Origin of the sequence: Ruegeria sp. (assembly GCF_965221235.1) — a bacterium.
Classification (GTDB): Bacteria; Pseudomonadota; Alphaproteobacteria; order Rhodobacterales; family Rhodobacteraceae; genus Ruegeria.
Genome location: NZ_CBDCRS010000003.1, coordinates 287,370 through 402,712, shown reverse-complemented (window position 1 = coordinate 402,712; position 115,343 = coordinate 287,370). Strand labels below are relative to the sequence as shown.

General features: G+C 56.7%; 102 protein-coding genes, 2 tRNA genes and 3 pseudogenes (2 of these 107 cut by a window edge). 63 read left to right on the top strand and 44 right to left on the bottom strand.

What is annotated here, in order from left to right; genetic code table 11:
- The 6 genes from ACOQOY_RS02265 to ACOQOY_RS02240 form a co-directional block, all read left to right on the top strand.
- Positions 1-81 carry the 3' end of an isochorismatase family cysteine hydrolase gene (locus ACOQOY_RS02265; protein ID WP_420583863.1) on the top strand. It extends 564 nt beyond the left edge of the window, so 81 of the gene's 645 nt are visible here — the last part of the coding sequence; its start codon lies off the left edge, out of view; the stop codon is at positions 79-81.
- Entirely contained in the window at positions 81-1,961 is a 1,881-nt protein-coding gene (locus tag ACOQOY_RS02260) for an ATP-binding cassette domain-containing protein (RefSeq protein WP_420583862.1), read from the top strand. The genes ACOQOY_RS02265 and ACOQOY_RS02260 overlap by 1 nt, the downstream gene beginning before the upstream one ends.
- Complete coding sequence (locus ACOQOY_RS02255) at positions 1,958-3,106, top strand: ABC transporter substrate-binding protein (RefSeq protein WP_420583861.1); 1,149 nt, start codon at positions 1,958-1,960, stop codon at positions 3,104-3,106. Before ACOQOY_RS02260 ends, ACOQOY_RS02255 begins: the two co-directional genes overlap by 4 nt.
- Before the next feature lie 16 nt (positions 3,107-3,122).
- A complete protein-coding gene (locus tag ACOQOY_RS02250) occupies positions 3,123-3,824 on the top strand; it encodes an ABC transporter ATP-binding protein (RefSeq protein WP_420583860.1) in 702 nt (233 codons plus the stop codon).
- Positions 3,825-3,830: 6 nt separating this feature from the next.
- Positions 3,831-4,718 (top strand): branched-chain amino acid ABC transporter permease, encoded by an 888-nt coding sequence (locus ACOQOY_RS02245; protein ID WP_420583859.1) that lies wholly within the window; start codon positions 3,831-3,833, stop codon positions 4,716-4,718.
- A gap of 392 nt (positions 4,719-5,110) precedes the next feature.
- Positions 5,111-6,742 carry a bifunctional aspartate transaminase/aspartate 4-decarboxylase gene (locus tag ACOQOY_RS02240; RefSeq protein WP_420583858.1) on the top strand — a complete coding sequence of 544 codons (1,632 nt, stop codon included), beginning with the start codon at positions 5,111-5,113 and terminating at the stop codon, positions 6,740-6,742.
- A 95-nt stretch (positions 6,743-6,837) separates the two neighbouring features.
- On the opposite strand, the gene aspT is transcribed toward ACOQOY_RS02240, so the two are convergent.
- Positions 6,838-8,538 carry an aspartate-alanine antiporter gene (gene aspT / locus ACOQOY_RS02235; protein ID WP_420583857.1) on the bottom strand — a complete coding sequence of 567 codons (1,701 nt, stop codon included), beginning with the start codon at positions 8,536-8,538 and terminating at the stop codon, positions 6,838-6,840.
- Between the two features lie 167 nt (positions 8,539-8,705).
- Positions 8,706-9,653, bottom strand: a complete 948-nt coding sequence (locus ACOQOY_RS02230) for an alpha/beta hydrolase (RefSeq protein WP_420583856.1) — start codon at positions 9,651-9,653, stop codon at positions 8,706-8,708.
- A gap of 119 nt (positions 9,654-9,772) precedes the next feature.
- On the opposite strand from ACOQOY_RS02230, the gene ACOQOY_RS02225 reads away from it, so the two are divergent.
- The gene (locus ACOQOY_RS02225) at positions 9,773-10,363 is read left to right on the top strand and encodes a TetR/AcrR family transcriptional regulator (protein ID WP_420583855.1); all 591 of its coding nucleotides are present in this window, start codon (positions 9,773-9,775) and stop codon (positions 10,361-10,363) included.
- Between the two features lie 78 nt (positions 10,364-10,441).
- On the opposite strand, the gene ACOQOY_RS02220 is transcribed toward ACOQOY_RS02225, so the two are convergent.
- Positions 10,442-11,623: a winged helix-turn-helix domain-containing protein gene (locus ACOQOY_RS02220; RefSeq protein WP_420583854.1), complete on the bottom strand. Its 1,182-nt coding sequence runs from the start codon at positions 11,621-11,623 to the stop codon at positions 10,442-10,444.
- Between the two features lie 159 nt (positions 11,624-11,782).
- On the opposite strand from ACOQOY_RS02220, the gene ACOQOY_RS02215 reads away from it, so the two are divergent.
- The 3 genes from ACOQOY_RS02215 (at position 11,783) to ACOQOY_RS02205 (ending at position 14,763) form a co-directional block, all read left to right on the top strand.
- Complete coding sequence (locus ACOQOY_RS02215; protein WP_420583853.1) at positions 11,783-12,457, top strand: class I SAM-dependent methyltransferase; 675 nt, start codon at positions 11,783-11,785, stop codon at positions 12,455-12,457.
- Between the two features lie 22 nt (positions 12,458-12,479).
- Complete coding sequence (locus ACOQOY_RS02210) at positions 12,480-13,337, top strand: alpha/beta fold hydrolase (protein WP_420583852.1); 858 nt, start codon at positions 12,480-12,482, stop codon at positions 13,335-13,337.
- A gap of 310 nt (positions 13,338-13,647) precedes the next feature.
- On the top strand, positions 13,648-14,763 hold the full coding sequence (locus tag ACOQOY_RS02205; protein ID WP_420583851.1) for a M48 family metallopeptidase: 1,116 nt from the start codon (positions 13,648-13,650) through the stop codon (positions 14,761-14,763).
- A 232-nt stretch (positions 14,764-14,995) separates the two neighbouring features.
- Here ACOQOY_RS02205 and ACOQOY_RS02200 read toward each other — a convergent pair.
- Positions 14,996-16,447 (bottom strand): annotated as a pseudogene (locus ACOQOY_RS02200) (cyclic nucleotide-binding domain-containing protein); the annotation flags it as partial.
- 83 nt (positions 16,448-16,530) lie between these two features.
- On the opposite strand from ACOQOY_RS02200, the gene ACOQOY_RS02195 reads away from it, so the two are divergent.
- The gene (locus ACOQOY_RS02195; protein WP_420583850.1) at positions 16,531-17,502 is read left to right on the top strand and encodes a hypothetical protein; all 972 of its coding nucleotides are present in this window, start codon (positions 16,531-16,533) and stop codon (positions 17,500-17,502) included.
- A 290-nt stretch (positions 17,503-17,792) separates the two neighbouring features.
- Here ACOQOY_RS02195 and ACOQOY_RS02190 read toward each other — a convergent pair.
- Positions 17,793-17,867: transfer RNA gene (locus tag ACOQOY_RS02190), tRNA-Gln, on the bottom strand.
- A gap of 280 nt (positions 17,868-18,147) precedes the next feature.
- On the opposite strand from ACOQOY_RS02190, the gene ACOQOY_RS02185 reads away from it, so the two are divergent.
- Entirely contained in the window at positions 18,148-19,056 is a 909-nt protein-coding gene (locus tag ACOQOY_RS02185) for a haloalkane dehalogenase (RefSeq protein ID WP_420583849.1), read from the top strand.
- Positions 19,057-19,072: 16 nt separating this feature from the next.
- Here ACOQOY_RS02185 and ACOQOY_RS02180 read toward each other — a convergent pair whose 3' ends face one another.
- A complete protein-coding gene (locus ACOQOY_RS02180) occupies positions 19,073-19,561 on the bottom strand; it encodes an SH3 domain-containing protein (protein WP_420584022.1) in 489 nt (162 codons plus the stop codon).
- Positions 19,562-19,732: 171 nt separating this feature from the next.
- Between ACOQOY_RS02180 and ACOQOY_RS02175 the strand changes: the two genes are divergently transcribed.
- The 5 genes from ACOQOY_RS02175 to ACOQOY_RS02155 all read left to right on the top strand — a co-directional run bounded on the left by ACOQOY_RS02175 (position 19,733) and on the right by ACOQOY_RS02155 (position 28,051).
- Positions 19,733-20,719, top strand: coding sequence for a 2-hydroxyacid dehydrogenase (locus ACOQOY_RS02175; protein ID WP_420583848.1), 987 nt, complete (start codon positions 19,733-19,735; stop codon positions 20,717-20,719).
- A 38-nt stretch (positions 20,720-20,757) separates the two neighbouring features.
- Positions 20,758-22,551, top strand: a complete 1,794-nt coding sequence (ggt, locus tag ACOQOY_RS02170) for a gamma-glutamyltransferase (RefSeq protein WP_420583847.1) — start codon at positions 20,758-20,760, stop codon at positions 22,549-22,551.
- Positions 22,552-22,563: 12 nt separating this feature from the next.
- The gene (locus tag ACOQOY_RS02165; protein WP_420583846.1) at positions 22,564-23,985 is read left to right on the top strand and encodes an FAD-binding oxidoreductase; all 1,422 of its coding nucleotides are present in this window, start codon (positions 22,564-22,566) and stop codon (positions 23,983-23,985) included.
- A gap of 87 nt (positions 23,986-24,072) precedes the next feature.
- Positions 24,073-25,401, top strand: coding sequence for a hypothetical protein (locus ACOQOY_RS02160; RefSeq protein ID WP_420583845.1), 1,329 nt, complete (start codon positions 24,073-24,075; stop codon positions 25,399-25,401).
- Between the two features lie 142 nt (positions 25,402-25,543).
- Complete coding sequence (locus tag ACOQOY_RS02155; RefSeq protein WP_420583844.1) at positions 25,544-28,051, top strand: GcvT family protein; 2,508 nt, start codon at positions 25,544-25,546, stop codon at positions 28,049-28,051.
- 38 nt (positions 28,052-28,089) lie between these two features.
- Here the strand turns inward: ACOQOY_RS02155 and ACOQOY_RS02150 are convergent, their stop codons facing one another.
- Positions 28,090-28,743 carry a DUF938 domain-containing protein gene (locus ACOQOY_RS02150; RefSeq protein ID WP_420583843.1) on the bottom strand — a complete coding sequence of 218 codons (654 nt, stop codon included), beginning with the start codon at positions 28,741-28,743 and terminating at the stop codon, positions 28,090-28,092.
- Positions 28,740-29,812: pseudogene (locus tag ACOQOY_RS02145) on the bottom strand (NAD(P)/FAD-dependent oxidoreductase). The gene ACOQOY_RS02150 and the pseudogene ACOQOY_RS02145 overlap by 4 nt, the downstream one beginning before the upstream one ends.
- 141 nt (positions 29,813-29,953) lie before the next feature.
- Between ACOQOY_RS02145 and ACOQOY_RS02140 the strand changes: the two are divergent.
- Genes ACOQOY_RS02140 through ACOQOY_RS02130 form a run of 3 tightly spaced genes read left to right on the top strand, consistent with a single transcriptional unit; the run spans position 29,954 to position 32,279 of the window.
- Positions 29,954-30,358 carry a hypothetical protein gene (locus tag ACOQOY_RS02140; protein WP_420583842.1) on the top strand — a complete coding sequence of 135 codons (405 nt, stop codon included), beginning with the start codon at positions 29,954-29,956 and terminating at the stop codon, positions 30,356-30,358.
- A 3-nt stretch (positions 30,359-30,361) separates the two neighbouring features.
- On the top strand, positions 30,362-31,594 hold the full coding sequence (locus ACOQOY_RS02135) for an HlyD family secretion protein (protein ID WP_420583841.1): 1,233 nt from the start codon (positions 30,362-30,364) through the stop codon (positions 31,592-31,594).
- Between the two features lie 34 nt (positions 31,595-31,628).
- Positions 31,629-32,279, top strand: coding sequence for a hypothetical protein (locus tag ACOQOY_RS02130; RefSeq protein WP_420583840.1), 651 nt, complete (start codon positions 31,629-31,631; stop codon positions 32,277-32,279).
- 81 nt (positions 32,280-32,360) lie between these two features.
- Here ACOQOY_RS02130 and ACOQOY_RS02125 read toward each other — a convergent pair whose 3' ends face one another.
- The 8 genes from ACOQOY_RS02125 to xdhA form a co-directional block, all read right to left on the bottom strand.
- Positions 32,361-33,434, bottom strand: coding sequence for a BMP family ABC transporter substrate-binding protein (locus ACOQOY_RS02125; protein ID WP_420583839.1), 1,074 nt, complete (start codon positions 33,432-33,434; stop codon positions 32,361-32,363).
- Positions 33,435-33,465: 31 nt separating this feature from the next.
- Complete coding sequence (locus tag ACOQOY_RS02120) at positions 33,466-34,386, bottom strand: ABC transporter permease (RefSeq protein WP_420583838.1); 921 nt, start codon at positions 34,384-34,386, stop codon at positions 33,466-33,468.
- Positions 34,386-34,682, bottom strand: coding sequence for a hypothetical protein (locus ACOQOY_RS02115; protein WP_420583837.1), 297 nt, complete (start codon positions 34,680-34,682; stop codon positions 34,386-34,388). Before ACOQOY_RS02115 ends, ACOQOY_RS02120 begins: the two co-directional genes overlap by 1 nt.
- Entirely contained in the window at positions 34,682-35,764 is a 1,083-nt protein-coding gene (locus tag ACOQOY_RS02110) for an ABC transporter permease (protein WP_420583836.1), read from the bottom strand. The genes ACOQOY_RS02115 and ACOQOY_RS02110 overlap by 1 nt, the downstream gene beginning before the upstream one ends.
- Before the next feature lie 63 nt (positions 35,765-35,827).
- Positions 35,828-37,345: an ABC transporter ATP-binding protein gene (locus ACOQOY_RS02105; protein ID WP_420583835.1), complete on the bottom strand. Its 1,518-nt coding sequence runs from the start codon at positions 37,343-37,345 to the stop codon at positions 35,828-35,830.
- A complete protein-coding gene (xdhC, locus tag ACOQOY_RS02100; protein WP_420583834.1) occupies positions 37,342-38,280 on the bottom strand; it encodes a xanthine dehydrogenase accessory protein XdhC in 939 nt (312 codons plus the stop codon). Before xdhC ends, ACOQOY_RS02105 begins: the two co-directional genes overlap by 4 nt.
- The gene (gene xdhB / locus ACOQOY_RS02095; RefSeq protein ID WP_420583833.1) at positions 38,280-40,682 is read right to left on the bottom strand and encodes a xanthine dehydrogenase molybdopterin binding subunit; all 2,403 of its coding nucleotides are present in this window, start codon (positions 40,680-40,682) and stop codon (positions 38,280-38,282) included. The genes xdhC and xdhB overlap by 1 nt, the downstream gene beginning before the upstream one ends.
- Positions 40,679-42,037, bottom strand: coding sequence for a xanthine dehydrogenase small subunit (xdhA, locus tag ACOQOY_RS02090; protein ID WP_420583832.1), 1,359 nt, complete (start codon positions 42,035-42,037; stop codon positions 40,679-40,681). The genes xdhB and xdhA overlap by 4 nt, the downstream gene beginning before the upstream one ends.
- Positions 42,038-42,381: 344 nt before the next feature.
- On the opposite strand from xdhA, the gene dnaE reads away from it, so the two are divergent.
- From dnaE to ACOQOY_RS02075, 3 genes are all read left to right on the top strand, one after another.
- Entirely contained in the window at positions 42,382-45,882 is a 3,501-nt protein-coding gene (dnaE, locus tag ACOQOY_RS02085) for a DNA polymerase III subunit alpha (RefSeq protein ID WP_420583831.1), read from the top strand.
- 84 nt (positions 45,883-45,966) lie between these two features.
- Positions 45,967-46,188, top strand: coding sequence for a YMGG-like glycine zipper-containing protein (locus ACOQOY_RS02080; protein ID WP_420583830.1), 222 nt, complete (start codon positions 45,967-45,969; stop codon positions 46,186-46,188).
- Positions 46,189-46,199: 11 nt separating this feature from the next.
- Entirely contained in the window at positions 46,200-46,562 is a 363-nt protein-coding gene (locus tag ACOQOY_RS02075) for a hypothetical protein (protein WP_420583829.1), read from the top strand.
- A gap of 50 nt (positions 46,563-46,612) precedes the next feature.
- On the opposite strand, the gene ACOQOY_RS02070 is transcribed toward ACOQOY_RS02075, so the two are convergent.
- Together ACOQOY_RS02070 and ACOQOY_RS02065 are read right to left on the bottom strand one after the other, a co-directional pair.
- On the bottom strand, positions 46,613-47,371 hold the full coding sequence (locus ACOQOY_RS02070) for an SDR family NAD(P)-dependent oxidoreductase (RefSeq protein ID WP_420583828.1): 759 nt from the start codon (positions 47,369-47,371) through the stop codon (positions 46,613-46,615).
- A 132-nt stretch (positions 47,372-47,503) separates the two neighbouring features.
- Positions 47,504-47,698, bottom strand: coding sequence for a SlyX family protein (locus tag ACOQOY_RS02065; protein ID WP_420583827.1), 195 nt, complete (start codon positions 47,696-47,698; stop codon positions 47,504-47,506).
- Between the two features lie 125 nt (positions 47,699-47,823).
- On the opposite strand from ACOQOY_RS02065, the gene hisS reads away from it, so the two are divergent.
- From hisS to hisG, 3 genes are read left to right on the top strand one after another with little or no spacing between them, the layout of a single operon-like run.
- Positions 47,824-49,311: a histidine--tRNA ligase gene (gene hisS, locus ACOQOY_RS02060; protein ID WP_420583826.1), complete on the top strand. Its 1,488-nt coding sequence runs from the start codon at positions 47,824-47,826 to the stop codon at positions 49,309-49,311.
- 3 nt (positions 49,312-49,314) lie between these two features.
- Positions 49,315-50,403 (top strand): ATP phosphoribosyltransferase regulatory subunit, encoded by a 1,089-nt coding sequence (locus tag ACOQOY_RS02055; RefSeq protein ID WP_420583825.1) that lies wholly within the window; start codon positions 49,315-49,317, stop codon positions 50,401-50,403.
- Positions 50,400-51,089 carry an ATP phosphoribosyltransferase gene (hisG, locus tag ACOQOY_RS02050; protein ID WP_420583824.1) on the top strand — a complete coding sequence of 230 codons (690 nt, stop codon included), beginning with the start codon at positions 50,400-50,402 and terminating at the stop codon, positions 51,087-51,089. Before ACOQOY_RS02055 ends, hisG begins: the two co-directional genes overlap by 4 nt.
- Here hisG and ACOQOY_RS02045 read toward each other — a convergent pair.
- Positions 51,086-51,517: a DUF1489 family protein gene (locus ACOQOY_RS02045; protein ID WP_420583823.1), complete on the bottom strand. Its 432-nt coding sequence runs from the start codon at positions 51,515-51,517 to the stop codon at positions 51,086-51,088. The two genes, hisG and ACOQOY_RS02045, sit on opposite strands and share 4 nt — an antisense overlap.
- Positions 51,518-51,645: 128 nt before the next feature.
- On the opposite strand from ACOQOY_RS02045, the gene ACOQOY_RS02040 reads away from it, so the two are divergent.
- Positions 51,646-53,928 carry an adenosylcobalamin-dependent ribonucleoside-diphosphate reductase gene (locus ACOQOY_RS02040; protein ID WP_420583822.1) on the top strand — a complete coding sequence of 761 codons (2,283 nt, stop codon included), beginning with the start codon at positions 51,646-51,648 and terminating at the stop codon, positions 53,926-53,928.
- A 645-nt stretch (positions 53,929-54,573) separates the two neighbouring features.
- Here ACOQOY_RS02040 and ACOQOY_RS02035 read toward each other — a convergent pair.
- From ACOQOY_RS02035 to ACOQOY_RS02010, 6 genes are all read right to left on the bottom strand, one after another.
- Complete coding sequence (locus ACOQOY_RS02035; protein WP_420583821.1) at positions 54,574-55,134, bottom strand: hypothetical protein; 561 nt, start codon at positions 55,132-55,134, stop codon at positions 54,574-54,576.
- A gap of 23 nt (positions 55,135-55,157) precedes the next feature.
- Positions 55,158-55,409 carry an acyl carrier protein gene (locus ACOQOY_RS02030; protein WP_420583820.1) on the bottom strand — a complete coding sequence of 84 codons (252 nt, stop codon included), beginning with the start codon at positions 55,407-55,409 and terminating at the stop codon, positions 55,158-55,160.
- Positions 55,402-55,677: a phosphopantetheine-binding protein gene (locus ACOQOY_RS02025; protein ID WP_420583819.1), complete on the bottom strand. Its 276-nt coding sequence runs from the start codon at positions 55,675-55,677 to the stop codon at positions 55,402-55,404. Before ACOQOY_RS02025 ends, ACOQOY_RS02030 begins: the two co-directional genes overlap by 8 nt.
- Positions 55,658-56,452 carry a lysophospholipid acyltransferase family protein gene (locus ACOQOY_RS02020; RefSeq protein ID WP_420583818.1) on the bottom strand — a complete coding sequence of 265 codons (795 nt, stop codon included), beginning with the start codon at positions 56,450-56,452 and terminating at the stop codon, positions 55,658-55,660. The genes ACOQOY_RS02025 and ACOQOY_RS02020 overlap by 20 nt, the downstream gene beginning before the upstream one ends.
- Positions 56,445-57,080 (bottom strand): beta-ketoacyl synthase chain length factor, encoded by a 636-nt coding sequence (locus tag ACOQOY_RS02015; protein WP_420583817.1) that lies wholly within the window; start codon positions 57,078-57,080, stop codon positions 56,445-56,447. Before ACOQOY_RS02015 ends, ACOQOY_RS02020 begins: the two co-directional genes overlap by 8 nt.
- Positions 57,081-57,154: 74 nt before the next feature.
- Complete coding sequence (locus ACOQOY_RS02010) at positions 57,155-57,637, bottom strand: hypothetical protein (RefSeq protein ID WP_420583816.1); 483 nt, start codon at positions 57,635-57,637, stop codon at positions 57,155-57,157.
- Between the two features lie 154 nt (positions 57,638-57,791).
- Between ACOQOY_RS02010 and ACOQOY_RS02005 the strand changes: the two genes are divergently transcribed.
- From ACOQOY_RS02005 to ACOQOY_RS01930, 16 genes are all read left to right on the top strand, one after another.
- Positions 57,792-58,367 (top strand): 4'-phosphopantetheinyl transferase family protein, encoded by a 576-nt coding sequence (locus tag ACOQOY_RS02005; protein WP_420583815.1) that lies wholly within the window; start codon positions 57,792-57,794, stop codon positions 58,365-58,367.
- Between the two features lie 217 nt (positions 58,368-58,584).
- The gene (locus ACOQOY_RS02000; RefSeq protein ID WP_420583814.1) at positions 58,585-59,832 is read left to right on the top strand and encodes an AMP-binding protein; all 1,248 of its coding nucleotides are present in this window, start codon (positions 58,585-58,587) and stop codon (positions 59,830-59,832) included.
- 2 nt (positions 59,833-59,834) lie between these two features.
- Positions 59,835-60,242 (top strand): hypothetical protein, encoded by a 408-nt coding sequence (locus ACOQOY_RS01995; RefSeq protein ID WP_420583813.1) that lies wholly within the window; start codon positions 59,835-59,837, stop codon positions 60,240-60,242.
- Entirely contained in the window at positions 60,239-61,915 is a 1,677-nt protein-coding gene (locus tag ACOQOY_RS01990; protein ID WP_420583812.1) for a glycosyltransferase family 2 protein, read from the top strand. Before ACOQOY_RS01995 ends, ACOQOY_RS01990 begins: the two co-directional genes overlap by 4 nt.
- On the top strand, positions 61,912-63,456 hold the full coding sequence (locus ACOQOY_RS01985; protein ID WP_420583811.1) for an HAL/PAL/TAL family ammonia-lyase: 1,545 nt from the start codon (positions 61,912-61,914) through the stop codon (positions 63,454-63,456). Before ACOQOY_RS01990 ends, ACOQOY_RS01985 begins: the two co-directional genes overlap by 4 nt.
- A 2-nt stretch (positions 63,457-63,458) precedes the next feature.
- The gene (locus ACOQOY_RS01980) at positions 63,459-63,878 is read left to right on the top strand and encodes an acyl-CoA thioesterase (protein WP_420583810.1); all 420 of its coding nucleotides are present in this window, start codon (positions 63,459-63,461) and stop codon (positions 63,876-63,878) included.
- Positions 63,875-64,471, top strand: coding sequence for a LolA family protein (locus ACOQOY_RS01975; protein ID WP_420583809.1), 597 nt, complete (start codon positions 63,875-63,877; stop codon positions 64,469-64,471). The genes ACOQOY_RS01980 and ACOQOY_RS01975 overlap by 4 nt, the downstream gene beginning before the upstream one ends.
- A 2-nt stretch (positions 64,472-64,473) precedes the next feature.
- Entirely contained in the window at positions 64,474-66,753 is a 2,280-nt protein-coding gene (locus ACOQOY_RS01970) for a hypothetical protein (RefSeq protein WP_420583808.1), read from the top strand.
- A complete protein-coding gene (locus ACOQOY_RS01965; RefSeq protein ID WP_420583807.1) occupies positions 66,750-67,985 on the top strand; it encodes an NAD(P)/FAD-dependent oxidoreductase in 1,236 nt (411 codons plus the stop codon). Before ACOQOY_RS01970 ends, ACOQOY_RS01965 begins: the two co-directional genes overlap by 4 nt.
- Positions 67,985-68,596: a DUF3261 domain-containing protein gene (locus ACOQOY_RS01960; RefSeq protein WP_420583806.1), complete on the top strand. Its 612-nt coding sequence runs from the start codon at positions 67,985-67,987 to the stop codon at positions 68,594-68,596. Before ACOQOY_RS01965 ends, ACOQOY_RS01960 begins: the two co-directional genes overlap by 1 nt.
- The gene (locus ACOQOY_RS01955; protein ID WP_420583805.1) at positions 68,593-69,804 is read left to right on the top strand and encodes a beta-ketoacyl-ACP synthase; all 1,212 of its coding nucleotides are present in this window, start codon (positions 68,593-68,595) and stop codon (positions 69,802-69,804) included. Before ACOQOY_RS01960 ends, ACOQOY_RS01955 begins: the two co-directional genes overlap by 4 nt.
- Positions 69,801-70,271 carry a hypothetical protein gene (locus tag ACOQOY_RS01950; protein ID WP_420583804.1) on the top strand — a complete coding sequence of 157 codons (471 nt, stop codon included), beginning with the start codon at positions 69,801-69,803 and terminating at the stop codon, positions 70,269-70,271. Before ACOQOY_RS01955 ends, ACOQOY_RS01950 begins: the two co-directional genes overlap by 4 nt.
- The gene (gene fabG / locus ACOQOY_RS01945; RefSeq protein WP_420583803.1) at positions 70,264-70,989 is read left to right on the top strand and encodes a 3-oxoacyl-ACP reductase FabG; all 726 of its coding nucleotides are present in this window, start codon (positions 70,264-70,266) and stop codon (positions 70,987-70,989) included. The genes ACOQOY_RS01950 and fabG overlap by 8 nt, the downstream gene beginning before the upstream one ends.
- Entirely contained in the window at positions 70,986-72,230 is a 1,245-nt protein-coding gene (locus ACOQOY_RS01940) for a beta-ketoacyl-ACP synthase (RefSeq protein ID WP_420583802.1), read from the top strand. Before fabG ends, ACOQOY_RS01940 begins: the two co-directional genes overlap by 4 nt.
- 9 nt (positions 72,231-72,239) lie before the next feature.
- Complete coding sequence (galE, locus tag ACOQOY_RS01935; protein WP_420583801.1) at positions 72,240-73,229, top strand: UDP-glucose 4-epimerase GalE; 990 nt, start codon at positions 72,240-72,242, stop codon at positions 73,227-73,229.
- 300 nt (positions 73,230-73,529) lie between these two features.
- A protein-coding gene (locus tag ACOQOY_RS01930) for an IS5 family transposase (protein ID WP_420583776.1) occupies positions 73,530-74,287 on the top strand; the annotation gives its coding sequence in 2 pieces (ribosomal slippage) (positions 73,530-73,866 and positions 73,866-74,287; 759 coding nt in all).
- A 329-nt stretch (positions 74,288-74,616) separates the two neighbouring features.
- On the opposite strand, the gene ACOQOY_RS01925 is transcribed toward ACOQOY_RS01930, so the two are convergent.
- Together ACOQOY_RS01925 and ACOQOY_RS01920 are read right to left on the bottom strand one after the other, a co-directional pair.
- Entirely contained in the window at positions 74,617-75,438 is an 822-nt protein-coding gene (locus ACOQOY_RS01925; RefSeq protein WP_420583800.1) for a class I SAM-dependent methyltransferase, read from the bottom strand.
- An 87-nt stretch (positions 75,439-75,525) separates the two neighbouring features.
- Complete coding sequence (locus tag ACOQOY_RS01920) at positions 75,526-76,278, bottom strand: alpha/beta hydrolase family esterase (protein WP_420583799.1); 753 nt, start codon at positions 76,276-76,278, stop codon at positions 75,526-75,528.
- A 293-nt stretch (positions 76,279-76,571) separates the two neighbouring features.
- Here ACOQOY_RS01920 and ACOQOY_RS01915 point away from each other — a divergent pair, with 293 nt between their 5' ends.
- The 3 genes from ACOQOY_RS01915 (at position 76,572) to ACOQOY_RS01905 (ending at position 79,381) form a co-directional block, all read left to right on the top strand.
- Complete coding sequence (locus ACOQOY_RS01915; protein WP_420583798.1) at positions 76,572-77,003, top strand: ester cyclase; 432 nt, start codon at positions 76,572-76,574, stop codon at positions 77,001-77,003.
- A 244-nt stretch (positions 77,004-77,247) separates the two neighbouring features.
- A complete protein-coding gene (locus tag ACOQOY_RS01910; protein WP_420583797.1) occupies positions 77,248-77,517 on the top strand; it encodes a hypothetical protein in 270 nt (89 codons plus the stop codon).
- A gap of 256 nt (positions 77,518-77,773) precedes the next feature.
- On the top strand, positions 77,774-79,381 hold the full coding sequence (locus ACOQOY_RS01905; protein ID WP_420583796.1) for a BCCT family transporter: 1,608 nt from the start codon (positions 77,774-77,776) through the stop codon (positions 79,379-79,381).
- 77 nt (positions 79,382-79,458) lie between these two features.
- On the opposite strand, the gene ACOQOY_RS01900 is transcribed toward ACOQOY_RS01905, so the two are convergent.
- From ACOQOY_RS01900 to ACOQOY_RS01860, 9 genes are all read right to left on the bottom strand, one after another.
- Positions 79,459-79,872, bottom strand: coding sequence for a universal stress protein (locus ACOQOY_RS01900; RefSeq protein WP_420583795.1), 414 nt, complete (start codon positions 79,870-79,872; stop codon positions 79,459-79,461).
- A 483-nt stretch (positions 79,873-80,355) separates the two neighbouring features.
- Positions 80,356-81,300: a 3-hydroxyacyl-CoA dehydrogenase NAD-binding domain-containing protein gene (locus tag ACOQOY_RS01895; protein ID WP_420583794.1), complete on the bottom strand. Its 945-nt coding sequence runs from the start codon at positions 81,298-81,300 to the stop codon at positions 80,356-80,358.
- Positions 81,300-82,034 (bottom strand): SDR family NAD(P)-dependent oxidoreductase, encoded by a 735-nt coding sequence (locus ACOQOY_RS01890; RefSeq protein ID WP_420583793.1) that lies wholly within the window; start codon positions 82,032-82,034, stop codon positions 81,300-81,302. The genes ACOQOY_RS01895 and ACOQOY_RS01890 overlap by 1 nt, the downstream gene beginning before the upstream one ends.
- Positions 82,034-83,452, bottom strand: a complete 1,419-nt coding sequence (locus tag ACOQOY_RS01885; RefSeq protein WP_420583792.1) for an aminobutyraldehyde dehydrogenase — start codon at positions 83,450-83,452, stop codon at positions 82,034-82,036. The genes ACOQOY_RS01890 and ACOQOY_RS01885 overlap by 1 nt, the downstream gene beginning before the upstream one ends.
- A gap of 17 nt (positions 83,453-83,469) precedes the next feature.
- On the bottom strand, positions 83,470-84,402 hold the full coding sequence (locus ACOQOY_RS01880) for a 3-keto-5-aminohexanoate cleavage protein (protein ID WP_420583791.1): 933 nt from the start codon (positions 84,400-84,402) through the stop codon (positions 83,470-83,472).
- A gap of 148 nt (positions 84,403-84,550) precedes the next feature.
- Entirely contained in the window at positions 84,551-85,348 is a 798-nt protein-coding gene (locus ACOQOY_RS01875) for an SDR family NAD(P)-dependent oxidoreductase (protein WP_420583790.1), read from the bottom strand.
- Complete coding sequence (gene betC, locus ACOQOY_RS01870) at positions 85,348-86,877, bottom strand: choline-sulfatase (protein ID WP_420583789.1); 1,530 nt, start codon at positions 86,875-86,877, stop codon at positions 85,348-85,350. Before betC ends, ACOQOY_RS01875 begins: the two co-directional genes overlap by 1 nt.
- Entirely contained in the window at positions 86,874-88,013 is a 1,140-nt protein-coding gene (locus ACOQOY_RS01865) for an aromatic ring-hydroxylating oxygenase subunit alpha (protein WP_420583788.1), read from the bottom strand. Before ACOQOY_RS01865 ends, betC begins: the two co-directional genes overlap by 4 nt.
- Before the next feature lie 104 nt (positions 88,014-88,117).
- The gene (locus tag ACOQOY_RS01860) at positions 88,118-89,134 is read right to left on the bottom strand and encodes a GlxA family transcriptional regulator (protein WP_420583787.1); all 1,017 of its coding nucleotides are present in this window, start codon (positions 89,132-89,134) and stop codon (positions 88,118-88,120) included.
- A gap of 137 nt (positions 89,135-89,271) precedes the next feature.
- Here ACOQOY_RS01860 and ACOQOY_RS01855 point away from each other — a divergent pair, with 137 nt between their 5' ends.
- The 4 genes from ACOQOY_RS01855 (at position 89,272) to ACOQOY_RS01840 (ending at position 94,316) form a co-directional block, all read left to right on the top strand.
- Positions 89,272-90,237, top strand: a complete 966-nt coding sequence (locus ACOQOY_RS01855; RefSeq protein WP_420583786.1) for a glycine betaine ABC transporter substrate-binding protein — start codon at positions 89,272-89,274, stop codon at positions 90,235-90,237.
- Between the two features lie 69 nt (positions 90,238-90,306).
- On the top strand, positions 90,307-91,344 hold the full coding sequence (locus tag ACOQOY_RS01850) for an ABC transporter permease (protein ID WP_420583785.1): 1,038 nt from the start codon (positions 90,307-90,309) through the stop codon (positions 91,342-91,344).
- A 3-nt stretch (positions 91,345-91,347) separates the two neighbouring features.
- Complete coding sequence (locus tag ACOQOY_RS01845; protein WP_420583784.1) at positions 91,348-92,400, top strand: quaternary amine ABC transporter ATP-binding protein; 1,053 nt, start codon at positions 91,348-91,350, stop codon at positions 92,398-92,400.
- A gap of 1,673 nt (positions 92,401-94,073) precedes the next feature.
- On the top strand, positions 94,074-94,316 hold the full coding sequence (locus ACOQOY_RS01840; protein WP_420583783.1) for a hypothetical protein: 243 nt from the start codon (positions 94,074-94,076) through the stop codon (positions 94,314-94,316).
- On the opposite strand, the gene ACOQOY_RS01835 is transcribed toward ACOQOY_RS01840, so the two are convergent.
- Positions 94,261-95,612, bottom strand: a protein-coding gene (locus tag ACOQOY_RS01835; RefSeq protein ID WP_420583782.1) for an IS3 family transposase whose coding sequence is annotated in 2 segments (ribosomal slippage) — positions 94,261-95,276 and positions 95,276-95,612 — 1,353 coding nt in all. Because the reading frame shifts where the segments join, the coding sequence is not laid out codon by codon here. The genes ACOQOY_RS01840 and ACOQOY_RS01835 overlap by 56 nt on opposite strands.
- Positions 95,613-95,727: 115 nt before the next feature.
- On the opposite strand from ACOQOY_RS01835, the gene ACOQOY_RS01830 reads away from it, so the two are divergent.
- Entirely contained in the window at positions 95,728-96,180 is a 453-nt protein-coding gene (locus tag ACOQOY_RS01830) for a site-specific integrase (RefSeq protein ID WP_420584021.1), read from the top strand.
- Between the two features lie 408 nt (positions 96,181-96,588).
- Here the strand turns inward: ACOQOY_RS01830 and ACOQOY_RS01825 are convergent.
- A pseudogene (locus ACOQOY_RS01825) lies at positions 96,589-97,301 on the bottom strand (IS5 family transposase).
- A 289-nt stretch (positions 97,302-97,590) separates the two neighbouring features.
- Between ACOQOY_RS01825 and ACOQOY_RS01820 the strand changes: the two are divergent.
- From ACOQOY_RS01820 to ACOQOY_RS01795, 6 genes are all read left to right on the top strand, one after another.
- Positions 97,591-97,869, top strand: coding sequence for a hypothetical protein (locus ACOQOY_RS01820; RefSeq protein WP_420583781.1), 279 nt, complete (start codon positions 97,591-97,593; stop codon positions 97,867-97,869).
- A 133-nt stretch (positions 97,870-98,002) separates the two neighbouring features.
- Positions 98,003-99,511, top strand: coding sequence for an IS21 family transposase (gene istA, locus ACOQOY_RS01815; protein ID WP_420583780.1), 1,509 nt, complete (start codon positions 98,003-98,005; stop codon positions 99,509-99,511).
- Entirely contained in the window at positions 99,508-100,311 is an 804-nt protein-coding gene (gene istB / locus ACOQOY_RS01810) for an IS21-like element helper ATPase IstB (RefSeq protein WP_420583779.1), read from the top strand. The genes istA and istB overlap by 4 nt, the downstream gene beginning before the upstream one ends.
- A 141-nt stretch (positions 100,312-100,452) precedes the next feature.
- Positions 100,453-101,127 (top strand): Arm DNA-binding domain-containing protein, encoded by a 675-nt coding sequence (locus ACOQOY_RS01805; protein ID WP_420583778.1) that lies wholly within the window; start codon positions 100,453-100,455, stop codon positions 101,125-101,127.
- Between the two features lie 246 nt (positions 101,128-101,373).
- Complete coding sequence (locus ACOQOY_RS01800) at positions 101,374-102,594, top strand: VRR-NUC domain-containing protein (RefSeq protein ID WP_420583777.1); 1,221 nt, start codon at positions 101,374-101,376, stop codon at positions 102,592-102,594.
- A gap of 73 nt (positions 102,595-102,667) precedes the next feature.
- A protein-coding gene (locus ACOQOY_RS01795; protein WP_420583776.1) for an IS5 family transposase occupies positions 102,668-103,425 on the top strand; the annotation gives its coding sequence in 2 pieces (ribosomal slippage) (positions 102,668-103,004 and positions 103,004-103,425; 759 coding nt in all).
- A 645-nt stretch (positions 103,426-104,070) separates the two neighbouring features.
- Here ACOQOY_RS01795 and ACOQOY_RS01790 read toward each other — a convergent pair.
- The 5 genes from ACOQOY_RS01790 to ACOQOY_RS01770 form a co-directional block, all read right to left on the bottom strand.
- On the bottom strand, positions 104,071-105,312 hold the full coding sequence (locus tag ACOQOY_RS01790; RefSeq protein ID WP_420583775.1) for an MBL fold metallo-hydrolase: 1,242 nt from the start codon (positions 105,310-105,312) through the stop codon (positions 104,071-104,073).
- Complete coding sequence (locus ACOQOY_RS01785) at positions 105,309-106,157, bottom strand: hypothetical protein (protein ID WP_420583774.1); 849 nt, start codon at positions 106,155-106,157, stop codon at positions 105,309-105,311. Before ACOQOY_RS01785 ends, ACOQOY_RS01790 begins: the two co-directional genes overlap by 4 nt.
- A 726-nt stretch (positions 106,158-106,883) precedes the next feature.
- Positions 106,884-106,960, bottom strand: a tRNA-Pro gene (locus tag ACOQOY_RS01780).
- Positions 106,961-107,075: 115 nt separating this feature from the next.
- Complete coding sequence (locus ACOQOY_RS01775; protein WP_420583773.1) at positions 107,076-108,191, bottom strand: THUMP domain-containing class I SAM-dependent RNA methyltransferase; 1,116 nt, start codon at positions 108,189-108,191, stop codon at positions 107,076-107,078.
- Positions 108,175-108,429 (bottom strand): hypothetical protein, encoded by a 255-nt coding sequence (locus tag ACOQOY_RS01770; RefSeq protein ID WP_420583772.1) that lies wholly within the window; start codon positions 108,427-108,429, stop codon positions 108,175-108,177. Before ACOQOY_RS01770 ends, ACOQOY_RS01775 begins: the two co-directional genes overlap by 17 nt.
- Before the next feature lie 52 nt (positions 108,430-108,481).
- Between ACOQOY_RS01770 and ACOQOY_RS01765 the strand changes: the two genes are divergently transcribed.
- Genes ACOQOY_RS01765 through nqrF form a run of 6 tightly spaced genes read left to right on the top strand, consistent with a single transcriptional unit; the run spans position 108,482 to position 114,354 of the window.
- Positions 108,482-109,825: a Na(+)-translocating NADH-quinone reductase subunit A gene (locus tag ACOQOY_RS01765; RefSeq protein WP_420583771.1), complete on the top strand. Its 1,344-nt coding sequence runs from the start codon at positions 108,482-108,484 to the stop codon at positions 109,823-109,825.
- A gap of 5 nt (positions 109,826-109,830) precedes the next feature.
- The gene (locus tag ACOQOY_RS01760; protein WP_420583770.1) at positions 109,831-111,039 is read left to right on the top strand and encodes an NADH:ubiquinone reductase (Na(+)-transporting) subunit B; all 1,209 of its coding nucleotides are present in this window, start codon (positions 109,831-109,833) and stop codon (positions 111,037-111,039) included.
- Positions 111,032-111,859, top strand: a complete 828-nt coding sequence (locus tag ACOQOY_RS01755; protein WP_420583769.1) for a Na(+)-translocating NADH-quinone reductase subunit C — start codon at positions 111,032-111,034, stop codon at positions 111,857-111,859. The genes ACOQOY_RS01760 and ACOQOY_RS01755 overlap by 8 nt, the downstream gene beginning before the upstream one ends.
- On the top strand, positions 111,859-112,512 hold the full coding sequence (locus tag ACOQOY_RS01750; RefSeq protein WP_152460184.1) for an NADH:ubiquinone reductase (Na(+)-transporting) subunit D: 654 nt from the start codon (positions 111,859-111,861) through the stop codon (positions 112,510-112,512). Before ACOQOY_RS01755 ends, ACOQOY_RS01750 begins: the two co-directional genes overlap by 1 nt.
- The gene (gene nqrE, locus ACOQOY_RS01745; RefSeq protein ID WP_050603817.1) at positions 112,512-113,120 is read left to right on the top strand and encodes an NADH:ubiquinone reductase (Na(+)-transporting) subunit E; all 609 of its coding nucleotides are present in this window, start codon (positions 112,512-112,514) and stop codon (positions 113,118-113,120) included. Before ACOQOY_RS01750 ends, nqrE begins: the two co-directional genes overlap by 1 nt.
- A 10-nt stretch (positions 113,121-113,130) precedes the next feature.
- Entirely contained in the window at positions 113,131-114,354 is a 1,224-nt protein-coding gene (nqrF, locus tag ACOQOY_RS01740) for an NADH:ubiquinone reductase (Na(+)-transporting) subunit F (protein WP_420583768.1), read from the top strand.
- Positions 114,355-114,392: 38 nt separating this feature from the next.
- On the opposite strand, the gene ACOQOY_RS01735 is transcribed toward nqrF, so the two are convergent.
- Positions 114,393-115,343, bottom strand: partial view of a GDP-mannose 4,6-dehydratase gene (locus ACOQOY_RS01735; protein WP_420583767.1) — the 3' portion only. It continues 69 nt past the right edge of the window; the window shows 951 of its 1,020 coding nt (coding positions 70-1,020); the start codon falls outside the window, past its right edge; it ends in the stop codon at positions 114,393-114,395.

Sequence of the window (115,343 nt, the reverse complement as noted above, 5' to 3'; positions counted from 1 at the left end):
CATTCACTGCGCACCATCAAGGGCTATTGCAGGCAAGTCACCACGGCAGAGTTGATTGCAGAACTGGACGGGGGCAGGTGATGCCCGCGCTCGGCACCCATCCTGCACGGTTGCGGGCGGCCAATCTGCTGCGTACGGCAACGGGACTGGCAGTACTGCTACTTGCGGTAGCGGTGCTGACCTGGGTGTTTGGCCGAACCGGTGAGCGCATTGCTGTCCTGATGTGTGTGAACGTGTCCGCCGTAGTGGCCTTGGCCGTATTCTGCGGCAACACCGGGATCGTGAGTTTCGGGCATGGTGCGTTCATGGCTGTCGGGGCTTATCTGTCCGGCATCCTGACTATGCCTGCGGCATTGCAACGCTCGGCCTTGCCGGATCTGCCGGTCTGGCTGGCGGGGCATGAGCTGACGGTTTGGGCCTCCTTGCCGATAGTCGCCGCAACAGGGTTGGCGCTGGCTTTACTGAGTGGCAGTGCCATCGCGCGGCTGGTCGGAGCGTCGGCCACTATCTCGACGCTTGGTTTGCTGATCATCGTACATTCCATCGCAATCGGGGCGAGGGAGTTCACTCGTGGCAGCCAGACCTTTTACGGCGTGCCCCGGATCACCGATCTGCTGTTTGTTCTGGGCGCGGCGGTGGCTTTCATTCTGATTGCGCGCGCTTATCGGGAAAGCCGCTGGGGTCTGTTTGCCCGCGCGGTGCGCGATGATGAGGACGCTGCAACCGCCCTTGGTATCGCTCCGCGCCGCACCCGGCTGATTGCGTGGTGCCTGTCCGGCACGATGGCCACAATGGCGGGTGCGCTTTACGGGCATATTCTGGGAGCATTTTCTCCGGCCTCCTTCTACCTCAGCCTCGTCTTTGCGCAGGTGGTGATGATGATCGTGGGTGGCATGGCCTCAGTCGGCGGGGCGGTTGTGGGGGTCATTGCGGTAACATTGCTGCAAAACTCGGTCCGCAATCTCGAAGGTGGCGCAACGGTGATGGGCATGGCACTGCCCGAGGTCTTCGGGCTGACCACAATCGCCTTGGGTTTAGCCATCTTGCTGGTGATCTGGCTGCGCCCTCAGGGCATCGTTGGTGCGTTTGAACTTGGACCCGACGCAGATGCCCGCCTGCTTCGCGGGATCAGACGCGCGACCCAACCCGCTGCCGCCCCAGCGCCCGTAGGTGAGACTGAGCTGGTGGCCGAAGACCTGTCCAAGCACTTCGCCGGGGTAATTGCGGTGGATGACGTCAGCTTCGCTGCGCCGACGGGACGGATCACGGGACTGATCGGTCCTAATGGAGCGGGCAAGTCGACGCTGGTCAACCTGATGACCCGGCAATATGACGCAGACACGGGCTCGGCGCGCATCGGCGGCACCGAGCTAACCCGATTGCCGCGTCACGCGGTGATCCGGCACAAGGTCGCGCGCAGCTTTCAGAACCTTCGGCTGTTTCGCGGCCTGACGGCTTATGAAAACGTGCTTGTCGCCGCTCTGGCTGCCGGCCATTCGCGGCGCGACGCTGATACTGTTGCGTTAAGAGAATTGGATGCGTTCGACCTGGGCGAGATCGCTGGAATGCGGGCAGAAAACCTGCCTTACGGTGCCCGTAAGCGGCTGGAAATTGCCCGTGCGTTGGCGCAAGACCCGGCGATCCTGCTACTGGATGAGCCCGCCGCTGGGATGAACCCGGCAGAGACAGACGATCTGGCCGATCGGTTGGATAAGATCGCACGGGACCGCAACATCGGCGTTCTTCTGATCGACCATGACCTGAAATTCGTGAACCGGCTATCCAGCCGGATCGTGGTGATGAACCGGGGGCAGAAGATTGCCGAAGGCACCCCGGAAGAGGTGCGCGCCGATGCGCATGTGATCGAAGCATATATCGGGCGCGGGCGGACGGCGCGCGCCGCACAGGCCAAACAACAATCACAAGACCGTCCGGATCCAACAGAAGGAGTCTTAGCATGAAGACCAAAGCAATCCTGATGGCCAGCGCCATTGCGGCTGTTGGCAGTACCGCAGTCGCAGAAGACTATATTATCGGCGTCATGTCGGCCCAGTCGGGCTATCTTGCCCCCTATGACGGTCCGGCCTATGCCGGGTTTCAGTTCTGTATTGACGAGATGAACGCAAATGGCGGGCTGAACGGCGACACGCCGGTCAAGCTGATCGTCAAGGACACCCGCTCGGACATCGCCGTTGGCGTGCAGGTGGTGCAAGAGATGCTGGATGAAGGTGCCAAGTTCATCGTCTCATCCGCAGATGCCGACCCTACGATTGCAGCCGCACAAATCACCGCCGCAGACATGGTTCCGACCATGACATTTGCGGGTACCGCGCCGGTGCTGACTCAGGTCGGCCCGCATGTATTCGGTAGCTATCCGGCGGACAACCAGCAGGCCGCTGTGCTGGCTGGCTATGCGCGGGATCAGGGGTTTGAAAACGTGTGGCTGGTGAAGTCGCCCGACAGCGCCTACACCCTCGGCGGGCCTGAATATTTCGGCGAAGCGTTTGGTGCACTTGGCGGCAACGTTGTGGGGGAAAGCAACTATTCCCTGAACCAGCCCGATTTCTCGGCCATTGTGACAACGATCCAGGGCGCCGAAACTCCGCCCGACCTGATCGTCACCTGGGCGTGGGAGCCTGACTTTCCCGCCTTCATCCGTGCCCTGCGCGGCGCGGGGTTGGAAACGCAGGTGATGGGCGGCGATGTGCTGGATACGCCGACGGTGCGTGGCTTGGGCGATGTGGTCTCGGGCGTTGTACACACGTCAGGTGGTTTCCCCGATGAAGGTTCGGCCTATGCCGATTTCATCACCCGGTTCGAAGCGGCCACAGGCACCACGCCGGACAACAACTACTACGTCAATGGTTGCGACATCGCTCATATGATCGAACAGGCCGTCGCGGCGGCAGGCACCACCGATCCGGCGGCTGTCAGCGAAGCGATGGCCGGGCTGGAGAACGGCACAGCGGTGATGTCGAACTTCACCTTCGCGGGCACTGACCGGATGCCTCTGCGCGATGTGGTTGTGGCGCAAATTTCGGCTTCGGGCGAGAAAGAGTTCATCCTGCGCGAAGCCGCCGACCCGGCGATCCTGCCTAACCCATGATGTGATGGAAACCGCCTTGGACATAGCAGCACTGGATGTGCGTTATGGCCCGGTTCGGGCCGTGCGTGGCGTCGATCTGGTGGTGCCCCAAGGGGGTATCACCGCACTGCTCGGCGCAAATGGGGCGGGAAAGACCAGCACCGTTATGGCCATTGCCGGGGTCGTCACACCAGTGGCTGGGACGGTGGCGATCTTTGGCCGAAACCTGACCAACGCCACGCCTGATGCGATTGTCCGCGCAGGCGTGGCCATTTGCCCCGAAGGGCGGCGCATCTTTGCCTCGCTGACGGTCGAAGAGAACCTGATCCTCGCAGGCTCTGCCGCGGGCAATCCCGAAACCGCCGCCACGCGCCGCGCGGCCCTGATGGAGCGCTTTCCGATCCTGGGCGAACGGCGCAAACAACTTGCGGGGCTGCTGTCTGGCGGAGAACAACAGATGCTGGCCGTGGCTCGCGCCTTGATGAGCGAGCCGCAGCTTTTGCTGATGGACGAACCCTCACTGGGTCTGGCCCCGCAGATGGTCGACACGGTGTTCGGGATCATTGAGGGCCTGCGGGCCGAGGGTATCTCGATCCTTCTGGTCGAACAGAACGCCGCACTGGCGCTTGAGGTCGCCGACCATGCCGTTGTTCTGGCCAATGGTGCGGTTGCCGCCTCGGGCGCGCCGGGGGATTTGGCGGGCAACGACATCCTGAAATCAGCCTATCTGGCGGCCTGAGGCGCAATGGACCTTCTTCTGCAGCAGATCATCAACGCGCTCAGCCTTGGCGGGATTTACGCGATGCTGGCGCTTGGGTTGGCGATCGTATTTTCCATCGTGCGTCTGATCAACTTTGCCCATGGCGAGATCATGACCTTTGGTGGCTATGGTATCTTCCTGTCCATGAGCTTTGGCCTGCCGCCTCTTGCGGCGCTGACGGTCGGGATCGGAGCCGCGATGGCAATGGCATTGGCTATGGAGCGTACGGCGTTTCGGGCCATGCGAGGGGCGGATGTAGTTTCGCTGCTGATCACCAGCTTTGCTGTATCCGAAATCCTCAAGGTGCTGTTTCAGAATGGCATCTCGGCCCGACCCGTGCCGATTTCCTTTCCCCCCTCGTGGTCCGGCACCTATCAGATCGCCGGAATGACTATCGGTGTCGCCCCGACCATCTCCATCCTCGTTACGCTGACTTCGCTCGGCGCGCTGAGCTTTGTTCTTCGCCGTACGCCTATAGGCATGGCGATGCGAGCGGCGGCAGAGGATTTTGAGATGCTGCGCATGCTGGGCATCAATGCCAATCGGGTTGTGGCGATGTCCTTTGCAATTTCCGGCCTGTTGGCGGGTATTGCCGCAGTGATCTGGACGGCGCAGCGCGGCTCGGTCGATCCGCTGATGGGGTTCTTTCCGGTGCTCAAGGCATTCATCGCTACCGTACTGGGAGGGCTGGGCAGCCTTGGCGGAGCGGTTCTGGGTGGGTTCGTCGTGGGCGCGCTTGAGGTTCTGACCCAAGCTTTCCTGCCAGACAACTTAGCGCCTTACCGGGATGCTATCGTACTCAGTGCCGTTATCGCAGTCCTGCTGATCCGCCCGGATGGCCTGTTGCCCGCCAAAACCGGCGCACGATCTTAAAACCAGGTTGGAGTGCCTGATAAAATGCCAAACCGGATGCGACGCACCGCTTTATAAAGCGCTGCTCAGCCCGAGATCGCTACCCTTATAGTCATTCTCGGCGTTTGCGTGGAAACCCTACAATTTGAAAAGCAAGGGAGGATGGCGGACGTTCGCAGTGCAATCTTTGCATTTTAAACTTCAACCTGCGGACTTAATCCTGAAAGTCGCGCTCGCACCCTTCTGAAAATCGGCAAACATCGATACGGATGGTCTATAAAGGTCTGATTTGAAACGCATGATTTTGTGTTTATCAGCCGTCCACTTCAAACAGCAATGTTTACATCGGCATAATTGATTGCATACGATCCGGTTGAATTCTTTCGATTGTTCTAACGCAAAGGTTTGATGCCATGTCAGAAACTTTGGACCTGCATAAATTTGAGAACCTAAGTCCTTTCCAAATCAAAGACGAACTTATCAAGTTGGCTCAGAAAGAGGCGCGACAGGCGGCGCTGCCATATCTGAATGCGGGGCGTGGCAACCCTAACTGGATTGCCACCAAGGCGCGTGAGGCGTTCTTCCTCTTAGGCCAGTTCGCGATGACCGAAGCGCAGCGGCATCGCGATGAGCCGCAGGTCGGTTTAGCCGGTATGCCGCAAGGGCTGGGATGTTACGAGCGACTAAAGGTATATTGCGCTGACGCAGTTGAGAAAATCGGCCCTCCGGGAGTGGATACTCTGGTCGCCGTGGTGGATTTCGCGATTGAGAAGTTTGGGTTCAAACCCGACGATTTCGTGCTTGAATTGACCGACGGTATCATTGGTGACCACTACCCGATGCCGGACCGGTGTTTGGAACACAATGAGGCAATCGTCCACGAATACGTGATGTGGGCTATGTGCGCGGGGCACCGGCCTGATGTGAAATTCGATATCTACACGGTCGAAGGCGGAACCGCCGCGATGTGCTATATCTTCAAGGCGCTCAAGAACCAGCGGCTGCTGAATGCGGGCGACACTATTGCGTTGGGTACGCCAATCTTCACGCCTTATCTGGAAATGCCGGTGCTTGAAGATTACGGGTTAAACACTGTGGATGTGTCCTCCGCCGAAGAAGATCATTTCCAACTGAGCGACAAAGATTTTGAGCTGCTGGCCGACCCCAAAGTCAAAGCGTTGTTCCTGGTTAACCCCGGCAATCCATCCTCGGTTGCGATCAGCCCCGAAGTCATGACCCGGTTGGTCGATTTTGTGAAAAACCGCCGTCCTGACCTGATCATTTTGACAGATGATGTTTACGGCACCTTTGTTCCTAACTTTCAGTCGGTGATGGGTCATCTGCCCGAAAACACGATCGGAGTTTATTCCTATTCGAAGTATTTCGGCTGCACGGGCTGGCGTCTGGGCGCTATTCTGGTGGCCGAGAATAACATCTTCGACAAGATGATTGCCGCGGCACCGGACGAGACCAAAGCGGTGGTTAACGCCCGATATGAGTCGTTGACCCCAGATCCGTCGGCGTTCAAATTCATCGACCGGATCGTCGCCGACAGCCGGGATGTTGCGCTAAATCACACGGCGGGTCTTTCGGTGCCGCAGCAAGTGATGATGACCCTTTTCTCACTTGTCGAGTTGATGGACGAAGAAAAAAACTACCAAAAGTTCTGTTGGGGTATCCTGAAACATCGTTTTGATGAACTGGTCGACGGGCTGGGCATCGAAGTGGCCGACAACCCTCTGTTCGACAAGTATTATGGCATCATCGACTTTGAGTTCTGGCTGCGAAAATATGTCGGCGAAGAGGTGGTCGAGTGGATCAAGGAAAATGTCCACCCGCTCGATATCTCGTTCAAACTGGCGCAGGACCACGGGATCGTGCTGCTGAACGGGTCGGGTTTTGATGCGCCCAGCTGGTCCGCACGCGTGTCCTTTGCCAATCTGGACGACAGCGCCTATCGCCAGATCGGCAAAGCAGTGAGAGCGGTCGCGGTGGGATACGTCCAGGCCTACCGTGCCTCAAAAGGTTTGCCGCTGCACGGCTGATTGCCAGCCCGGGCAGCGGAACTTCCCATGGAGCCGATCAGGGCAATCTTTGCTTCCGGCTCCATGGAGCTAAGCATCGTAGTACTACTTTTTGTCTACGGCACAAAGGCAACGACCAGCGGACCCCAAAGCGTCAGGAAGATATTCGCAACCGCGTAGGTCATGGTGAATGCCGGTGTGGGGGTGGAATTCCCGGCTTTTTCCAACAGCGTTGCAAAGCCGGGATTGCCCGAACGTGAGCCGGTCACAACCGCGCAGGCCTCGATCGGGTTTTTGATCCGCAAGAAGTAATAGTTAATCGGGAATTGTACGATCATCGGCATCAGGGTGACCACGACACCCAGCAACAGCAGAGTAATGCCATATTGCTGAATTGCTTCAAGAGCGGGTTTGCCAGCATTCAGACCAACAACCCCGACGAAGACCGCGAGACCAAAGCTTTGCAGAAAGTTTGCGGCCCCATGGTTGATCCCGCCAATCTTGGGTCGACGAATACGCAAATACCCGATTATCAGCCCTGTCACGAGACAACCCAGACCCGAGCCAAGCGACACTTTGGTTCCCGCGATCACAAAGCTGATCTCACCGATCAAATAACCGATTGCCACACCGATCCCCAGCGCGATGAAGTTTGTGGCCGACGCCAGAGGCGGCGTGTAGCCCGCCTCTTTTGCTACACGGTTCAAGTCGTCTTTGTGGCCAACGATGCTGATCTCATCGCCAGCATGGATTTCAGTATTGTGCAGCACCGGCACCTCGTGACCCATTCGGGTTATTTTCGAGATATGAACACCGCGTCGCTGATCGGCTGTCAGGGCCTCGCGCAGTTCGGCAATGGTTTTGCCTGTCAGTTTCGGATTGGTAACAACAACGTTGCGACGCTCTTCCACCACAGTCAATTCGGGTGGGTATTCGCCAACCTCTCCACTTGCAGTGCCCTCGAACTGGGTCAGGGTTGAGACGAGCGCGGATACAACGACAATATCGCCTGCGTTGATAACCATATCTGGCGCAGGGTCCGTCGGGGCACCTTCATGCAATAGTTTCTCGACAATCAGATCACCGGTATACCTGCTTTCAATGGCTTTCACTGATTGCCCCGCGATCGACGCGTCGGAATTTACCTGATAGGCGCGAACGTTAAAGCGGTTCATTGGAAGGAATTCGCCTTCTTCCAGTTTGCGGCCCCCGCCGCTGAGTTTTTGGGCCAGTTTGATCGCCTCTTTCCGCAGGTCCACACGCATGACGATTGGTATGACGCTGACCGCCAAAATCGGGCCAATCGAGCCAAAGATATAAGTCACCGAGTATCCTACGGCGATGTTGGTTTTCAGTTTTTCCGCTTCATCTGCGGCCAACCCAAGTAGGTCGATGGCGTTGCCAGCGGTACCAATGATTGCGGATTGAGTTAACCCTCCGGCAGCCAGCCCGGCGGCCAAACCTTTGTCCAGACCAGCCAAACGGGCGACGACCACGACAAAGAAAAGCCCCCAGAGGGTCATCATAAATGCGGCCAACAGCTTGGTTAGGGCTGTTCGATTTAGGGCCGCAAAGAATTGGGGGCCACCATTGTAGCCAACCATGAAAATGAAAAGCGAAAAGAAAACATTCTGAACATCGGTGCTTAGGTTGATGCCTCCGATCTGGCCCACAAAAACCGCAACCAGAAGGGTTCCAGCGATGCCCCCCAGTTCGAATTTGCCGATCCGAAACTTTCCAATGCCGTACCCCAGGCCCAGACAAAGAAACAGCGCCATAATCGGGAAGGTGCGAAGCTGCTCAGCAATCAATTCCATTATGAAATCTCCTGTGTCTCCAATCAGGTTCGTTCCAATCAAGATACAGCGACTAACTATATTGAAAACAAGAAATTTTACACGACCAACTTCGCGCGGAGATCAGCAAACAAACCGCCTTGTCGGCAAGGAGGCAGAGACCATTGTATGACCCCTGCCTCTTCACTTCACTTGTTAAAGAAATCAGCGACAGCATCGGTTGACGCCTTTACCGCCTCGGGCTTGTAGTAGAAGTCCACATGGGAGAAGTCATCAAACGCCAGTTCCTCGTGCTCATTCGTTAGCTTCTCGACAAACTGGGTCGAGCAGGGCGCTGTGGAGGCGTTTGTGCCGTAAATCGTCAGCGAGGGCTGCGCAATCTTGTCTGCATAGGCCTCACCGATTGAAATTAGCGACTGCATGGGCTGATCGCCGATGTGCATGTTCGTGAAGGTCGCAACCGCAACTGGACCTTTTGCTCCATCACGGCCGTAGTAGTCATAGGTCTCGCCAGCCATCGCAGGATAGGCGGCCGCGTCGACAAATTCATCGCGGGACATTTCGTCGGTCAGTCCGAAGGGCGCAACGTAATCCGGCTCACCAGTTTCATACATCTTTTGCGTTGACGCATTCGCAGACGCGATCAACTGGTTCGCTGCATCACGGTCGGTCCACTGGAAGGCATCCGCCGCCATCATGCCGGACACCATGGCAATCTTCTTGATCCGGTGATCGGTCACGGCAGCCGATGCGATGATTGAACCGCCTTGGCAAACGCCCAGACCGTAAATCTCGTCGACGAACGGCAGAGTACCGAAGTAAGACACAGCGTCCCAGGTGTTTTCTATTAGCCGGAACATGTAGCGGGATTGCTTGTGCTCCCCGGGCAGCGCAGGGGACGAGCCCATGCCGAGGTAGTCGAAACCGAGGTAGATGAAGCCGCGTGCGGCCATTTCCGGGCCATAAGTGGCCGGGATCTGATCTTTGACCTGCGGGAATGGGCTGGCGCCGACGATTGCTTTGTAGGTATTGGTCTCATCAAAGCCTTCTGGCAGGTAGAGATCGCCCGCCAATTCCACACCAAAGGATTTGAAGGTGACTTCGTTTTTGCCTGCGGTGAGTTTTTGAGTTGTCATGATCTTGGTCCTTTCGGGGTCAGACAGCTTTGCGTCTTGCTAAAGTAAAACGATGTGTTTACTTATGATGCGGTAAGAGTGTTTGTAAACACATCTTTTTACTTTTTGGGGCTGAAACCGTGAAACGCACTGAAAAAAAAAGAAAAGATATCATTGATGCGGCCATCGATGAGTTCAAAGAGCAGGGGTTTCTGGGGGCAAAGACCACTTCAATCGCCAAAAAAGCGAACGTATCGAGTCGCACGCTCTACAATCATTTCGAGAGCAAGGAGGCCCTTTTCGAGGCGATCTCACAGATCATGCTGGAGCAGAACCGGAGCATGGAGCCGGTGCCCTATGACCCGGATCGTGACTTCGTCGAACAATTGAAGGAAGCCTTGTGGCGTTACATCGGTGTAATCACTGATGAGACAGCCATCGGATTAAACCGGATGGTCATCTCAGAATTGATCCGTGACCTTGATCGGTCTCGGCAATTCTTCACTGAAACCGCCACACATGATTACCCAATAACCAGGCTGATCAGCGAAGCCATGGATGCAGGCGTGATTCGCAAAGCTGATCCGGTTTTTGCGACCAACCAGCTTCTTGCGCTCGTCAAAAACTTCTTTTTCTGGCCAGAGTTCTTCCTTGGCGAGAACCCGACGCCCAAAGATGTTTTGGACGATTGCGTCGCGATGTTCTTGGCACACTACAAAGCAGACGTTTGACTGGAGATCGCGGAGGCACCGCAGCGATGGGAAGCCTCGACCAATGGCCGTTTTGGGCCGACGTCGTAATACGAGTAGCTATCCAAGCAAAAATGAGTTTGCCTGTATCGCAACATCCATCGGTCCAAACCAAGGTGCATGAGCATCTCCCGGAAGGAGCTGCAACCGTGCGCCTGGTATCGAACGCGCCAACCATTGCCCGAATTCAACTGGAACGGCGTGATCTTCCTGACGATGCAGTACAAGGGTCGGAGCATCGACTTTGGGTGCGTCAAGTTTAGCGTCTATCTGCCAACTCAGTTCGAGCATTGCAGCGGCCTGTTCCGGGTCCGCAGCGGCGCGCTGTTGAGCCGCAAAACGGCGTCTGTCTTCGGCGTCTGCCGAGGGCACGAAAATATCCGCAAGGGCGCGCGAACCGACGCCCCAATGCTGTCGGATCAGCGCCAGTAGCATGGACTGCGATTCCGGGGGGGCCAGATCCTTGCCCGAGCCATAAGCACCATAGAAACAAATGCGATCTATCTGTGCGGAGTGTGCGACCGAATATCGGATGGCCACGGGTCCCGCCGCCGAGATCGCGAGAAGTGAAAACCGATCGGCACTAAGCGCCGCGACCATATCTTCAAGCAGTGCGACCTCATCCTCTAGTGTCTCGTTTTGCTGCGCATCACGGCTGAGGCCCGATCCCGGTCGGTCATAACGTACTATGCGCAATTCTTTGCCCAAGGTCAGAAAGAACTCCTGAATATCCGGGTGATCGTGCCACAGGTCGGACGCGGTGACCCAAAACGGAGGGACTATGACCAGAGGGCCATTACCCAGATCCGCATATCCGATTGAGCGGCCCCTTCGATCCGTTATATAGCCAATCTCGGGCGCGGTTGTTTCGGCCACCTGTGTGCCACTGGGCTCTGGCACAGCAATGGGCGCGCGTAGATGAGGATCGCTGGGCTGCGCATCCAACTGACCATCAAAGCGATACCCTATCTTCGGTAAGGTGCGAATGAATCGCTGGGAGCGCCCATCGTCACCGATTGCCTTTCGCGCGCTTTTGATGCGGCTGGTAATCGCATCGTCCGAGATCGCCCGCCCGTCCCAGATTTGCGCGATGATCTCGTCTTTGGTGACAGTACGCCCTTCGGCCTGAACCAAAAGAACCAGCAGATCAAAGACCTGAGGTTCAATATGCTGTGCGATCTCATGGCGCACCAACGTGCGACGGTCAAGATCGAGAACGCAGTCGGAAAATTTGTAAATCACGAGCTTCCAACCTCAGACATCTATGGGTCAGACCTGCGCAGAGCATTCAGGCGACCTGAAAATCCAGCGTTTCTTCATTGCTTCTCCAGAACTCTGCCAAGTTCACAACGCCAAACCACGACATGGTTCCTGCATCCTTACCAAGCAGAGAGTAAAACCATGTCTTTATACAATAAACATATCCTTCCCCGAATTGTCGATTGCGGCTGTGGCGGACGCGCATTTGAAGGCCAACGCAAGCGGATCGTCCCCAACGCCAAGGGCGTCGTTTTAGAATTGGGCGTTGGCACTGGGTTGAATATTCCGCTTTACGATGCGGATCGCGTCACCAAACTTATCGGGTTGGACCCCTGTCAGAGCAGCCTCAACATGGCCCAGAAACTGGCATATAGATCACGATTTCCGGTCGAATTTGTTCAGGGCGTTGGCGAGGATATCCCACTTGCGGATAGGTGCATCGACACCGTGGTGCTGACCTACACGCTCTGCACCGTTCAAGATGTCTCGGCGGTTCTGAGCGAGGTGCGGCGTGTGCTGCGTCCAGACGGTGAGGTCCTGTTTTGCGAACATGTCAGCGCGCCGACGCCATGGATTTCACGTGTGCAGGGATTTGTTCAGCAGCCTTGGGCCTCGCTATTTGGCGGTTGCCGGTTGAACCGCCGCGCGGCCACGGCGTTACGCCGTGCGAAATTTCGAGTCGATGCGGATACTAACAAGTTGGGCGGTGTCCCGTTTCCAATCGCATGGCAAACAACCGGGTGCGCGAGGCCACTAATGCCAGGCGAACGCCCTGATCGCTGCCCAACCGGCCCTGATCTTCATCTGTCTATTTAATCCTCTAACCGGAGTCAGTTTCATGACCATACACGAAAAAACCGACCATTTTCCCGGTATTGATTGCGGGAATGGAGCACCCATCTTGTTCGTTCACGGCGCGGCGTGCGACCATCGGATCTGGAAACCTCACATTCAGAACCTGTCGCAGCGGTACAGGTGTATCGCTCCGACGCTACGCTGGTTCGGGCCTCATCAATGGCCAGCAACCTCGTTGGAGTTCAATGAGCAAACCCATGCAAACGATCTTGCCTCCATCATCGAAAACCTTGAATGCGGCCCAGTTTTTGTTGTGGGTTGGTCCTATGGCGCAAATGTCGCCTTGCGACTGAGCGTCGGCAGGCCTGACTTGATTTGTGGAGTCGCGGTATATGAGCCGAGCTCGACAAGCCTTGTTCGCACTCCCCTGGGCATTGCAACGCATCAATTGAGCATGCAGGAAACCTTTTTGCCTGTTACAGAGACTGCCGCCACGGGCGATGCGGTCGAAGTCTTGAAAGCCTTTATCAGCGCTGTTGGCGGGCCTGACACGCTCGGGAAGCTGCCGCCGAACCTTCGTCAGATTTGTTTGGAGAACGCCCATACACTGATACCCTTACTTAGTGCTAAGCACCGCTTCGCTTCAGTTGCAGCCGCTGAACTTGAAACACTACCGATGCCGGTTCACTTGGCATGGGGCCAGAAATCAGGGGATGCCTGGACGATTCCGAGCAAAGCGGCGGCCAGCCTCACAAACGTGCGTGGTTGTATGATTCCGGGAGCCGATCACATTTGGCCAGCAAAAAACCCGGCAGCCTTCCTGTCCTGGCTGGACAGCGTGCTTCGACAGAGTTCTATAGATGAGCTTACTTTGCAGTCGCGGCGAACGGCAGCGATGTGATCTGCGACCGCAGCGTTTGAGATAAAGGACGAATGGCAGCAAAGGGCCGATGACTAATTCGTGCTAAAAGGCGCTTGCTTCTTCAGCGCCGAAGTCTGCAATGGCGTCCAAAGCCGTCATTGCCAATAGAATCGGATGCTGCAAACAGATTAAGCTGTTTCACACGCTTCCAGTCGGTCTAGGGCATCTTGGTGAAGAGGCAATCAGGGTGCTAACAGAGAAAAACAGCCGTTGACCAGTTCATTCGCTTGAGCCAATCCTTAATAAAGAGATTATTTCTCGTTTAGTTTTAGGATTTTGACTCTCATAGATGAATAAAAGTACCGCACAGTTCCGCGAGAGGCTGAACCGCAGATTGGGCGAAAAAATCTTTTTGGATGCCCAAAAAGACCTTATTGAACGCAAACTCGACAGAAAGCGAACTGTACCCGTTGCGGCGACTGTTCTGTCTCTGGCCATTCTTGCCAGCCCATTTGTTTCGATAACGTTAGGCGTGCTGCTAATCGCAACTACCTTTCCAAACGTCTTCGCAATAATCATCGGATTAGTAATGGTTGGAATAGGTTACTTTCTTCTGCCGATACGTCATCGCAGGTTGGAAGGTCTCTTGGAGCGTTCCGAATTGCCTGCCACATTCCATCTTTTAGACCAGATCACGGATCGAATGGGAACTGAGCCCATTACCCACGTTATGGTTACGCCTGACTTCAATGCATTCATGCTGCATACAACAGGAAAGCGGGTCATCGGAATCGGTGCCGTTCTATGGAGGGCGACTACACCAGAGGAGAGGTTGGCTATTCTGGCCCACGAGGTGGCACATCAGGTGAACGGTGATCCAGCCCGTTCGGGTTTAACCGGCAAGGCGCTTCACACTCTAGAGGGATGGCTTTGGTTTCTTGAACCCGATGCAGATGAACTTTTCGCCGAGATCATAATGTATTTCCCGTTCCTGATTGTATCAGGCCTTCATAGGCTTTTGTTGCGGCTAATTTTTTTTGAGAGCCAGAGGTCTGAGTACTTAGCAGACGCACTCGGGGCATGCGTCGCCGGAGTACCTGCATCGCTATCTGCCCTTCAAAAATCGATGCTTGGCGAACGCATAGCGGTAGCACGTTTGGAGATGCATGCGAACCGGGTGCCCGGCGGATTGGCGCTAGTCGATCGATTTGCATACGCTATTACGGGAATTCCAGTCCGGGAACGTGACGCGTTTATCGCCAAAGCGAATGCCGAGAAACTGACAGTGGACTCGACGCATCCACCGACGGCCTATCGCATCGCGTTTCTCGACTTACTCAGTGATGCTGACGCTCCGGTCTTCGGCCCGGACGAATTGCGTGACAGCGATTCTGAACTTGAAGGGCAATTCGCAAAACAGGGAGATAACCTGCAGCGTGAAATTCAAATTGAAGAAGGGTGGTAGGCTTGATTCTACAGATTGGTTTGTTCATTTGGAAAACAGCAAAGCAGCGCTTGTCGGCGCTGTGAAAGATCGGTTATTCGCCCAAAGAGGCCATGCTCACAGCTTCGAGTAGTCGGCACGACTTGATATTCAGTTTCTCATGGACATGCCGAAGGTATTGATCGCCCCGATCCCGACTGGCGTCCGTCAAACAACACTGTTGTTTTGCGAAACCCTTCTGATTGATGATCTCTCAAGAATTGGCCCCTGTTCCAGAGGATTCTGCGGGTTCTCCCAGGTCCAACACCGCTGGGTCAATCATTCGCTTGTCAGCACTCAACTTGACAGCATTCCGCATAGCCTTGCTTCGCCGCAGCAAGCGCCGGAAACTTGCCTCGTCCAGCATAAGCAGGGTCGAAGGTGCCAATGCCCGCACGTTTACGCGACGGGGCCGTTTCAACAGCATGGCCAATTGCCCAAACATCTCGCCGCGACCCAGCCGCGAGCTGTGCCTGCCGAGTTCCACTTCCACCGCTCCGGAAGCAATGAAGAATACACTTTGGGCAATTTCATCTTCGGATAAGATGGTTTCACCTGCGTTTGCATAGCGGGTGCGCAGTGCTCGGCTGAGTTTCCGCAGAGAAGCTTTGTCGAGATCAGAAAATAGCGGAAACTGCCTGACCAGATCCCGTCCTTTGAGGGCGATGTCCAGTACCGGACGGCCTTCAGACATATTACGTCGCACAGCTACTTCATTCATCAACACCGAATAAAGTTCTTCACCCACCAATCCGTCCTCGCGCATAACCGCGTATTCACGCTCTTCCAGTCGCAGCGCCGTGCGTCGGATGAACCGCCTCTCCAGCTTTTCGGCATAGCCGGGGTATTGTAGCCGCAGACCATCCAGCGCTGTCTGAACCGCCTCAGATCGGCGCGCCAACACTTCATCAAGCAATTCCGCAACCCGGCGTCCGTGGATCCGGCGTATGCGGCCGCGGACGAATCCATCAAGGTCCTGCAAGATCAGCCGTTGCATGAGCAATCGTTCAAAACGATCCGTCGTAATACGGGTGAGCGGGAACGAAATTCGAAGCCGGTTGTGCAGAAACACGGCGATCCGAAAAGATTTGCCGTAAACTACGGACCGATTTGATGCGCGCTGATAGCCCAACCGCCCACCGGTCCTTGCGCCTTCAATCAGCCGATCCGCGTCGGACAGGATTTTCTCACTCAGAACCGATGACATGGTGCGTTCTCGCATCCGGGCCAATACGGAATCTCGTTCCGCACCGGCCAGCGCAATAAGACCAAGCGTAATTCGGTCACGTTCAAGAATCTCCGCGCTGTCTTCGGCGGCCTTTACAGCATCGTCGAGTCGTTCGCTAAACTGTTTGGCTTCGTTTCTGACGATATCATGGGTCAAGTTGTAGTTTTCTGCGGTGCGGGACACGTCCTCGCGAACCGACTGCAAGGCGACCGCAACCACCTGACGCGACAGAGCGGTATCAAGTGGAGAGAGCTTATTGAGCCCGAGTTTTGTGATCACCAGGCGCAGGGTTGTACCCTGAACAACCAGTGTAAACAGCGTAAAACCAGTGGCCAAGATGCCGACCAAACGCTTGGTCTCAAGTGGGATATGTGTGCTTTCGGTACTCCAAAAACAAAGTGATCCTTGCGACACTTTGAGAGATAAGGCGCTACGCAAGATGTGTGTTGTAGTACAACACGATCTTGCCAGGGAGACGTTGCACTCTCCCGTGGACCCTCTCGCGGTGGCTCCTTCAGGGCATGGAACCCATTGCAGAGCCAGAAGAACGTTTGGCCGTTCATGCAAGAGCTTATCCTGGCCAGCACGAACCACTTATTGAGCCGGAAGTCTGGGATGGCATTCAGGGTCAGCTTGGGTCGGCCTCGGCGAAAGGTCGAACGTTCACCAGGCGCAACAGGAGCGGAGCAAAGGCATCGGTCTCGCTTCTTGCCGGCAGGATTTTCGATCAGACCGGAGATCGCCTCACCCCCAGCCATTCAAAGTCAGCGAAAGGGCTTCGGCTGAGATACTACGTTTCTCATCGTCTGGTGCGTGGGTCGGCACCACGCGATCCTTCCGGCTGGCGTTTGCCGGCGCCCGAACTGGAAGATAAGGTTGCCGCTCTGATCGGGCAGCATTTTACGAACCCGGAGTTTCAGGCGGGTATTCTTCATGAAGCTACGACTGACGAGATTGCGACAATCGGTGACAAACTGGCGCCTCCGCAAGAGTCGGGAAACGCAGGGGCAGAAGGTAATTCCGGTACCGCACTGGTTCTGGTTGAGCGCATCGACATCTCTCCAGGTGAGATCCGGATTTCAATGTCAGCAGAACATCTTGCAGAGCATATCGGCGCCGATGCGAACCGCATCGCCGAAGACCTCCTGAGTTTCTCATCCCCGTTCCAGCATCGCAAACGTGGGGTCGAGACAAAACTCATCATCGGTAACGAGGTAGCGAAAACAGACGAAACCCTGCTTCGCAACATTGCCCGGGCTCACCGGTATTTCGACCTTGTGCGTTCCGGGAAAACCTTCGGCGAGATTTCTGAGGCCGAAGGCGTCTCAAAACGCCGTATTCAGCATCTGATCGAGCTGGCGTTTCTGGCGCCTGATATCATCCGTGCGATCCATGAGGGCAGGCAGCCGGTTGGCCTGACTTCCGAATGGTTGAAACGGCAAGCCTTCTCGCCGATCTGGTCAGAGCAGCGCGAACAGTTTGCTACCCTTTGAGCAACTGCCCGCAGGCTAATTATTTCACGTTTTCAATAATATAAAGTTGAACCGGCTAACTCTCGACCGGGTTATCCAGGCTCCGTGCATCAGTGCCGCATCATTGGAGATGCACCTGCCATCATCCCCGGCCAAACTGCTACCGCGGGAATGCCGATTCCAGACTTTTGGCGGAAACCCCCGGAGTTCCGGCGATAGTGCAGTCTGGGGTGTCTGAGAATCCTAAAGTCAGCCGAAAATCTCGGACGAATTTCCGAAATTATACATTGGTATCAATATCTTATGAGTTGTGGCTGGGGTGGTAGGATTCGAACCTACGATACACGGTACCAAAAACCGCTGCCTTACCACTTGGCTACACCCCAACGGTGAGGCGCTATCTACGATTGTTGTTTGGAGGGTTCAAGGCCTTTCCGGCAAAAAATGAACGTGCCGTAAAAATATTTTTGGAAGCGGCGTCATTGCAGGTACTTGCCGCCAGATACCCGACCTTCACACCGCGCAGAATGGGTTCTCTGTTCGGCGCTGTTCCTCTGGCATTCTCCACAAACGTGTCAAAATTTTCGCGACTTTTTGCGATATGTGATTTGGTGCCCCCTGATGACACAAAGCATCCTCTGCTTAGGTTTAGAAATGAGGTGAGACATGAAAGTGCTGCGTACGCCGGATGAACGGTTTCAGGGGCTGGCCGACTTTGCGTTCGATCCCCACTATGTGCAAATCGACGATACCGAGGGCGGCAAGTTGCGCGTGCACTACGTGGATGAGGGGCCAAAGGACGCCGATCCCGTATTGATGATGCACGGAGAGCCCAGCTGGTCTTACCTTTATCGTCATATGATCGCAGGATTTGTTGCCAAAGGGCATCGGGCGGTGGCGCCTGATCTTGTCGGCTTTGGGCGGTCTGACAAGCCGATTGAACGCAGCGACTATACATATGAACGCCACGTGGCCTGGATGGGCGCATGGCTGAAGGCTGTGGATCTGCGCAACATCACCTTGTTTTGTCAGGATTGGGGTGGGTTGATTGGGTTGCGGCTGTGGGCGGAGATGCCGGATCGGTTCGCCCGTATCGTGGTGTCCAACACAGCCTTGCCGACAGGGGATCAGCCGCTAGGTGCGGCCTTTGAAAACTGGCGCAAGTTCAGCCAAGAGGTGCCGGTCTTCCCAGCCGGAGGGATTTTGAAAGGCGGGACAGTCTCATCGCTGTCGGATGAGGTCATCGCAGCCTATGATGCGCCTTTTCCAGACGAAAGCTACAAGGCCGGCGCACGCAAGTTTCCGATGCTTGTCCCATCAACGCCGGATGATCCGGCATCTGAGCCGAATCGGCAGGCTTGGAAGGTGATCGGGGGACTGAACACTCCGGTCCTGACGGCCTTTGGCGCGGATGACATGGTCATGAAGGGGGTCGAAGCCGTTTTTCAAAAGAATTGTCCGGGCGCAGAGGGGCAGCCGCATGTCATTTTGCCGAAGGCGGGCCATTTTCTGCAAGAGGATGTCGGGTCGGAGCTGGTCAGGCTGACCTGCGATTTCATCACCCGCACGGGTTGAGGGTTGGGAAACCGGCCTATTCCCGCAACTCGGACGGGTCGACACCCCAAAGGTTCGATTTCAGCGCCCAGCCGCGGTAGCCTCCGGCCGAGATGTGGCACCAGTCCAGCGTGCAACTGCCGAGGCGGGCCACGACGCCGGATTCGAATTGCGCGCTGACCTGTGTATTGGCATCGGGGCTTGTATAAACCGGCAGCAGTTCGGCCTCTATCAGCACTGTACGCACGCCAGAGAGCAAGGCGTAATGGACCCAGCCTCCGGCTCCGTCGCGATCCTGCACCTTTCGCCAGTTGCCGTATTCAGCCGTGATCTGTAGCGGCATACCGCGCCGCTTGAACACCCAGTCGATTCGATGGGTCAGCGACGGGCCCCGGCGCACGTTGCCTTCGGCGGCTTTCATCGAGACATATCGCGGCAGTGGCAGGTTGGTGACCGGGCCGCGCTTGTCCTGCGCGCTGGCGGACAGGCTGCCCAGAGCGATCAGAAATGCGGACGAAACCACCAGAAGGCGGCGTTTTACCGTTAGAAAACCACTCACTGACTGCCTGCTCTTGTGCCTGTTGATCGGGTTTCGAAAAAAGGTCGTCTTAATGCGTCGCGGGTTCTTGTACCCCGCCTTATCCTGCGCCACGATGCCATGGTGCGCGAAGGTTTGCAAAGCGATGGGAGGACGCAGGTGCCAAGAGAACGTCTGAGTGTTGTCGTTACGCGACGGTTGCCCGAAGCCGTGGAAACCAGACTGAGCGAGTTGTTTGACGTGCAGCTGCGCGACGACGACACCCCAATGTCGCGTGACGAGCTGGTCGCGGCGGTCAAAAGCGCGGATGTGTTGGTTCCGACGGTTACTGACACGATTGATGGTGGGGTGTTGGGGCAGGCCGGTGAAAAGCTGCGCCTGATTGCCAATTACGGGGCCGGGGTAGACAATATCGACGTTGCTACGGCCCGGCAGCGCGGCATTCTGGTGTCGAACACGCCCGGAGTGCTGACGGACGACACCGCGGATATGACAATGGCTTTGATTCTGGCCGTTACGCGGCGATTCCCCGAAGGGGTTGGTGTTATGCAGCGGGGCGACTGGACGGGCTGGGCTCCGACAGCGCTGCTGGGCGGGCGGATCGGTGGTCGTCGCCTTGGCATTCTGGGAATGGGCCGGATCGGTCAGGCGGTCGCGCGCCGCGCCCAGGCCTTTGGGATGCAGGTGCATTACCACAATCGCCGTCGGTTGCGCCCTGAAGTCGAACAAGAGCTTGAGGCCACCTATTGGGAAAGCCTCGATCAGATGGTCGCCAGAATGGATGTTGTGTCCATCCATTGCCCGTCGACCCCGTCGACCTTTCATTTGATGAATGCGCGGCGGCTGAAGCTACTGAAACCCTCGGCGGTTGTAATCAACACGTCTCGGGGGGAGGTGATCGACGAAAACGCTCTGACCCGTCTGATCCGTTCCGGTGATATCGCCGGCGCCGGGCTGGACGTGTATGAACACGGCACACAGGTGAACCCGCGATTGCGGCAACTACCGAATGTGGTGCTGTTGCCTCACATGGGTTCGGCCACGTTGGAAGGCCGGATCGAGATGGGCGAGAAAGTCATTATCAATATCAAGACCTTTGAAGACGGGCATCGCCCGCCGGACCAAGTTGTTCCATCCATGCTGTGACGCATACGCGCCGCAGGAACAGTTTTCAGGAGGACACGATGAGACGACATCTGATTTCAGGATTGTTTTTGACGGCTGTGGCCTTTTCCGGGCCAGCCTTTGCACAGGAAACCGCTGACGCGGTCGCGCCAGAAGGTGCCTCGGAAGGGCAGGTTCAGGCCCTGACGGAAGAGGTTATTGCAGCGCTTGAGGCCAAGATGGCCGGAGAGCCCGTCACCTCAGAAAACTGGATGGTTGCTGCCGCGAACCCTTTGGCAGTTGAGGCCGGTGCCAAAGTGCTGAGGGCCGGGGGATCAGCCGCCGATGCCATGGTCGCGGTGCAGGTTGTGCTTGGATTGGTCGAGCCGCAGTCCTCGGGCCTGGGCGGTGGGGCGTTTCTGGTCTGGTATGACGCCGCAACTGGCAAGCTGACCACGCTGGACGGGCGCGAGACTGCGCCTTTCGAAGCAAGCCACCGGTTGTTTCAGGATGACAATGGCGAGCCTTTGAAATTCTACGATGCGGTTGTTGGCGGTCTGTCCGTTGGCACACCCGGCACGCCCGCCTTGCTGGAAGAGGCGCACCGCCGCTGGGGTCGCAGCCCGTGGCCCAGCCTGTTTCAGGACGGTATAACCCTTGCCGATGAGGGTTTTCTTGTTTCCCCACGTCTGGCTACCTTGGTCGCGGCAGATGCAGAACGGCTGTCGCGGTTCCCAATGACGGCTGAGTACTTCCTGCCGGGCGGCGAGCCATTGCAACAGGGTCAGCGCCTGATGAACCCGGACTATGCTGAAACGCTGCGGGTTCTGGCCAGCGAAGGGTCTGCCGGGTTCTATGGTGGCGAGATTGCAGCCGGAATCGTCAGCACGGTTCGCAGCGCGCCGGGAAATCCGGGTGTTCTGTCCGGCGTCGATCTGGCGCTCTACCAAGTGATCGAACGCGAGCCGGTCTGCGCCTCCTATCGCGCCTATGAAGTTTGTGGAATGGGACCACCTTCGTCCGGCGCGCTTACGGTTGGGCAGATTCTAGGAATGCTGGACGGCTATGATCTGGCCGCGATGGGACCAGAAAACGCCAATGCGTGGCGCCTGATTGGCGATGCCTCGCGCTTGGCCTTTGCGGATCGCGGTCGCTATATGGCCGACCACGACTTTGTTCCGATGCCGACACTGGGTCTGGTCGATCCTGACTATCTGTCCGAACGCGGGCAGTTGCTGAGTAGTGAGGGCGCGCTGTCCGAGGTTGCACCGGGCAATCCTGAATTCGACCATGCATCGAACTGGGCGGATGATATCTCGCTAGAGCTTCCTTCGACCTCGCATATCTCGATTGTGGATCAGTATGGCAACGTCTTGTCGATGACCACGACAATCGAAAATGGCTTTGGTTCTCGGCTGATGACCAACGGGTTTCTGCTGAATAACGAGTTGACTGATTTCTCGTTCAAAACTCACTCGGACGGCGTTCCGATTGCCAACCGCCTGGAGCCGGGTAAGCGTCCGCGCTCGTCGATGAGCCCTACGATTGTGATGCTGGATGGCGCGCCGGTCCTGGCCATTGGCTCTCCGGGTGGCAGCCGCATCATCGGATACGTGGCCAAGTCGATCATTGCTTGGGCCGATTGGGACATGGACGTGCAGCAGGCGTTGGCGTTGCCACATCTGGTCAACCGGTTTGGCACCTATGATGTCGAACAGGGGACAGCGGCCGAGGGGTTCTCGGACGCACTGATCGAACTGGGCTATGAGGTCAACGCGCGCGATCTGACTTCGGGTCTGCACGCGATCGAGATCGGAGACAGTCTGATCGGTGGTGCCGACCCGCGCCGCGAAGGCATCGCGCTGGGCGAATAAGAGGGAAACCATATGGTGCAGGCAGCTGCGTTACCGCGAAACGAGGCCGGGATTGAAACGGCTGTCGGCATCCTGAAACAGACCTTTGGTGATCGCCTGCAAACCAGTCAGGCGATCCGGGAACAGCATGGTCACACCACCACATGGATCAACAACCAGGCCCCGGATGCGGTGGTGTATCCGCACTCAACCGACGAGGTCTCGGAGATCGTCAAAACCTGCGCCCGATATAAGGTGCCGGTGATTGCCTTCGGCACCGGAACGTCGCTTGAAGGTCATGTGAATGCGCCTGCTGGTGGGGTGTCGGTCGACCTGACACTGATGGACAAGGTTCTGGCCGTTCACGCCGGTGATCTGGATTGTGTGGTGCAACCGGGCGTGACGCGTGAAGACCTGAACACCCATCTGCGCGATCAGGGCCTGTTCTTTCCAATTGATCCCGGCGCAAATGCCTCGCTGGGCGGGATGGCGGCAACGCGTGCCTCGGGCACCAACGCGGTGCGGTATGGCACAATGAAGGACAATATCCTCAGCCTTGAGGCGGTGATGCCGGACGGGCAGATCATCCGCACCGGGCATCGGGCACGAAAATCTTCGGCAGGTTATGACCTGACCCGACTGATGATCGGGGCCGAAGGGACGCTGGGTATCATCACCGAGCTGACCCTCCGCCTGCACGGCATCCCCGAGGCGATCACCTCGGCACGCTGTTCTTTTCCGACGGTAGATGCCGCCTGTCAGGCGGTAATGATGACGATCCTGTACGGAGTTCCCGTCGCCCGGATCGAGCTGTTGGACGAACTGTCCGTCAAGGCGGCCAACGCGTATTCCGGGCTCAGCCTGCCGGAAACGCCGTTACTGTTGCTGGAGTTCCACGGCTCGGATGCCGGTGCGGTCGAGCAGGCCGAAACCTTTGGCCAGATCGCCGAAGAATTCGGCGGCACCGATTTCGCAACGACCGGAACGACGGAAGAGCGCAACAAGCTGTGGCAGGCACGGCACGACATGTACTGGGCCAGTCTGCAATTGCGCCCGGGTGCACAGGGGATTTCTACCGATGTCTGCGTACCGATCTCACGGTTGGCGGAATGCGTAACCACCACGCGTGCCAAGGCCGAGGAACTGGGGCTGATGGCCCCGATTGTCGGTCATGTCGGTGACGGGAATTTCCACACGCTGTTGCTGATCGACATGGACAATAGCGACGAGGTTGCCCGGGCCGACGGGTTTGTCGGCTGGCTGAACGACCTGGCCATCTCGATGGGTGGGACCTGCACGGGTGAGCATGGAATCGGGCAGGGCAAGCGCCCCTATCTGGTCAAAGAGCTGGGACCGGCAGTAGACTATATGAGTGCGATTAAACAGGCCTTAGACCCTGATAACATCATGAATCCGGGCAAAATTCTTCCGTCGCACCAGATTGAACAAGAATAAGAATTTCTGCATTTCAGCCACAAGCCCGCCCCATTTTGCTGTTAGCCACACCACAAAAGAGCAGCAATTGATTTTTTGGGGTTTTAAATGGACGCTTTGCGGTTTCTTGGTTTCGCGCTGGTCGTCATATTGGCCATTGCCGGGGTTGACTATTACCAGCAGGACAAAAAGCACGAGGGGACCCTGTCCGCCAATGGTTACGTTGATACGCTAAAGCAGCGCTTCGCGCTCTATCACGAAGAACTGGACGCGGAACAGGTCGAACGCGAGCGGAAACAGCGTTGGCGCGCTGGTGGTAAACCTTACATGCCAGAGTCGGGCGATGGCTGGGTGCGTCGGTCATTGTCTGACGTCGAGTTCACTCTGGATGCCCGCGAAGGTCCCGGTCTGGCAAATATAAGCGAGGCCGCCCGGCCTCTGGCCCGAAACGTCGCTGTGCAGGAAGCCAAGCAATTAGTCTCAAAGCTGGAACGCACAAGCTGGGTTTATGAAAAGGGCGACTATACCCTGTGGCTGCAGGTGTCGTTCCGGGAAAATGCCAGTTCCAACACGCTCGCCGGTAACATTGCCCAATCCATCGCGGGTTTGGGGCTGAACAACAGCGATTTCGCACCTTTTGGCGTGATCGGTGGGGTGGCATATTTCCAGTTCAAGCAAAACCAATACAGCGTGATCACGGTGGATGATCGCGCCTTTTGGGCAATCGTCACGGCCACCGTTTCGGATTACACAACCGAACCCGGCTTCGACATCTACAAAGGAACGCTCGGGCTGGGTGAAGAAATCCGAATGCAGCTGTATTCGGACGCCCCCGCAGAAGAGGTTCACGCCTTCCTCGCCCAGTTGGACTATGACGGGATGAATGCGGTTCTGCGTAAGCCAGTGCCCGGCGTAGCCAATGGCACGGCCGCCAATCCTGAAGGTGAGGCTGAGCTGGCCGCGAATATGGCCGCGTTGCGGACGGAGTTTGTTAAACTTCGCGGCGAACTGGCGCGGTTGCGGATCGAAAATATGGATGGGTTGGCTCTGGTCGCCAATACTCTTGCCGGTCAGTACGGCTTGCCTGCCGACACGTTTGATCTGACCGCGAATAAAATCAGATCGGCGGATGATCTGGTTCAAGTCGGTTATCGCAAGGGGCTGTCGGACCTGATCGAAGGCCAGACTCAAAAGGCGGAAGTCGAGGGCGAGGGGATGTTCGGGCGTCTCTTCGGCTCGTTTAAAGGAGGCGACGATGCCCCTCAGACCGACGACCAAAGCGCCGGAGGTTTTCTGGGCGGCCTGAAATCCATGTTCAGCGGTCGTGAAACGGCGTCTTCGTCAGAGCCTGTGCGCGTTAACAAAGGCGGCGCAGGTGTGACCAGTAAATGCGCCACGCGGGATGCGTTCAAAAAATGTACGCTGTCTGGCGGCTAATCCGCTCAGAGCTTTTAACGAAATGCGACCTCCGGCAAGACCGGGGGTCGTTTTTTATGTCTCACAGGTCGGATGAATGTCGCGTTGGGGGCTTCAATTGCGCCATATGGTTGCAACTGAATTCAAGGGGAGACGCCCGGTTATGAAAACCCAAGTCAAAGCACTGGTTGTTGGCGGCGGCGCCGTTGGAACCTCGATCGCCTATCACCTGGCTAAGGCGGGCTGGGACGACGTAATGCTGATCGAGCGGGATGAGCTGACGTCGGGCTCGACCTGGCACGCGGCGGGCCTGCTGCCGCTGTTCAACATGTCCTATGCGACAACTCACATCCACAAATACTCGGTCGATTTCTACAAGACGCTAGAGGAAGAGACCGGCCTGAACGCGGGCTTCGCTGTGGTCGGCAACTTGCGTATGGCGCAGACACAAGAGCGTATGGACGAATACATGCTGTATGCGTCCACCGCTGAAACCTGCGACGTCGCCTACGAATGGCTTACGCCCGAGCAGATCAAGGAACGCTGGCCGCTGATCGAAACTTCGGACCTGAAGGGCGCGATCTACCACACCGAGGATGGTTACATTAACCCTGCCGATGTGACTCAGGCGATGGCCAAGGGTGCCCGTCAGCGCGGTGTTGAGATCGTCCGCAAGATGCAGGCCGACTCCTTCCACTGGAACGGTACCCACTGGGAAGTGACCTGCACCAAGATGGTGGAAAAAGGCGGCAACCTTGTTGAGAGCGACGAGCAAGTGGTGATCACCGCCGAGCATGTCGTGACCGCGTCTGGTAACCATGCACAGCGCACCGCCAAGATGCTGGGCATCAAGATGCCTGCCATCCCGGTCGAGCACACCTTCATCGTCATGGACAAAGACCCCGAGCTGGTCAAATGGCGTGAGGCGGGTAACCCCGAGCACCCCGTTGTGCGCGACGCGGACAACGAATCCTATGCGCGCGAAGAGCGTGGCGGCTGGATTTTGGGTATTTATGAACACGGCGCGCCTGCTCGCTTTGAGCATGGCGTTCCGAACAGCTTCCGCGCCGACCTGTTCCCGCTGGATCTGGACCGGATTGCGGATCAATACATGGCGATGGCCGAACGCGTGCCGTCCTGTGCCGAGTCCGGCCTGAAAGACGATTTCAACGGTCCGATCTGCTACACGCCCGATGGTAACCCGCTGGTCGGCCCGGCTCCCGGCCTGCGCAACATGTGGCTGGCCGAAGGGTTTTCGTTCGGCATCACCGCCGCAGGTGGCACCGGCTATTATCTGGCGCAGATGATGGTCGATGGCGAGGCCGAGATCGACATGGCCTCGCTGGACCCCAAGCGTTATTCGTCCAACTGGATGACCACCGAGTTCGCGGCCCGCAAGAATGAAGAGTGCTATGAGCACGTCTACATCCTGCACCACCCGGATGAAGAGCGTGAAGCCTGCCGTCCGCTGCGTACTGTTCCGGCCTATGATCGCCAGAAAGCGCGCGGTGCTCAGTTCGGCTGGGTCAACGGCTGGGAACGTCCGAACTATTTCGGCCCGCTGGATGCACCGGACAATTTCGACAAGGAAAGCCGTTCGTTCCGCCGTGGCGGCTGGTGGCAGTACGCCGTCGAAGAAGCCAAAGCAATCCGCGAGGGCGTTGGTCTGATCGACGCGTCGGCCTTCACCAAGCATGTCGTCAAAGGCCCCGGTGCGACCCAGTTCCTGGATTGGTTCACCTGCAACAAGCTGCCCAAGGTTGGTCGTATCAACCTGACCTACGCGCTGACCTCGCACGGCACCACCCGCACCGAATACACCATCGTCCGCAACGGTGAGAACAACTACTACATCGTCTCTGCCGGTGCATGGACTGAGTATGACGCCGACTATCTGCGCAAGGCGGCTGAGGACAAGATGGAGGAGTTCGGTTACATCGAAATCCAGGACGTGACCACTCAGTGGGGCGTCTTTGCCATCGCCGGGCCAAAGTCGCGTGACGTTCTGAAAGAGGTCATCAAGGACGCCGATCCGGAAACAGCGCTGTCCAACAAGCGCTTCCCGTGGCTGTCGGCCCGTCAGATCGAACTGGGCATGTGCCCTGTGAACGCGATCCGTGTGGCCTATACCGGTGAGCTGGGCTGGGAACTGCACCACCCGATCGAAATGCAGAACTACCTGTTCGACTTGCTGGAAAAGGCGGGTGAGAAGCACGGTATGAAGCTGGTCGGTGCCCGCGCTCAGAACTGGCTGCGGCAAGAGAAATCCTATCGCGCCTTCGGCACTGAATTAGGTCGCGATGCGACCCCGCTGGAAGCTGATCTGCCGCGCTTTGTCGACCTGTCGAAGGGCTTCCACGGTAAGGCCAAGCTGGAAGAAACAGGCGTGCGCGTGAAGTGTTGCACCCTGTTGATCGACGGGCCGGACGATGCCGATCCGTGGGGCCGCGAGGCGCTGTACACGCCAGAAGGTGAGCGCGTGGGTCGTCTGACCTCGGGCGGGTACTCGGTGGCCTTCGAGAAATCCATCGGGATGGGCTATGTGAAGCCTGAAATGGCGGTCGAAGGCACCAAGCTGAAGGTCAAAATTCAGGACAAGCTGTGGGATGCGGTAGTCACCTGCGACAGCCCATACGATCCGAAGAACGAGACCATCCGAAAGGACGGCTGATCCAAAGAGCAGGCGGTGCGCTGGTGCCGCCTGTTTTACTATTTGGCTGGCTTTTCCGCGATAAAGGCCAGATTGTTTGCGGGCATCTCGACAATCTCGACGACGGTTAAGTTTTGGGCGCGCATCAATGCAGCGATGTCATCGTCGTTCTTATATCCGATCTCAGGGTCCTGCTGTACGAGCGCGTCGTGGAACTTCTGATCCCCGTCACTTGTCAGTGTCCCGGATCTTTTGAATGGGCCGTACAGAACAAAACGTCCTCCGGGTGCAAGCGCCTGTGCGACTTCAGATATTATGATCTGAGTTTCCGGCCAGCTGATCAGGTGGATCAGGTTGATCAGGATAATCATGTTCTGACCGAGGTAGTCCTTGTGCCAGTCCCGCACCGTCGCATCCAACGGATCGGCTTCAGCCACGTTGTGCAGATCGGCGGCATAGGCGTTGATACTTGCGCGCCGCTCGGCTTCGATCTCGGTCGGTTGCCAGTGAAGGTCGGGCAGAGATTGGGCAAAAGCACACACATGTTGGCCGGTGCCGCTGGCGATCTCCAGTGCCTTGCCTGAACTCGGGGCCCAGCGTGCAAGCAAATCACACAAAACTTCGGCGTTGCGGGACGCGGCGGGGGCGACAAGCCGTCCGTCCTGACCTTTAGTGGCAACGCTGGCGTTCGACGGGAGAGTTCGTTTGCTCATCTGCGCAACCTTTCAGGGCTGAGGGCGGCTATGGTTTCTGAGTCCAGTTCAGATGTCGCGCCAATGGTCAGATCCGCAACAAGTTGCGATGCCGCGGGAGAGGTCTGGAAACCGTACCCGCCTTGACCGGCGGACCAGATGAAGGATGGATCGGCGGGGTCGGGCCCCAGAACCAGCGTGCCGTCAGGTGCAAAGCTGCGCAACCCGGCCCAGTTGGCCTCGACCCGTGTGACGGGTTCGGTGACCATCTCTTCGTATCGGGCCAGACCTTCGGCCAGCACCATGTCATCGGCAAAGGCGTCCTGCGGGGGGACAGGGTCAGCTTCGGACGGCGAAACCAGCAGCTTGCCAGCATCGGGTTTGGCGTACCAACTGTCGCCTGCCCCCAGCATCATGGGCCAGCCGGTCACGTCATGCCCGTCGGGGGCGGGCAAGCGCGCCATTGACCGGCGTTTTGGGGTGATCCCGATTGGAGCCATTCCGGCCAGAACTGCAACCTCATCAACCCATGGACCGGCGGCGTTGATCAGCGCGCGAGCCTCATAGGTCTCGCCTGCTTCGACGATCCAATGCTTGTCCTTTCGAATGGCAGTGACACGGGATTTGGTCAGAACCGCGCCGCCATTGCCGCGAACAATGCGGCGAAATCCTGCATCAAGCGGTCCGTGTCGATGTCGAAAGCGGCGTTGCTGACCGCTGTAAACCCAACTGTGTCCGGGTTCAGGATCGGCACACGGGTCATCGCCTCGGCCGGAGGGAGGATCTGCATGTTCAGATCACGGGCATCTTCTTCAAAGTCCTGCGGTCGGTTTTTGTGTCCGATCAACAGCAATGAGCGGGGTGTCAGATAGCCCCCATACTGGTTTTGCAGAAACGACGCGCTGGCCTTGTTCAACGCGACAACCGATGGTGGGCCATAGCTTTCCTCGAACAACGCGGCGGATCGGCCGGAGGCGTGATAACCCAGCCCATCCTCGGCCTCGAGCACGGTCACATGCCCGTGAGCCGACAGACGCGCTGCGGCGCTTAGCCCTGCGATGCCACCGCCAATGACAAGGAAATCAATCATTTGTACTCCTTGAGGCTCTGTGCACAGGTCAGTGAACGCCCTTGTGGCACAGATGCCCGAACTTTGTTCGCAACTTTAAGCAGGCTTGAATTTACGCATCAACCCATCCAAACAAGAGGTAGACAATTACAGGAGGGCAGGGTGAGTACAGCAGATCTACACCCGATGGCCACGGGGCATATTCCGCATTACGTGACACAGGCGGATGGCAGTGACTTTCTTTTGACATTTATGTTTGTTTTTACCGTTCTGGTGATCATTCTGATCGGTGTCGGGTATTTCACTCTGCATTCGATCCCCGAAAAAATCGCGCATGAATCCAACCATCCTCAGTTCCAGTTGGTCGGTATTCTGGCCCTGCTGGCGCTGTTTACTCATAACGGTTTGTTCTGGATTGCCGCCATTCTGGTCGCCGGGTTCCAGTTCCCGGATGTGGCAGCGCCCCTTAGGGCGATTGCCGATGCCATCCGATCTTTGGGAAACTCTGCGCAGGATGCTCCCGCCCCGACCCCGCCCACCGAGCCCACCGCGCAGCAGGAGCAGTAATAGATGCTTGAGACTTTGATGTGCGCGCTGGTGACCGTGCTGCCGGACTATCTGTTTCGCCGTTACGTTCAAGGCAAACGGATCGGGCATGAGATCACGCTGTTCACCATGTGGTACGAACTGCGCTGGGGCCTGACCACCTGTGCCATTCTGGCACTTACCGTGATCACCACGCTGTTCTACTTTCATCCGGCCAGCAAAACTGCGGCCTCGTATTTCCGCACCGTGACTATCCTGCCGCAACTGGGTGGGCGCGTGTCCGAGATTTATGTCCGCAACAACGAATTGGTGACAGCAGGGCAGCCGATCTTCCGGATTGAGGACTTTACCCAGACCGCCATGGTCGAAGCAGCGCATGCCGAGATCGCGCAGGTTCAGGCGTCGTTGCGGGTGGCCCAAACCGATCTGGCCGAGGCCGAGGCTGGCATCGCAGGCGCGAAGGCTGCGCTGGATCAATCGCTGGAGGACCTTGAGCGCAACACTACTCTGCGCGACGAAGGCTCCAGCGCCGTGCGTCTGGCCGAGATTGATCGGCTGGAAAACCTCGTCGCCGAACGTGAGGCGCAACTGCGCGCCGCCGAGTCCCAGCGTGCCGCCGTTGTGCAGCAGATCGAGGAGCTGATCCCCGCCCAACTGGCCAGCGCGAATGCACAACTGGACGCCGCGCTGACCGAGCTGGACAAGACCGTCATTAGTGCCGGTGTCACGGGCCGTGTTGAACAATTCGGCTTGCAGGTCGGCGACTATGTCAGCCCTCTGCTGCGTCCGGCTGGCATTCTGGTGCCTTCAAGCTCGGGTCACAACCGGTTCCAGGCCGCGTTCAACCAGATGTCGGCGCAGGTCATCAAACCCGGCATGATCGGAGAGCTGGGTTGCATGACCAAGCCGTTTACCGTGATCCCGATGGTCGTGGTCGAGGTGCAGGATGTCATCCCATCCGGCCAGATCCGTCCCTCGGACGAGCTGCGGGATGTGCAGGCCAACAAGGTGCCGGGTTCAATTCTGGTCTACATGGAGCCTCTGTATAAAAACATGGCGGACGACATCCCTCCGGGCAGCAACTGTCTGGCCAATGTCTACACCGACAACCACGAGCGGCTGGAACATGAGGATCTGGGTTTTTGGCACAGCACCGCGTTGCACGTGATCGACACGATTGGGGTCGTCCATGCCGCGGGTCTGCGTCTGCGTCTGATCCTGATGCCGGTAAATACGCTGGTGTTGACCGGGCATTGATGGGATTGGCACGCAAATGAATGGCGACTGCTAGATGTTTTGGTCTCGTCCTGTCGTCTCTGACGATTTGCGTGGATGGATTTTGGAGTGTTTTGACTGGTTCGATGAGGTTTTCGAACCGCCAGAACACCCAATCCTTCCAACGCGTGCGTTCTTTTCCGCGCCCGGCGGTACGGGCGAAGAAACCGCCAAGGCCGTACTTGAGGATGTCAAACGTCATCTGGCGTTTGATTATCCCGTCGAGATTGTTCCACTGGATGTGATCCCGGCCGAGCATCGCCATAGCTATCAGGCGCTGGATACAGTGGCGGGGACCCATCAGATTATAGATGGTGTGTCCCTCATTCGCTACGATCCTGAAAAGGTGAACCGACCCGTAGAGTTCATCAGTTTAATCGCGCATGAGCTGATGCACGCGCGGCTTGCCGGGTTGGAGCATGAAGTTCCCGGCGGTTATGAGGCGCACGAGCTTGCGACCGATCTTGGCTGCATCATTGCAGGCTTCGGCGTGTTTCAGTTGCAAGGTGCCGATGATGTCGGGTGGTCGGGTTACATGACCCAGCCCTCTCGTGCTTTTGCTTTGGCCGTTTTTCTCAGCCGACGTGGTCTTGGGCCTGATACCGTCGCGCAGCATTTGTCGCCGCGCTGCAATCGGCTGCTGCGTCGCGCGTTCAAGGACGTCTAGCACCTTCGTTGGTGCGCAGGAACGCAACAAAAAAGGCCCGCGATCATCGCGGGCCTTTCTGTATCTTGCACTAGAGACAGCTTACTGCGGAATGTCGCCTTCCAGCCCTTCGACATAGAAGTTCATGCCAGCCAGCGTGCCGTCATCAGCGGTTTCACCGTCGGCCAGCCAGTCGCTGCCATCCTGCTTTTTCAGAGGTCCGGTGAAGGGGTGGTATTCACCCGCAGCCATGGCGGCCTTCAGGGCCAGAGCCTCTTCCTTGACGTCCGCAGGGACTGCATCTGAAATCTCGCCAATTGCAACCATGCCTTCGCGGATACCATCCCAGGTGTTCGCGGATTCCCATGTTCCGTCCATAACGGCCTGCGTGCGCGCGATGTAGTAGGGCGCCCAGTCATCGATGATCGACGATACGCGCGGGAACGGAGCGTACTCGCTCATGTCCGAAGCTTGGCCAAAAGTCACAACATTGCCTGCCTCTTGTGCGGCTGCCTGTGGGGCGGTCGAGTCGGTGTGTTGCAGGATCACGTCCGCGCCCTGTTCGATCAGAACGGTGGCGGCGTCAGCCTCTTTCGCCGGATCGAACCACGTGTAGGCCCAGACGATCTTAAATTCGACATCCGGGTTCACTTTCTTGGCGTGGACATAGGCCGAGTTGATGCCCCGGATCACTTCGGGGATCGGGTAGGACCCGATATAGCCGATGATGTTCGATTTGGTCATGTTGCCCGCGATATGGCCCTGGACGGCGCGACCTTCGTAGAAACGGGCCGAATAGACCGAGACGTTGTCGGCGGTCTTATAGCCGGTCGCGTGCTCGAACTTCACATCCGGGAATTTCTTGGCGACGTTGATGGTCGGGTCCATGTAGCCGAACGAGGTGGTAAAGATCAGATCGGCCCCTTCCAGCGCCATCTGAGTCATCACGCGCTCGGCGTCCGGGCCTTCGGGAACCGATTCAACGAACACGGTTTCGACCTTGTCACCAAAGTGCTCTTCGACCGCCAGACGGCCCTTGTTGTGCTCGTAAGTCCAGCCTCCGTCGCCCACCGGGCCGACATAGACGAAACCGACCTTGGTCTTGTCTTCGGCCATGGCTCCCGAGGCCAGACCCAGCGCCATGGCGGCGCTTGCCAGAAGTGTAGTGAATTTCATGTGTTACTCCCCAAGTTGGTTCAGTTGGCCCCTAGTGCGAGGCATGGAAGGTCCGGCCCAGTGAGGCAGGTGCGCTGCTCTTGTCGGCCGAAAGGATCACAAGCACAAGGATCGTGATGATGTAGGGCGACATTGCCAGATACTCGACAGGGATGGCAACGCCCGCTGCCTGCAAATTAAGCTGCAACACGGTGATGCCGCCGAACAAATAGGCACCCAGTAAGGCCCGCCACGGCTTCCAGCTGGCAAACACCACCAAGGCCAGAGCGATCCAGCCGACACCGGCGGTCATGCCTTCGGTCCACTGCGGGACGCGGATCAGGCTGATGTAGGCTCCACCCAAGCCCGCACAGGCACCACCGAACAGGATCGCCATGATGCGGATTTTGATGACCTTGTAGCCAAGTGCGTGCGCGGCATCGTGGTTTTCCCCAACCGCGCGCAGGATCAGACCGACGCGGGTGTATCTCAGTGTGGCCCAGACTGCGGCAGTCAATGCAATCCCGACATAGAGGATCGGATCATGCTGGAACAGGATCGGGCCGATCACCGGAATATCGCTGATCACCGGGATGTGGATGTCGGCCATATCGGGTGGTTTCACACCCACATAGCTTTGCCCCATCAGCGCGCTGAAACCGAGGCCAAACAGGGTTAGTGCCAATCCGCTGGCAACTTGATTGGCCAGCGCCACCTGTGTCAGCAGCACGAACAGCAAGGACAGCACCGCGCCCCCAATTGCAGCTGCGACAAAACCCAACCAGGGTGAGCCGGTCTCGACCGAGATGGCAAAGCCGCTGATTGCGCCGACGATCATCATGCCCTCGACGCCGAGGTTCAGAACGCCTGCTTTCTCGACGACCAGCTCTCCGATCGCGGCCAAAAGCAGGGGGGTTGCGGCCACCATCAGCGAGGCGACCAGAAGTACGGGGTTGATTTCACCAAGGTCCATTACACGCTCCCCAAAACCTGGATGCCAAAAATTGATCCCACGATTGCACCGATCCATGCACCGCAAAGCCCGGCCACGGCGCCGGCTCGCTTTTCGGATGGGCTAAAGATCAGGATGAAAGCCAGCCCTCCGAACGGTGCGCCGATAATCAAGAGAAAAAGTGCCAAACCTGCCCATCCAAACGTTGCTGGATTTAGCAGTGTTGGAATGGCGGCCAGAGGTGTGACAGACAGAACTGTTAGAACTACAAACGCAACTACAGCCGATAGCGCCAGTTTTCTGAGTGCAGGATGCATCACGCCACCTCGCTACGGGCCGCACGGATGCGGTAATTGGTCAGAAGATCGAAAGCCAGCAGGAAGAACAGAAGCATCCCCTGGAACACCTGAATGGCAGCGGCAGGCAGACCCAGTTGAGACTGCGCGATCTCACCACCAATATAAGTCAGCGCCATCAGCCCACCGGCTAGCAGGATACCCACTGGATGCAGGCGACCCAGAAAGGCCACAATGATCGCGGTAAAGCCATAGCCGACGTTAAAGTCGATGCTAACCACACCCGAAGGTCCGGAAACCTCGAACATCCCCGCGAGCCCCGCCAGCGCACCGGACATACCCAGACAGAACAAGATCAATCGGGCCGGATTCACACCGGCGAACTTGGCCGCACGGGGGGCCTCGCCCGTCAGGCGGATGTGAAAGCCCAGCATGTGCCGGTTCAGCAGGACATAGGCAAAGATCACTGCGATCAGGGCGGTCACGACACCCCAGTGCATCCCCGATCCGGCGATCAGCTCGGCGTTATGCGCGCTGTCATAGGATTGCAGGTTACGCGAGCCGGGAAAGCCGAACCCTTCGGGGTTCTTCAGCAGCCCCAGCGACACCGAGGCCAGCATCTGCTCGGCCACATAGACCAGCATCAGCGACACGAGGATTTCGTTGGTGCCAAAACGCACTTTCAGAAAGGCCGGGATCATCGCCCAGAGCCAGCCGCCAAACGCGCCCGCAATCACCATGATTGGAAAGATATAGAACGCGTCCAGCGGGTAGAAGGCCAGACCAGCACCCGCACCAAAGATGGCGCCCATGATGTACTGCCCCTCGGCCCCGATGTTCCAGATACCGGCTCGAAAGCCCAGCGAAAGGCCGATTGCGATCAACACCAAAGGCGCGCCCTTCACCAGCAGTTGCGGGCGATAATAGAACGCGAACTCACCGAACAATGGCTCCCAAAAGATGGTGCCAATGGCCTCGACCGGGTTCTTGCCCAGAATGGCGAACAAAATCCCGCCAAACACCATTGTCGCCAGCACTGCGACCAGAGGCGTCGCGTAGGACCACGCTTTGGACGGCTGAGGCCGTTTCTCCAACACAATCATCTGCTCACACCCCCAAGTTCTTCTTCTCGTTGAAAATACGGCCGCCGGAGGCGGTTCCACTGATCACACATGCGCCACCTCCATGCCATGGGCACCGCCCATCATCAGGCCGATCTCATCGACCGTAAGGCCCGTGGTCGTGCGTGGTGCGCTCAGCCGTCCTTCGTTCAGGGCTGCGAAGCTGTCCGAGATTTCCATCAACTCGTCCAGGTCCTGGCTGATGCAGATGACCGCCGTTCCTTTTGCGGCCAAATCCAGAATGGCCTGTCGGATCGACGCTGCTGCCGCAGCGTCCACACCCCAGGTCGGTTGGTTCACCACCAGCACATCCGGGTTCTGCAATACTTCTCGACCGATCACGAATTTCTGTAGGTTGCCACCCGACAGCGACCGCGCGGCATTCTCCGGCCCCGGGGTACGAACGTCGAATGCGCTGATGATCTTTTCAGCGAAACTTTTAGTCTCGGACCATTTCAGGAAGCCTTTGTTCTCAAGCCCTTCCCGAACTGACCCGGTCAGCAATGCGTTCTCGGTCAGGCTCATATCTGGCGCCGCCGCATGACCCAGACGCTCCTCTGGAGCAGTCAAAACACCCAATTTGCGGCGCGCTGTTGGGCCGAGTTTGCCAATTGGCTGGCCGTTGAATTTGATCGCATCGGCAGTGGTCGTGATTTCACCGGACAGAACGCCAAGCAGCTCGTCTTGCCCATTCCCGGCGACGCCACCGATCCCCAGAACCTCGCCTTTGCGGACCGTCATATGAACATTCTTCAGCGCCGTCCCGAATTCAGATGGCGAAGGTACCGACAACCCGCTGACATCCAGCGCGACCTCGCCGAACTCACGGCCCGACCGTTCCGGTGTCTGCAGGGTCGAGCCCACCATCATCTCCGCCATGTCACGAGCCGAGGTCTCGGCAGGTACACACTCGCCCACGTTCTTGCCCAGACGCAGGATCGTGGCGTGGTCACACAGCGTGCGGATTTCTTCCAGCTTGTGTGAGATATAGAGGATCGAGGTGCCCTCGGAGCGCAATTTGTTCAGCGTCTCGAACAGGATTTCCACCTCTTGCGGAGTCAGAACCGAGGTCGGCTCGTCCATGATCAAAAGCTTGGGGTCTTGCAGCAAACAACGGATGATCTCGACCCGCTGGCGCTCACCGGCAGACAGATCGCCAACGGTCCGGTACGGGTCCAGAGGCAAGCCATAGGTTTCGGACACTTCCCGAATACGCGAGGCCAGATCGCCCATCGGGGGCGGGTTCTCCATCCCTAGCGCGATGTTCTCGGCCACGTTTAGCGCGTCAAACAGCGAGAAGTGCTGGAACACCATCGCAATACCATCAGCGCGTGCGGCACGCGGCTCGGGCGGCGCAAAGGACTGGCCGCGCAGCAGCATGGTGCCGCTGTCAGGCTTCACCAGCCCATAGATCATCTTCACCAGCGTGGATTTACCCGCGCCGTTTTCGCCCAGCAGGGCGTGAACTTCGCCTTCACCGATGTCAAAGGACACCTGATCATTGGCCACGACGCCGGGATAGGCTTTGGTCAGCCCTTGCAAGCTTAAAAGTGGAGTGGTCACGCGCTCAGGTCCTTCTTCAACTCATTCTTCCGGGCGGCCGGGCGCAGTAGCTGCGCGGCGACGCCAACGGCGATCATCTGCGGGTGTTTGCCCAAGCCGGGATCACCGATGGGACAGGTAATCCGGCTGATCCGCTCGGGCGAATGCCCAAGGGCCGCCAGCCGCGACCGGAATCGCGCCCATTTCGTAGCCGAGCCGATCAGGCCAGCAAAGCCGAAATCGTGCGAAAGCAGCCGGTTGCACAGTTCTAGGTCCAGATTGTGCGAATAAGTCAGCACAAGGTGCTCGGCATTGGGCGGAGCATGGCGCACCAGCTCGGCCAGCTTGGCGGCTGGAACTGTGGTGACACTTGCTGGAACCGAGGCCGGGAAGCGCTCGGGCCCGGTGTCGACCCATGTGATCGCGATGTCGGGCAGGGGGGACAGAACGTCCACCAGTGCCCGTCCGACATGGCCCGCGCCCCAGATCCAAAGGTTCCGGGTGGGTTTATGCACTGGCTCGACCATCCAGCCGTCGATCAGTTGTGGTTCGGGTGCTTGGCCCTGACCGCGCGCCGCCGCCAGCAGGCGTTTGACCGACAGAGGCATTTCGCCTTCTGAGGCAGATCGTGCGATGATCGTGTCGTCGAGCTCTTCAACTGCGTTAAGGTCAAAGACCTCGCTGAACAGCGAAACCGCACCTCCGCAACATTGGCCCATATCAGGTCCAAGCGCGTGGTGAGTCAGGCGGGATTGGGCGGTTTGCTTCCGCGCGGCCTCTGCCGCCTGAAATTCCAGAGTGCCGCCACCTATTGTGCCGCTTTGCCCGTCCTCCCAAACCAGCATTGCGGCGCCAACTTCGCGCGGGGATGACCCCTTGATCGCAGCGACGACAACCCGGGTGACTTTCCCGTGGGTTTTGACCGCCTCCCTCAAAGCCTCCAAGTCAAATCCCATCAGATGCCTCCCTTCATCCTTTGGACGCCGTGCCAGACTTCCTCGGCCGTGGCCGGAGCATTCAGCGCGGGGTAGATGTCGCCACAGGCCGCAACCGCGTTCGACAAGGCGAGCCACGCCGATATGCCCAGCATGAACGGCGGTTCGCCCACCGCCTTAGAGCGATAAATCGTATCCTCGCGGTTCTCGCCATCCCAAAGCGCGACGTTGAAAATGTCCGGCCGGTCCGAGCAGGCGGGAATCTTGTAGGTCGAGGGCGCGTGTGTGCGCAGGTTGCCCTTGCCATCCCAGACCAGTTCCTCGGTTGTCAGCCAGCCCGCGCCCTGCACATAGCCGCCTTCGACCTGACCGATATCCAGCGCCGGGTTCAGCGATGCGCCTGCGTCATGCAGGATATCCGTGCGCAGAATGCGGTTCTCGCCCGTCAGGGTGTCCACGGCGACCTCGGTGACCGAAGCGCCATAGGCAAAGTAAAAGAATGGGCGGCCTCGACCGGCGATCCGGTCCCATTCGATCTTGGGCGTTTTGTAAAACCCGGTCGCCGACAGGCTGATGCGACCCTGATAAGCCAGCGCGGCAGCCTCAGAGAAGGTGTAGCGTTCTTCGCCAACCGACACGTGACCGTCTGAGAAGGTAACCGTTGAAGGATCAGCCTGATGACGCTCTGCCAGATAGTTGGCCATCCGATCCCGGATCGTGTCGCAGGCGGCTTTCACGGCCATCCCGTTCAGGTCACTACCTGACGACGCCGCCGTTGCCGAGGTGTTCGGCACTTTGGCGGTATCTGTGGCGGTGATCTTCACCATCTCCAGCGGAATGCCAAAGCGCGACGCGGCGACCTGCGCGACCTTCTGGAACAGGCCCTGTCCCATCTCGGTGCCGCCATGGTTCAGGTGGACCGAGCCGTCCTGATACACATGCACCAGCGCGCCGGCCTGATTGAGGTGAGTCAAGGTGAAGGAAATCCCGAACTTGACCGGAGAAAACGCGATGCCCTTCTTGATCACGCTGTTTTCGGCGTTCCACTTTTCGATGGCGGCCTTGCGCGCCGCATAGTCGCTGGATTTCAGCAAAGCCTCGGTCATGCCGTGCAGCTCGAAATCACTGACCTCCATGCCGTAGGGTGTGGTGTTGCCGCCCGCGGGCAGGGAGCGGACTGGGGCATCCCCCATCTCAACCGCGCCGCGGCTGGTCAGGTCTTCATGCGGGTCGGGATGGCCAAGTGGTTTCTCTGTTGGATCAACATCTGCAACTTTGTGCGCGGGTTCATAATAGTTCCGACGACGCAGTTCGACCGGATCCAACCCGAGTTCATGGGCCGCGTGGTCCATGACCCGTTCGATCCCAACCATGCCCTGAGGGCCGCCGAACCCGCGATAGGCAGTGGCGGATTGGGTGTTGGTCTTTAGCCGGTGACTCTCGATCCGGGCGTTTGGCAGCAGATAGGCGTTGTCGGAATGCAGCATTGCGCGGTCGGCTACGGGCAAGGACAGGTCCTGCGCCCAGCCGCAGATCGCGTGGTGAAGGAACGACACGCCTTGTATATGGCCGTTCTCATCGAATCCAGCCCTGTAGGAAATCCGAAACGCGTGGCGCTTGCCGGTGATGATCATGTCATCGTCGCGGTCATAGCGCATCTTGCAGGCCTTACCGGTCGCACGCGCTGCCACGGCGCAGGCAACGGCCAGAGCATTGCCCTGACTTTCCTTGCCGCCAAAGCCTCCACCCATCCGGCGGGTTTCGACGCGCACTGCGTGCATTGGAACACCTAATGCGTCCGCCACTTTGTGCTGGATTTCGGTCGGGTGCTGGGTCGAGCTGTGAACCAGCATATCCGCACCTTCATTTGGCACCGCCAAAGCGGCTTGACCTTCTAGGTAGAAATGCTCCTGCCCACCGAGTTCAAAGGAGCCTTCAATGACATGAGCTGCACCCGCAATCGCCGCATCCGCGTCGCCTTTGGCATAGATGCGTGGTCCGTCCTCAAACCGACTGTCAGCGGCCAGAGCCTCTTCGACGGTCAGGATCGGCGTTTCCTCAGCATAGTCGATCTTACCCAGTCGTGCGGCTTTTCTGGCGGCCAGATGGCTGGTGGCGACGACCAGAAACACAGGCTGACCGATGTAGTGAACGGTGCCGTCCGAGAGCAGCGGCTCGTCGTGGATCGAGGGCGAGACGTCGTTGGCAAAAGGCAGATCATCCGCTGTCATCACCATCACGACTCCATCCGCAGCTTTCACGGCTGACAGGTCCATTCCAGTGATCTTGCCCTTAGCAATCGGGCTGAGGCCAAACGCTAGATACAAGGAGCCCTTGGGTGTCGGTATGTCGTCGACGTAGCGTGCCGAACCTGAAACGTGCAAAGGCGCGGCGTCGTGCGGGAGGGGTTTGGTCACGCTCATGCCGACACCTCCAGCACGTTGGTCACTTCGCCCTGATCTTCCAGGAAGTAACGTTCCAGCATCGCTTTGGCCGTTTCCAGACGATAGGTGGCCGAGGCGCGCATGTCCGTGAGTGGTGTGAAATCGTCGGCAAAAGCTGGCAGCGCGCCATGAATGGTGTCGCGCGTCCAGGGTTTGCCGATCAACGCGGCCTCGACATGGGTTGCCCGTTTCGGAATGCCGGCCATGCCGCCAAACGCTATCCGCGCTTGAGTAACAGTGCCGTCCGAGACGGTGATATTGAAGCACCCGCAAACAGCCGAGATATCCTGATCGAACCGTTTGCTGAGCTTGTAAGTCTTCAACCGATCCGGCTGACGCGGGAAACTGACGGCCTCGACAAACTCGCCGGGAGCGCGGTCTTGCTTGCCGTAATCGATAAAGAACTCTTCCAGTTGGATCGACCGGCACGTATCGCCTTTGCGCAGATGCAAAGTGGCATCCAAAGCGATCAGGGCGGGCGGGTTGTCCCCGATGGGCGAGCCATTGGCGATGTTGCCGCCGACGGTTGCGGCATGGCGGACCTGAACGCTGGCGTAGCGACGGATCATTTCGGCGTAGGAGGGATGAAGATCGGCCAGCGCCTCGCCCATCCGGTTCATGTCGACCATTGCGCCAAAGCGGATTTCGTCTTCGGTAATTGTGATCGCTTTGAGGTCTTCGCAGCGGTTCAAAAAAATGACTGGGTCCAGATCGCGCAGTTGCTTTGTGACCCACAGGCCCACATCAGTTGCACCCGCGATTAGCGTGGCATCCGGGTTTTCGGCGTAAACAGCGGCCAGCTCGTCTGACGAGGCAGGCAGAAATGGTTCGGCCTGCGCCGCAACCGGTTGGTCCTTGACCCAAACCGGAACGGGGATTTCCTCGGCGGCCTTCGCGGCTCGGATGATCGGCGCGTAACCCGTGCAGCGGCAGAGATTCCCGGCAAGCTGGGTGTCATGATCGGTGGCACCATTGGCATGGCTGGCCACCATCGACATGACGAAACCGGGCGTGCAGAAGCCGCATTGCGAGCCGTGCAGGTCAACCATCGCTTGCTGCACCGGGTGCGCCTCGCCATTCGGGCCGCTGGCCCCTTCGACGGTGCGAACCGCTTTGCCATGCAGCTGCGGCAGGAACAGGATGCAGGAGTTCAGCGCCTTGTGGCCGCTTTCATCCGTGACCATGACGGTGCAGGCCCCGCAATCGCCCTCGTTGCAGCCTTCCTTGGTGCCGGTCAGGCCGCGATCCTCGCGCAGCCAGTCCAGCAGGGTCGCTGTCGGATCAACATCCGCCAGCTCCACTGTCTCTCCGTTCAGAAGAAACGTGATATTCATTCGAGAAACCCGTCGCCTTACCCGGTTGCGCCCTTGGGTGCCCTCCTTCGATGCGACGTAGAAAGAGTGGCGGGCGGATAGCTTGCCGTCAGATGTTAGAAACAGGGCGGCTTATCTGGCAAGAAAAACTGCCTATATGATGTACCATTACCCCCGTTCGGCGCGATTATGCGGGTTTTCAGTAATGTTCAGTCAATTGAAATTAAAGCCTTTTCTGTCATGGGCTCACCGTCGCCCCCGAAGCACCTTCTGAAAAATCCGAATAATCAGCGCTGATTTTTTAGGCATCCCAAAGCGTCGGTTCGCGCTTTTGTCGCGCTGTTGGCTGCGATAGCGTAGCGGGTATGAGCAGTACTCCTCGATTCATTCACCTCCGCGTTCACACCGAATATTCTCTGCTGGAAGGCGCCGTGCGGCTGAAGAAGCTGCCCGGTCTCTGTGAGAAGATGGAGATGCCCGCCGTTGCGGTAACGGACACCAATTCGATGTTCTCGGCGCTGGAATTCTCCGTCACTGCCAGCGGGGCGGGGGTGCAGCCGATCATGGGCTGTCAGGTCGATCTGACCTATGTGCAAGCGCAGCCGGGTGAGAAACCCAAAGCACCCGCGCCGCTGGTGCTGCTGGCGCAGTCCGAGGTGGGGTATGAGAACCTGATGAAGCTCAGCTCTTGCCTTTACGTGGACAAGGGTGGGCAGCTGCCGCAGGTCACGTTGGAGGAACTAGCGGAACGATCGGACGGTTTGATATGCCTGACGGGTGGACCAGATGGTCCTGTTGGGATGCTGCTGCAGCAGGGCCAGCGCCCAGCGGCTGAGGCTTTGGTTGATCGGTTAGCCGGGATGTTCCCGGATCGTTTGTATATCGAACTTCAGCGCCATCCGGGCGAAGACGGACAGCCAGAGGCCGAGCGCCTGACCGAGCGTGGCCATGTCGAGATGGCTTACGCCAAGAACCTGCCTCTGGTTGCCACCAACGACGTCTACTTCCCGACCTCTGATATGTATGAGGCGCACGATGCGCTGATCTGTATCGCCGAAGGAGCTTATGTCGATCAGCAGGAAGGTCGCCGCCGTCTGACCGCGCAACACTACTTCAAATCGCAGCAAGAGATGGTGACGCTGTTCGCCGATCTGCCCGAGGCGATCGAAAACACAGTTGAAATCGCGCGTCGTTGCGCCTTCATGGCTTATCGTCGCGATCCGATCCTGCCGAAATTCGCGGATGACGAGGTGGCTGAACTACGCCGCATCGCCAATGAAGGCTTGCAGAAACGTCTGGCTGTGATCCCGCATGCGGTGAGCGCGGAAGAATATCAGGAACGGCTAGATTTCGAGCTGGACATCATCGAAGGCATGGGCTTCCCCGGCTATTTCCTGATCGTTGCCGACTTTATCCAATGGGCCAAGGACGAGGATATCCCGGTCGGGCCGGGGCGGGGCTCGGGCGCGGGCTCGCTAGTGGCGTATGCGCTGACGATCACCGACCTTGACCCACTGCGCTATTCACTGCTGTTCGAACGGTTCCTGAATCCGGAACGGGTTTCCATGCCGGACTTCGACATCGACTTCTGCATGGATCGCCGCGAAGAGGTGATCCGCTACGTTCAGCAGAAATACGGGCGCGACAAGGTGGGGCAGATCATCACCTTCGGTGCGTTGCTGTCGAAGGCCGCAGTGCGCGACATCGGGCGGGTGCTGCAAATGCCATACGGGCAGGTCGACCGCTTGTCCAAGATGATCCCGGTCGAGGGCGTCAAACCGGTTTCCATCGAAAAGGCGCTGAAAGATGAGCCGCGCTTGCGGGAGGAGGCTCGGAACGAAGAGGTTGTGGACCGCCTTCTAACTTACGGCCAACAGGTTGAAGGGCTTTTGCGGAATGCTTCGACCCACGCGGCTGGCGTGGTGATCGGGGATCGGCCTCTGGACGCGCTGGTGCCTCTGTATCAGGACCCGCGGTCCGACATGCCTGCGACCCAGTTCAACATGAAATGGGTGGAGCAGGCCGGGCTGGTAAAGTTCGACTTTCTGGGTCTGAAAACCCTGACCGTGATTCAGAATGCGATGGATCTGATCTTCAAATCCGGGCGTCCTTTACATATCGCCGCCGACGGCACGGAACTTTATGAACCCGCCGAAGGGGCCGAGAACCAGATCAACGCGATCCCGCTGGATGACGAGGCGACGTATAAGCTCTATTCGGCGGCCAAGACTGTTGCGGTGTTCCAGGTGGAATCCTCGGGCATGATGGATGCGCTCAAGCGGATGAAACCCACCTGTATCGAGGATATCGTGGCCCTCGTGGCGCTCTATCGTCCCGGTCCGATGGAGAACATCCCGACCTATTGCGAGGTCAAGAACGGCCTGCGCGAGATCACGTCGGTGCACCCGTTGATCGATCATATCCTTGAGGAAACCCAAGGCATCATCGTTTATCAGGAACAGGTGATGCAGATCGCCCAGGTGATGGCCGGGTATTCGCTTGGCGGAGCTGACCTGTTGCGCCGCGCGATGGGTAAAAAGATCAAAGAGGCGATGGATGCCGAGCGCCCCAAGTTCGAAAAGGGCGCGGGCGAGAATGGCGTGGATGCCAAGAAAGCCTCCGAGGTGTTCGACCTTCTGGAGAAATTTGCCAACTACGGCTTCAACAAATCCCACGCCGCGGCCTATGCGGTGGTCAGCTATCAGACCGGCTGGCTGAAGGCGAACCACCCGGTCGAGTTCATGGCGGGTGTCATGAACTGCGATATCCATCTGACTGACAAGCTGGCCGTATACTTCGAAGAAGTCCGAAAGGGGCTGGAACTGCCTTACGTGCCGCCCTGCGTGAACCGGTCTCAGTCCACGTTTGATGTTGTGGATCAGCATTTGGTCTATGCGCTGGGCGCGTTGAAGAATGTTGGCGTTGAGGCGATGAATCTTGTGGTCGAAGGACGTGGCGAAAAACCCTTCGTCAATCTGTTCGACTTCGCCCGCCGGGTTGATTTGAAAAAGGTCGGCAAGCGACCGCTTGAGATGCTGGCGCGGGCCGGGGCGTTTGATGAGCTGGACAAAAACCGACGCCGTGTGTTCGAAAGCCTTGATCCGCTGGTGCAGTATTCGGCGGCGATCCATGAACAGAAGAATTCGAACCAGGTCTCGTTGTTTGGCGAGGCTGGCGATGACCTGCCCGAACCGCGCCTCTCGCCCACGCCCGATTGGTTGCCTGCCGAACGGCTCAGCGAGGAATTCAAGGCTATTGGCTTCTACTTGTCCGGCCACCCCTTGGACGACTACATGCCTGCGCTGAAACGCAAGCAAGTGCTGACTTTGGACGAAGTGACGGAAAAAGCCCGTTCCGGCCCGTTGATCGCCAAAATGGCCGGTGTTGTGGCTGGGCGGCAGGAACGAAAATCAGCACGCGGCAACCGGTTCGCCTTCGCGCAGCTGTCGGACCCGTCGGGCGCCTACGAGGTCACGTTGTTCTCGGACACGTTGGAGAAATGCCGGGAATTTCTTGAAACCGGCGCGCAGGTTGTCCTGACCGCCGAGGCCACGATGGAGGCCGATCAGCTGAAGCTTCTGGGTCGATCCGTCGGACCGGTTGATTCCGTAGTAGCCGAAGCGGGCGCGACTGGCTTGCGCATTTTTGTGGACGAGGCGCAGGCCGTGCCGACGGTGGCCAAAGTTTTGGAGGACGCCGCCGATGCGGCCAAAAACGCGTCTCGCGGACCGATTCAGCTTTTGCTTATGGCGCCCGGTCTGCCCGGTGAGGTCGAGATGGACCTTGGACAGAGCTTCCCGATCAACCCGCAAATCAAAGGCGCGATCAAATCGCTGGAAGGCGTGTTGTCGGTCGAAGAAATTTGAGCACTCAACCGTTTGTTGCCAGACAGTCAGTGCCCGTCTAGGCTGCTGTCAGAACAGATTTTTCAGTCATGGGAGGGTTCTCATATGGCGATTGCTCGAAAAACTTTTGGTTCTGTCGCACTTGCGGCGATTGCGTCGGTGGCGTTGGCCACGGGCGGTCTGGCGGACGACAAGGACGACAAGAAGAAAAAGCAAACGATTGAAGGTGCATTGATCGGCGCGGGCGTCGGTGCGTTGATCGGCGACGGCAAAGGGGCAGCGATCGGCGGTGTGGCCGGTGCGATTATCGGACATAACTGGAAGTGAATGCGATGCGTATGACCCTAATCAAAACCGCTATTACAGGTCTTTGCGTGTCACTTCCGGGCGTGGCTTTGGCTGATGACGCGGCAGAACAGATGGTCCAGGACGCGCTTCCGGTGATGCACTACACCTGCGCTTCGATTGCTGAAGAAGCCGACGGTAACGAAGCCTTTGTTGTCGAGGTTGTTGGAAAGATGACGGCCCTGTCGCTCTACAATCGTCAGATCAATATCGAAGATCATGCGACCACAGACGAGGAAAAGGCACAGCTGCGTGACGCATTCATAGCGGCTCTGTCAGAGGGTTGCGCAGCGGATAAGGATGCCCTGTTGGGCGGAGTGGTCGACAATGCAGTGAAAACGACACTGGGGCTGTGATCCTCAGTCGTTTGTTTTGCTGACGGGGGTCGCTAGATCGTAGTCTAATTTCACTCACTTGATCGTAGTGCGGGCAAGCCCACGCCGGTGCTTTCGAACCCGCCATCGGACGCGATCACCTGGCCTGTGATGTAACTGGCTTTGTCCGAGCAAAGGAAAAAGATAACCTGTGCTATCTCGTCTTCAGAACCGTAACGGTTCAGCGGGATTGCGTCGTGATAGGCAGCTATGATTTCGGGCGAGTGGACGGCCATCGCAAGTTTGGTCCGGACCGGGCCCGGGCAGACGCAATTGGCACGGATGCCAAATTCCCCAAGTTCAGCGGCTTGTTGTTTGGTCAGGTGGATGACCCCGGCTTTTGAAGTTCCGTATGCTGCGCGAAGTGTACTGGCCCGTAGCCCCGAAATTGAGGCGATGTTGACGATGGAGCCGCGGCTTTCGCGCAGAGCTGGTATAGTTGCCTGCGACACAAGAAATACTCCATCAAGATTGGTCTCCATGACCCGGCGCCATACTGCAAAGTCATGGTCTTCAATTCGCCCGAAGTCCGCGACTCCGGCGTTGTTCACCACCGCGTCAATGCGCCCGAATTCTGCGTCAACGGTCCTGACCATGTCATCGACTTGAATGGGGTCGGATATGTCCGCGACAATCGGCATCGTGCCGTCAAGACCGCTTGCCACCTCGACCAGCGTCTCAGAATCGCGATCAATCATCGCGACGTTCCAACCGCTTTCCAGAAACAGTTTTGTGGTAGCCAGACCGATACCGCGCGCGGCACCCGTGACAAGGGCAAGCTTGTTGGCCATTAATTGCCTCCTGGCTATGAGATATCGCAAGCGAGGTCGCTTTTACCAACAAGGTCGCGTTGGGTAAATCTGGGATTGCCTGCGATTGCGGGGTCAAATTGAGCAATGGAAGTTGCAGCCGTGAATTCGCCATCAATAATGCGGCGGACGTTCGTCTCCGAATACGACGCCGCCTGACCCTTCCTGCGCCCGTTCGGCCTCGCGCTGTAACAGCATTTCGACCCGGCGGGTCAGGCGGTCGATCTCGGACTGCTGGCGTGTGACAACGGTATTCAGCTCTTCGATCGTGCGGGTCAGATGGGCGATCTGTTCTTCCAGATGCTGCATTGGGGTCTCCTTCGAGGCCGGTCATAGCGGCACCAAGTGCGCAAGGCCAGCGAAAGCGCGCCTTGCCCCGATGCGGACCATGGGATAGACCGCGCGCGGAACAATACCCGTGAAGGACGCCACCGATGGCCAAGCCCAAGAAACAGCCCCGCCCTAAGGCCGTAACACCGAAAGGGTTCCGTGACTATTTCGGCGAGGAAGTCACGCAGCGCACCGAGATGCTGCGGACGATTGCAGGCGTGTATCATCGCTACGGGTTTGATGCTTTGGAGAGCAGCGCGGTCGAGACTGTCGAAGCGCTGGGCAAGTTCCTGCCCGACGTGGATCGCCCGAACGAGGGCGTCTTCGCGTGGCAGGAGTTTGACGAAGGCGGCAATGGCGATTGGATGGCCCTGCGCTATGATCTGACCGCGCCCCTGGCCCGCGTTTACGCGCAGCACCGCAACGACCTGCCCACGCCCTATCGTCGCTATGCGATGGGTCCGGTTTGGCGCAATGAAAAGCCGGGGCCAGGGCGGTATCGTCAGTTTTATCAATGTGATGCGGATACGGTGGGCACGGCCTCGATGGCCGCGGATGCCGAGATTTGCGCGATGCTGTCGGACACGCTGGAGACCGTTGGCATTCCGCGCGGCGACTATTTGGTGCGGGTCAACAATCGCAAGGTTCTGAACGGCGTGCTAGAGGCGATGGGTCTTGGCGAAGACGCCTCCGCCCGTGACAACGTCCTGCGCACCATCGACAAGTTCGACAAGGTGGGCGAGGCCGGTGTGCGCGAGCTGCTGACCAAGGGCCGTCTGGATGCCTCGGGCGCGTTTATCGACGGTGTGGGGCTGAGCGACGATCAGGCCGAGCCGGTGATTGCCTTCCTGACCTCCAAGGCTGCTGATACCGCGGGAACGCTGGCAAACCTGCGCGCCGCTGTGGGCGACAGCAAGATCGGTGCGGACGGTATAGCCGAGTTGGAACAGATTGGCGCCCTGCTGGATGCGGGTGGCTATGGTTCGGACCGGATCGAGATTGATCCGTCCGTTGTACGCGGTCTCGGTTACTACACCGGCCCGGTCTACGAAGCCGAACTGACATTCGAGATTTTAGACGAGAAGGGCCGCAAGCGGCAGTTCGGGTCGGTCTCGGGCGGTGGGCGTTATGACGATCTGGTTAAGCGATTCACCGGACAGGAAGTGCCTGCGACCGGCGTGTCGATTGGAGTTGACCGTCTGTTGGCAGCCCTGCGCGAAAAGGGTCGTCTGAGCGCGCAGGCGACTGGTCCCGTGGTCGTTACCGTGATGGATCGGGATCGCATGGCCGATTATCAGGCAATGGTTGCCGAGCTTCGCAATGCCGGTATCCGGGCCGAGGTTTATCTGGGCAACCCGAAGAACTTTGGCAATCAGTTGAAGTACGCGGACAAGCGGAACTCGCCGATTGCGGTGATCGAGGGGGGCGACGAAAAGGCCAATGGCATCGTGCAGATTAAGGACCTGATCCTTGGTGCGAAGATCGCCGAAAGCGCCACTCTGGAAGAGTGGAAAGAACGTCCCAGCCAGTTCGAAGTTTCGCGTGGTGATCTGGTCGCCAAGGTGCGCGAAATTCTGGACAGTCAGGACTGAGCCATGCCGAACCGTTCCCAGATACAGGCCCGCGCCGCAATGATGCGCGTCCGGTTCGAGGCCGCAGGCGCGCAGGTCGTGGACCCTCCGCTGCTGCAACCAGCGGACACATTGCTGGACCTCTATGGCGAAGACATTCGCGCCCGCGCTTACGTGACCTCGGACGCCTTGCGCGGCGAGCAGATGCTGCGTCCGGATTTCACCATGCCAGTTGTGCAGATGCACATGTCCGAAGGGGCAGAGCCCGCGCGTTACACTTATTCGGGCGAGGTGTTCCGGCGTCAAGAACAGGATCCAGACCGCCCCAACGAATACATTCAGGTCGGTTATGAGGTCTTTGACCGCGAAGATCCGGCGGGGGCCGATGCCGACGTGTTCTCTCTGTTTGCGTTGCAACTGCGCGGGCTGCCGTTGCGCGCAGCGACAGGGGATATTGGCATCCTCACCGCTGCCGTTCAAGGTCTGAAAACCACCGACCGCCGCAAGGCTGCGCTGATGCGGCACCTGTGGCGTCCACGCCGGTTCCGTATTTTGCTAGAACGGTTTGCCGGACGCAAACCGGGTCCTGAAGGGCGCGATGAGTTGCTGGATGCCAAAGACCCGCTGAACGTGGACGCGCCGATGATCGGCAAACGCCGCGCCTCGGAGATCGAAGCCCGCATCGAAGCCCTGCGCGAAGACCGCGACACGCCGCCGATCTCGGACAGCGAACTGGTCGGGCTGGAAACGCTGCTGAACGTGCGCGAGACCATGCCCTTTGCGCTGGAACAGTTGCGCGACGTGGCCGTCGATCTGCCGCAGATCACCCCGGCGCTGGATCGGCTAGAGGCGCGGGTTGCTTCCCTGCAGGCGCGCGGCGTTGACGTGGAGCGGTTGGATTTCGAGGCCGCCTATGGCCGGACCTCGATGGAATATTACGACGGGTTCGTTTTCGGTTTTTATGCCGAAGGCCGACCCGATCTGCCCCCCATTGCTACGGGCGGGCGCTATGACGCGCTGACCCGGCAGTTGGGCAATGGCGCGGAAATCCCCGCTGTAGGAGGCGTCTTGCGCCCGGACCTGATGCTGATGGTTGAGGAGGACGCGCAATGAGCCTGAAATTGGGCGTGCCCTCGAAGGGCCGGTTGATGGAGAAGACATTCGGTTGGTTCGAAAAGCGCGGCATCACCCTGTCGCGCAGCGGATCAGACCGGGAATATGCGGGCAAGGTCGAAGGCATTGACGGTGTCTCGCTGATCCTGCTGTCGGCAGGGGAAATCCCGCGCGAGCTGGCGGCGGGACGGATCAATCTGGGTGTCACCGGGATTGATCTGGTGCAAGAGAAGCTGCCGCGCTGGGAGCAGCAGGTCGAAGAAGTCTCACAGCTTGGCTTCGGCAAGGCTGATCTGATCATCGCTACCCCGGCCTGTTGGGTCGATGTGGACACACTGGACGATCTGGACGCTGCTGCGGCGGCTTTCCGCAAGACACACGGCCACCGGCTGCGGATCGCCACCAAGTACCACCGGTTGGTGCGCGAGTTCCTGACCGATGCGGGCGTGGCCGATTATACTCTGGTTGATAGTCAGGGTGCGACGGAAGGCACGGTTATGAACGAAACAGCTGAGGCGATTGCCGATATCACATCGACCGGAGAGACCTTGCGGGCCAATCACCTGAAAATTCTGTCGGACGGATTGATCCTGCAATCGCAGGCGACGCTGTGGCGCAGTCGGGTTGCGAAATGTGACCCGGAGACCAAAGCGGTTCTGAACGAAGTACTGGATCGGTTGCGCTAAAGCACGCCGATTTCGGCCAAAGCACGATTCAGATCATCGGGCAGGGCATCGTCCTGCTCGCGATTTTTTGGCAGATCAGCAGGCGTATCCTCGGGTTTCAGATAGCGCCAGCCCTGGAACGGGCGTTTGAGGGCGTTTTGAGTTCGATGCACCTCGGGGTCCAGCACGATGGCGCAGCGGCGGATGCCGTCTTCGCCGCGTACCTCGTCCAGCCGCAGTATACGCTGGCGGCACAGAATGACGCCTTTGATCACCCAATAGATTGATCCGCCGTTCAGAATCTCTGCCTCACGCTTGGGCCACATGCGGGTGACATGTCGCGGGCAGCCGTCCTCATAGAGCGGTTTTCGGCTGTCTTGCCACGCCATCAGCGTGTCGACGCTTTCCGATCCAACCGAAAGTTTTATGAGGTTTACGTACTTATCCACAGCTTTCCCACAGAGTCGTCCCGAGGTCATCTTTATATTGTAGCTCGCTGCGCGTCGTCATCAAGGTGTTGTGGTGTGGGTGTGATTTGGGGTAGTCTGGATACCTCTTTCAGTACAGGGAATCACCAATGAGCCGCTTTGCCGCCCCCATCGCCGAGCAGATCTGGGACATGAAATACCGCTTTAAACAAGCGGATGGCACGCCCATCGACCAGACGGTCGAGGACAGTTGGCGGCGTATTGCCCGTGATCTGGCAAGGGTTGAGAAAGACCCTGCCCATTGGGAAGAGAAGTTCTTTGAGGCGCTGGAAGATTTCAAATACCTGCCCGCTGGCCGCATCACCGCAGGTGCTGGAACCGCCCGGCAAGTGACCCTGTTCAATTGTTTCGTCATGGGTACCGTGCCCGACAGCATGGGCGGCATTTTCGATATGCTGAAAGAGGCCGCGCTGACCATGCAGCAGGGTGGGGGCATCGGCTATGATTTCTCGACCATTCGTCCGCGCGGCGCGGATGTGAAAGGGGTGGCGGCGGATGCCTCTGGCCCGCTGAGCTTTATGGATGTCTGGGATGCGATGTGCCGCACGATCATGTCCGCAGGTTCACGCCGCGGGGCGATGATGGCGACCATGCGCTGCGATCACCCGGATATTGAACAGTTCATCACCGCCAAATCCGACCCGGCCCGCCTGCGCATGTTCAACATGTCGGTGCTGGTGACTGACCCGTTCATGGAGGCGGTCAAGGCCGACGGCCCTTGGGAACTGGTGTTCGATGGAAAAGTTTATCACACCGTTCAGGCGCGTGATCTGTGGAACAAGATCATGCAGGCCACCTATGACTATGCCGAGCCGGGCGTGATCTTTATCGACCGGATCAATCAGGCCAACAACCTGAGCTATGTCGAAACCATCGCAGCGACGAACCCCTGCGGTGAACAACCTCTGCCGCCTTACGGTGCATGCCTGTTGGGCTCGATCAACCTGGCACGCTTGGTGGCTGAGCCGTTCGAGGATGCGGCGCATCTGGACGAAGAAGCACTGCAAGAACTGGTCGCCACCGCCGTCCGTATGATGGACAACGTGGTGGACGCGTCGAAATTCCCGCTGGCCGAACAAGAGGCCGAAGCGCAGGACAAGCGCCGCATCGGGTTGGGCGTGACCGGGTTGGCGGATGCGCTGCTGATGCTGGGTCTGCGCTATGGCTCTGACGAGGCGGCGCGTCAGACCGAGCGCTGGTTGCACGCGATCGCCCGCGCCGCGTATCTTGCGTCGGTCGATTTGGCGAAGGAGAAGGGCGCGTTCCCCTTATTTGATGCCGAGAAATATCTGGCCAGCGGCACAATGCTGCAGATGGATGAGGACGTGCGCGCCGCGATCCGCGAACATGGCATCCGCAATGCTCTGCTGACCTCGATTGCGCCGACGGGGACGATCTCTCTGTACGCGGGCAACGTGTCTTCGGGGATCGAGCCGGTCTTTGCCTACGCATACACGCGCAAAGTTTTGCAGAAAGATGGCTCACGCACCGAGGAAGAGGTCGTCGACTATGCCGTACAGATGTGGCGGGATAAATTTGGCGACAAAGAGCTGCCGGATTTCTTTGTCAACGCGCAGACGCTGTCCCCATCCGACCACGTGAAGATGCAGGCGGCGGCGCAGAAATGGATCGACAGCTCAATCTCAAAAACGATCAACTGCCCTGAGGACATCAGCTTTGACGCCTTTAAGGATGTCTACATGCAGGCCTGGGATCAGGGCTGTAAGGGGTGTACGACCTATCGCCCGAACGATGTGACAGGTTCGGTGCTGACCGTCTCCGAAAGCGACGACAAGGTGCCGGGCGAAAGTGCAGACGCACCGCATGAGGCCGACCATGGCGAAGTGGTCTATATGTCCGAGCCGCTGGACCGGCCACAAACGCTGGAAGGATCGACATACAAGTTGAAATGGCCGGATAGCGAGCACGCGATCTACCTGACGATCAACGATATCGTGATCGGTGGCCGCCGCCGTCCGTTCGAGGTCTTCATCAACTCGAAGAATATGGAGCACTACGCCTGGACACTGGCGCTGACCCGGATGATCTCGGCTGTGTTCCGCCGGGGCGGGGATGTGTCCTTTGTCGTCGAAGAACTAAAGGCAGTTTTCGACCCGCGCGGTGGAGCCTGGGTGCAGGGCAAGTATATCCCTTCGATTCTGGCCGCCATCGGTGGTGTTATCGAGCAGCACTTGGTCAATATTGGTTTTCTGGAAGGTGAGGGCATGGGCCTGAAATCCGACCCTCAGGCGAAGGTGGTCAATATGGACGCACCTCGTGGGAAGGCCTGCCCATCTTGCGGCCAGTTCGACATGGTGATGATCGAAGGATGCATGACCTGCCGTAGCTGCGGTCATTCCAAATGTGGTTGATCTGAGACCCCCACAGGTGTGGCGTTTCACGCGACATGACCTAAACGTTTCAATAGGTCATTTTGCCTGGTGATATAAGAAAACGGCCACGGAATTCTTCCGGGGCCTTTCTCCTGTCTAGCGGAGTTGATGAATGGCGATAGCGCTGCTGGTACATCGTGGCCACCAAGAAGTGGAGATGAGACAGAAACCCGGAACCAAGCAGAGCCACGGCGAGAAAGTCGTAAAGACATTCGTCGCGCGACGCGCAAACTTTACTCTGCGGAACAGAAGGTCAGGATCGTGCTGGACGGCCTCAATGGTGAAGACAGCAAATCAGATTTGCCGCCTAGTACATGGTTTGCGAAGCTTTTTTGGCAAACCAAAAGCGTGGGGCCTGCCCGCTACGTTTTAATCCGATATATATCGCTTTCACACCAGAAGACTCATCGTAGCTTTTGGTAGATTTGTACTTCGTGAAATCAATTTTGAACGCGATACTGCATTTGCAGGACGCCAATGCTTCGTTAAGCCAATTGCTTTCCGCCCATAAGGTGCTTCCTTCGTTCTGATACCTGCTGCGATGATTGTCGGGGTCCCGCACCCACTCGCCACAGACTTCGCTCTTGATTGCTAGTGCGCCTTGGGCCGATCGGAAATTAGTTGTTAAGCGTGAGCTACGAAGAAGCGGCGATACAAAATGTCCGCGACCAGCAGCATCCCAGACAAACAATAAAACAGAAAGCCGTTGTAAAAGGCCCAGACTTCGATTGGTGCAAACAGCGCGGTCAGTGCAGCGACTAGCGCGTTCAGGACCAGAAATACGAACCAGATGCGCGTCAAGTTCCAAGTATAGGCAACCCCGGACGCCGGCAGATTGGGTTCTCGTAAACGCGCGAGCATTTCGATTAGGGATTGTTTTTTCGTGAGGCTAATTCCAAACACCAAAGCAAAGGAACCACTCATAGCAAAAGGGTGTAGCAGATAGGCCTGATCCTTAAACGCTAAAAGAGCTAAGGCCATCACAACAAGATAGAAGATCAGTTGCGGTACAAGAAGATCGGTGGCTGTTCTTCCTGTCATGGCAAACCGAAGAATGCTCAGCGTGACCGCAACGGCAAACAGCCAATACGGATGGGCAAAGGACGAGAACCAGAAAGCCGCGAACGGAAAAGCGATCAGGCAAGCAGCCAGAACAAAAGAAAGTGAGGCGCGAAAGATGGTCATCAACTTACGTGCTGCGGGCGACCTCAGAGGTTCGCCACTACTACGTCGACGACGTCCTTAACGGTTCGCGCCGATTTGAACTCTTCTGCTGAGAAGCGTCTTCCGATATCCCGCTGAAAGCGGACAATCAGATCGACCGCGTCAATGCTGTCGAGGTCCAGATCCTCATATAGGCGGGCGTCAGGTAGCACGTCTTGAGGTGACACCTCGAAGTCTTCCTCCAGATACTGCTTCAGGAGGTCTAAAACCTCATCAAAATTGGCTGGTTTAGACATTAGCGCCTCCGCGCTCGGAAAAGATTTTCTGCGCCAGAGTAGCAACCGAATAAAACGCCTGCTTCACCTCATCCGAGTTCGCATCAAGTTTGACACCGTAGGTCTTTTGAACGGCAACACCCACCTCCAGCGCGTCGATCGAATCCAGTTCAAGACCACCGTCAAACAGCGGCTCTGACGAGGAAATGTCTGATTCAGACACATCTTCAAGGGCAAGCGCCTCAATAATCAGTGTCTTAAGTCGTTGTTCAAGCGTTTGGATATCCAAGGGATACCTCCAAAATCTTCTGTGCATTTCTTGAAAGGTGCCGTTTGCGCGCAGGCATGGGCAAGGTCGTATCACACAGATCTCTGGTTGATACAATGGGCAAGGCAGTCAGTGTCAACGAAAGGCGCTCGGGGGGAACCCGATACCATGGCACACCTTTCATCAGCGTTCTGTGGTTGACGGTTATGGTGATCGGGACGATCTCGCATTGCGTTGCGCAGGCCACGGCGGCGAACCCACGGTGAAACTTCATTACATTGCTGGCGGGTGTTCGCGTGCCTTCCGGAAAGACGACAATGGATTTGCCCGAATTGATTGCGTCGATGCAATCCTGAGCCAGCTTTTCCGGGTCTTCATCGTTCCGAATATAATTTGCGCCCGTAACCGCGGGTGAAATGAAAAAATTTGAAAACAGTTCATGTTTCACGATGCATTGCACGTTTGGCATGCGGGAAATCAAGGCGATGACGTCAATCAGCGTCGGATGATTTGCAATGATCAGCCGTCCCTTGCCATCCGCCGCGGGTGCCGTCACCAGGTTTTGCATGTCGCGATAGTGGAACCGGGCCACTCCCAACACGGTCATCACCTGCAAGAAAACGTTGAAGGTCAGGCTGACACCGCGTTGGCTGCGCCGCTCGAGCTCGGCCGGATCGGATTCTATACGAGCCAGCAGGCGAAACCAGATGGCGCCCAGAACAAGGCTGCCGAGTCCGAAGATCGAAAAAGAAATGCCCGTGGCCAGAACACGCCAATAATAGTTTAGCTTACGCATCGACGCGTCTCATTAAAAGATCGCGCCGGGTTGCGTGCAGTTGGGCTTCGGTCGTTTCATCACCCAGCAACCGTACAAACGCGCGGGCATTATTCAGATCGTTGGGTTGTTCGTTCGTCTTTTTTAGTTCCGCATGAGACAGAACAAATGCACGATCGTGAACGGCAGTCGGACGGGCCGAAAGCGACACACAAAGGGTAAGGCAATCCGAACCTTCGGGGGCGTATGCGCGGTATTCGTCGGGCAGGGCGGACTCGTGAAACAGGTATGTGACCGGGCGCGTCGGATCAAAGGCGGCGCGGGTCAGGGCCTCGGTTAGGCCCATGATGAAACTGTCGACTCCGGCGGAAATGCCGGAGTGGGGCGACCGCAAAGTTCGGATCAGGGTTGCAAATCCGGGGACCGCATTGTGCACCGAAGTCGAAAAGGCAGTCGGCGACAGAAGCTCTTGCTGGTTGAGTTCAGTCAGCAGCTTGAGCGTTTCCTGCATGTCCGAGTATCTGGACGCAAAGATCAAATCCGAGTCCGCAGGGTCCTCGGCCGCCAGATAGGTGCCTAAGGCTGTCCGGGCATAATCGCTCAGACGCCGGCGAATTTTCGGGGGTACATTCTTTTGCGGCGCGTCCACGAAGCCCGGGATACCTTCGCCCTGTTCATCCCAATACCGGCAGGGTCCCGCAAAAAAAGTCTGGTCAGTGCGGGTCAGCTGTTGCTCCCCCCGGCCTTTTTCAGCAACTCAGTTTCGATTTCGCGTTGCAGCAGGATGACCCATTTGTTGTAGTTCCGGTGAATCTTGTTCCCGGATTGCATCAGGTTTGTGCTGTCGACCAGATTAATGCTGACCGTATTGGTGTTGTAGAGAACCCTGACCCGCGCCTGATGCGACCGCACAACGACGGTCAGGTCCACCTGGCCGGGTTGCTTGTTGGTCACAAACCACTGATCGCGGGCGCCCGCTCCGCGCAGGATAGCCTGTTCCACATCCGATGATGACAGGTGCTTTGGACCTTGCGGAACATTGATGACCGGCGTGAAGACTGGCGTGACACGTTCGATCAGCGGTGGCGTGTATGACTGGCCAGAAGATGTTGTCTGGTTGGCGTCAAGGCTTTGCACGTCACTTGTGCAGCCCGCAATCGCAAGCGTCAGGAAAAAGGCGGCTGAAAGTCGTATGTTGGCTGCCATGCGTCTTTTGGACCAATGATGTTAGTTTCGGAAAAATGCTCGAATTGGCGCAGCAATGTCAGGGCGGCCCGGAATATTCAAGGATGACGTTTAGTCGCAATGACGTTTCCGTGCGGAAGACGTAGCTGCACCGGGTATGGCGCATTTTTGTCCCTTGAAACCGCAGCTTTTGCTTGGGCAAAGTTGTGTTGTCCTGACTGCGAAGCTGGAGAAAGAGCCCCGGAACCGGTCACAGCGCCGGGCCATCCAATCGCAGACCGCACGCGCCTTGTTGGCCGAAGCGGTTCAGGATCGTGACGAAATGCGCCATGCAACGCTGAGCGATCCACGGGACGGCCCGTTAACCTATGTAGCTGAAAACATGTGGCTTTGGGCGTCGATAACGCATCGCGGTGGGTTTGTTGGCGTTGCATTGTCTGAGGCAGGACAGGTTGGCGTGGATCTGGAAATTCTGCAGGATCGTCCGAACTGGGTCGAGCTTGCTCAGGTGGCCTGGCCCGGCAGAGCCCCGCCCAAGGATCAGACACGGTTTTACCTGCTCTGGACCCTGTGGGAGGCGTGTGTGAAATGTGGTGCCCAAAATCAGTTTGCCGAAATAGCAGATAAAACAGCAGATCATTGTGTTCAAACCGCCACATCCGACTGGGTAGAAGGGTTTGCGGGCGGGCTCAGATATGCCTTTTGTATTGACGCTCAAACCGCGCTTGCTGTAGTGCAGCGACCGGTTTGAGACGGGCGAGACAGCCCCTCAGCCTGGTTTGTCGGTACAGAGTATCTGAATTCATTTTTGGGGCACAGACGCCAAAGAAACGGCCGCCTGTCTATATTGAACGAGCAGGAATACTTTGAACTCATTTCGATCACTGTGCGATTTGCCGAACTGGCCGGCAAACGAGGCGCTGTTTCAAGGTTGCGCTGTTGCCACAACCGTAGGTGAAGTCCTGGCGTTGGCGCGCGCACTAGCGGAGGATTTCGCCGAGCGCAGGCACCAAAGGGATGGAAACAGGATTGCGATTGCCTGCGAAGATCCATCAGCTTTTCTAGCGGCGCTACTGGCGTGTTTCGCGTGCCGGGGCATTGCGATCCTGCCCGGGGTTACCTCAACCGAAGGGCTTAAAGATCGGGCCGATGAGTTCGATCATCTGATTACAGATGCCGAGATTGCACGCATAACACCTGCCGCGCGGGCTTCAGATCAGGCACTGCACCTGCCAGAGGCGGGCGAGTGCAAGCTGATTTTCTTCACAAGCGGTTCGACAGCCGTGCCGCAGCCGGTGCCGAAAACCTGGCGACAGATTGAGGCCGAGGCTGAAACCTTGCACCAGCAATTCGGGTCGGAGATCGCTGGCGCTCGGGTCGTGGCTACAGTCCCACACCACCATATCTATGGCATTCTGTTTAGCCTCGTTTGGCCGTTGGGTACCAGGCGCGCGCTGTTTGTACCGCGGCAGATATCCGTGGACGCGGCGCTGGACCATTCCGCGGAATGCCCAACCGTAATCGTCTCTTGCCCTGCGCACATGGTGCGCCTTGCGTCAAGAAAGGTATCAGAACGGGCACCGGTGATGGTGTTCTCCTCCGGCGCGCCGCTGATGGCCGACAGCGCCAATGCCATGGCCCAGATTGCCGGTTCCTTTCCGGTTGAAGTCTATGGCAGCACCGAGACCGGCGGCATCGGCTTTCGAACCCAGTCTGTTTCAGGGACACAATGGACGGTGTTTCCCGGCGTCGAAATTAGGCAAACGGCTTCTAGGTGTCTGGCCGTTCGCTCGGCAGTGACGCCTGGTGGTGATTGGTTCGAGACGTCGGATTTGTGCGTAATGTCGCCAGATGGGCGCAGTTTTCAGCTGAGCGGACGAAATGATCGTGTGCTCAAGATTGAAGGTGTCCGCGTCTCGCTGCCTCGGATCGAGGCGCTTGCGCAGGCAAACTCTTGTGTTCTGGACGCCGCAGCACTTGGTCTGGACACCGATAAGGGCCAAAAACTGGCAATGGTTGCAACCCTCACGCCCGAGGGCGAGCAATTGCTAAAGAGCAAGGGCAAATTCAGGCTCGAACGCGACCTTTCAACCGCGATAAGAACATCTGAAAACGCGGCTTCTGCGCCCAAACTGTGGCGGTTTGTTCAAGAGATTCCGACCAATGAACGGGGCAAAATACAAGCAGCAGCCTTAGCTGCGCTTTTTTCGGGGTGAGTATGGCTGTGTTCGACCACAAAGAGACGTATGATCCGGCGGTGTGTGTGCAGGACCCTCGCGCGACTGATTTGCCGCCGTTCAAGATTGTTGCCTCCGAAGGTTCGCATGCCGTAATGTCGCTGGACGTGGTCCCAGAGCTGACATGCCTGAGGGGTCATTTCCCAGACAAGCCTATCGTTCCGGGCATTGCTTTGCTTGATTGGGCGGTTCAGTTGGCCGATCAGGCTTTTGGTTGTGGTCGCGCGGTGGCAGGCACGCGGAACCTGAAATTCAAAAAAGTCGTTGAACCGCAGACGCTTCTTGAGCTGACACTGGAATACCAGCCTGAGCGGGGCCGCGTGAAATTTACAATTGCTTCGGCGTTTGGTGAACATGCCAGCGGTATTGTCGAACTGGTGCCAGCATGACCGGCGCTATTTCCAAGTTCAAACCTTGCGCGCTGGTCCCCAGCTTCAATCACTACAAAGGGCTGCCATCGATAGTGGAGCGTTTGACACAACTTGGCCTGCCGGTGATTGTTGTGGATGACGGGTCGGCGGAACCAGCGGCCTCGGCGATTGCGCAAGTGGCTCGGCCCGACGGTTCGGTCCGCGTTTTTCGCTGCCCGCAAAACGGTGGTAAGGGGGCTGCGGTCGTTCGTGGCTTGCAAGAGGCACAGGCCCTCGGGTTCACACACGCGGTGCAAGTGGATGCTGACGGACAACATGATCTCGATGCAGTCGAAGAGTTGCTGTCCAATGCCCGCGGCGCGCCCGACACGTTGTGGAGCGGGCGCCCGATCTATGAAAGTGACGCCCCATGGGGACGCCGCATCGGGCGGTATGTCACGCATTTCTGGGTCTGGGTGGAAACGTTGTCCTTTCAGATCAAGGATACGATGTGTGGTCTGCGGGTCTACCCGGTGGGGCGCACGCTTGAGGTTTGCGAGAATGAGGTCCAGGGCCGCCGGATGGATTTCGACATCGAAGTGATGGTGCGCATGTTCTGGAATGGAACGCCGGTGCGCCAAATCCCGGTGAAAGTGAACTATCCGGTTGAGAACCATTCGAATTTCGATGCGCTGCGGGACAACATCGCGATCTCGAAGATGCACACACGACTTGTGTTTTCGATGCTCTATCGGCGGTTGTTCGGTTGGGTGCGCCCTGTCAGATCGGCACACTGGGCAGATCAGAGAGAACGCGGAACCTATTGGGGCATTCGCTGCGTGGCCACAATTTATCGTTTGCTGGGCGCACGGGCGGCTATGGTGCTGATCGCCCCCGTTGTGGCAGTGGCCTTCCTTTGTTCGGGCGACGCGCGCCGGGCGTCAGGCCAATATTTGTCCCGGGCACGGCAGGCGGGGGTTCGTTGCGGCACCGCATGGTATCACAGTTTTTGGCAGTTTCTGAATTTCGGCCGCGCGGCTTTGGATAAGGCCAGCGCCTGGAATGGAGATATCGGGGCCGAGGACGTGTGGTTGGGCGACGGCGTTGCTTCGTTGCGCGACCAAGTCGGGGCAGGGCAGGGCATTGTCGTTCTGGTGTCGCATCAGGGCAACCCCGAGGTCCTTCGGGCGGTGGCGTCGAAACAGAAAGCTTTTGTGGTCAATATCTTTGCCCACACCAAACATGCCGAGAACTTCAACAGCGTCCTCAGAAAGCTGGACCCCGGTTCGCAGGCCCAGTTGATCGAGGTTACAGCGCTGAACCCGGTGATCGCCGGTGAACTCTATGACCGTGTACAGCGGGGAGAATGGCTGGTCATCGCGGCAGACAGAACGCCCGTCGAGGCACGCGACAATGTGGTTCGCATTCCGTTTCTGGGTGACGAGGCCGCCTTTCCAATGGGTCCGTTCCTGATATCGCATCTGCTGGAATGCCCGGTCTACATGATGGGGTGCTACCGGCGTAATGGACGGTTCGAGGTCAGCTGGGAAAAGTTGGCCGACAGGGTACATTTGCCACGGGCGAACCGGGCACAGGGTCTTAGCGACTATGCGGGCGGCTACGCAGCTTTCCTTGAGGCACAGATCCGCAAAGCACCCTATCAGTGGTTCAACTTTTTCAACTTCTGGGCTCCGGAGCAAAAAACACGATGAATTTTCCAATAGCGAGCATCACTTTCGGCGGCCGGAACATCTCTTGTTCAGACATCGTTCGCATTGCGCGCCAGCCTGCGGTGACCGCGGTGGTCAACACCTGCCCAACCTATCGCAGCAAGATGCGGGACAGCACGGCCTATCTGGATCGCTTGCTGGAAGAAGATGGAGAAATTTATGGTGTAACAACCGGGTACGGAGACAGTGTTATCCGGGCCGTTCCGCTTGCCTTGGTCCCCGAACTGCCCCTGCATCTGAGCCGGTTCCATGGCTGCGGTCTGGGTGAGATGTTGACACCCGAACAGACCCGCGCCGTGCTTGCTGTCCGGCTCAGCTCATTGACGCACGGATTTTCAGGCGTCAGCGAAGAGTTGGTGGATTTGCTGGCGGCCCTGCTTAATCACGATATTCTGCCCTGTATCCCCTCTGAAGGATCAGTAGGGGCCAGCGGTGACCTGACACCCTTGTCCTACGTCGCGGCGGCCTTGATCGGCGAGCGAGACGTCACCTATCAGGGCGAAGTGATGCCTGCGGCACAGGCTTTGGACAAGGCGGGCCTGCGCCCGATCACCCTGCGCCCTAAAGAAGCATTGGCGATTATGAACGGGACTGCGGTGATGACCGCGCTGACTGCGCTGGCGATGGAACGGGCCGTCTATCTGGGCCGTTTGGCAACCCGCATCACGTCGCTGGCCGCTATCGCGTTGACCGGCAACCCTGCCCATTTCGATGCCCGCTTGTTCGAGGCAAAACCCCATCCCGGTCAGGCCGAAGCAGCGGCACGTATACGCGCGGATCTGGCCGATCTGGGTGCCGATTACGAACCCGCGCGCCTGCAGGACCGGTACTCGATCCGCTGCGCACCTCATGTGATCGGTGTGCTGTTCGACATGCTGCCGCAATTTACGCAGATGGTAGAGACCGAGATCAACAGCGCCAACGATAATCCGCTGATCGATCCAGATGACCACCGCATCCTGCACGGGGGACACTTCTATGGCGGTCACATGGCGTTTGTGGCCGACTCGCTTAAGAACCTCGTGGCCAATCTGGCCGACCTGATGGACCGCCAGATGGCGTTGCTTGTGGACACCAAATTTAATCACGGCCTGCCCTCGAACCTGTCCGGTGCTGCACCCGAGCGTGCGCCGATCAACCACGGGCTGAAAGCCTTGCAGATCGGAGCCTCGGCCTGGACGGCTGAGGCGTTGAAGAACACTATGCCCGCCAGCGTGTTTTCGCGTTCGACCGAGTGTCACAATCAGGACAAGGTCAGCATGGGAACCATTGCCTCACGGGATGCACTGCGGGTTTGCACACTGACCGAACAAGTAGCGGCAGCGCTACTGATTTCCGTCCATCAGGCCATCTTGTTGCGTTTGGAACGCGGCGAATTGCAGAGCAATCAGCTAACACCGGACACCCAAACGTTCTTGGAGCAATTGGGGGAAACGATCCCTCGGATCGACGAGGACCGCCCCTTGGACGCGGTTTTGCGCAAGCTGACCGCCGACATCCACAACCGCGTGTGGGAGATTTGACGATGATCTCGGCCAGCATTGAGACCCGCGTGCAGTTTTACGATCTCGATCCGATGGAGATCATGTGGCACGGCAACTATGTAAAACTGTTCGAAGAGGCACGCTGCGCCCTGCTGGACAAGCTGGAATATAACTATCCGCAGATGCGTGAGGATGGGTTCGGCTGGCCAGTGGTTGATCTGCGAGTGAAATACGTTGCACCCGCACGGTTCGGGATGCGTATTCGGGTGACGGCGACCCTGCGGGAATATCTCAACCGCATGGTCATTGATTATCAGGTTGTTGATATCGCGACCAAAGCGCGCCTGACTAAAGGTCAGACGACGATGGTTTGCGTCGCAGCAGATACAGGTGTCATGCAATTCGAAACACCGGCCACCTTCCGCTGCAAAGTCGAAGAACAAAGCGATCAGGCCGCATGATCGTGCGTGTTGCTCTGGTCTTATTGGCGCATCTGGTTACCAGTCTGGCGGCGGCCGCACCTTTGGGCGGCACGTTCAATCAGTCGCGCTACTTGCCCGAACACGATGTTATGCTTGAAACAACGGGTTCGTTTGCCCTTTTGCCCGGTGAGGGGCTGATCTGGGCGACCCAAACGCCTTTTGAGTCGACGCTGATCGTGGCGCAGGACGGGCTATATCAGTTGAACCCTGCCGGTGGTTTTTCTGCGCTTAATGAAGGGCGCGGAGCGCTGGAGCTTACCATACTCGACCGGATGCTCTCGGGTGATCCGCAGGCGCTGGTCAAAACGGGTATCTTTACGATTAGCGATGAAACGCAGATGCCTGACGGTGATACGCAAATACACGGTGTCATGAAAACGCCTGCCGGCCAATCCGAACCAGTAACACTGCGTGTTTCGGGTGGAGCAGATCCTGTGCTTCGGGAAATCGTGTTCTGGGCGCAAGACGCACAAGGCCAGACTTATGAGGCCAGCGCAGTGCATCTGAACGTGGAGAATTTCAATCAGGTCGAGTTGTTAAACCTGTGGCAGCAGTTTCAGGAGACGCACTGACAGTGGTTCTGAGTCGTCGGGTTCTGCTATGGATGCTCGCGCAGGCGGTGTGTGCCGTTGTCTTGTTGGCGGGCGTTGTCGACGGGCGCTTTCAAATCAGGGGCGATATCTCGGCCTTTGATCGCATAAACCGAGAAAATGCTGAACTTAACGCGGTGTGGACAGAGCTGAGTGCCCGACAGGCCGGGCATGGCAGTGTTTTGCTATCGCACCATGACCCGGGTCGCGCTGTGGATGCAGCGATTGCGCTTCAGGCTGCCTTGACGGCTCAGCCCGGTCTTTCCTCGGCTGCGTTGACGAAACAGAGCCCTGAGGATCAGCAATTTTCCGAACTCTTGTTGCAGGCTTTTCCCGGAGTTGTAAGCCACAAGGATCGTCATGATCTTGAGCACTCGGAAGGTCAGGGAATTCTGGCCCGTGCGCTGGCCGGTTTGACAATTCCAGGCATGGCCTTGTCTTTTGCCGATCCTGCGCGCGACCCGTTCAACCTGACCGGGCAGGCGTTGATCTCGGCCCTCGATCCAACGACCCCCAATCAATTGATCGGCGGCGTGCCGGTGTTTCGATCGGCTGGCGGCGTGTATCACGTGCGGGTCCCATTTCAGGCAACAGGTGTCAACGATTTGCAAGGGCAGAGCGATCTGGCAGAAACAGTTCGTCTGGCCGTAGCTGAGACAGTGCAGGACAGACCACAGGTTCAGGCCCACTTTCTGGGCGGCGCTTTCTTTTCTGCTGAAATCGCTAAAGCTTCGCGAGCAGAGGCCGAGCGCCTGACATTGCTATCCGCTTTGTGGGTTCTGGCCGTGGTTGTCATATCCATGCGGTCCGTTCGTACGCTGATTGCGACAGCCTTGGTCCTTAGCATCGGATTACTGTGGGGCGGGGCCGCCGCCGCGCTGATGTGGGGCAGTGTGAATACTGTCGCGCTCGGCTTCGCCGGGGGGTTGCTGGGCGTGGTGGCAGATTACGTCTTTCACTATTTTCTGTCGCGACAAGATGGCAACAAACGTGTGGCCTGCGCCACGCGCAGAGCCTTATTGTTCGGAGCCCTCAGTTCTGTTGTGGGGTTTGCCAGTTTGTTTTTCACCTCGTTCGATCTGTTGGCGCAGATTGCCGTGATTGCCTGTGCCGGCATCGCTGCGTCCCTGACGACGATCCTGATCCTGTTTCCCGAAATTGGTTTGCTGCCGATCCCGACAAGTCAGCAACAGGCTTTGTTCAGCGCGAAGATACGGCGTCAGCATCTCCGGTTGGCCGGTTTTCTGGCGCACCCGATCGTCGGTTTGACGCTGCTGGCCAGTGCTTTTCTGGTTCTTGAGCCGCCTTCCGATGATGTTCGAACGTTAGGCCATGTACCTGAGGCGTTGCTGCAGGATGCCGAACTCGGAGCCGAACTGTTTCCCTCAGCTCAGATCAGTCGCTTTCTTGTGGTGAACGCTGAGGACAGCCAAAGATTGCTTGAACGGCTTGAAAAAATTGCACCAATCCTGCGCGATCTTCAGCAGCAAAGGCAGATTACTTCGGCTTTTCTGATCTCGGACCTGATCCCCAGCCTGACTCAGCAGTCTGAGACCGCTGCGTTGGTGCAGAATGGATTGGCGTCACGTTGGGCAGAGGTAACTGGTTTGCCGTTTGTTGTAACGAAGCCAGAACCGCTCACGATTGAAAGCGTTCAGGCGGTCGCGCCGCAGCATCGCGCCCTGCAGGTCGTGCACCATTCGCATGACGGGCGTGTTTGGGCCGCAATCCCTATTGTCGGCGGTACAGCTGCAGCGGTTGCTGAATTGGCACAGCACTTTGAAGATGTGTATTTAATGGATCCGGTCGATGATGCGAACCGGGCCTTTGAACAGTCCCGCAGGGGCGCTCAATTCGCTTTGCTGGCGGCGCTGGCTTTGCTCTGGGCACTGTTCTGTATGCGAAACGGGGTGGCACGCGGTACCAGGTTGGCGCTGGTGCCTGCTGCGGCGGTTGTGGCGGCCCCGATCCTGGCCGCGCTGGTCGGGGTGCCGTTGAACCTGCTGACCGTGATGTCTCTGTTTCTGGTGCTGGCGATCGGTGCGGATTATGCGATTTTCCTTGGCGATCCGGACCTTGGACCGCACCCCGAGACCTATCGAGCCGTAACCCTATCCGCGCTGAGTTCAGTGGGTGCGTTCGCGATTCTCGGGAGCAGCAGCCTTCCTGCCATCCACCAGATTGGGACCGTTTTGTGCGCGGGCCTGACCGTAGCGTGGCTTCTTTCACCATTTTCAACACAAGTCATAGGAACAGATAAATGACGCAGAATTCGACAACCACCGGCGTTGCGATCATCGGAGCGGGGCCTGCGGGCGCGCTGGCGGCCAAGCGGTTGGTTGATGCCGGGCACCGGGTAACGGTGGTCGAATCCGCACGTCACCCGCGGTTTTCGATTGGTGAGAGTCTTCTGCCTTTTTCGATGTTCCCGCTAGAACGTGCAGGGTTGCTGCCCGAGATTGAAGAGGCCGGATTTCAGATCAAGACCGGGGCGCGGTTCGTACGGGGCGAGCAGACGACAGACATTGATTTCCGTCAGAAATACGAACCCGGTTGGGGAACCACCTTTCAGGTACAGCGCGCTCGGTTTGACCAGATCCTGGCAGATGCGGCCGAGCGTGCAGGCGCGGAGATGTTCTATGATACGCAGGTTGTGGGCGCTGATATCTCAGCTCAGAACGCGACGCTGACACTACGCGATGAAAGTGGTCAAGCCACCCGCCTCAATGCCGATTTTGTGCTGGACGGCAGCGGGTTCGGTCGGGTTTTACCCCGGCTGTTGGGGCTTGAGGCCCCGTCAAACCTGCCATTTCGGGGCGCCTTGTTCACCCATATCGAAGATGGCATCTCCGACCCGGATTTCGACCGGGGCAAGATTGTGATCACCGTTCATCCGGAACACCCCGAGGTCTGGTTCTGGCTGATCTGTTTCTCAGACGGGACCAGCTCGGTCGGTGTTGTTCTGGGGAAAGAGCACGACTTGGGCAACGCGGTCGAGGACCATACGCGCCTGTTGTGGCAATGGATCCACGAAACCGATTTGGGACGTTTGCTAAAGAATGCACGCGCAATTCGACCGACGGGCTGTATTCGAGGGTACTCCAAAAATGTCAAAGCCTTGCACGGCCCACGCTTTGCCTTGCTGGGCAACGCAGCCGAGTTTCTGGACCCAGTGTTTTCCAGCGGCGTGACGATTGCATTGCATTCGGCCGACTTGGCCTGCGATGTTCTGCTGCGACAGCTCGAAGGCGTTGATGTGGATTGGACTCAGGAGTTCGAGGCCCCCTTGCGATCCGGTGTGGATGTCTTCCGAACCTTTGTGACCGGTTGGTACGATCAAAGCCTGCAAGAGGTGATCTTTAATCACCCAGCCGAGATCAACAACGTTACCCGGATGGTTACGTCCATTCTGGCTGGATACGCTTGGAATCGGGACAATCCTCTGGTCAAGAAACCAGCTAGCGGTCTGGCTGCAATCAGAAAGATGGTCGCCTGATGCGCCGGTTTTTGGCGTTTCATTTAGCATTGGTTCTGGCCGCCTGCGCAGGCTCGGACCAAGTGCTGCCGCCGCACACTTTGCCATCCGTTCAACTGGAAAACCCTTCTGTTGTGTCCGAAGGTACCCAACCTGCGAGCCCACCGGTAATCAACGCGACCGGGTTGGTTTGGCCAAAACCACCACTGAAGCTTCAGCAAAAGCTGTCGCTGGAGTTCGATGGGCAGACACGGCAAGTGATGGCGTTTCTAAGCCTTTCAGGCGACGTGATCGAGATGCAATTATTTGATCCACTTGGCTTGCCGATAGGATCGTTAAAATGGGTGAACGGTCAGGTCGAGCCGAACAGCGCAGAGATCTTGCCCGCCCCGATATCGGACCGCCATATTCTGGATGACATTGTTTTGGCTTTTTGGCCGCAAGAAATCCTGCCCACGTTGATGCGGTACGATCTGGAATTGGCGGTGGACAGTCATGTCCGCAAGGTCAGTGAAGGGTTGCAGCCTCTGGTCATAGTCACCTATAGCAAACCGTCCGACGTGACCCAGCTGACGATCAACGACCAACAACACGGCTATACGCTGAAAATCTCATCCGTAGAATTGTCATGACCGCACGCCCATACTTCCTGAACGATCTGGGGATTTCCTGCGCATTGGGGCAGGGGAGACAGGTTGTGCGGGCGGCGCTTTTGGCCGGGGATCAATCCGGGATTCAACCTGATCCAGGGTACTTGCAACGCGGTGAGACGGTTGTCGGCATTGTGCCGGGCCTGAATGAAAATTTGCCCCCATTGCCGCGTTCGAAACAGTTCTTAACACGCAGCAACCGCATCCTGTATAGCGCGCTAATGCAGATCGAGGGTTCGATAGCCCGTGCGGTGGACTTCTATGGTCCAGAGCGTATGGGCGTTGTGATTGGTGCAACAACAAGCGGCATTGAAGAAGGTCGGTTGGCGCTGGCAAGAGCCCATGCTGATGGTGCGTTTGGGTCCGATTTTCGATTGGAAATGCAGGAACTGGGCAATCCATCGGACTTCGTTTCCTCGCTTTATCAGCTTCAGGGGCCATCATTTACGATCTCAAACGCCTGCTCATCAGGGGCCAACGCGCTGGCCGGCGGTGCGCGCTTATTGGCGACCGGGCAGTGTGACGCAGTTATCGTTGGCGGCGTTGATGCGTTAACCAGTTTGACTTTGAACGGGTTTGATGCGCTTTCGTCGATTGCGCCGAGGCTATCCAATCCGTTCTCGGCCAATCGCAGCGGCATCAATATCGGAGAAGGTGCAGCTGTATTTTTGATGACGCGCCAGCACTCTGACGTGGCGCTTTTAGGGTGGGGCGAAACCTCGGACGGGTATCACATGAACGCGCCGGACCCGTCAGGTCAGGGGGCGATAGACGCAATGCAAAAGGCGATGTCTATGGCCGGGTGCGAAGCGGCTGACATTGCCTATGCCAATCTGCACGGAACCGGAACGCGGGCCAACGACGCGATGGAATCTCTGGCGGTCGCTCAGGTGCTCGGGCATGACGTCCCAGTCAGTTCGACCAAACCCATGACCGGCCACACGCTTGGGGCCGCTGGCGCCATTGAGGCTGGCTTTCTGTGGTTGTTGCTGTCCCGTGCTCTGTCGGATACAGAGCTGCCGCCGCATCTGTGGGATGGGCAATTGGGAATGGATTGCGAACCATTGAATTTTGTCAAGCAGGGTGAAACTGGCCGCACGAAACGACGGGGCTCGGCGATGATCAGCAACTCATTCGCTTTCGGAGGCAACAATTGCAGCCTTGTTTTGGGCAGGAGCGAACAGCCATGACAAACGCGACCCAGGCCAGATCCGAGGATATCGTTCAGTTCATGCCGCATGACCGGCCCATGGCGCTGTTAGATCGGCTGGTCGAGACGCAAAATGGGCGTCTTACGGCCGAGGTTAGGATTGGGCCGGATTCAATGTTCAACCGCCCGGGCGAAGGCGTACCGAGCTATCTATCACTTGAATACATGGCGCAAGCGGTTGCGGCATTGGATGGCTTTTGGAAGGTGCAACGCGGCCGCGAACCGTCTATCGGCTTTTTGCTGGGAACCCGCGCGATGCCCTTGTCCAGGCCCTTTTTTGACGTCGGAGAAGTGCTGACCGTGACCGTCGAAGAGCGGTTCAATGACGGAAACATGGCATCCTTCGACGGAAGAGTGGACAGTGGAGCCGAGACCGTCGCCTCTGCCACGTTGAACGTGTATTGCCCGGATGGGGCCGAAGTGACGAAGGAGGCCGAAGATGCCTGAACGTATTCTGGTCACTGGTGCGAGCAAAGGGTTGGGGGCTGCGATAGCTCAGAAGCTGGCGGGTGACGGGTTTGAGATTGCGTTGCACTACGGGCGCGACCGCGATGGTGCAGAAGCTCAGGCTGAGGCGATCCGAAACCAGGGAGCCGCGTGCAGCTTGCTGTCTTTCGATGTCTCCAATCGTGACCAGTGCCGGGACATTATCGAAGAGGATATCGCGCAAAACGGGGCCTATTTCGGTGCTGTTCTGAATGCTGGTGTGACGCGCGACGGCGCCTTTCCTGCCCTCACTGGCGAGGATTGGGATGGCGTGGTCGATACCAACCTGAACGGGTTTTACAACGTGTTGCATCCGCTTTTGATGCCAATGATCCAACGTCGCAAACCTGGGCGGATCGTCACGATGACGTCGGTCTCGGGGATTATCGGCAATAGGGGGCAGACCAACTATGCGGCGTCAAAGGCCGGATTGATCGGGGCATCCAAGTCTCTGGCCATTGAACTTGCCAAGCGCAAAATCACAGTGAACTGCGTGGCGCCGGGCATCATCGAGACCGCCATGACCTCGGAAATGCCCGGCGATATGGTCAAAACTCTGATTCCGATGCAGCGCGCAGGTCTGCCAGAAGAGGTCGCAAATCTGGTGTCCTTCCTGTGCTCTGACGGTGCCTCTTACATCACCCGGCAAGTGATCGCCGTGGACGGAGGGCTGCAATGACGCGCAGGGTCGTCGTAACAGGCATGTCCGGCGTCACGTCTTTGGGCGAGAGTTGGGGCGTTATTCGGCAACGGATGGAGAAGGGGCAGACCGGCATCCGATACATGCACGAGTGGGATGACTGCCAAGATCTGAACACTCGGCTGGGGGGGCCGATCGACACATTCGAGCCGCGTGATCACTATAACCGCAAGGCTCTCAGAACCGCCGGGCGGGTGGCCGCACTGTCGATGTATGCCTCTGAGAAAGCGCTGGATGTGGCAGGTTTGAAGGACGACACCGAGCGGCTTCAGACAGGGCGTGCCGGAGTTGCTTACGGCTCGTCCTTCGGCAACGTTGATCCGATCATCGATTTTGCCCGGCTGCTGACGGATCGCACAGCACGCAATCTGAATGCGGCAAGCTATGTGCGCATGATGAGCCATACCTCTGCTGTCAATATCGGTATCCATCTGGGGCTGACCGGGCGGGTACTGCCGACGTCATCGGCGTGCACCTCAGGCAGTATGGGTATCGGATTTGCCTATGAGGCGATCCGGGATGGGCATCAGGACATCATGCTGGCTGGCGGGGCCGAGGAAATGAGCGTCGGTATGAGTGCCGTTTTCGACACGCTGTTTTCCACCAGCGCTCTGAACGATCACCCGGATCAGACGCCGCGGCCTTACGACAGCGCCCGAGACGGTCTTGTGATCGGTGAGGGCGCAGGGACTCTGATCCTTGAAGAGTTGGAACAGGCCACCTCACGCGGAGCACCCATTTTCGCTGAGATTGTTGGTTTTGGCACGAATTCGGACGGCAGTCATGCGACGCGACCGCAATCCGAAACGATGCAGACTGCTCTGCGACTGGCATTGCAAGACGCCGGACTGGAACCTGAAAGCATTGGTTTCGTCAGCGGCCACGGAACCGCAACGGATGCTGGTGACATTGCAGAAGTTCATGCAACCTCAGCCGTTTTTGACCGTGCCGTCCCCATGCACTCGCTTAAGGGGCATTTCGGACACTCGCTTGGGGCCTGTGGAGCCATCGAAGCCTGGCTGGCGATTGAGATGATGAATGACGGCTGGTTCCCGGCAACGGCAAACCTCTCAGACCCTGATCCAAGATGCCTGGCTGTCCGCGCTGCGACGCCCGACTTCCTGATCGGCGCGGCGCGTGACATCCAACCCCAATTTGTGATGTCCAACAACTTTGCCTTTGGCGGAATCAACACGTCCCTAATTTTCAAAAAGGTCTGATCAGAACTTATGCAAGATGCACTCTCACCGATCCTGGTGACCGGAGGGGCGGGCTTTATTGGGGCCCATCTGGTCCGGCATCTTCAGTCTCGCAACTGCGACGTCGTCGTGGTGGATGATCTCTCCAACGGTCTGCGGGCACGCCTGCCTGACACCGTGCCGTTCTATGAAACATGCATCAGCCGAGTAGATGAGATAACGCAGATTCTTAACAGACATCACTGCCGCACAGTGGTGCATCTGGCAGCGTCGAAATCTGTCGCGGAATCAGTGCGCGATCCGCTGGTTCACTATCAAAACAACCTGTCCCACAGTGTTTCTCTTTTGGAAGCCTGTGCGGCGGCAGATATTCGGCAGTTCCTGTTTGCATCTTCAGCTGCCGTATATGGCGACGTTCCCGGAGGGGTAGTGACCGAGGACGCCATGCCTCTGCCCAAATCCCCCTATGGCTTATCCAAGAAGATGTTCGAAGACGTGCTTCTGTCTTCGGTCGAACATTATGGAATGGCCTGCGCCATTCTGCGCCTGTTCAATGTGGCAGGCCGCGGCACGTTCATGTCAAATGAAGACAACGTCGGAAGTGAACCCAGCCTTCTGGACGCTTTGGCCGCTTGTCGGTTGCAGGCACGCAATACAGGCAAGATCGAATTCCAGATTCTCGGTGACGACTATGACACGGAAGATGGCACTTGCGAACGCGATCTTGTCCACATTGACGACGTGACCGAGGCATTCTGGCGCAGCCTTCAGTACATCTCTGAAACCGGCAAAAACCTCGTCGTCAACTGTGGCAGTGGTACAAGTCGTTCAGTGAAGCAAATTGTACATCGTTTTCGCGACACGCATGCTCCGTTGATCACTCCAGTTTACGCGCCTAGGCGTCGGGGTGACATCGCAAAGATCTGTGCCGACATCAGCGCTCTTAAACATGCCACGGGATGGGAGCCGGTCCACAGCGAACTTGACAGAATTCTGGTGTCGATATCCGGGCCGTCTTAAATGGAAATGGCTCAGTCTATTTTGCGCCTTTCACGTCTAGCTGCAACAGTTGCAAACAGATCGGGCCCGGTCTGCGTTTATTACTCGAGACACATGTCACGGCCAGATCTTGATAGAGAGTTCTGACGACCGCCGGCATCCATTATATTATATGCACTTATTGTTCAAAATTTGCTGCGAGAAATCCTGATTTGAAAAGCGCACTTTTCGAGATTTTACTCAAGAAAATTAGGGTCTGTTGACATTTGGGATTCACAATTTGTCTGAACTCTGATTCAAGTTTCCAAAATGGAGGTTTGAATGGACGAAAACCGTTTTGTGATTTCGGATGATCTTTGGGAGAAGATGGCGCTGCTCCTGCCCGGCAAGGCCGGTGACCCGGGGGCGACGGGTCAGGATAATCGACGGTTCATGGAAGCGGTACTTTGGCGCGTACGAACAGGCGCGCCATGGCGTGACCTACCCAAGGATTTCGGTAACTGGAATTCGGTTTTCAAACGCTTTCGTCGATGGGCCAAAGCCGGTGTGTTTGAGAGTCTTTTCAATGCTATAAGCAGAGAGCCCGACCTCGAATACGCTCTGATCGACGGAACAATTGTGCAAGTCCATCAGAAGGCGTCGGGCGCAAAAGGGGGACTCAGCATCAAGCCATCGGACGCTCTCGCGGCGGGCTGACGACCAAGATTGTGGCCCTGGTCGATGCGCTCGGCAACTTGTTCCGTTTTCTGCTTCTACCGGGGCAAGCACACGACATGAAAGGAGTTGCTCCCCTGATCCAGGATGTCTCCTTCGGAGCTTTGCTGGCCGACAAAGCCTTCGATTCTGATTGGCTTCTGAAAGACCTTGATGAGCGCGGCGCTACTGCTGTTATCCCGCCAAAATCGAACCGAAAAATGCTGAGAGACTACGATACCCACATGTACAAGTGGCGTCATCTGATTGAAAATTACTTCGCAAAGATCAAGGAATTCAGAGGTATAGCAACGCGATACGACAAGACCGACATCAGTTACGCTGCTAACTGGCACCTCTGCGCTATGCTCGTCGCCGCACGCTGATTGTCAACAGACCCTAGATGAGGTTCACTGGCGCGCGCAGTGGGTTTCCGGATTTTGATGCGCACAGTGGGCAATTGTCGAACAATCAAACCAGAATTCGCAGCCGTCGGCGGCTGTGATTTTCTTAGCGCAGCGATTTGAGGTGGAAATTACGTTCCCGGCGACAAAAATAGAGGCCGGTCACATGACACATTTTCACGCGAATGTCCGCTTTTGACGTGCTTCAACGTGGAACAGGTCAATAAACTAAATGTCTGCTAGAGGCTGCCGTCAGTCATTCAAGCATACCGCAGAGAATGACTATTTCGAGCGTCGATGCAACAATCGCGTCAGGCCGCGCAAATGAAACGGTAAGTCAACAAACGACGTTCATCCAGCGCCAGAAGTTGGTTTTGAACCATATCACTGGCGACGTTCCCAAAGAGAATCTGTGTCGTAACCGGCATGGTGCGATCAGACTTGGGCTTCGAAATTCGCGCCTTTAGCCAGTCATAGCTTTCAGCCGTCGAGTCTTCTTCTTCCAAAATCCTAAAACCTGCGTCTTGCAGAAAACTAGCCATTTCTTTCGGGGTTGCGAGATAACTGATCGAGGCGTCCATAGCCCAAGGCGTCGGATAAACAACGTCACCACCTTCGCCCTGTAAAATGTCATAAATTCCAAATCGTGCTCCCGGCTTCAGGACGCGACGGGCCTCTTTGTACACCGAAAGCTTGTCCGGGATGTTCATCGCGACATGGACAGTTACTGCGCCGTCAAAACTGCTGTCCGAAAATGGTAGCTTTGTTGCATCTCCATGAATAAACGTGGTTTGTTCACTCAGACCGACCCAATCAGAAATGGCCTTGGCTGCGTCGCAAAACTCTTGCGTCAGATCTATGCCTGTAACCTTAGCGCTGGATTCTTCCGCAATTGTTCTGGTGACCCCGCCCAGTCCACTACCAATATCAAGTACATTCGCGCCTGGCGTTAACTCCAGTTTCTCCAATAGCTGTAAAGTCGCCTGTCTGCCTCGGAAATGGAACTCATCGATTGGTTCCAAGTCAGCGGCGCACAGTTTCTTCGGGTCAATGCCCGCGGCCCTCAGGCTATCAGCTATCTGGTCGATCAGGCTACGGCCGCGGCCATAGTGATTGGACACTTGTTCTTTCATTTTCTCACCCTTTCATCAAATAAGTCGGGTGCTGCTGAATACATATCCGACCAAAGGAGCCGAAGAGTATGCGGGGCAATCGAGTGCTTAAGGTAGCGCTTCGAACCAGTCGAGCACCGCGTCCCGCCAGCCCTCTGGCACACCGTGCCCGCCTTTGGTGACTTTCAACCGGATGGAGCCTGCGTCACAGTCCACCCAATCCTTCTGCATCGAGTCATCGTCGTCAAAGCTGTTTTCCGCGCTTCCCAAACAGGCGTTCTGTCGGCGCCAGACATCCAAGCCCTTCATGACGTTACCCTGGTGAAAATCGACACCCTCCCATGTCAGCTGTCGGCCTTCGAACGGCACCATTCGGTCTTTAAAGCCATGTACGTGAAACAGGTGAACCGGCGCATCGCAATCAGTGGTCATGGGCTCCCAAAATGCCCCAGCCGCCGCAGCAAAACCGCTCGCCAACTCTGGCGCATGGCACGCGAGGTCCCAGACCATTGAGCCACCGCGGGAGAAGCCTGCGATCAGTATTCGCGACGGGTCAATTCCGAAGCGCTCCACCGCGTCGGCGCGCACGGCGTCGATAAAGGCGACATCATCGCGCGCCAGATCATATCCGTCAGCCACACCCCAATCGAGGTCTTTGTCATTAATACTGGGCTGCCCGCTCGGCATAATCACAGCGTAACCGCGCCGGATGAAAGGGTCGACATAGGCGGCATTCTGGATCATCGCCTTGCCAGACCGTCCATAACCGTGCAGCCAGATGACGGCAGGCGGTTGATCCGGAGTCTCTGGCAGGGCCACGTAGTACTCCCCGCCTTCCAGTGTGCAAGGCGCATCTGGCACGCCACACTCTCCGTCAGAGGTGAGGGCAGTGTTCGGCTTCGCAGCAGTAAGAATAATGGCAAAACCGAGCGTCAAAATGCGATTGCGCGTTTCCGGTCGCATCATAAGTGTACCTCTGTCGCTAGATCACAGAAATCATAGCACAGCGTTGCGCATCTCCGAAGGCAGCGGCCTGGATGTCTGGAAAAACCTCTACTGTTTGTTTCAGTGGCAACGAGGGATCACTCTGAGCCCTTAACACCCGAATTAGCGCCGTGATATGTTGAGCCTATCATAAATGCCGGGACAACTTCATGACGCTATCTGATCTTGTTACGCGATTTTACCACGAAGTATGGAACGCGGTGGACATCGACTGCGCTCGAGAAATCCTACACCCGGAGTTCGATTTTCGTGGGAGCCTTGGGCCGAAACGCTCGGGGCCGGATGAGTTCATTCGTTACATGGAAGAAGTTCGAGCGGCCCTTCCGGATTTTCAATGCAATATCGTTGAAATCGTGGATGCAGGAGAAAAAGCAGCTGCACGAATGTCCTTCGCCGGCACGCACCATGGTAAATTCTTCGGGGTAGACGGAACGCAGCAACAGATCGAATGGTCCGGGGCGGCATTCTTCACCATGCGGGAACAAAAAATCGGGAGCCTCTGGGTTTTGGGTGACATTGATTCAATCAAGAGACAATTGAATGCCCACCCAAAAGTCGCGTTTCTTGATCCATGTGAATAGCGGCAGCTTTGTTGCCAAAGATGGACCTCGACGTGAGGAGCGCCGCAAGGTGTGTAATTTTGACGGGTAAAAGGGGCTATACCGCACGGGAAAGCACACGCTATTAAACAGAATAATAAGTCCTGCGGTAACCTTCCAGGCGGCATTGTAGGACTAATGGGCGTTAGTTCGCTGGTGGCAAGAACCGCTGCGGCTGTACTCACTCCAGACGCCGCAGAAGGGCCGTATTATCCAACAGCCAGCCATGCAGAGACCCAACATAGACAACGACCTCGTTAAATTCAAAGGACGTTTTGAAGAAGCTGGCGGCGAAGTCTTTACACCGCGTGGAACGATTACAGCTGCAAATGGACACCCCCTTGCCAGACATCGCATCGAATTCTGGCAATGCGACATGGACGGCAACTATATGCACCCGCGCGACCGCCGCAGTGTTAACTTAGATCAGGCTTTCCAGGGCTTTGGCCGTGATGCAACTGACAACGGCAGGAACCACGTGTTTTGCACAATTTAACCTACGATCTACCCAGGGCGTACTCCACATATTCATGTAAATGAGCTTGATGGAAATCGCGAACTGTTGACGACGCAGTTTTGTTTTAACGGCCATCCGAACAGTTCCCGCGAAGGGCTGCTCAAACCCCTAATTCTGTCCGATGGGTGCTGACGTCACACAGTCTGTTGTGGCAACTGCGTCCGACTGAGTGTTGGACAAAACGCCGCAGGTTGTGCAACGCTAATGCGCATAACACAGCGCTATGGGAGGTAAAATGTCAGATACAAGTCAAAAAAAGATGCTCGACCCAGACCCTCGCGTCTGGGATTTCGAGACTGAGTATGAACTCGGACAGGACAATATCAGACCTCTCGGGTTGGATATCCATAACCCTGTCTTCATCGTCTCTGGTTTGCTGATCCTAGGCTTCGTGATCGTGGCATTGGCCAATCAGGAAGCTGCCGCAGCATTTTTTGGTTGGCTTCGGCCGTGGCTGACCAGCACCTTTGATTGGTTTCTTGTGTTGTCGGTAAATGCGATCACCTTGTTCTGCCTGGCGCTCATTGTCTTGCCGGTCGGAAAAGTCAGAATTGGCGGAAAAGACGCAAAACCGGACTACTCGTATGCGGGTTGGATCGCAATGATGTTCGCTGCAGGGATCGGGATCGGTCTTCTGTTCTTTGGTGTTTTGGAGCCAGTGTACTACAACTTCTCGGAAGATGGTAATGCGCGCCCCTTGAACATCGACATCAGCGAGCCCGGCAATGAATATATCGGTGTTGTTGGTACGATCCATCACTGGGGTCTCGAAGGCTGGGCTGTGTACGCTGCCGTGGGTCTGGCACTGGCGATTTTTGCGTACAACTTGAACCTGCCACTGACGCTTAGGTCGGCGTTCTTTCCGCTGCTTGGTGAACGTGTCTGGGGCTTCTGGGGGCATGTCATCGACACGCTGGCCGTGTTTGCGACACTCTTCGGACTGACCACCTCATTGGGTCTCGGTGCGCAACAGGTTGCCGCAGGTTTGAATGAAGTGTTTGGCATCACGCCTTCACCGACATTGACCGTCATCATCATTGTCGCGATCACGCTCATAGCGCTTGGTTCTGTTTTGATGGGAATGGATGCAGGTGTGAAACGGCTGTCTGAGATCAACATGATAATGGCTGTGTGTCTGTTTATTTTTGTGATCGCGGTGACCGGAGTTGCGGCGGCGATTGCTCGCTACGTTTCAGTCATGGTTGACTATGTCACGCTGCTACCTGCGCTCTCCAATCCCTTTGGCAGAGAGGATACCAGCTTTTTCCATGGCTGGACTACATTCTACTGGGCATGGTGGATTGCGTGGTCTCCTTTCGTGGGAATGTTCATTGCCCGGATTTCTCGGGGTCGTACTGTGCGTGAGTTTGTGCTTTGTGCACTTATCGCTCCTACAGCGGTCTGCGCATTGTGGATGTCCACTTTTGGCGGGGCCGCGATTGACATGCTGAATGCAGGTAGCGCTGAAGGTGTCAAAGCAACCGTCATCGACAGTTATGCGCCAGAGGGCGCCTTGTTCGGTTTCCTCAAGGAGTTGCCTCTGTACAACATCGTCGCCCCGATCTCGCTAATTTTGATCGTGATCTTCTTTGTCACGTCATCTGATTCAGGGTCGTTGGTTATCGATACGATCACCGCAGGAGGCAAACTGGATGCGCCCGTTGTTCAGCGTGTTTGGTGGTGCACTTTGGAAGGTCTGGTAGCCATTGCCCTTTTGCTGGGCGGTGGATTGAACGCCCTCCAAGGGGCTGCCGTATCTATGGGGATTCCATTTACGCTGGTGATCCTCCTTATGTGCTACTGTCTGTGGTTGGCTTTACGATCCGAATACAAAAAGCTGTAACAAGCGGACTAAAGAAACGATGGCTTCCTTAAGAAAAAGGGAGCCATCACATCGTTTTACCGAGGTTTTTGAATCGACTAGTTTCGAACAACGAAAACCGAGCAACTGGCGTGTGTTACTACGTGGCTGGCGGTCGTTCCCAGCAGGTAATCCTGAATCTTTGGGTTGGCCGCCTCCATCACGATCATATCCACGTTGCGTTCATCGGCGAGCTTTACGATTTGGCGATGCACAGCACCGGTTCGAACAACAGTTTCTAACTCGACACCTTCCGCCGGGTGATCTTTCACAAACTTTTCCAATTGCTCGTTCCAATACCCAACAGAGTCGCGAATATTCAAATTCCGCTCCATTTCTGGCGCAACTGTCACCACGAGAAGCCGCGCTTCTCTGCGTCTAGCCATTGCGATTGCTTCCTCGTAGGCGCTGTAGTCCAACCTGACATGACGAAGATTGAGCGGGCATAGGATTAAATTGGTATCACGCGGCATCTTCACCATCCCGTTTCACGCATTTGGTCAATAGGTATTGAATGACTTTGCATGGTGGACAGTCAAGAGTGACCGCGTCCCACAAACGGCAGCCGCTTTTGTTCGCAGAGCAGATTTCACTCTGCTCCTTATTGTGAACTGCGAGTGTTCGCTTTGAGCCAAGGGTGTCTATTCGGGCTCCTCGCTGCGTGCGCTCGTAGCAGGCAAGCCTCTGCATTTGCATAGTCTTGAGCGCTGCAGGGCTGCCACGAAACCAGCCATTTGTCGTCCGCGCGGGAAAGGTCCAAGTTTCATGGATCAAGACATGGGACATTTCGACCCATTCCGTTTCCATAATATCAGCTGTCGGTTTGTGCTCGCCGTAAACGACGTCATGTGAGAGGCAGTTTCATGCTCCGGCTCTCCCTGATGCAGTCCCGTTCCAGCATCGGAGTTTGGTATTGGCGAATGAACCAAGTCGACAGGACCAAGGCCATGGAGAGCTCACGGCTTCGACTGCGTTCTGATGTCCTTGAGAGACTTTTGCATGGCGACGATGAGAGCGTCTCGCTCTGCGGCGAGACTCCGGGGAGATCGCCCGTTTGCCTCGTCGTTGATGCCTTGAACGAGCGCTTCGATTACGTCGTCGTCGAGATGCGGTTGACCCAACCCGTCCCACCAACCGTTGAACGTGTCCCGGAAGTGTTCACAAAAGGCACGCAATCCGCCATCACCCGCCCCAAGGTTAAAGAGCATCGTCGGACCCATTGCAGCCCATCTCAAACCAGGTCCAGCCCACATGGCCTTGTCTATGTCTTCCACCGATGCCACGCCTTCTACAGCCATATACACCGCTTCGCGCCAGACCGCGGCCTGCAAGCGGTTGGCTACATGACCCGGCATGCCCTTCTTGATGCGGATCGTGACTTTACCGATGTCGTGGTAAAACGCTTCGGTTCGCTCAAGCACGCCCGGTCCTGTTTGCGCGTTCGCCGTAAGCTCGACTAAGGGGATCAGGTGCGGCGGATTAAATGGATGTCCAAGGATGAGAGGCGCGGGCTCTTTCCAACCCCTTTGCAATGCCTCTAGCGTCATCCCCGAAGTCGAGCTTGAGACAATCGCACCTTCACTGAGCACCGGTTCAATTTCCGAGTACAAAGCGTGCTTGATCGCCTCTCTTTCGGGGACGTTCTCTTGCACAAAATCGGCACCTTCAACCGCATGGGAGGCTGTTGCAGCAAATGTCAAAGCGTCTGTGGTCGCCCTTTCGGTCAATCCCAACTCTTCGAGCGTCGGCCACGCAGTCTCCACAGCCTCGCGGGTTTGCCTTTCCGTCTCCGAAGCCGGGTCATAGACTGTGACCGATCGCCCAGCCGCAAGAAAAAGCGCAGCCCAGCTTGATCCGATAACACCAGCACCAAGTATCGCCGTATGGGAGATATTTGACATCAGAATACTCCGGGGTTGAGAGGCGACGCGGCTGTCATGCCGCCATCGATGGTAAAGAGCTGGCCCGTTGCAAAACCAGCCTCATCAGAGGCGAGCCAGACCGCCATGCGGGCAATGTCCTTTGGCTCGCCGAACCGACGAACAGGGTGGCGCGCCAGCGCATCTTTTTTTGCTGCGACCGGATCGCTCGCAAGATCGAACCCGGCCTCCAACATACCAGTATTGATCCACCCCGGACAAATCGCATTGCATCGAACATTGGGGCCATGATCCACCGCAATCGACCGTGTGAGCCCATGCACAAAGGATTTTGATGCATTGTAAAGCGCCATGGATGGATCCGCGACCTTGCCAGAGATCGAGCCGATATTGATAATACTGCCGCCCGCTCGAATGTTCGGAATGAAGGCACGACAACAGTTGAACACACCTCTGCAATTGGCGCCAATCACGAGGTCCCAATCCGCGTCGCTGCTTTCCGTCACAGTCTTTTCAACCTGAACGCCAGCGTTGTTGACAAGAATGTCTATCGCACCGACTGCCGAGGCGGCTTGTTCTACGGCTTTGGGGTCGCTCACATCAAGACTGCGCCAGTCGCCGGGTAAGGCGTCCGGGGCTTCGCCACGCCCGCACGCGATGACCGATGCGCCCTCGGCGAGGAAGGCTTCGACAATTGCGCGTCCGATCCCCTGGCGTCCGCCTGTAACGAATGCACGTTTTCCAGCCAACCGCATCAGTGCGCGACCATCACATGGCGGATTGAGGTGTAGGCATCGAGTGCATAGACGCTCATGTCACACCCGGTGCCAGATCCTTTCATGGCCGCCCACGGCATTTCGGGCGTTCCCACACCATGCGTGTTGACCCACGTGAAGCCATAGCGCAGACGCGATGTCATCGACATGGCCCGCCCCACATTGGCCGTCCAGACAGAGGACGAGAGGCCATATCGACCCGCGTTGGCCACCTTGATCGCCTCATCAGCATCGGAGAACCGCGAGAGCGTGACAACCGGGCCAAAAACTTCATCTGTTGCAATCTCGGCGGCATTATCAACGTTTGCAACGACCGTCGGTTGATAGAAGAAGCCGGAACCGTCTTCGCTCGCACCGCCTGTGACGATCTCAGATCCCAAGCGCGCACGATCGACAAAGGCTGCAACGCGCTCACGTTGCGTGGCTGACACAATGGGTCCCATCTCCGTACCTTCGTCTTTCGGAGCACCCACCTTGATCTGTTTGACCTGTGCTTCAACCGCTGCGACGAGCTTTTCGTAGACGCTGTCCTGCACCAGCACCCGGCAAGGCTGTGCGCAATCCTGCCCGGCATTGAAGAAGCTGCCGTAGCGGATCGTTTCGGCCACGGCCTCCAGATCGGCATCCTCGAAAACAATGACCGGAGCCTTGCCGCCAAGTTCGAGATGCACATGGCGGATTTGCAGGCTCGCGGCCCGCATTGCTGCCATGCCTGTCGCCGGGGACCCTGTGACGGTGATCGCTTCCATTTGGGGACTGTTGATCAGTTGGTCGCCGATCGTTGGACCGGGGCCGTGGATTATATTCAACACCCCTTTTGGCAGGACGTCTTGCAGAAGGTCCGCAAGCCGCAAAGTTGACAACGGCGTAATCTCTGATGGTTTTAGAACCACTGTGCAGCCAGCTGCGATCGGCGCTGCAATTTTCCAAGCCGCCATCATCAGCGGATAGTTCCAAGGCGCAATCGCCGCCACTGGACCAACCGCGTCACGGCGGATCATTGACGTGTGGTCCGCTACGTACTCTCCTGCGGCAGATCCTGTCATAGTGCGCGCGGCACCGGCAAAGAAACGAAAAGTATCAATCGTCAGAGGAAACTCGTCATCACGAGCCGAGGGCCAAGGCTTGCCGACATCAAGGCTTTCGAGCTCTGCCAATTCATCCTGGTTGGCCTCGATGATATCCGCGATCTGCAACAGCAGGGCGGCGCGTTCAGCAGGGGGAGTGTGTCGGAAAGTCTCAAACGCTTCCTCGGATGTCTGAACAGCCGCGTCGACCTGGTCGGCGCTGGCTTGCGCAATCTGACCTATGGTCTCTCCGGTCGCAGGGTTCAGTACGTCGATTGCGGCTCCGGCCCCATCGACCAATTCCCCGCCAATCAGCATTTTCGTCTGCATGTTTTCCACCTCCCCGATCAGAAGTTTACCCGGTCCGCGCCCTTGAGCGCCAATCGCTCCCGCGCCTCGGCGGGTGTTGCGACGGTTAGTCCGAGGTTCTCAACGATTTCCCGTATTTTTCGGACTTGCTGAGCGTTTGACGTGGCAAGTTCGCCTTTGCCAATGAACAGGCTGTCCTCCAGTCCAACCCGAAGGTTGCCACCTAAGAGCGCGGCCTGCGTGGCAAAAGGCATCTGATGACGCCCGGCTGCCAGCACCGACCACTCGTAGTTTTCAGAACCAAAAAGCCGATCCGCGATCGTGTGCATGTGCATCAGGTTGTCAAGATCGGCCCCCACGCCCCCCAGTATGCCAAACACCATCTGAATGAAGAACGGCGGCTTGATGAGCCCCTGATCCACAAACCATTTCACATTATAGAGGTGACCAAGATCGTAGCATTCAAACTCGAACCGCGTGCCATGCTCTCCGCCGAGTTTTTCGATGGCATACCGGATTGTCTTGAACGTGTTGGGAAAGATAAAGTCCTCGGTCATCTCGAGGAAAGGGCGTTCCCAATCGTGCTGGAACTCGGTGTATTTCTGCAGCATCGGAAAAATGCCAAAGTTCAACGAGCCCACGTTCAGCGATGCCATTTCCGGACTTGTTTTTGTCGCCGCAAGCATCCGGTCGTCCATTGACATGCCGAGGCCCCCGCCGGTTGAAACGTTGATCACAGCATCGGTCGATTGTTTGATGACCGGCATGAATTGCTGGAACAGCTCCGGCCTTGGATCAGGCTTACCTGTTTCGGGATGGCGCGCGTGCAGGTGGATGATTGACGCTCCGGCCTCGGCGGCTTCAATGCTGGCGGTCGCGATCTCGGCCGGTGTGATGGGCAGATGCGGGCTCATTGTAGGGGTGTGGATGCCCCCGGTTGGGGCGCAAGTGATGATTACGGATTTTGGCATGTCTCAACCTCCGGTGACGCAACGAGTCGCAGGTGCTGCCGTGGATTTTGGGGTCGGTAGATCAGATGCGTGCCGGGCGTTTCTCCGAACGTAGGACAGCACGCAGGCGTCTCTGCCTCTTCCATCGTTCTGGGCTGAATAATGAGGGTCATAGGCGCATTTGCTGAACCTGAGCGCTCAGCCCTCCGTCCAACACCCAGAGTTGCCCGCTGGCATATCGTGCCTCGTCACTGGCCAGCCAGTTGACGAGGTTCGCAATGTCTTCGGGTGTGCCATAGGTGCGCATCGGATGCACATCGCGCACCGCTTGCTGCAATTGATCAATGGTCTTGCCGCCACCGCCCGAGCCGTCGCCGGTAAAGAAACTCTGGAGCATTGGCGTGTCGATATAACCGGGGCAAATCGCATTAACGCGGATGCCTTCGGGGCCGTGATCACAGGCCATGGCCCGGGTCAGCGCGTGAACCGCGCCCTTCGTGGCGCAATAGGCGGCAAGCCCCGGATCGGCGATGAACCCGTCATAGGATCCGAAATTGATAAGAGAGGCGGACGAGCCGTCCTTTGTCGCCGCGCGCATCAGTGGCAACGCGTGTTTGGAGGTCAGAAACGTGCCCGTCACGTTCACCGCAAAAGAACGGTTCCATTCATCAAGGCTAGTTTCCTCGATCGTTTTTTCGATCTCGATACCGGCGGCGTTCACCAGAATATCTAGTTTGCCGTGTTCTTCGCGGACCTTCTCCATCGCGGCGATAGCCTCTGGTTCGGAGGTCACATCCAGCCGAACGAAGCGGCTGCGAGCCTTGACAGCTTCCGTTAAAGAACCGCTTTCGTTCAGGTCGGCCGCGTATACGATGGCGCCTTCCCGCGAGAAGCGATCCACGATCGCGCGGCCAATACCGCCGCGACCACCGGTCACCAACGCGACTTTTCCGTCTTGCGTACCCATTAGGTGTTCTCCCCAGTTGGTGGAAAGCGGTAACGCGCGGCTGCCACCGTCCAATCCATGTGATTGCGCACGTACTCCTGACTGGCGTCGCGCGGCGGATTGTAGTCCCATGCCTCGCCGGCTCCGCATTCCATTGCCGCATGTAGCGCACGTCGCGACTTCTGCGTGCGCAGGACATCTGCCCGAAGGCCTTTGCTGTCCCAGCGTTCTGCGACCTCCGCGGCGAAGGCGGCTGCCGCTTCGGCGTAAGCAGGGTCGCCCACAAGATTTGAGCGCTCATCGGGGTCGCTGGCTACATCGTAGAGCTGCGGCGGATCGACATCGCAATGGATATACTTCAAGCTGCCGCGCCGGATCATGAAGACAGGCCATGGCGTCATCTCGGCGCAATATTCGCCAATTGCGATGTCTTCAGAGGCATCCTCACCACGTGCAAGGGACATCAAGGATCGCCCGTCAATCGGCTCACCCAGCATGTCTCGCCCTCCGCCTGCGATATCGAGGAAGGTTGGCAAAAGATCGACCAGAGAACAGGCGTTTGACACCGCACCCTTGGACACACCGGGACCTGCGAAAATCATCGGAACACGTGCGGATTGTTCAAAGAAGGTCATCTTGTACCAAAGACCCCGCTCACCGAGCATGTCTCCATGGTCGGCTGTCACGATGATCAGGGTGTTGTCGATCTCGCCAGTGTCTTCCAGCGTTTTCACAATGGCGCCGACTTTGCTGTCGAAATAGCTGACATTCGCCAGATATGCGCGCCGAGCACGGCGTACTTCTTCCTCGGTCAGTGGCACGGTCGAGGCCTCGATCCCGTCCATGACACGCTTCGAAAACGGATCGTGCTGATCGAGGGGCAAGCCTTCGGGCATGTCGATCTCGTCATCGCTGTAAAGATCCCAGTATTCCGGCTTGGCAATGTAGGGGTCATGCGGGTGGATAAAGCTTGCCACCAGGCAAAACGGCGCGTCATCGCCTGCGGCCCGATCTCTGCCACGGTCGATCAACCAACGTCGCGCCGCGAATTCCACCTCGTCATCATAGTCGGTTTGGAAGGTGGCAACCGCCACACCACTTTCCTTGACCGTTTGCATGTTGTGGTACCACTTGTCGATCCGCTCATCATGGGCCTCCCAGTCCGGAGTCCACGCGAAATCTGACGGATAGATGTCGGTTGTGATGCGATCCTGAAACCCATGCATCTGGTCAGGTCCGACAAAATGCATCTTGCCCGAAAGGCAGGTCCGATAACCCAATGCCTTGAGGTAGTGCGCAAATGTCGGCACACTTGCGCGAAACTCCGATGCGTTGTCGTACGCAGCGATCCGGCTGACAAGTTGTCCAGACATGAACGCGAACCGCGACGGCGCACAGAGCGGCGAATTGCAATAGGCGGCATCAAAGCGCATGCCCCGCGCGGCCAGCGCATCCATGTGCGGAGTTTTTGCAAACTTATGTCCGTAGGCGCCGATAAAGTGCGGGGCCAACTGATCGGCCATCACTACAACAATATTCGGCCGCGTCATGGGGCAGCCTTTGCATAGGCATCGAGGACCAGACCGTGGAAATGATGTACCGCGTGTTCGGATTTGCCTGATCCGGACGGATCAGAAACGATACGACCTTGCGTGAAGGCCGGCGTTTCCATCCCGCGCTGCACGCTTTCGACAAGGCCGATATCCTCAACCTGCAATACCTCGTCCAGATAGCGCATCGCGTCGAGTTCCATCGGGTCCGGCTCTGGCGTCTCGAGAAAGAAATCATAGGTTTCCAGCGTGCGATCCGGCCCGACGGGGATGATATTAAGCACAATCATGCTGGACCGCCCCGGATATCGCATCAGACAAGTCGTGGGCCAAAGCCACCAGACCGCATGGGTTTTCACGGTCGCGTTTGAGACGTCATAGGCGGAATTGGCGTATTGCCCGGCGTCAGCCATGTGGCTGGAATAGATGTCATAGGTCGTGACTTGGTACGTGTCCATGTCCACAAGATCGCAAAAATCCTTGTGGGCGGTCGGACAGTGGTAGCATTCAAGGAAGTTGTCGACGACATTCTTCCAGTTGGACTTGATGTCGTAGGTCAGCCGCTTGCCAAAGGTGAGCTTGTCGATATCGGGTGCCCAATGGCGGATCTCTGTCTCAAGTTTGCCGGATTGATCCGTAAGCGAGGCGGCCTGCGGGTCGAGATTGACAAAAACGAAGCCTGCAAATTCCTCAACCTGAACGGAATCCAAACAAATGTCGCGTGGCGAGAAATCTTCCAGATGATCGGTTTCAGGCGCGCGGACAAGTTGCCCATCAAGCTTATACACCCATGCATGGTAAGGGCACATGATGCGGGTCGTTTCTCCCTCGCCGCTCAACAACTCATGCGCTCGGTGTTTGCAGACGTTGTAGAACGCCCGCAAAACCCCTTCGCGATCCCTGACCACGGCGATCGGGTGACCCGCGATGCGCGTCGCCACGTAGGAGCCGGGCGTGCGCAGCTTTTCAACATGACACACCCATTGCCAGGACTTGGCAAGGATTCCGGCGCGGTCCACCTCGTACCAATCCGCGTCCACATAAGCCTCTTTGCGCAATGAGAGCGCTCGATTGGGATCGGGGTCGAAGCCAGCTTTGATTGCTTCAAACGCGCTCTGGTCTGGAAAACGGGTCATGGCTGTCCTCGCGGCTGGAATCGGGCTCTATTGACACAGCATTTCTCAGATCAAAGCGGCACGCTTATCACAAATAGCCACTGATTTCACTTTGTTCGCCACCTTCACGGTGCGCGGTGCATTGGCCATGCTCGGAACTCGAATGGAATTCGTCCCTGCACTCGGTCTTTGCTTGGCGGGAGGCCAAAACGCTCTTTGTAGGCTCTGCTAAAGTGGACCTGACTCGAAAACCCGCTCGCAAAGGAGATTTCGGACATGCTCAGGTCTGTTTGCGTTACAAGGCCACGAGCACGGTCGAGGCGGATGTCACGGTAGTAAAGGGCCGGTGTTTTCCGCACACATTGAGCAAAGAGCCTATCAAGTTGGCGATGTGACAACCCGACATGCCGGCAGACCTCGGCAATAGACAACGGTGTTTCTAAGTTCGCCTCCATGACCTGGATGGCGGCGCGTACACGCGCCGGGACAGAATTGCCTAATGGTTCCGCATCTTCGGGGTATTGCAATGCCCCGTGATCTCGGACAGGAGGAGCAAACACATAGCGTGCAGCAGCATTGGCCAGGGCGCTGCCGTGGGACTGCTGGATCAGGTGCAAGGCCATATCAAGCGACGCTGCCCCTCCACAGCAGGTCACGCGACGGCGGTCGATGACCCAAAGTGCCTCACTGATGCCCGTGTTCGGAAATAGCTCCTGGAACGCATCAATATGTTCATAATGGACTGTTGCCGTATAGTTCTCTAGCAATCCGGCGTGGGCGAGAATAAAGGCCCCAGTGTCTATGCCCCCCAGGATCGCCTGACGTTTTGCAGCATTTCTGAGTTCCGCACGAATTGCTGTCGACACGTGTCGCTCGGGTTCCCAACTTGAGGAAACCACGAGCATATCTGCCTCACTCATCCCAGCATCTGAGAACTTGGTGGAGTTGACCTCAACACCATTGCTGGCCAACACCATGCCACCCGTCTCGGACACGATTTTCCAGCGGAACAATGTCATGCCTTCTAGGTAATTGGCGGCGCGAAACGGGTCGAGAAATGTCATCGTGGCCGCCAAATTGAAAAACGGTGTTACAGCGATTCTCAATTCGCTCGCCTTGTCCTTTCCCCCTTGCTCGAGCATCTGCCAGTTCCTCCTGCTCAGTTGCTACGGCAGAAAATTCGTCCAACCAAGTAAAATTATCGGCCAAAATCATCCATATCAGGATCAAGAATCCTGCCTAGCCTGATCGTCAATCAAACTCGACAGGGAGAAGATCGATGAAAAACAAGCTGACCGCTGTCGCTTTTGCGGCTGCACTTGGAACCGCCAGCGCGGCGCATGCGGACTGCGGTGAAGTCTCGATCACTGAAATGGATTGGGCATCGTCCGCCGTGGTGACGCACGTCGCGAATTTCCTCATGACCAATGGCTACGGGTGCACCGTGCAACTTGTGCCATCCTCTACAACCCCGGCGATGGCGTCCATTGCTGAAACTGGTGAGCCAGACATTCTGACCGAGCTTTGGACAAATTCCTCGCCGGTCTACGAAGACCTCGTCGCAGAGAACAAGTTGGTCGAACTGACCCATGTCCTTTCCGACGGCGGTGTCGAGGCGTGGTGGATCCCCGCTTACTTGGCCGAAGAATATCCGGAACTGACCACAATCGATGGAATTTTGGCCAATCCGGAACTTGTCGGTGGCCAATTCCATGACTGCCCTGCTGGTTGGGCATGTGATGTCGTAAACAACAACAATCTCCGCGCCCTCGACGCCGCTGGGAATGGCTTGGAGCGGTTCCAACATGGTTCAGGCGAGACGCTCGCAGCAGCAATTGCGGCAGCCTATGAAAGCAAAGCACCATGGTTTGGCTATTATTGGGCTCCGACATCGGTTTTGGGCCAGTACCCCATGGTTCAAGTTGAAGTCGCTGGATTCGATCAGGAAGCCCATACCTGTAACGGTGACCCTGAATGCACCAATCCCCAGGCATCTGCTTATCCGACCGCAAAGGTCGTGACTGCCGTTGCTCCGGGCCTGCTCGAACGCGAACCAGAAATAGTCGACTTCCTGACAAACATGTCCTTCACGAACGCGCAGATGGGCGAAGTGCTGGCCTGGCAGGACGCAAACGGAGCATCCTACGAAGAAGCAGCCGTCTATTTCCTGCAGAACTACGGCGACGTCTGGGGCAACTGGCTCAATGACGATGCGCGCGGAAAACTCGCTGCCCTGCTGCAATAACAGAACAAATGATAACAGGCGCGCCGGGTTTAACTTAGGCGTGCCTTTTCGCCATGAGCGGGGGATCCGATGGCAACCTATGAAGGATTTTTCAATGCGTTGGGTCTGCGTGATTGGTGCGACGCGGACGCCGCCAATGCGCCGATGTCGATGGCACAACTTCTGGTTCAGGCACAAGGTGGTGACGTCGACGATGCCGAAGGTGGCGGACTTCCCTTTCCTTCACTCGACGTGCTCCATGACGCCTGCCCAGCTATCGGGCAGACCCGTGATTTGACCGCTGCGTTGGAAACCGGTTTTCTCGCGATGCGAGACGAGCTCAAGTTCGTTTTGGATCCACTTACGCAACCGTTGAGCTGGATGCTTGATGGCGCGCTTGCGCTGTTTCAGTGGACTCCTTGGTGGGTCATGATCCCGGTGCTGCTCATCGGGACCTGGTTTGCGAGCCGGTCCCGCGGCGTGACGGCGTTTGTGGCATTTGTTCTGCTCTTTTTTGCATTTATCGATCACTACGACGTTGCGATGCAAACGCTCGCGATCGTATTTGTCTGTACGAGCCTCTCGGTAGCAATCGGAGTGCCTGTCGGGATTGGCATGTCTCGATCGGATTTGACGCAGCGTCTGATCGTGCCTGTTCTTGATCTTCTTCAGACCCTGCCGACCTTCGTCTATCTCATACCGTTGATCTTTCTGTTTTCGGTCACTGAGTCAAAGCTCTACGGGATCGCAATCATTCTATACGCCATCGTGCCCGTGATCCGCCTCACCGATTTGGGCATCCGGCTTGTCGACCGTGACGTCATCGAAGCAGCCGATGCATTCGGAATGACCAAACGCCAGAAGCTCTGGCGCGTCCAACTTCCGCTGGCGCTGCCGAATATAATGGCGGGCATAAACCAGACCATCATGATGAGCCTCGCAATGGTTGTGATCGCTTCGCTCGTCTCTGCACCAGGGCTCGGAGTTCTGGTCCTGCGCGGCATTCGCAATCTCGAATTGGGCGTTGGAATCGTGGCGGGCCTTGGGATCGTACTTCTCGCCGTCATTCTGGATCGTGTCTCCAAGGCCGCACTTGGCCGCGTCGACAAGCAAAGCAAGGCGCACTGACCGATGGATCAACCTAAGATTTCAATTAAGAACCTCTACAAGATCTTTGGGGCACGCGACCGCGAACTGGTCGCCAAAGTCAAGGCGGGGCTCAGCAAGCCAGACTTACTTGAGCAACATGCGCATGTTCTGGGCCTCAGCGACATCAATGTGGACATGCAGGCGGGCGAAATCACCGTCATCATGGGGCTTTCGGGGTCGGGCAAGTCGACCTTGATCAGGCACCTTAACCGACTGATCGAACCCAGTGCTGGCGAAGTTTTGGTGGATGGACAGGACGTGCTTGGACTGGGTCCCGCGGCACTTAGGAGCTTGCGTCAGAAAACCATGTCGATGGTTTTTCAGAAGTTTGCGCTATTGCCTCACCGGACAGTGTCACAGAACGCCGCAATGCCACTGTCCGTACAGGGAGAAGCAGAGGATGTTCAATCTCGAGAGGCCGAAAAATGGCTCGACCGCGTTGGGCTTGGTGGTTATGGCGACAGATACCCATCACAACTGTCTGGCGGGATGCAGCAGCGCGTCGGTATCGCAAGGGCGCTGACCGCCAACACAGACATCATGTTGATGGACGAAGCATTTTCAGCCCTAGACCCTCTTATCCGAACAGACATGCAGGACTTGCTGCTTGAATTGCAGCGCGAACTCCACAAGACCATCGTTTTTATCACACACGATCTCGATGAAGCTCTGAAACTTGCCGATCACCTGGTTATTCTCAAGGATGGCGCTGTTGTTCAACAAGGCGATCCACAAGATATTCTGCTCAACCCCTCTGATCCCTACATCGAAGACTTCGTAAGTGACATCAACCGTGCCCGCGTATTGCGGGTAAAATCCATTACTTCACAGCTGACTTCAGAGAAGTTCGATGGAGACATCGACGCAGATAGCAACCTCGAAAGCCTGATCGCCAAATCGGGCGGCGATACAAACCACATTTACCGCGTGGTGGAAAATGGCGACGCAATTGGGCAACTCGATATGAGGGACTTGGTGAAAGCATTGGTTCCAAGCATCCGTTCAAGCTTCAATGATATTGGCCCTGATCTCTGAGCGGAGATGGATCGCAAGGTTGGGCTTACCTTTCATCCGCGACATGTCTGCGTCGACGTCTCGGGTGGTCTTCGTTTTTAACGCGGAAGTTCGCCTATTTTCGATTTCGGTCCCTATGCATGAGTGGGTGAAAATCCGAGTTTTCACGCGTCTCGATGGTCTGGCTAGATTGCAGCAAAAGTACGGTCTCGGTTCTGGTCTGATGAAAACTCGTCAACGGCCGCTTCAGTGACATAGTTTTCGCTGTGACAGTAGGGGGGTGCAGCACCTGCATACTAATGATGCATTAGCGAAGATATGAAACGAATGTCGGAAGGGTCCAGCATAGTTGTCATCAACGACGATAGGTGCTGCACTAGCAGCGAACGGCAACTATGTGGCCGCAGCCGCAGCATTCCGAGACCATGTCCAATGTCGGCAATGGGCCGCTTGTTCAAAAATTGAGACTTGAACTGGCAACACTTCAGGCAACCAGAGGTAACTTTAATTGGCGAAAAGGTAAGTTAAATGGTCAAAAGGCAAAATATCTCTGCATTTGACAACTTTGTGAAATGCAGAGATATTCTGCCTTTCCGGAAAGAATAACCTATTGTAGATATAGGAAATTCTTTTAGTTGCTTCTGCTAACTTACCATTGCCGCCAAGATAAGTTGCCTTTCGTGGCCCAACTCAGGATAAATATCCGCCATTCTCGACAAGCCAACTACAATGCAGCCGTTCAATTTTGGGGAACTAATTGGCTGTAATGCGGACAAAAGCGGTCGTCGTTCGTTTTTTTCGATGTCCGCTGAGCAGCCTCATCCGACTGGTCCAGTTTGATTGTTAGTGCATCATCGGCCTGTGATCCATCGGAAGAAAACTCATCCTTCGCCGCCTAAACAGACATTGCTGCGAAGCCGTTGAAAGCATGGCTTGGATCGGATGAAGATAGAGACAGAGATAATAACGTTTTATAGGAACAGAAAACCGATCTTTTCGACTATCTCAAGTCTGAACAAATCGCCGAAAACTTCTGGCCCGTCGGCCCTTTGCGGCCAGCTGGTCATCAAAGAGCGTCGGCCAAGGATTGATGAAAGCCAGTCACGCGATCAGGATGAACCAACACCAGGCCGATAAAGCTAAGGGCTTTGGCCAATGTCCTCGGCCGGATCAATCTCACTGATAGTATATTCTCAACAGTTCCTCGCAATCGATGTATTCGCACGCGATTCCAACTCCGGAGACAAACTGCCCGTACTTCATCAATGCTTCTAGCCCCTGCGGCGTTCTTCCACGGTGAGCGCAAACTTTGAACGCTGCGGCATCACCATCAGTCAAGTGCTCACAACAAGACCTTCCAACATATTCGTCCCTTCCGCCCTTGTAGTACTCACACCGTATGTAAAGCGCACCCCTGAGCTCTCTCGAAGGAACTGCTGAATTGGGAACGGGGAGGCAGATTCCGGTCAATAAGTCTCGCTTCCCTTCCCAACATTGCCATGGCTGGGCCGCCGCGCTTATTGGTGCGATGTAGATCGCTAGGCACGCCAAGGCTATCAAGGTGATTGATCTAGGCATCGAATCTTCCTCCCTAAATGAAATACAAACTCACAATGTTCAAAGATTAACTTCAAATGGCTTGATCACCAAAATTCGGAGACCGTACCGCGGAAGAACCAATTCACCGGTCGGCCATGGATGAACTGACAGAAAATAAAGATCACGCCCTTGCCGATGTGTTTCTCAGCTTCGAGCCGATCGGTCTTGGGGCGTTTACCAAGGCTAGCGGCGAAGGCTTTGATCTGGGTGTCCGTCGTCAGGAGTTTTGGGCCAGTTGGCAGTCTGAGCTAAGAGAGAATCTGACTCATCCGGTTCGCGTGATTATGCGGCGGATTTGCGGTGAAGCAAGCGACGCGTTTCGATTGTCTTTCGTTTGATCCTTTCTCGTTGTCTCAGAATGGTCTGGTCTCGTCCGAAGTAGACGTCAGCGGGCGTGAGGTTTTGCAGGCTTTCGTGGTAGCGACGATGATTGTAATGCTCGACGAAGGCGTCAATCTGCTGCGTGAGATCGCCAGGCAGATAGTAGTTTTCCAACAAGATGCGGTTCTTGAGGGTCTGATGCCAGCGCTCGATCTTGCCTTGGGTTTGCGGATGATATGGCGCCCCACGCACGTGATCCATTTGCTGATCTTCCAGCCAATCAACCAACTCTCCGGAAATGTAGCTGGACCCGTTGTCGCTGAGCAGACGCGGCTTATGCAACACGGTTGCCTGATCACAGCCTGAGCTTTGCAAGGCGAGGTCCAGAGTGTCGGTCACATCCTCGGTCTTCATCGTCGTGCAAAGCTTCCAGGCGATGACGTAACGGCTGAAGTCATCCAGGATCGTACTGAGATAGAACCACCCCCAGCCGATCACTTTCAGATAGGTAAAGTCGGTCTGCCAAAGCTGGTTCGGTCGTGTCGTTTTGTCTTGAAACTCATCCGCTGCGGACAAAACCACATAAGCCGGGCTGGTGATCAGGTCGTACGATTTGAGGATGCGATAGACGGAAGCCTCTGACACAAAATACTTTTCCGTGTCGGTGAAGCGGACAGCCAACTCACGCGGAGACAGCTCGCTTTCCTTCAGGGCCAGATCCTTGATCTTCTCGCGCACTGGTGTGGGAATGCGGTTCCAGACCCGTGACGGCGTGGGTCTACGATCTTCAAGCGCCTCGGGGCCACCGACAAGATATCGGTCGTACCAGCGATAGAAGGTGGTCTTCGGAATGCCCAGCTTTTCCAAAGTGCGTTTGGTCGGCAGATGCGATTGCTCAACCAAGCGGATGATTTCCAGTTTTTCGGATGCAGGATATCTCATTCCTCGTCGTCCCCATCCGCGATCATGCTTTTTTTGAGAAGCCGCAGTTCCAGGGCCTGTTCTGCCACAACTTCTTTCAGATCGCGGGCTTCACGGCGCAGGTCTTTGACCTCGGTCGATGTCGCGGCACGTGCCGTGTCGCCGGCCAGACGTTTCTTGCCGGCTTCCAGGAACTCTTTGGACCAGCTGTAGTAGAGGCTCTGTGCAATGCCTTCACGGCGGCAGAGCTCCGCAATGCTGTCCTCGCCCTTGAGGCCGTCCAGAACGATCCTAATCTTTTCTTCTGCGGAATACTGTTTGCGGGTCGCACGGCGAATGTCCTTTACGACCTTCTCACCGTGGCTCTGCTTAGTTCCGGGTTTCTTTCTCATCTCCACTCCTTGGCGGTTACGATGAGCCAGAAACCCTCTCTTATCAAATCAACCTAAACTGTCCCATTGGCGCTGACGTCAGACAGAGAAGGTTTCGCCGCATGTAACAGGTGCAATCCGTCTGCTATTGCTGACAGGGTGCCGCCTTCGAGAAATTCTGCATTTGCGGTGGTCTGAAGTAGACCTTGAGCGAGGGCTCCTAAACCTCCCGGATAGTAAGACAGGCCGAAAAACTGTCTATTTGTCCAACGCTGCAATTGATGTCCTTAAGAGGTTGCCGCGTGTTGGAACCTACGTTGTCGCGGGAGACAACCCGCAAAAACCCCGCGCCGACCTCAAACGGCCTTGGAAACGAATTTCCGAGTACGCTGGAATGGCTGACGTGCGTATTCACGATTTGAGGCATACATTTGCTTCTGTCGCAGCGGCTCAAGGTGTAAGCCTGCAGGTTATTGGCAAGCTTCTAGGGCACAAGTCCCCCGAGACAACTGCTCGATATGCGCACCTAACTGAAGATCCGCTAAGGCGTGCACTTAACCAGATGTCAGACAACATGCCATTTGATTGATGTGACCGAAATCATTGTAACATATTGAAAAAATTAGATAATATTAGCTTGTAACAATTTGTTACCGTAGAGCGCTGCGTTTTTTTTAGCTCTGACTGTATATACTGTAGCGGTACCAAGGGCCGCACTCGACATAAATATAGGAGTGCACTATGGCACAAAGATTCTACTCGACACGGGAGGCTATATGCTACCTCTACGTCGATTTTAACCTCGACTACAGCGAAAAATATTTGGCTAAGCTCCGTAGTACCGGTGGCGGGCCAAAATACGCCAAGATTGGAAGTCGGGTTTACTATTTGTCCGAACATTTAGACGAATGGGTCCTGTCGCGCTGTAACATGCGCAGAACTACTTCGGATAGTGGCCCCACCCAAGCCTTGCGCCCACTCTAGGGTCTGTTGACAATCAGCGTGCGGCGACGAGCATAGCGCAGAGGTGCCAGTTAGCAGCGTAACTGATGTCGGTCTTGTCGTATCGCGTTGCTATACCTCTGAATTCCTTGATCTTTGCGAAGTAATTTTCAATCAGATGACGCCACTTGTACATGTGGGTATCGTAGTCTCTCAGCATTTTTCGGTTCGATTTTGGCGGGATAACAGCAGTAGCGCCGCGCTCATCAAGGTCTTTCAGAAGCCAATCAGAATCGAAGGCTTTGTCGGCCAGCAAAGCTCCGAAGGAGACATCCTGGATCAGGGGAGCAACTCCTTTCATGTCGTGTGCTTGCCCCGGTAGAAGCAGAAAACGGAACAAGTTGCCGAGCGCATCGACCAGGGCCACAATCTTGGTCGTCAGCCCGCCGCGAGAGCGTCCGATGGCTTGATGCTGAGTCCCCCTTTTGCGCCCGACGCCTTCTGATGGACTTGCACAATTGTTCCGTCGATCAGAGCGTATTCGAGGTCGGGCTCTCTGCTTATAGCATTGAAAAGACTCTCAAACACACCGGCTTTGGCCCATCGACGAAAGCGTTTGAAAACCGAATTCCAGTTACCGAAATCCTTGGGTAGGTCACGCCATGGCGCGCCTGTTCGTACGCGCCAAAGTACCGCTTCCATGAACCGTCGATTATCCTGACCCGTCGCCCCCGGGTCACCGGCCTTGCCGGGCAGGAGCAGCGCCATCTTCTCCCAAAGATCATCCGAAATCACAAAACGGTTTTCGTCCATTCAAACCTCCATTTTGGAAACTTGAATCAGAGTTCAGACAAATTGTGAATCCCAAATGTCAACAGACCCTAGTGACCCGGCGCGCTGTTTGGAAACTGTTAAAATCTTCTGGCAGCGCGTCCACCTTTGGAGTCATTGAAGGCAGGAAAAGTGTCGATAATACAATGGCTTGAGGCTCAAAAAAGTTGACACCAACGGAGGGTCTGGTTTGTTATTATAGGTGAAGGCTACGTATGCTTTCACCATGACACAAACCATTGGAAAGGCTCTCGTCATGGAAGAACACAATGATCAATTCATCCTTATTCCGGCTAAAAGCGGCGGCGGCGCACTACTACGGCGCAGTCAAATCGCAGGCGGTCGAGCTAACGGTGCAGACGGCGCTATTGTCTATCTGGCATGTGGTCCTTCTGTCTACACGACAGCCACCATACCTCAGCTTGCTGAATATCTTGGAGCGCACAAAGTGATGAGCGACAACCAAGTTGACCGGCACCGACAGCCAAGTTGGCCGGTGGCTTGAACCGGAATGAGGGCGGAGCCCGATTGGAGGTTTGAGCCACCGGATCGGCCCTTTTGGGAGGGGTACGGGGTAGGTGCTGGCCGCTGTGGCCCGGTAGGTTGGAGACCTCTGAACGTGAATACGGAGGTTCCGAATGCCGGGGAAACCCGTCACCGACCAGCAAATGAGATTGTACATGTCCGACCGACCCTTTCATAACCAACGTGTTGCCGCAGCCCGTGCCGGTTTCAGCGAACGCACCGGGCGCAGGATTGAAGCAAACCCGGTACTGCCTTCGCAGCGCAAACCAGTCCGTGGTCGCACCGTCCCTGATCCTTTGGAGGCTGTGTGGCAGCCTATCCTGATCCCGCTCCTCGAACGGGATTCTTCCGTGCAAGCTGTGACGTTGCTCCGTCATTTGCAGATGCTGGATCCTGACGGCTTCCCCGATGATCGGGTCCGGCGGACGCTGGAACGACGGGTTCGGGAGTGGCGCGCCCTGCATGGCCCCGAGCGCGACGTGATCTTTCGCCAGTCCCCGGAGCCAGGGCGTATGGGACTGTCGGACTTCACCGATGCGACTGAACTCGGCGTGACAATCGCCGGTCATTTGCTGCTTCATCGGCTTTTCCACTTTGTTCTCGCCTACAGCGGCTGGGAGCATGCCGCGCCGGTTCTGGGCGGGGAGAGTTTCACGGCACTGGCTGAAAACCTTCAGAATGCGCTCTGGACACTTGGGGGCGTGCCGCAGGAGAGCAGAACCGACAGCCTGTCGGCCGCGTATCGCAATCTCGACAAGGATGCGACCAGGGATGTCACCGAACGTTATGAGGCGTTCTGTCGGCACTATGGGATGGTCGCGAGCCGCAATAATCCCGGCGAAGCCCATGAGAATGGCGCGATCGAAGCACACAACAATCATCTCAAGGTGGCTTTGGATCAGGCTCTGATCCTGCGGGGATCGCGGGACTTTCCCGACATCGATGCCTGGCGCCGGTTTGTCGACGAAGTTGTCGCCCGCCGCAACCGCCGCCGTGAGGACAAGATAAAAGTCGAGTTGCAACACCTCAAGCCGCTGCCCACGCAGCGCACCACCGACTTCACCGAACTTGTCGTGCGTGTTGTCAGGACCGGAGGTTTCCTGGTCCACAGCGTGTTCTATTCCGTGCCCTCGCAGTTCATCGGCCAGCGCTTGCGCGTTCACGTCTATGACGACCGGATCGAAGCCTATCTCGGGGCCACGCATGTGGTCTCCCATCCCCGCATGCGCGGGCGCAAGGACGGTAAACGTATCCATAGCATCAATTACCGGCATGTCATCCATGCCCTGCGTCGCAAGCCTCAGGCTTTGGCAAATTCCGTCTATCGCGACAATCTCTTCCCCAGGTCCGAATACGCTGAGGCCTGGAACCGCCTCTCCGAGGTTTTGCCCCGCAAAGAGGCTTGCAAACGCATGGTCGATCTGCTCTGGCTGGCCCATAGCGAGAACTGCGAGGCAGACCTGGCCGCGCTGATCGCCGGGGACTTTGCAAATGGCGCATTGCCAGATGCCAAAACCCTGCGGAAACAACTCCTTGGGTCACGCACGGAATTGCCGGAAGACCGAAAGGTCAGACTGACGGATCTGTCCAGCTTCGATCGCTTGCTGGAGGTGCGCACATGACACAGGTGTCCAAACCACAAACTGTCGATGTGCACGCCTTGCCCGCCCTGTTCACCGCTTTGCGTCTGCCCAGCTTCCAGCACCACTGGGAGCGCTTCGCGCAACAGGCCGATACCGAGAACTGGCCTGCAGCCAGGTTGCTGGCCACTCTAGCCGAGATCGAATTGGCTGAGCGCGAGGAACGCCGCATTCGACGCCACCTGGGCCAATCGGGCCTGCCCGGCGGAAAAACCCTGGCCACATTCGAGTTCAAAGCCGTACCTGAGCTGTCACAAGCCCGGATCGAGGCGCTCGCAGCAGGCGACTGGGTTGAAACCGGCGCCAATCTGATCGCCATCGGAAACTCCGGCGCGGGCAAGACGCATATTCTTTGCGCCATAGGACATGCTCTGATCGAAGCCGGGAATCGCGTCCTCTACACGCGAACAACCGATCTGGTACAGAAACTTCAGGCTGCCCGGCGAGATCTCGTGTTGGAAACTGCACTGGCCAAACTCGACAAATTCGATCTCGTCATTCTGGACGACATCACATATGCCCAGAAAGACCACGCCGAAAGCTCTGTTCTCTTCGAACTTATCGCACGGCGCTATGAAAACCGAAGCCTTGCGATCGCTGCCAACCAGCCATTCAGTGCATGGGGCAAAATCTTCCCCGACCAAGCTGTTACCGTCGCAGCCATCGACAGGTTGGTTCATCACGCCACGATCCTCGAGATGAACTTCGAAAGCTACAGGCGACGCTCAGCTGAAAATCAACGTCGGCCAAAACAAAAATCCACCGGAAAAGCCAAAACCTGAAGGAGAAGCAAACCAGACCATAAACACGTCATGAACTGCGGCTAAAACCGGACAACGAGGTTGTCGCTACCGGACAAAATGGTTGACGGCGTACACAAAGCGCAGGTTACCTGAACGTGCCAATTTTTGCGGGGTTTTGTTATGAAGCCCCGCAATAATCCTACGAATGAGCAACGCCTCCGCAGAGAGCAACGCGGGCCAATCGATAGCAAAGACCCTCGTGTCAAAAACGATGCTTATTGGGCATTGCGTCACCAAGGGTTCTCGGACGCTTACGCGAAGCGGGCATTTCGAGATTTAGCGCCCGGATTTTACACAACCCGAATACAGGCCGACACAAGCGACGACGATTATCTAAGAGACGTCGATCCTGATGATATTCTCGTTGAGCCGCTGTCTGTTCCGACAGAGTGCGTTAAACTGTCAGTTCTCGTTCGCCCTGACTTGAACGAGGAAGTAGTCACCACAGCAGCGCCTCGAGATATCGAATATACGATCTGGTCTGACCGGCCATCAGGTTTTGGATTGCGTGTGCGTTCTTCAGGTGTGCGTTCTTACATCGTAATGTTCCGCATCAAGGGTCGTTCAAGTCAAGGAAAGATCACACTTGGTAAGCCTGAAGAGATACCGCTTGAAACTGCGCGATGGCTTGCAAGAGAAGTCAGAATAATTGCGGCGTGCGGATGCGACCCTCGACCATTGCATAAGAACGGAGAATTGCTGAAGCAATACAGGCGGGAGCTCCGTCTTGGGCCGGTTCCCCCTCGTTACCCCGGTGTCCAAGAAATGTTGGACCGCGAGGATGAAAGCTACTGACGGAACTCAGGTGTGTTTTTCGATGTGACGGGAACACGTCAGAGAAACAAACATAATTATCCCAGCATTCCTTCAAATAGCTCTCTAACAATTTAGAAACGAAATATGACAGTGTTTTGGTGAAACCTTGTGCTCGCCAGTTTCCCATTTCTCTGGGCGTGGATTATCTCTACCGGAAATGTAAATGTGGTGGGAATGCACAAAAATAGCTCCTCGCATTAGTTAGTTCTAACCTTGTTGTATCCAATGCCCAATGCTTGCCGCCATCTCACGGTTGAATGTCTGAACGAGTACGAACTCATCCGTAAGTACCGCTGCAATGACTGTGGCGAAGTGATGATGTGTGCGTGCAACGAAGAGTTCGGAAACCGCTTTCTTTCACATCAACTCGAACAGGGGGTGGAACTCGAAACTCAGGCGCGCATTAAAGTTACAATCGGATTTCGGCCCAATGTATGTAACGAATGCCGTGGGCTGCCTCTAGTAGCTGCTCCAACCGCTGCCATTCCCGGTCGAACTTCCAAGATCAAGCGTTTCTATTGGCGCGAGTTGTTCTTTATGGTGACAGAAAGGGCGGAAAAATGGGTTCTTGAAAACCCGGATGCTGCCGAGACGGAGATTCAAGAGAAGAGAAATAGCGTTGAAAAAGAGGTGCTTGCGGAGTTGAAAGAATTGCATGCAACGGCACCCAAATATGACATGCGCGAAAGTTCTCAGGCGGAGATCATCGCCCGCTATAATGTAAAGGTCCAACCATTTTATCCAGACTACGTTGAAAAACCGCAAAAGGGTGCCGTGGTATTGTTGGAAGGTGAGGCCATATCACCTGAGTCGTTCGTGGCGCGTGAATTCGCGTCGGATGGCTGGTCATCGATGGAGTTGGAGAGCACTCCATTACACGCACTCTTCGGTGTTATGATGTGGCAGCTACTCAGCACGGACGACGAGGCGCAATTGGTGGAATTTGGTTCCAGAACAGCTCTTGATACAGGTAAGCCGACATTCCCCATTAGAACCTTTCTTTCGCAGGACTTTGGGACACGGACCTACGGAGCTCGACGTAAGAAAGAAATTGACGAACACTTCGCTTTGCTCATGTCAGACAACAAACCAGATCGAGAATACCTTCTTGAACTGTTTGACTATTGGCGGGGGCATAGCCGAGATCTACGTGAATATCTCTGGGCACATCGTGATCCCGATGTTGATAAAGCACGCCAACTAATCGAACGCCTCTCGCCTGAAAGTATTCTTATTATCCTCCGCTATCTCATTGAGGATTACTGGGGACGTTTTGTGGGTTGGCCAGATTTGCTTCTCTGGAAGGGTGATGAAGTATTGATGATTGAAGTTAAGTCATCATCTGACAAGCTAAGTGCGGAGCAAAAAAGGTGGATTGCTGACAATGCCACAAGGCTGAAATTCCCTTTTCGCATCGCTAAGCTTCATCGAAAATCGAGAAATTGAACTAGGGTCTGTTGACATTTGGGATTCACAATTTGTCTGAACTCTGATTCAAGTTTCCAAAATGGAGGTTTGAATGGACGAAAACCGTTTTGTGATTTCGGATGATCTTTGGGAGAAGATGGCGCTGCTCCTGCCCGGCAAGGCCGGTGACCCGGGGGCGACGGGTCAGGATAATCGACGGTTCATGGAAGCGGTACTTTGGCGCGTACGAACAGGCGCGCCATGGCGTGACCTACCCAAGGATTTCGGTAACTGGAATTCGGTTTTCAAACGCTTTCGTCGATGGGCCAAAGCCGGTGTGTTTGAGAGTCTTTTCAATGCTATAAGCAGAGAGCCCGACCTCGAATACGCTCTGATCGACGGAACAATTGTGCAAGTCCATCAGAAGGCGTCGGGCGCAAAAGGGGGACTCAGCATCAAGCCATCGGACGCTCTCGCGGCGGGCTGACGACCAAGATTGTGGCCCTGGTCGATGCGCTCGGCAACTTGTTCCGTTTTCTGCTTCTACCGGGGCAAGCACACGACATGAAAGGAGTTGCTCCCCTGATCCAGGATGTCTCCTTCGGAGCTTTGCTGGCCGACAAAGCCTTCGATTCTGATTGGCTTCTGAAAGACCTTGATGAGCGCGGCGCTACTGCTGTTATCCCGCCAAAATCGAACCGAAAAATGCTGAGAGACTACGATACCCACATGTACAAGTGGCGTCATCTGATTGAAAATTACTTCGCAAAGATCAAGGAATTCAGAGGTATAGCAACGCGATACGACAAGACCGACATCAGTTACGCTGCTAACTGGCACCTCTGCGCTATGCTCGTCGCCGCACGCTGATTGTCAACAGACCCTAAAAACGGTGACCATGATTTCTGAGGCTGCTCAGAGGAATTTGGTGCACTCAAATGGAAACGGTATTTGAAGTTGAGGAGCGACATCTGTCGTTGTTGTATGACGCACCCAATCCTCGTCGTGAGATAAGCTTACACATGTGGCGGCCCTCACGAGGTGCGGCCCGGACTGCATGACCGTGCTTGGATGACAGCAAAAAAAATGCTCGTACGAATATCAAATATCTGGACTCTGGAAAACAAACTCACACTTGGAACAATTCACCAACTGAAATGAAGAATAATCAAAACAACCAACGGTCAATGGAAGTCTCTCATAGGAACATCTCAACTAAGCAACCTAAGAAGAACCGGGAATGGATGATCGCAATCAGTATTGGCAATAGACACATGCGTAACAAGTATTCGAGAAATTGAGGTTCTGCCCGAAACGCAGAAACAGTCGAATCCCCTGCAACGGACGAGCATAGCCTTTGGGCTTTTCCGAGGCGTACGGTTAAACTGCCTCGCGGAGTGTTGAAAATATTGCGGCTGTCATGGATGGGTTCCCTATGGTTACCCCAAGCGTTGTCGCCATTTTTCTACGGAGGCTGAGCTTCAGGGTGATCATCTCTGACGTTCTAGGTCGTAGTTAAATTGGATGCCACCGATTGTCTGGAATATGTTTAATAGGTGCACCTAGGCTCTCGAAACGCTCTGGAGCAAGGGTATGAATTGGTATCACAGACCGCGGCTGAAACGCGCGCACAAGACGGAAAAGATCATCGAAGGTAGCGTGTCCCGAGGAATGCAAAATGTCGAAAGCAACGCCTTTTTCTGCGCACCAGTCACGCAGATTGGATGAGCCATTTTCTAAATAACCGGGCCACATCGAATAGATCAGTCGCCCACCGCGTGTGAGGTTCACATTTTCAAAGTCGTCCGCCATAGATGCTCGAAATGATACGACCAACTTGGTATTGTTGGTAAGCATCTCCTCCGGGTAGATACGAGACCTACGGAATGGCTCGACAACATCGAAACACTGGCTCCGAACAATTTGGCGCTTCATTCGATTAGGTAGGAAAACGCGCATCGCGCCTGAAGTAGGGTCTGGTAGCGATGGTCGCCCGATGGAATGAAGCAGATGCGCAATGTAAGCATCTGCTACAAAGCTACGACCAGTTTTCAAGGTAGCCTTGTAGAATGTGACCAGCCTATCGATGTTCTGACCAGAAAGGCCCGCAAGAACGATACCTTTAGTATCCCAGATTTTTGCTGCGATCTTATCGACCAAATCAGCTTCTGTCACAGTTGAGCCGTCGCTTTCCCGACTCAGCGTTGTTCCTTCCAAAAGCATTGCATCTACGTGTTTAGGTGGATTGTTCAGCAATCGCTTGAAAGCCCAGTCCTTCCAACCGTGACTTCGCAGGTCTCCCGAATAGAACAAAGTCTTGCCCGCAGCCTCGACAAGAAACGAATAGGAATCATAAGCAGAATGATCTGCGATATAAGGGGTGATGCGAAATGGACCGATCTGGAATGGCTGTTTGTCCTGATAGTGATGCACATTTTCAAAGTTCATTCCTAAAGGAGTAAACGCGCTGGCCGCTCTCAAAAGCTTGTCAGCCTCGCGCCCAATAAATTTAGGAAGTTCTGGTGATGCTAATTTGACCAGACCGTAGTGATCCATGTGGGGGTGAGAAATGACTATGCCTAACAGGTTCGGATTTGTTCCGTCTGTGAGGCCTTCAACCTCCGGCAACGCCTCTTCCCCGAACTCGCTGCCCATAAGCGGCTCGCCGAGGTCCAACAGGATTGATGCCCCTTCGGCGTGCAATTCGACGCAGTTTCCACCAATCTCATTGCTCCCGCGATGAATGCATATTTTCATAAAGTTGGTTCTACTACTGGCTGAAGTGAATTTACTGCTTTTCTAATCCGCAACCGTGCAGCGGTTTTGTTGCCATTTTTCATCGCGTTCAATTCTGCGCCGGATGCAATAGGCAGTTCAAAACTCTCAGGGAATTTCAAAAACTGGAAGCCCATTTCAGGGTAATCTGGGCATGTGAGGGACAGTTGTTCAAGCCCGTGATTTACGATCTCTTCAAATGCACCTAGGTCGTAGCCTGAGTAGTACTGAGCTGGTGCCAACACGACGAGCTTCATGTTAGAGACTTCGATCAAAGGACGCCCGGAATACCGAAACTCTTGCGCGTTTTGCCTACTAAAAACAAGCGCGAGCCCATATCTAAGCACTTCAAATAAAGCAAAAAGTGGCGTGTCGCTGGCCCATTTCAACTCGACTAGCTCTGCGAATTCACCGTCAATTCGGATCAAATCTAACGCCGCTCTTTTATCAGAGCGAGCATTCACCAGCCCGGAAGCAACAGGTGTCTGATTGTACCATCCCGTGAGTTCACCCAAGTCCGCGAGGGTCACAATCGCCCGTTCCAGCACTACTTCTAGGCTACGATTGTTATCTGAAATCGCAGTCCGCCGTTCCTGTCGCCAATTTTCGGCGGAAGGGACACGACCAGTCCAGTTTTTTATAATTTGTGCGAAAAGTAGCGAGACAATATCAGGTTTCAACGAAGCAGGCAGCGAACCACGGCAAAGATTTTGGCAGGTGGAAATTTGTTTGAGAGATTGGCCGTTTTGGAGGCCAAGAGCGGCGTGAATTATCCTATCCGTCCCATCAAAAATCGAGGCGGCGGTTGGTGTGTCTTTCGCAAGCACGGATAGGTCTCCCAAAGACCGTTCCCTGCGGTACGCCCCCCCAAGGTGGTCTCGATCCTGATCCTGGTGATCGGGGAGTTAGAACAACCGCACTAAGCCGGTCCCTGTGGCCTTTAGACCGGGGTCCTGGACATACGCCACAGGCTCCCCGACCGCAGGGGTCAAGGAGAGTGGCGCTGAAATCGGTCAGCACCTACCGCTTAGTGCAGGGGTGTTCTACGCCCCAGAGCCACGCGTGATGGCTCCGTTTCAAGCTGTAGCCCGAAATATGGCCGAGCTGCAAAGGCTTTTGGTCATTGGCGAGATTTAAACAACGGTGAAATCAGAATTTATTGTAGGGGAGAGAGGAAAGAGCAGAGCTAAATGAATGCTCTTGCTCACCAAGGAAAACCCGCTTGTTCTCCTCAGAGCCACCTCCGCTGAACATATGAAGCGCGCGAAGGCGGCTCCGAGGAAAACAAGCTATCTTACCTATAGCTCTGTATATCTTTTTTGTGGAAGCAAACGGGCGATCAATTTTGGGAATCCGTCTTGGTAAGGTTCCCCTTTGTTACCCCAGAAGAGGCATTGAAGGTCGTTTTTGGAATTAAGATATTGAAAACAAATAATAATACATGAGGATTTGCAGCGACAATTCCAAACCTAAGGTCACAAATGACGTGCTTACCATGTGCTTCCTGCGCTCATGGTGCATTTCGTGAACTGCATGTAAGGCATTGATTTTATTGGTCGGAGTGAGAGGATTCGAACCTCCGACCCCTGCCTCCCGAAGACAGTGCTCTACCAGGCTGAGCTACACTCCGACCATGGCGGGTGATCTATACCCGGCGAATTGGATGTGCAAGAGGGTTTTTGGACCGTTTGACCGGAATTCCTAGCGGGCTTCGATCCGGGGAAATGATCAAGCGACGCGATGGGTCAGGGCAGGGGATCGGTCCGGTAAAGGCGGATTTTTGTGCCTCCGTGATCGACAACCGGCCCTGCAGGCAGCAAAGGCAGGCGGGTGGCGCGGGCAAGGGATGGATTGCTGGTCACTATACCCACCCTCCAGCCGCTAAAACGGGAGGACAGGACCTTGCCCAGACTGCCGTACAAAGAGCGCAGGCGCTTCTCATCCCCGATTCTGGCACCGTAAGGCGGGTTGACGATCACCAGCCCAACAGGGCCGGGCGGTGGTTTGATGTCACTGACGGAGCGGTGATGAAACCGGGTGAGCGCGGCAACACCAGCGCGTTCAGCATTGGTAACGGACGCCTCAACAGCGCCCGCATTGCGGTCTGATCCGATAAAGATCACATCGACTTCGGCCTGAGCATCCGCATTACGCATTTCGGCCCATTTGTTGGGGTCGAACCCGCGTAGGCTTTGGAAGGCAAAGTCGCGGGACCGCCCGGGGTTTAGCCCCAGCGCGATTTCGGCAGCTTCGATGACAAAGGTGCCGGAGCCACACATCGGGTCCAGAACCGGCTCGGACCCGTCAAAGCCGCATTCGCGCAGGAACATTGCCGCCATGGTTTCCCGCATGGGCGCTTTGGCGACTGAGGGTTTATGGCCGCGCTTGTGCAGGGGCTCGCCTGAGGTATCGACGGAGAAGGTGCAGATGTCTTTTTCGATCCGTAACAAGATGCGCAGCCCTGCGTCAGATGAGATTGGCGCACCTAGTGTTTCGGTGATGGCCGTCTCAATTCTCTGCCGGGCCGCGCCAGCATGATAGATGCGGGATTTTCGGCTGGTCGCCTCGACCTTGACCGGGATGTCCGGGCGCAGGAAGTCGGACCATGGGAATTTGCGTGCGCGCTTGTCCAGCTGTGCCAAATGCACGGCAGGAAAGCTTCCCAGTCGGACCAGAACCTTGTTGGCCCCACGCAAGCACAGATTCGCGCGCCAGACCTCAGGCCAATCCCCTTTGCAGGTTATGCCGCCCGGCCCGATCTTCGCACCTGCGAATCCCTTCTCGACCGCTTCGGCATGTAATGGCGCCTCAAGCCCCGGGGTTGCGACAAGAAATATCTCAAGTTCACGCTTCTGTTCCATTGGCCGTGCTTACACCGGAAGCATTCCGGGCGCGACCGGCAATTTTGACTGCAACCTTTCCGGATTCTTCAAAGAAAAGTGACAATCCGCCGCGGAATTGGGGCGCAACGTGTTTGCGTTTGAAGGCATCCCCGCGTAAACGGTGCCAAATCAGAATTTCGCCCGCGGATTTCCAACGCATTCCGACGCTTTTGCGACGACTGTTTGGAATTCCCGCGTTATTGTCGGACTCAGACATGGGTTCTTCATGAATTGGGCGCAGGGAAAGAGGCTTGGAAGACCGTAGCGACATGCAAACTTTCAAACTGAAAAAGGGGCTGGAGCTTCCGGTGCAAGGCGCGCCGGATCAAACCATCCAGCCGGGACCGGAATTTAAGACCGTTGGGGTTTTGGGCGGGGATTACCTGGGCCTGAAGCCGCGCATGCTGGTGCAGGAAGGCGACGCAGTTCAGCGCGGCACGCCTTTGTTCTGTCACAAGGATGCGCCCGAGGCGATGATGGTCGCCCCGCTCAGCGGTAAGGTTGTGGCCATCAATCGAGGCGCACGCCGCGTTCTACAAAGCGTCGTGATCGAGGTTTCAGATCCCAACGATACCGGGCTGGATTTCTCGGGTGTTGGCAATGCGGACAGCTCCGAAGGCGTGACTGAAAAGCTTTGCGCTGCCGGTCTGTGGACCGCATTTCGCACACGGCCCTATTCGAAGATGCCCGAACCCGGCACCAAACCAGCGGCGATTTTTGTTACGGCGATCGACAGTGAACCGCTGGCCGCTGACGCCGCCCTGATCATTGCCGACGCGGGCGAGGCCTTTGCCGCCGGTCTGGCCGCGATCACAAAGTTGACCGAGGGCAAGACATATCTGTGCCAGAAGGACGGCGACTCTGTTCCCGGCGCGGATGTTTCGGGGGTAGAGGCGGCTTCTTTCGATGGCCCGCATCCTGCCGGTCTGGCCGGAACCCACATCCATTTCCTTGAACCGCTGGCTGGTGACAAACAGGTCTGGACCATCGGCTATCAGGACGTGATCGCCATTGGTCGCCTGATGCAGACTGGGCATTTGGACCCGAACATCGTGATCGCGCTGAGCGGTCCGGGCGCGCGTCAGCCGCGTCTGATCCGCACCGTCATGGGCGCGTCGACCGATGATCTGACCCGCGATGAGATCACTGTGGACGGTACACCGCGCGTCATTTCGGGTTCGATCCTGTCGGGCACTCATGCCGAAGGTCCAACCGCCTATCTGGGCCGGTTCGCGCGGCAGATCACCATCATCCGTGAGGATCACGATCAGATTCCGATGGGCTGGATTCGTCCGATGCCGTCGAAATACTCGGTGCAGCCGGTTCTGGGCTCGGCCTTCGCCAAGAAACTCTACGCCTTCACCTCGAACCTGAACGGTGGACGCCGTGCGATGGTGCCGACCGGCGTGTTCGAGGAATTGATGCCGCAGGATTACCTGCCGACGCAATTGCTGCGTGCCTTGTTGGTGATGGACACGGACACTGCGCAGGCATTGGGCGCGCTGGAGCTGGACGAAGAGGATCTGGGCCTAGTGGGCTTTGCCTGTCCGGCAAAATATGAATACGGGCTGGCGCTGCGCGACTGCCTGACCAAGATTGAAAAGGAGGGCTGATCCAAATGGGTTTGCGCAGCTTCTTTGATCGGATTGAGCCGAACTTTACCAACGGCGGCAAGTACGAGAAGTATTTCCCCATCTACGAGATGGTCGAAAGCTTCATCTACACTCCGAAAACCGTAACCACCGTCGCGCCTCACGCGCGGTCTTATGTGGATATGAAGCGGATCATGACCTATGTCGTGATCGCCACGATCCCCTGCATCCTGTGGGGGATGTACAATACCGGCTATCAGGCAAACTCGGCCATTGCCGCTTTGGGGCCGGACTCGGCCACTGGCTGGCGGATCGCGATCCTCCAGATGTTTGGAATTTCGCTGAACCCGGCCAGTATCTTTGCCAATGTGATGCATGGGTTGATGTATTTCCTGCCCATTTACATTGTCACGTTGGTCGCGGGCGGTATCTTCGAGGTCATCTTCGCCACCGTACGCGGCCATGAGGTCAACGAAGGTTTCCTCGTTACCTCAATGCTTTACACACTGATCATGCCCGCTTCTGCACCGTTGTGGCAGGTGGCGCTTGGCATTATCTTTGGTGTGGTCATCGGCAAAGAGGTGTTCGGCGGTACCGGCAAGAACTTCCTCAACCCCGCACTTGTGGGCCGCGCATTCCTGTATTTCGCCTATCCGGCGAACATGTCGGGTGACACGGTCTGGACGCCAGTTGACGGCTTTTCGGGCGCAACGGCGCTATCCGTTTCGGCCTCGGAAGGCTACCAGGCGTTGGCCGCTGAGGGCCTGACCTGGTGGAACGCCTTCCTGGGCTTCATGCAGGGCAGTTTTGGCGAGACATCGACATTGGCTATCATGATCGGTCTGGCCTTCCTGCTGACGACCAAGATCGCCAACTACCGTCTGATCGTGGGCTGTTTGGCAGGCACCATCGGCTTTACCTTGCTGTTGAACCTGATCGGATCGGACACCAACCCGATGTTCGCGATGCCGTGGTACTGGCACATTGTCATCGGCGGATACGCCTTTGGTCTGGCCTTCATGGTGACCGAGCCTGTTTCCGCAAGCCACACCAATCTGGGTCGCTATATCTATGGCGCGCTGATCGGTGTCATGGTTGTGATGATCCGTGTCATCAACCCGGCTTTCCCCGAAGGCATGATGCTGGCCATCTTGTTCGGCAACGTCTTTGCACCGCTGATCGACTATTTCGTCGTGCAAGCCAACATCAAACGGAGGGCGCGTCGCCATGTCTGATACGCAATCCCCAGATAACAACGAGGCACCTAAAGGCGCGCTGGCCAAGTTTCTGGCGGCCTCGCCGGACTCGGTCGGCAAGACGATCTTCATTGCGGTCGCCGTCTGCCTCGTCGCCTCGATGGTTGTGTCCGCTGCTGCCGTCAGCCTGCGCCCGGTGCAGGAAGCCAATGCGCTGAAGGACAAACAGGTCAACGTTTTGCAGGTTGCTGGCGTCTATGAGCCTGGCGTCGACGTAACCGAAGCGTTCGCTGCGTTCGAGCCACATGTGCTGGAACTGGCGACCGGTGAATTTGTTGATGATCGGTTCGACCCGGCCACCTTCGACGACATCGCCGCCGCCAGCGATCCTGAGCTGAGCGTCGCGCTGGACGATGACCCGGCTGGCATTGGCCGCAAGTCAAAATACCGCGTTATCTATCTGCTGCGCGACGATGCAGGCGATCTGGACAAGGTGATCCTGCCGCTGCACGGCTATGGCTTGTGGTCCACGCTTTATGGCTTTATCGCGCTGGAAAATAACGGCAACGATATCTACGGCCTGCAATTCTATCAGCATGGTGAAACACCGGGCCTTGGGGCCGAGGTGGACAACCCGCGCTGGAAGGCCCTGTGGAATGGCAAGAGGCTGCGGGATGACAATGGTGATCTGCAAATCACTGTGTCGAAATCCCAGCCTGCCGCCGGACCCGACTTCTATATCGACGCGCTGGCAGGGGCGACCCTGACATCGGTTGGTGTCGATAACCTGGTGAAATTCTGGATGGGCGACGCGGGCTACGCTCCGTTCCTGGGCAAACTGCAAGCAGGAGAGTTCTAATGTCTCAGACCAAGAAAGAGATGCTGGTCGACCCGCTTGTCGACAACAACCCGATCACCTTGCAGGTGCTGGGCATCTGTTCGGCGCTGGCGGTGACCTCGTCGCTGCAAGTGTCGATGGTTATGGCGCTGGCGGTGATCTTTGTGACCTCGTTCTCGTCCTTCTTTATCTCGTGCCTGCGAAACCAGATCCCCGGATCGATCCGTATCATCGTGCAGATGGTGATCATCGCCTCGCTGGTGATCCTGGTGGACCAGATCCTGAAAGCCTATGCTTTCGAGATCTCGAAAACCCTGTCGGTTTTCGTCGGCTTGATCATCACGAACTGTATCGTGATGGGCCGTGCCGAGGCGTTTGCGATGAAAAACCCTCCGGTCGCGTCCTTTATCGACGGCATGGGCAACGGCATGGGCTATGGCCTGATCCTGCTGCTGGTCGGCTTCATTCGTGAGCTGTTCGGCGCCGGGTCGCTGTTCGGCGTCACCATTCTGGAGACTGTCAACAACGGCGGCTGGTACGTGCCCAACGGTATGCTGCTGCTGCCCCCGTCGGCGTTCTTCATCATCGGTCTGATCATCTGGGCTTTCCGCACATGGAAGCCGAACCAGGTGGAAGAGCGTGAATACAAAATTCAGCAGGTAGAGGCCCACTGATGGAAGGTCTGATCTCACTGGCCGTAAAGGCCATCTTTGTCGAAAACCTTGCGCTTAGTTTCTTCCTCGGCATGTGTACCTTCATCGCCGTGTCCAAGAAGATTTCGACCGCGCTGGGTCTGGGTATTTCGGTCATGGTTGTGCAGGCCATCACCGTTCCTGCCAACAACCTGCTGCTGAACTACCTGCTCAAGCCGGGCGCGCTGGCATGGGCCGGGTTCCCGGATGTGGACCTGACTTTCCTTGGTCTGATTTCGTATATCGGCGTGATCGCGGCGATGGTTCAGATCCTTGAGATGGTGCTCGATAAGTACTTCCCGCCGCTCTACAACGCGCTGGGAATCTTTCTGCCGCTGATCACGGTGAACTGCGCCATCCTGGGTGGTTCGCTGTTCATGGTGGAACGCGACTACAACTTTGCCGAAGCGGCGACCTACGGTCTTTCTTCGGGCTTTGGTTGGGCGCTGGCGATCACTGCGATGGCGGGTGTACGCGAAAAGCTGAAATACTCGGATATCCCCGACGGCTTGCAGGGTCTGGGCATTACTTTCATCACCGCGGGACTGATGGCGATGGCCTTCATGTCCTTCTCGGGCGTGAAACTGTAAGGAGGGCGGAATGGAAACCTTTGGCTTAGGTGTAGCCCTTTTCACCGTCATCGTTTTGGGTCTGGTGGCCGTCATCATGGCCGCACGGTCGCGTCTTGTGTCGACCGGCAATGTCAACATCACCATCAACGGTGAGAAAACCGTCTCAGTCCCGGCGGGCGGCAAGCTCCTGCAAACGCTGGCGGCCGAGAAACTCTTCGTTCCCTCCGCCTGCGGCGGTGGCGGCACCTGCGCGCAGTGCCGGGTGCGGGTCCATTCGGGGGGCGGGTCGATCCTGCCGACCGAAGAAAGCCACATCACCAAGCGTGAGGCGTCCTGTGGTGACCGTCTGTCCTGTCAGGTTGCGGTCAAGCAGGACATGGAGATCGAAGTCCCCGAAGAGGTCTTTGGCGTCAAGAAATGGGAATGCACCGTTCGGTCTAACGAGAACGTCGCGACCTTCATCAAAGCGCTGACTCTGGACTTGCCCGAAGGCGAGGACGTGAACTTCCGCGCCGGTGGTTACATTCAGATCGAGGCCCCTGCGCACCAGTTGAAATACACCGATTTCGACGTGGAAGAAGAGTATCGCGAGGACTGGGATCGCTTCAATCTGTGGCAGTACGAATCTGTTGTGAACGAGCCGATTGAACGCGCCTATTCGATGGCCAACTACCCGGACGAAAAGGGCATGATCATGCTGAACGTCCGCGTGGCCTCACCGCCTCCGGGCTCCGAGGGTATCCCGGCGGGTCAAATGTCGTCTTACATCTTCAATCTGAAACCGGGTGACAAGGTCACCATCTCGGGTCCGTTCGGCGAATTCTTCGCGCGCGAGACGGAAAAAGAGATGGTCTTCATCGGCGGTGGGGCCGGTATGGCCCCGATGCGCAGCCATATCTTCGACCAGCTCAAGCGTCTTGAGAACCGCAACCGCAAGATCACCTTTTGGTATGGGGCGCGGTCGAAGAAAGAGATGTTCTTTGTCGAAGATTTCGACAATCTGGCCAAAGAGTTCGACAATTTCGAATGGCACGTCGCCCTGTCGGACGCGCAGCCCGAGGATGACTGGAAAGGCTACACTGGCTTTATCCACAACGTTCTGTTCGAAGAATACCTCAAGAACCACCCCGCGCCCGAAGACTGCGAGTTCTACATGTGTGGTCCTCCGATCATGAACCAGTCGGTAATCAACATGCTGCTGGATCTGGGTGTGGACCGCGAAGACATCATGCTCGACGATTTCGGCGGGTAAGAAACGAAAAAACCGGCGCTCTCGGGTGCCGGTTTTTTTCATTCGGGCTTTTGGTAATAGCCCCGATACCAGGCGACGAATTCCCTCATGCCTGACGCGATATCCGTTTTCGGCTTGTAGCCGGTCAGGCTCTGCAACAGGCTGGTATCTGCCCAGGTCGCGGGGACATCACCCTTCTGCATCGGCATGTAATTCCGCACCGCTTTCTTGCCGAGCGCATCTTCGATGGCCTCAATAAAGTCCATCAGACGAACCTTGTCCGAGTTGCCGATATTGACGATCCGATAGGGCGCAATGGGTGACAGGCTGTCGCCTTCGGCGATGTCATCCTTGCTGGCCGGACGGGCAGGGGCGGCATCAATCAGTAGCCGTATCCCCTGCACCAGATCGTCGACATAGGTGAAGTCGCGATACATGTCGCCGTTGTTGTATATGTCGATGGGACGGTCGTTCAGGATGGCGTCGGTGAACTTGAAATAGGCCAGATCGGGCCGCCCCCAGGTTCCGTAGACGGTGAAAAACCGAAACATCGTGGTGGGCAGGTTCCACAAATGAGCGTAGGAATGGGCCATCGCCTCATTGGCCTTTTTCGTGGCCGCGTAGATGGTCAGCTGGTTGTCGGCCTTGTCCGTTTCGGCAAAGGGCATGTCCTCATTCGCGCCATAGATCGAGGATGTCGAAGCCATCAAAAGATGCTCAACCTCATGCGTGCGCGCCAGTTCCATAATGTTGAACGTGCCCACGACATTCGACTGCACATAGCTGCGCGGGTCTTCGAGGCTGTAGCGCACCCCGGCCTGCGCGGCGAGGTGGATGATCACCTCGGGTTGGAACTCCTCAGCGACTTGCATCAGCCGGTCATGGTTTTCCAGCAAGTCCTCGGTGGCCGAGAACCCCGGTGTCTGCAACAGCATCTGGTGACGGCGGCGTTTCAGACTGACGTCGTAGTAATCCGTCATCCCATCATAGCCGTGAACACGGAACCCCTC

Coding starts and splice junctions, on each gene's coding strand:
- ACOQOY_RS02260 (WP_420583862.1), top strand. CDS start 81: ATGCCCGCGCTCGGCACCCATCCTGCACGGTTGCGGGCGGCCAATCTG.
- ACOQOY_RS02255 (WP_420583861.1), top strand. CDS start 1,958: ATGAAGACCAAAGCAATCCTGATGGCCAGCGCCATTGCGGCTGTTGGC.
- ACOQOY_RS02245 (WP_420583859.1), top strand. CDS start 3,831: ATGGACCTTCTTCTGCAGCAGATCATCAACGCGCTCAGCCTTGGCGGG.
- ACOQOY_RS02240 (WP_420583858.1), top strand. CDS start 5,111: ATGTCAGAAACTTTGGACCTGCATAAATTTGAGAACCTAAGTCCTTTC.
- aspT (WP_420583857.1), bottom strand. CDS start 8,538: ATGGAATTGATTGCTGAGCAGCTTCGCACCTTCCCGATTATGGCGCTG.
- ACOQOY_RS02230 (WP_420583856.1), bottom strand. CDS start 9,653: ATGACAACTCAAAAACTCACCGCAGGCAAAAACGAAGTCACCTTCAAA.
- ACOQOY_RS02215 (WP_420583853.1), top strand. CDS start 11,783: ATGTCTTTATACAATAAACATATCCTTCCCCGAATTGTCGATTGCGGC.
- ACOQOY_RS02210 (WP_420583852.1), top strand. CDS start 12,480: ATGACCATACACGAAAAAACCGACCATTTTCCCGGTATTGATTGCGGG.
- ACOQOY_RS02205 (WP_420583851.1), top strand. CDS start 13,648: ATGAATAAAAGTACCGCACAGTTCCGCGAGAGGCTGAACCGCAGATTG.
- ACOQOY_RS02195 (WP_420583850.1), top strand. CDS start 16,531: ATGGAACCCATTGCAGAGCCAGAAGAACGTTTGGCCGTTCATGCAAGA.
- ACOQOY_RS02185 (WP_420583849.1), top strand. CDS start 18,148: ATGAAAGTGCTGCGTACGCCGGATGAACGGTTTCAGGGGCTGGCCGAC.
- ggt (WP_420583847.1), top strand. CDS start 20,758: ATGAGACGACATCTGATTTCAGGATTGTTTTTGACGGCTGTGGCCTTT.
- ACOQOY_RS02165 (WP_420583846.1), top strand. CDS start 22,564: ATGGTGCAGGCAGCTGCGTTACCGCGAAACGAGGCCGGGATTGAAACG.
- ACOQOY_RS02160 (WP_420583845.1), top strand. CDS start 24,073: ATGGACGCTTTGCGGTTTCTTGGTTTCGCGCTGGTCGTCATATTGGCC.
- ACOQOY_RS02155 (WP_420583844.1), top strand. CDS start 25,544: ATGAAAACCCAAGTCAAAGCACTGGTTGTTGGCGGCGGCGCCGTTGGA.
- ACOQOY_RS02150 (WP_420583843.1), bottom strand. CDS start 28,743: ATGAGCAAACGAACTCTCCCGTCGAACGCCAGCGTTGCCACTAAAGGT.
- ACOQOY_RS02135 (WP_420583841.1), top strand. CDS start 30,362: ATGCTTGAGACTTTGATGTGCGCGCTGGTGACCGTGCTGCCGGACTAT.
- ACOQOY_RS02130 (WP_420583840.1), top strand. CDS start 31,629: ATGTTTTGGTCTCGTCCTGTCGTCTCTGACGATTTGCGTGGATGGATT.
- ACOQOY_RS02125 (WP_420583839.1), bottom strand. CDS start 33,434: ATGAAATTCACTACACTTCTGGCAAGCGCCGCCATGGCGCTGGGTCTG.
- ACOQOY_RS02120 (WP_420583838.1), bottom strand. CDS start 34,386: ATGGACCTTGGTGAAATCAACCCCGTACTTCTGGTCGCCTCGCTGATG.
- ACOQOY_RS02115 (WP_420583837.1), bottom strand. CDS start 34,682: ATGCATCCTGCACTCAGAAAACTGGCGCTATCGGCTGTAGTTGCGTTT.
- ACOQOY_RS02110 (WP_420583836.1), bottom strand. CDS start 35,764: ATGATTGTGTTGGAGAAACGGCCTCAGCCGTCCAAAGCGTGGTCCTAC.
- xdhC (WP_420583834.1), bottom strand. CDS start 38,280: ATGGGATTTGACTTGGAGGCTTTGAGGGAGGCGGTCAAAACCCACGGG.
- xdhB (WP_420583833.1), bottom strand. CDS start 40,682: ATGAGCGTGACCAAACCCCTCCCGCACGACGCCGCGCCTTTGCACGTT.
- xdhA (WP_420583832.1), bottom strand. CDS start 42,037: ATGAATATCACGTTTCTTCTGAACGGAGAGACAGTGGAGCTGGCGGAT.
- dnaE (WP_420583831.1), top strand. CDS start 42,382: ATGAGCAGTACTCCTCGATTCATTCACCTCCGCGTTCACACCGAATAT.
- ACOQOY_RS02080 (WP_420583830.1), top strand. CDS start 45,967: ATGGCGATTGCTCGAAAAACTTTTGGTTCTGTCGCACTTGCGGCGATT.
- ACOQOY_RS02075 (WP_420583829.1), top strand. CDS start 46,200: ATGACCCTAATCAAAACCGCTATTACAGGTCTTTGCGTGTCACTTCCG.
- ACOQOY_RS02070 (WP_420583828.1), bottom strand. CDS start 47,371: ATGGCCAACAAGCTTGCCCTTGTCACGGGTGCCGCGCGCGGTATCGGT.
- ACOQOY_RS02065 (WP_420583827.1), bottom strand. CDS start 47,698: ATGCAGCATCTGGAAGAACAGATCGCCCATCTGACCCGCACGATCGAA.
- hisS (WP_420583826.1), top strand. CDS start 47,824: ATGGCCAAGCCCAAGAAACAGCCCCGCCCTAAGGCCGTAACACCGAAA.
- ACOQOY_RS02055 (WP_420583825.1), top strand. CDS start 49,315: ATGCCGAACCGTTCCCAGATACAGGCCCGCGCCGCAATGATGCGCGTC.
- hisG (WP_420583824.1), top strand. CDS start 50,400: ATGAGCCTGAAATTGGGCGTGCCCTCGAAGGGCCGGTTGATGGAGAAG.
- ACOQOY_RS02040 (WP_420583822.1), top strand. CDS start 51,646: ATGAGCCGCTTTGCCGCCCCCATCGCCGAGCAGATCTGGGACATGAAA.
- ACOQOY_RS02035 (WP_420583821.1), bottom strand. CDS start 55,134: ATGACCATCTTTCGCGCCTCACTTTCTTTTGTTCTGGCTGCTTGCCTG.
- ACOQOY_RS02030 (WP_420583820.1), bottom strand. CDS start 55,409: ATGTCTAAACCAGCCAATTTTGATGAGGTTTTAGACCTCCTGAAGCAG.
- ACOQOY_RS02020 (WP_420583818.1), bottom strand. CDS start 56,452: ATGCGTAAGCTAAACTATTATTGGCGTGTTCTGGCCACGGGCATTTCT.
- ACOQOY_RS02010 (WP_420583816.1), bottom strand. CDS start 57,637: ATGGCAGCCAACATACGACTTTCAGCCGCCTTTTTCCTGACGCTTGCG.
- ACOQOY_RS01995 (WP_420583813.1), top strand. CDS start 59,835: ATGGCTGTGTTCGACCACAAAGAGACGTATGATCCGGCGGTGTGTGTG.
- ACOQOY_RS01990 (WP_420583812.1), top strand. CDS start 60,239: ATGACCGGCGCTATTTCCAAGTTCAAACCTTGCGCGCTGGTCCCCAGC.
- ACOQOY_RS01985 (WP_420583811.1), top strand. CDS start 61,912: ATGAATTTTCCAATAGCGAGCATCACTTTCGGCGGCCGGAACATCTCT.
- ACOQOY_RS01980 (WP_420583810.1), top strand. CDS start 63,459: ATGATCTCGGCCAGCATTGAGACCCGCGTGCAGTTTTACGATCTCGAT.
- ACOQOY_RS01975 (WP_420583809.1), top strand. CDS start 63,875: ATGATCGTGCGTGTTGCTCTGGTCTTATTGGCGCATCTGGTTACCAGT.
- ACOQOY_RS01965 (WP_420583807.1), top strand. CDS start 66,750: ATGACGCAGAATTCGACAACCACCGGCGTTGCGATCATCGGAGCGGGG.
- ACOQOY_RS01960 (WP_420583806.1), top strand. CDS start 67,985: ATGCGCCGGTTTTTGGCGTTTCATTTAGCATTGGTTCTGGCCGCCTGC.
- ACOQOY_RS01955 (WP_420583805.1), top strand. CDS start 68,593: ATGACCGCACGCCCATACTTCCTGAACGATCTGGGGATTTCCTGCGCA.
- ACOQOY_RS01950 (WP_420583804.1), top strand. CDS start 69,801: ATGACAAACGCGACCCAGGCCAGATCCGAGGATATCGTTCAGTTCATG.
- fabG (WP_420583803.1), top strand. CDS start 70,264: ATGCCTGAACGTATTCTGGTCACTGGTGCGAGCAAAGGGTTGGGGGCT.
- ACOQOY_RS01940 (WP_420583802.1), top strand. CDS start 70,986: ATGACGCGCAGGGTCGTCGTAACAGGCATGTCCGGCGTCACGTCTTTG.
- galE (WP_420583801.1), top strand. CDS start 72,240: ATGCAAGATGCACTCTCACCGATCCTGGTGACCGGAGGGGCGGGCTTT.
- ACOQOY_RS01925 (WP_420583800.1), bottom strand. CDS start 75,438: ATGAAAGAACAAGTGTCCAATCACTATGGCCGCGGCCGTAGCCTGATC.
- ACOQOY_RS01915 (WP_420583798.1), top strand. CDS start 76,572: ATGACGCTATCTGATCTTGTTACGCGATTTTACCACGAAGTATGGAAC.
- ACOQOY_RS01910 (WP_420583797.1), top strand. CDS start 77,248: ATGCAGAGACCCAACATAGACAACGACCTCGTTAAATTCAAAGGACGT.
- ACOQOY_RS01905 (WP_420583796.1), top strand. CDS start 77,774: ATGTCAGATACAAGTCAAAAAAAGATGCTCGACCCAGACCCTCGCGTC.
- ACOQOY_RS01900 (WP_420583795.1), bottom strand. CDS start 79,872: ATGCCGCGTGATACCAATTTAATCCTATGCCCGCTCAATCTTCGTCAT.
- ACOQOY_RS01895 (WP_420583794.1), bottom strand. CDS start 81,300: ATGTCAAATATCTCCCATACGGCGATACTTGGTGCTGGTGTTATCGGA.
- ACOQOY_RS01890 (WP_420583793.1), bottom strand. CDS start 82,034: ATGCGGTTGGCTGGAAAACGTGCATTCGTTACAGGCGGACGCCAGGGG.
- ACOQOY_RS01885 (WP_420583792.1), bottom strand. CDS start 83,452: ATGCAGACGAAAATGCTGATTGGCGGGGAATTGGTCGATGGGGCCGGA.
- ACOQOY_RS01880 (WP_420583791.1), bottom strand. CDS start 84,402: ATGCCAAAATCCGTAATCATCACTTGCGCCCCAACCGGGGGCATCCAC.
- ACOQOY_RS01875 (WP_420583790.1), bottom strand. CDS start 85,348: ATGGGTACGCAAGACGGAAAAGTCGCGTTGGTGACCGGTGGTCGCGGC.
- betC (WP_420583789.1), bottom strand. CDS start 86,877: ATGACGCGGCCGAATATTGTTGTAGTGATGGCCGATCAGTTGGCCCCG.
- ACOQOY_RS01865 (WP_420583788.1), bottom strand. CDS start 88,013: ATGACCCGTTTTCCAGACCAGAGCGCGTTTGAAGCAATCAAAGCTGGC.
- ACOQOY_RS01860 (WP_420583787.1), bottom strand. CDS start 89,134: ATGCTCGAGCAAGGGGGAAAGGACAAGGCGAGCGAATTGAGAATCGCT.
- ACOQOY_RS01855 (WP_420583786.1), top strand. CDS start 89,272: ATGAAAAACAAGCTGACCGCTGTCGCTTTTGCGGCTGCACTTGGAACC.
- ACOQOY_RS01850 (WP_420583785.1), top strand. CDS start 90,307: ATGGCAACCTATGAAGGATTTTTCAATGCGTTGGGTCTGCGTGATTGG.
- ACOQOY_RS01845 (WP_420583784.1), top strand. CDS start 91,348: ATGGATCAACCTAAGATTTCAATTAAGAACCTCTACAAGATCTTTGGG.
- ACOQOY_RS01840 (WP_420583783.1), top strand. CDS start 94,074: ATGGATGAACTGACAGAAAATAAAGATCACGCCCTTGCCGATGTGTTT.
- ACOQOY_RS01820 (WP_420583781.1), top strand. CDS start 97,591: ATGACACAAACCATTGGAAAGGCTCTCGTCATGGAAGAACACAATGAT.
- istA (WP_420583780.1), top strand. CDS start 98,003: ATGCCGGGGAAACCCGTCACCGACCAGCAAATGAGATTGTACATGTCC.
- istB (WP_420583779.1), top strand. CDS start 99,508: ATGACACAGGTGTCCAAACCACAAACTGTCGATGTGCACGCCTTGCCC.
- ACOQOY_RS01805 (WP_420583778.1), top strand. CDS start 100,453: ATGAAGCCCCGCAATAATCCTACGAATGAGCAACGCCTCCGCAGAGAG.
- ACOQOY_RS01800 (WP_420583777.1), top strand. CDS start 101,374: ATGCCCAATGCTTGCCGCCATCTCACGGTTGAATGTCTGAACGAGTAC.
- ACOQOY_RS01790 (WP_420583775.1), bottom strand. CDS start 105,312: ATGAAAATATGCATTCATCGCGGGAGCAATGAGATTGGTGGAAACTGC.
- ACOQOY_RS01775 (WP_420583773.1), bottom strand. CDS start 108,191: ATGGAACAGAAGCGTGAACTTGAGATATTTCTTGTCGCAACCCCGGGG.
- ACOQOY_RS01770 (WP_420583772.1), bottom strand. CDS start 108,429: ATGTCTGAGTCCGACAATAACGCGGGAATTCCAAACAGTCGTCGCAAA.
- ACOQOY_RS01765 (WP_420583771.1), top strand. CDS start 108,482: ATGCAAACTTTCAAACTGAAAAAGGGGCTGGAGCTTCCGGTGCAAGGC.
- ACOQOY_RS01760 (WP_420583770.1), top strand. CDS start 109,831: ATGGGTTTGCGCAGCTTCTTTGATCGGATTGAGCCGAACTTTACCAAC.
- ACOQOY_RS01755 (WP_420583769.1), top strand. CDS start 111,032: ATGTCTGATACGCAATCCCCAGATAACAACGAGGCACCTAAAGGCGCG.
- ACOQOY_RS01750 (WP_152460184.1), top strand. CDS start 111,859: ATGTCTCAGACCAAGAAAGAGATGCTGGTCGACCCGCTTGTCGACAAC.
- nqrE (WP_050603817.1), top strand. CDS start 112,512: ATGGAAGGTCTGATCTCACTGGCCGTAAAGGCCATCTTTGTCGAAAAC.
- nqrF (WP_420583768.1), top strand. CDS start 113,131: ATGGAAACCTTTGGCTTAGGTGTAGCCCTTTTCACCGTCATCGTTTTG.